Genomic DNA, 110,700 nt, shown 5'->3' on the forward strand with positions numbered 1-110,700 from the left:
ACCTTCCTATGAAGGAACAAGGGCAGGGGCGCTTTCTTCACAGGAGCTCAACTGCGGCTCAGCTTATGTTCGGGGTAATTGCGAAACCAGAGCAGCGGGGGCCCATTCATGGCAAGTTACCCATAAATTCAATATCGGCCTTATCGCCCCGGGCGGGACCATGACACGCCGTTCACATGCCATGATCGCGACTTGCGGCGAAATGCGCCGGACGGCGTCGGCCGCCTACTTCACAGAGTCATCACCCAGCTCAGCGGGCGATCGTGCGGGCGGATCCGTACGAGCCGAGCCCATGGACCCGGACGACGCGACCGGGCCCCGCACGCACCTTTCAGCGCCTCACCGGAGGCCTATTTCGGTCGCCGCCGTCGATTTTCGGAACGGCGAGAAACTATGAGCGGCCGCTGCGAGGATAGAATGCACCTCGGACGGCGGCCCGCCGATACGCTTCACTGCCGGAGAGGCACCGTTAGGTGCGTCTCCCCGTCACGTCGGTTCAAACGAACCGGCAACAATAATCAGTACGGGCACTGACGGCTCCTTGTCAAACCTGCGTTCTTCCTCTCCCACTCTTATGACGAACCGCGACGGTGAAAGGTGACCGATGAGCGACCAGGGCCAATTGGCCGAGCACTTCGACCGATCCCGAGGGCATCTGCGAGGAGTCGCGTTCCGCATGCTGGGCAGCGCGGACGAGGCTGACGACGCGGTGCAGGAGACCTGGCTGCGCGCCTGCCGCGCCGACTCCGGCTCCGTCGACAACCTGACCGCCTGGCTGACGACGATCACCGGACGGGTCTGTCTCGACATGTTGCGCTCGCGCAGCCGCCGGCGTGAGGACCTCGCCGACCTGACCGAACTCGACATGCTGGCTCCCCACGACGAGACCGCCGACCCGGCGGACGAGGCGGTGCTCGCCGACTCCGTCGGTCTCGCCCTGCTCGTGGTCCTCGACACGCTCGGCCCCGCCGAGCGCGCCGCCTTCGTGCTGCACGACCTGTTCGCCGTGCCGTTCGACGAGATCGCCGTGATCGTGGAACGCTCGCCGGCGGCCGCGAAGAAGCTGGCGAGCCGCGCCCGTCGCCGGGTGCACGGCACGCCAGACATTCCCTCCTCCGACCTCGCCAGGCAGCGTGCGGTGGTGGACGCCTTCCTGGCCGCCTCCAGGGCGGGCGACATCGACGCCCTGCTGGCGGTGCTGGCTCCCGACGTCGTCCGGCGGGCGGATTACGCGGCCCTGCGCGGGCAGGCCAAGGTGCCGGCGGAGGTGCGCGGCGCGCGCGCCGTCGCCGAGGAGACGCGCACCAACATCCGCAGGGCCCGCTTCGCCTGGCCCGCTCTCGTCAACGGTGCCGTGGGGGCGGTGGTCGCCCCGTATGGGCGCCTGCGGCTCGTCCTCGAGATCGGCATCGTCGGCGATCGAATCGCGTCCATCGACGTCATCGGCGATCCCGCCCGCCTGAAGGGGGTCCGGCTCGGCCTAACCGACGTCCCGTCGCCGGCGGCCGGGCCGCGCAGGCTGTCCGTGCAGGGCGCGTGAGAACCGAGGGGCACCGGGAGGCGTCATGATCGTGAATCCGCGGCTCGCCGTGCTCTACGTCGGCGACCAGGGCAGGACCCTGGAGTTCCTCACCGGGACGCTCGGCTTCGAGCTCGCGGCCGACGTCCCCCTGGGGGAGGGGCGGCGCTGGGTGGAGGTGCGCCCGCCCGGCGCGCAGACCTGCGTGGTGCTCGCGACCGTCGAGCCCGAGATCCTGGAGGCGCTTCACGCCCGCGTGGGGCGGATGGCCCACGGCTGGTTCGACTGTGACGATCTCGACGCCACCTGCCTGGACCTGCGGGCGCGGGGAGTCGAGATCGTCGTGGCGCCGCAGGCCGCCCCCTGGCGGGAAGAGGGCCGGTGGGCGCAGATCCGCGGCCACGACGGCAACCTGTACGGGCTGACGGAGCGGGGCCGCTGAGCCGCATGAGTCACCGGGGCGCGGGTGGTCAACTGCGTGCTTTCCTCAGATGCACACCCCGCCCGCTTCCTCGGTGCCGCCGGCCCGTCCGAGATGGAGCACCTCGCAGCGCACCTGCGCCGTGGCCCTGGCGTCGATTCCGCGCACCCGCTCCTCGGTGAGCCCGGTCACCGAGGCGATGTCGGCGTACGCGAGCCCGAACCCGTGGTGCAGCATGAACACCGTCCGCTCGTCCTGGTCCAGCACGCCGAGGACGGTCGAAAGGGCCGCGGAGACCGACTCGGCCATCTGCAGATCGGGCTCCCCCCGCAGGGGCTCCGGCATCCAGGGACCGATGTGCTCCTCACCGTTGGCCTGGGCGACCCGCAGGCGCGTGAGCGCCAGCACGGAGACCAGCCCGATGAGCGCGTTCGGAGAGCCCGCAGAGCGGTCACCCTGACCGGCCAGCCAGCGGGACCGGGTCTCCTCGACCACGCGCGCGGCCTCCCCACCGTCGCCGAGCATGCTGCGGGCCACCTCGTGGAGCAGCGCGGCGTGTTCCTCGAACGCCTGGGACGCCTCGAACGCCTGGGATCCCTGGGATCCCTGGGATCCCTGGGATGCCCGGGATGCCTCGGATGCGCAGTCCCCCTCGGCCGACCGATCCGGATTACGCTCCATACACTCTCCTCGTAGTCGTGGCCCGGCGTCCGGACGAAGCCCCCAGTTCCGGTAACAGGCCCTCACCACTCGCCGGGAACACCTACAGGAACGGCGCCGACGCGCCCTCGCCCCACGATTCAACTGTTTCTTCCTGGCCCGCAATTTACACCCCGGGAACGGTTGCGCCCAGATTCATTTTGCTCTCTTTCGCCGCGATCCCCGCGCGACACCTCCTCTCGCCTTTCCCGTTAAGACGAATTCGGCCTCCGTAATGTGACACAGGAGCGGCCGGTCAATTCTCGATGCAATCCGGATGTCACGTTCCGGCCCCCTGGGAACGTCTTTCTTTTGGCGGCCGGAATCAGCGGAAGCCCCACCCGCTCCACACCGTCGCCGCCTCCCCCAGTCCGCACATCGAGGTGAGCATCTGATGGTCTTCGTCCCGGACGCCTCCTACACCGATCCCAGCGCGTGGCGGATCGCCATGGACGCCAGTGAGGGAACGCTGTCGATGACGACGTCGAAGGGGCCGCGGCTCCTGCACGAACTCCCCTGTTTCCACGGCTCCTTCTATGTGAGCCCCGTCGGGCTCCTGGCGGGGTTCACGCTGCAGCTGCCGCTGCCGGTCTACCCGTCGTGGCTGCGGGAGGACGAGGCGCCCGTGCTCTTCTGGGAGTCCGTCGACCTGGAGGCCGAGGACGCCCCGAACCAGGTCCAGGGGAACGCCCGGCTGCGGCTGGGCAGGCGGGAGATCTCCGCGGCCGTGTCCGGCCTGTGCACGGAGGTTCCGGTCGGCCAATCCGGCCGCCCCTATCTGAAGATCGTGCTGGAGACCGTGTTCCCCTCGGTCAGCCTGCGCTGGCCGGTCGAGGCATGGCAGCGGCTGCGGCCCGTGACGCTCAAACTCTTCACCGAGATCCGTCCCGCCGACCCGCAGGATGCGCAGTGGCCGGAGCCCGAGCAGTGGGGCCGGTGACTAGGGCGGTGGGCCGGTGATCCGGGCCGGGCAGGCCCGGACCACCGATGGCGCGGCACGACGGCGCGGGCCCGGAGGAACGCCTCCGGGCCCGCCCGCCGCGAGAGGGGTCAGCGCGTCAGCGCGCGGTTCTGTCCCTCCTGAAGTGCGGCCTGCCCGTCCTCGTTGTGCGGATGACCGTTGACCGGCGGAACCTTCTCCCCGCCGTACGCCCTGGACATCCGCAGGCGCAGCCTGCCGAGCGGTCCGCGGAGCCCCTTGGGAGGGACGGTCTCGTCGTACGGCAGCACCGGCACCGGTTCCTTGCCGCGCAGGTGTGCCTCGATGTCCTCCGCCGGCCGCGAGTGGACTTCGACGTACCCGCCGTTCGGCAGCCGCTTGATCACCCCCGACTCCACGCCGTGCGCGAGCACCGCGACGTCGGAGCGCTGCAGGCCCAGGCAGACGCGGTAGGTGATCGCGTAGGCCAGGGCGGGCGCGACGAACACGAGGATCCGTCCGGCCCAGGTGGTCGTGTAGAGGCTGATGCGGAAGTTCGCCGAGATGAGGTCGTTGCCGCCGAACAGCCAGAGCACGCCGTAGAAGGCGACGGCCGCCATGCCGATCGAGGTGCGGTGCGGGTTGTTGCGCGGCCGGTCCGCGAGGTGGTGCTCGCGGTTGTCACCGGTGAGCCAGCGTTCCAGGAACGGGTAGAGCGCCATTCCGACGACGATGACGCCCAGTGGCACCAGCGCGGGGATGACCACGCTGAGCGGGATCGTGCCCACCTGGGAGGTGCCGAAGAGGTTGATCTCCCAGGCGGGCATGATGCGCAGCGCCCCTTCGAGGAAGGCCAGGTAGAAGTCGGGCTGCGAGCCGGCCGAGATGTCGGCGGGCGAGTACGGCCCGTACAGCCAGACGGGGTTGATCTGTGCGAACGTGCCGAGCGCGGCGATAACGGCGAACGTGAACAGGAAGAACGCTCCCGACTTCGCCATGAAGGCCGGGTAGAAGGGCGCGCCGACCACGTTGCGGTTGGTCCGGCCCTTGCCCGGGAACTGGGTGTGCTTCTGCATCCACATGAGGATCAGGTGCGCGGTGACCAGTGCCAGGATCAGGCCGGGCAGGAGCAGGATGTGGATCGAGTAGAAGCGGGAGATGACGTCCCCGCCCGGGTACTCGCCTCCGAACAGGAAGAAGTTGAGGTAGGTGCCGACCACGGGCAGCCCGATGACCACGCCCTGGGTGACCCGGAGGCCGGCGCCGGACAACAGGTCGTCGGGCAGGGAGTAGCCGGTCAGGCCCTCGAACAGCGCGATGGACAGGATCACCACGCCAATGAGCCAGTTGAGCTCGCGCGGCTTGCGGTAGGCGCCGGTGAAGAAGACCCGCAGCGCGTGCGCCATCATGCCGGCGATGAAGACCAGGGCGGCCCAGTGGTGTATCTGCCGGATGAGCAGGCCGCCGCGGACCTCGAAGCTGATCTGCAGCGAGGACGCGTACGCCTCGGACATCGTCACGCCCCTGAGCGGGGCGTACGTGCCGTTGTAGACGATCTCCCCCATGCTCGGCTTGAACCAGAACGTCAGGAAGGTGCCCGTCAGCAGCAGGATGACGAACGAGTACAGCGCGATCTCGCCGAGGAGGAAGGACCAGTGGTCGGGGAAGACCTTGCGGATGTTGCGCCTGACGAAGCCGCCCGCGCCCAGGCGGTCGTCCAGGAATGTGGCCGGCCCGGCGATGCGCTCGGGCACGGTTCTCGGTTCGCTCAAGAGTGGCCTCCGTTCTCCCTGGCCCGCGCCTCCGCGTCGCCGCGCTCCCAGTAGCTGGGACCGACCGGGGCGGGGAAGTCGCCCAGCGCGATGAGGTAGCCCTGTTCGTCGACGCCGATCGGCAGCTGCGGCAGCGGCCGGGCGGCGGGGCCGAAGACGACCCTGGCTCCGTCCGCGGCGTCGAAGGTGGACTGGTGGCATGGGCACAGGATGTGGTGGGTGGTCTGCTCGTACAGCGCGGCGGGGCAGCCCACGTGGGTGCAGATCTTGGAGTAGGCGACGATCCCGTCGTGCGTCCAGTTCGGCTTCGTGCCGGCTCTGAGCTCCTCCGGACGGAACTTGACGAGGATCACCGTCGCCTTGGCCAGCACGTTCAGGTCGTGTTCGTATCCCTGCGGGACGACCGACAGGATGCCTCCGGGTGAGTTGAAGTCGGCGGCGCGGATCGGCTGGCCGGTGCCCTCGACGACGAGCCGAAGCGGTCTGCCGTCCTTGGTCTTCTCACCCCAGACCGTGTGGCCGAGCCGCCGGTGGAGCTGCGCGGCGGGCACACCGCTGGAGTCGAGGTCGCGCAGCAGCACCAGCGGTGCCAGGCCCAGCGGCGCCGCCGCGAGCAGCAGCGTGCGGCGCAACAGCCGGCGCTTGACGATGCCGCTCTCCCCGGTGCCGCGCACGAACGTGGCCGCGACCTCGGCCCGTACGTCCTCGGGTGAGGCCATGGGGTGGCGCTGCTGGACCAGCTCGTACTTCGGCATGATCTGGCGCACCCAGATCACGATCCCCGCGGCCAGCGCCAGCAGCGCCAGTGTCAGCGTGCCGCCGAGCGCGACGTGCGAGGCGCCCGTCGCGCTCAGGCCGCCGACCTGGAACCGGACGTAGGCCACGAGGAAGGCCACGAGGGCGGCGAACGCGAGCGTGAAGCACAGCGCCGCGATCCGCTCCGCCCTGCGCGCCTTCCGTTCGTCCTGCGGAACGACGCCGGGGACGGCGGGAACGCCGCGGTCCACGTCGCCGGCGTCCGGGATCCCGGACGCCACGGTCTCGGAGAAGGGAGTCCCGGAGAAGGGGGTGTCGGAGAAGGGGGTGTCGGATAAGGGGGTGCCGATGACGCGCGCGGGTCTCCGCCGCTCCGGCCGCCCGGTCTCGTGCTCGTTGTCTGTCATGACGAAAGTCGCTTCTCTCGCGGCCGGTCAGCCCGCGGCACGGATATGTCTGTTCCTCCCGGGTCGCCGGCCCGCGCCGACGCCCCTGAGCTTGTCCTGGTTGGCGATGATCCAGATGCGCGTGACGAGGTCGGCGGCGCGATCGACGTCGACCACGATGACGGCGATCGGCTCGCCCCCGGCGGTGATGAGCGCCGCGGGCCCGCCGTTGACGTCCAGGATTGATCCGCCGCCGATGTCGTCGGTCTCCGCGGCCGCGATGCCCGCTGGACGCAGCACCCGGCGCAGGCCGCATACGAGCAGGCGGCCGACCTTCGCCGCGCCCCCGACCGGGTTCCTCGCCACGCCGCGGCGGCCGTTCCCGTCGATGGACAAGGTGACCTCCGGGGCGAGCAGGTCGAGCAGCGCCCGCAGGTCACCGCCCAGGCAGGCGGCCAGGAAGCGTTCGGTCACCCGCCTGCGGACCTCGCGGTCCTGCCGGAACCGGGGCCGCCGCTCACCCACGTGCGAGCGGGCGCGGCGGGCGAGCTGCCGGACCGCGGTCTCGGACCGGCCGACCACCGCCGCGATGTCGGCGAAGGAGAACTCGAACGCCTCCCGCAGCACGAACACGACCCGCTCCAGCGGGGAGAGGGTCTCCATCACCACGAGCATGGCCATGGAGACCGAGTCCGCCGTCTCGGCGCCCTCCTCGATCGCGGGCCCGGTCGGCAGCGGTTCGGGCAGCCACTGCCCCACGTACGCCTCCCTGCGGGCCTTCGCCCAGCGCAGGCGGTCGAGGGCGAGCCTGGTCGTGACCCGGACGAGGAAGGACCGGGGATCGGCGATCCCGGAGTGGTCGACGCGGTCCCATCGCAGCCATGCCTCCTGCACGATGTCCTCGGCGTCGGTCACGCTGCCCAGCACCCGGTAGGCCACCCCGAACAGCAGATCCCGGCTGCTCTCGAAACTGGCGACTGGTGTGGGCTGCCCATCGGTCACCGCGGGCATCTGGCCTCCTTGTCTCCGCCTCCCCTATAGAGACGCGCCGGAGGTTCGAGACGTGACACGGAGGCGCCGGGGCGCGGGGCCGCCGGGAATTACGGACACCCGGGCGCTACGTGCACCTTGCCCGTTTTGTTACGTTCACCGCCCTTGACCCTCCAACATAGACGGGTATAAACACATACGAAACAACATCGAAATGGCGGTGAACCAACACGATGTACGCCGAGGAGCGGCAGCAGGAGATCCTGCGGGCGGCCCGCGACGCCGGCCGGGTCGACGTGGTGACGCTGGCCGAGCGGTTCGGCGTCACGACGGAGACGATCCGCCGCGACCTGACCGCACTGGAGCGCGCGGGCGTCCTGAGGCGCGTGCACGGCGGCGCGATCCCGGTCGAACGCCTGGGGTTCGAGCCCGCCCTGGCCGCCAGGGACGAGGTGATGACGGCCGAGAAGGAGCGCATCGCCAAGGCCGCCCTGGCCGAGCTCCCCGAGGACGGCTCCGTGGTCGTCGACGCGGGCTCCACGACGAGCCGGCTCGTCCAGGCGCTGCCCGCCGACCGGGAGCTCACCGTCGTCGTGAACTCACCCCCGCTGGCCACGGTGCTGGCGGCCCGCCCCAACCTGACCGTGCTCATGCTGGGCGGCCGGGTGCGCGGCCGGACGCTGGCGACCGTGGAGGACTGGGCCATCCAGCAGCTGTCGCAGCTCAACGTCGACGTGGCCTTCATGGCCACCAACGGCTGTTCGGTCGCCAAGGGCCTGACCACCCCCGACCCGGCCGAGGCGGCGATCAAGCGGGCGATGATCGCCTGCGCCGACCGCGCCGTCCTGCTGGCCGACCACACGAAATTCTCCGGCACCTACCTGGCGCGCTTCGCGACGCTCGGCGAGATCGACGTCGTCATCACCGACGCCGGGCTCGACCCCGACCAGGCCGCCGCGCTGGCCGCCGCCGGGCCCGAGGTGGTCCGCGCATGATCCTGACCCTGACCCTGAACCCGAGCCTCGACCGGACGATCGAGGTCGGCGCGCTCACCCGCGGGGCCGTCATCCGGGCGGCCGCCACCCACCTCGACCCGGGCGGCAAGGGCGTCAACGTGACGCGGGCCCTGCTGGCCAACGACGTCCGGTCGTGCGCGGTCATCCCGTACGGCGGCAGCGAGGGACGCCGGCTCCTCGACCTGCTGTCGGCGGAGGGCATCGACATGATCCCCGTGCCGGTGGAGGGCCCCACCCGGTCCAACGTCGCGATCGCCGAGCCGGATGGCACCGTCACCAAGGTGAACGAGCCGGGCACCGCGCTGACCCCCGCCGAGCTGGACACACTGGCGGGCGCCGTGCTCGACGCCGCGCGGTCGGCCGGCTGGGTGGTCGCCTCGGGCAGCCTCCCGCCCGGCGCGCCGGTGGACGTCTACGCCGGACTGTGCCGCCGGTTCGCCGACGCCGGCATCAACCTGGCGGTCGACACGAGCGGCCCCGCCCTCGTGTCCGCCGTGAACGCCGGCCCCGCGCTGGTCAAACCGAACCGCGACGAGCTCGCCGAAGCCACCGGCACGTCGATCGCCTGTGTCGGCGACGTGCTCGACGCGGTCGGCAAGCTGCGCGCCATGGGCGCGCGGTCGGTCCTGACCAGTCTCGGGGCGGACGGCGCGCTGCTGGTCGAGCACGACGAACAGGTCTGGTACGGCGAATGCGTGGTCGAGGAGCCGCGCAGCAGCGTGGGCGCGGGCGACGCCCTCCTGGCCGGCTTCCTCGCCGCGGGAGCCCGTGGCGCGACGGCCCTCGCCGAGGGCCTCGCCTGGGCCGGCGCGGCCGTGGGGCTGCCCGGCAGCCGGATGCCCCGCCCGGCCGACATCGATCGCACACACGTCCGGATCGGCCCCCCCGACCCGGCCCGGCCGCTCACGCCGCCCCCTCGCCCGGCGCCAGGGGGCATCTGAGCGCGCCACACGGCGCCCGCCGGCTCACTCGCCCTCCCCCAGCCCGCTGCCGGCTCGGACTCACCCGCTCCGGCTCGAACGATTCACCCGCTCCGTCCGCTCCGCGTCACACGACACATCCGGTCCGCTCGCTCATAACCCGGGGGATGACAGCGGTCCACCCCCTCACAACCCGGCCAGCCAGGCCGGTCGCCCCCCAAAAGGAGCACGTCAATGGCCACGCCCTATACCCCCACCGTCCACGGCACCGGTGTGCGGGCCACGATCCAGCGCTTCGGCGGCCATCTCGCCGGGATGATCATGCCCAACATCGGCGCCTTCATCGCCTGGGGCCTCATCACGGCCCTGTTCATCCCGACCGGGTGGATGCCGAACAAGGCACTCGCCGAACTGGTCGACCCGATCATCAAGGTCCTGCTCCCCGTGCTCATCGGCTACACCGGCGGCCGGATGGTCCACGCGCAGCGCGGCGCGGTCGTCGGCGCCGTCGCCACGATGGGCGTGGTCGTCGGGGCGGACGTTCCGATGTTCCTCGGCGCGATGATCATCGGTCCGCTGGCCGCGCTGATCCTCAAGTACGTCGACAGGTTTACCTCCGAGCGGACCCGGGCCGGCTTCGAGATGCTGGTCGACAACTTCACCGCCGGCATCGTCGGCGCGGTCACGGCGATCGCCGGCGTCCTCGCCATCGGCCCGGTGGTGGAGAAGTTCACCGACGTGGCGGGCAGCGGCGTCGAGTGGCTCATCGCCCACTCCCTCCTGCCGATCGCCTCGGTCATCATCGAGCCGGCCAAGGTGCTGTTCCTCAACAACGCGATCAACCACGGAGTGCTCGGGCCGCTGGGCGTCGCCGAGTCGGTCAAGCACGGCAAGTCGATCCTGTTCATGCTGGAGTCCAACCCGGGCCCCGGCCTCGGCCTGCTGATCGCCTACCTGCTGTTCGGCCCGAGGTCGCTGCGTCCCAGCACCCCCGCCGCCATGATCATTCATTTCTTCGGCGGCATCCACGAGATCTACTTCCCGTACGTGCTGATGAAGCCGCGCCTGATCCTCGCGGTGGTCGCCGGCGGCGCCTCGGGCGTGCTCACCTTCCTGGTCACCGGGGCGGGCCTGGTCGCGACTCCGTCGCCGGGCAGCATCTTCGCCTACATGGCGGTGACCCCGAAGGGCGGCTGGTTCGGAGTGATCGCCGGGATCGTGGTCGCGACGGCCGTCTCCTTCGCCGTCGCCGCCGCGCTGCTGGGCTTCGGCCGCGCCAACGGCGACAAGGCGGACGACCCGGCGCAGGACGCCGTCCCGCACGACACCGACGACACCACCACCAGCACGAACGACGACAATCGCGACACCACCGGCGAGACGGCGGCCGAGAGCGTGCCCGCCACCAAGGAGGCGTAGAACCGTGTCGAGCATCGAGGGCAAGGACGTTCGCAAGCTCATCGTGGCCTGCGACGCGGGCATGGGCAGCAGTGTCATGCTGGCGAGCACACTGCGCAGGCAGCTCAAGGGCACCCCGGTCAGCGTGGAGCACACCCCGGTCAACTCGATCCCCGGGGACGCCGACGTGGTCGTGTGCCACACCGGGCTGGCCGACCGGGCCAGGGCGAGCGCCCCCGGCGTCGTGCTCGTGCCGTTCCAGGTCTTCATCGGTGACCCGGCCGTGGCGCGGATCGTCACCGCAATCAAGAACGGGGGCACGATCGATGGCTGACCGGGCCGGCACGGCCCCGCTCCCCCTCGATCCCCGCGCCGTACGGACGGCCGTGACCGCCTCGGACGTCGAAGACGCCGTCCGGCAGTGCGGAGCGGTCCTCCAGGAGATCGGCGCGGTGGACCGGAGCTACACCGAGGCCATGCTCGAACGCGAGCGGTCGATCTCCACGTACGTCGGCGAGGGCGTCGCCATCCCCCACGGCACGCTGGCCTCGAAGGAGGCGGTCCGGCACGACGCCATCTGCGTGCTGCTCCTCCCCGAGGGCGTCGACTGGCACGGCGAGCGGGTGACGGTGTGCGTCGGCATCGCGGCCCGCGGCGACGGCCACCTGCGGCTGCTGTCGCAGCTCGCCCAGATCCTGCTCGACCCGGAACGCGCCGCGGCCCTGCGCGCGGCCACCGAGGTCGACGAGGTCATCCATCTGCTGCAACCGGACGAAGAGGAAGACTCCGAGTGAAAGTCGCCCGTTTCCATGCTCCCGGGGACATCCGCCTGGAGGAGGTGCCCGAGCCCGTCGCCCACTCCGGCGAGGTCAAGATCCGCGTACGCAACTGTTCGACGTGCGGCACGGACGTCAAGATCTACCGGTTCGGGCACCACCACATCAGGCCGCCCCGCGTGATGGGCCACGAGATCGCCGGGGAATCGTGGAGGTCGGTGAGGGCGTCACCGGCTGGAGCCCGGGCGACCGGGTGCAGGTGATCGCCGCGATCCCGTGCGGCCGGTGCGAGGAGTGCCGCCGGGGCCACCTCACGGTCTGCCCCAACCAGGAGTCGATGGGCTACCACTACGACGGCGGCTTCGCGCAGTACATGGTCGTGCCGGCCAAGGTTCTCGCCGTGGACGGGCTCAACCGCATCCCCGACGGGGTGGGCTTCGCCGAGGCGTCCCTCGCCGAGCCGCTCGCCTGCGTGCTCAACGGGCAGGAGCTGGCCCGCGTCGGCGAGGGCGACGACGTGGTCGTCGTCGGCTCGGGCCCGATCGGCTGCCTGCACGTGCGGCTGGCCCGCTCGCGCGGCGCGGCCCGGGTGTTCCTCGCCGACCTGAACGCCGAACGCCTCGCGATGGCCGCCGCCCTCGTAGCGCCGGACGCGGCGATCTGCTCGGGCGAGACCGACCTCGTCGACGAGGTGCTCAAGCTGACCGGAGGCCGGGGCGCCGACGTGGTGATCACGGCGGCGGCCTCCGGCGCGGCCCAGCAGCAGGCGTTGCAGATGGCCGCGCGACAGGGCCGGATCAGCTTCTTCGGCGGGTTGCCGAAGGACGACCCGGTCATCGCCTGCGACTCCAACCTGGTGCACTACCGGGAGCTGACCATCGTCGGCGCCAACGGGTCGAGCCCCGCGCACAACGCCCGCGCCCTGCGGCTCATCGCCGACGGAGCGGTGCCGGTGGCCGACCTGATCACCCATCGCCTCGGCCTGGACGAGGTCATGGACGCCGTCGACGTCGTCGCCCGCGGCGCCGCCATCAAGGTCACCATCGAACCCTGAAACCGAGCCCTGAACCGAGCCCTGAATTCGAGCCCCCGATTCGAGCCCTGAGAGGAACCCGATGCCGGAAAGGACACTGGCGGTCGCCTCGCGCTCCGGCCTGCACGCCCGCCCCGCGAAGATCTTCGTCGAGGCATCGGCGCGGCAGGCGGTGCCCGTGCGCATCCGCGTGGGCGACGGAAAGGCCGTCCCCGCCAACAGCATGCTGGGCGTGCTCACCCTCGGGGTCGGGCACGGCACCGAGGTCACCCTGGAGGCCGACGGCCCGGGAGCGGAGGAGGCCCTCGCCGCCCTCGCGGACCTGCTGTCCCGCGACCTGGACGCCGAAGGAGCCGAAGGGGCCGCCTGACCGCCGGCCGCGGACACGGGAACACCCGGCCACCCCGCCCGCCTCGCCATGGCCTCACCGCACCCTGCCCCCGCACCCCGCACCCGGCCCCCGGCCCCCGCACCCCGCCCCCGCGGCCGTCGTCGCCCGCGACGATGGCCGCCGTGCGCTCCTTCGGGGAGACTGGGAGGGCGGGAGGGAGGACCGGCCGATGGCGACACAAACACGGCGGACGACGGACGCGGACGAGCGCGACGAGCGCGACGAGCGCGACGAGCGCGACGAGCGCGACGAGCGCGACGAGCGCGACGAGCGCGACGAGGCACGCTACCTGCGCCGGCGGCCCGCTCCCGCGCTGCGTCCGCTGGTCGCGTGGTACAGCGGCTACCGCGAGGCCGGGGTCCCGCCGGCCACGCACCGCGGCCTGCCGTCGCCCTACCTGACGATGATCGTCACGCTCGACGATCCGCTCGTCGTCGCGGAGCACCCCGATCCGCGCACCCCGCCCGGGTCGTACGACACGCTGGTCGGCGGGCTGCACACCACCCCCGCGCTGATCACGCATGACGGGCGGCAGTCGGGCGTGCAGCTCGCGCTGACGCCGCTCGGCGCGCGGGCCCTGCTCGGGCTGCCCGCCGGGGAGCTGTCAGGGCTCGACGTCGACGGCGCCGAGGTGCTCGGCCGGCTGGCGGGCGAGCTGCGCGAGCGCCTGCTGGAGGCGCAGGGCTGGGACGAGCGCTTCGCGGTCCTCGACGGGGTCCTGTCCCGGCACGCCCGCCCCACGCGGGCCCACCCGGCCGAGGTGGCGCGGGCGTGGCAGCGGACGCTGACCGCCGGCGGGCAGGTCACCGTGTCCGACCTCGCCTGCGAGGCCGGCTGGAGCACCAGGCACCTGAACGGCCGGTTCCGGGAGGAGATCGGCCTGTCCCCCAAGGAGGCCGCCCGGGTGGTGCGGTTCGACCGGGTCCGCCGCCTGCTCCAGGGCGCGGCGGCGTCCGGGCGGCGGCTCACGCTGGCCGACGCGGCCGCCGAGTGCGGGTTCTACGACCAGGCGCACCTCGCCCGCGAGTTCGGCGGCCTCGCCGGGTGCTCGCCCAGCCGGTGGCTGGCCGAGGAGGGCGGCCACGGCGGCGAGCTGTTCCGAAACGTCCAAGCCGGGGCGGGGGACGGCTCGCCAGACTCGACGGCATGAACGACACCACACCAGCACCTCAGGTATGGCCCACCCTGCGGGCCGGGGACGCACGCGCACTGATCGCCTTCCTCGTCGAGGCGTTCGGCTTCGAGGAGACCGCCGTGTACGGCGAGGGCGACCGCGTCGACCACGCCCAGCTCTCCTGGCCGCACGGCGGCGGGATCATGCTGGGCAGTGTCCGGGACACGCCGGACGACAAGTGGCGCCTCACCCCCGGCTCGTTCGGCGCGTACGCCGTGACCGACGACCCCGACGCGCTGTTCGCGCGGGCGACCGCCGCGGGGGCGCGGGTCGTCCAGGAGCCGTACGACACCGACTACGGCTCCCGCGAGTTCGCCGTCCGCGATCCGGAGGACAACCTCTGGTCGTTCGGCACCTACCGCGGCGAGCCGCGGAAGGCGGCCCCCGCGGGGTGAGGTAGACGATTCCCCGCCGTCATTTCGGCGGAGCGCGGGACGTGCGGTGCTCACCGCCGTCACCACCGAGCCACGCGGGGCGCGATCGTGCCGCCGGCCCGCCCCCGCGTGCTCCCGGCGTTATCCAGGATCTCCTCTCCTGAGGGCGCCAGGACGAATACCCCGACAAAAACCGGAAAGGGGGGTATTGCAGAGGATAAACAGCTCAAATGAGATCACATAGCGAGAGGAGCCGTCCCATGACGGACGTGTCGAGCAAGGGACCGGAGCCCGGGGACGAGCGTCCGGTGCTGACCAACCGTCAAGGGCACCCGGTCTACGACAACCAGAACCAGCGGACGGTCGGCGCACGCGGCCCGGCCACTCTCGAGAACTACCAGTTCCTTGAGAAGATCAGCCACTTCGACCGGGAGCGCATCCCGGAAAGGGTGGTGCACGCGCGCGGCACGACGTCGTACGGCTTCTTCGAGGCGTACGGCATGTGGGGCGACGAGCCGATCGCCCGGTTCACGAGGGCGAAGCTGTTCCAGGAGGCCGGCAAGCGCACCGACGTGGCGGTGCGGTTCTCGACCGTGATCGGGGGACGTGACTCGTCCGAGTGCGCCCGCGACCCGCGCGGGTTCGCCGTGAAGTTCTACACCGAGGACGGCAACTGGGACCTCGTCGGAAACAACCTCGCGGTGTTCTTCATCCGCGACGCCATCAAGTTCCCCGACGTGATCCACGCGCTCAAGCCGGACCCGGTCACCTTCCGGCAGGAGCCGAACCGGATCTTCGACTTCATGTCGCAGAGCCCCGAGACGATGCACATGATCGTCAACGTGTTCAGCCCGCGCGGCATCCCGGCGGACTACCGGCACATGCAGGGCTTCGGGGTGAACACCTACAAGTGGGTCAACGAGCAGGGTGAGACCGTGCTCGTGAAGTACCACTGGATGCCCAGGCAGGGGGTCAGGAGCATGACGGCCGAGGACGCCGCACGCATCCAGGCCCACGAGCTGGGCCACGCCACGAAGGACCTGCGCGACGCCATCGAGCGGGGCGACCACCCGGAGTGGGAGCTGCTCGTCCAGATGATGAGCGACGACGAGCACCCCGAGCTGGACTTCGACCCGCTCGACGACACCAAGGTCTGGCCGGAGGACCTCTTCCCGGCCAAGCCGGTCGGCCGGATGGTCCTGGACCGGACCGTGGACAACGTCTTCGCCGAGAACGAGCAGATCTCGTTCGGCACCGGCGTCCTCGTCGACGGGCTGGACTTCTCCGACGACAAGATGCTGGTGGGCCGCACGTTCTCCTACAGCGACACCCAGCGCTACCGCGTCGGGCCGAACTACCTGCAACTGCCGGTCAACCAGGCCAAGAACGCCGACGTGCGGACCAACCAGCGCGACGGCCTCATGACCTACCGGCAGGACCGGGCAGGCGAGAATCCGCACGTCAACTACGAGCCCTCGATCAGCGGCGGGCTGCGCGAGGGGCAGTTCCCGACGCACGACGAGCAGGGCCCGCAGATCGTCGGCAGGGTCACCCGCAAGCGCATCCCGCGGACCAACGACTACAAGCAGGCGGGCCAGCGCTACCTGCTCATGGAGCAGTGGGAGCGCGACGACCTGGTGGAGAACTTCGTCGCCATGCTGTCGGAGTGCGACCGGCCGATCCAGGAGCGCATGGTCTGGCACTTCCTGCTGGTCGAGGACGACCTCGGGCTGCGCGTCGGCGAGGGGCTCGGCATCACACCCGACGACGTCAAGCACCTGGAACCGCTGGCGAGCCAGGACCTGACCGACGAGGACAGGGATCGCCTGTCCAACCTCGGCAAGAACGGCACGCGCGACGTCTCCGGCCTGAAGATGACGCACTGCGTCCCCGACGAGCGGGCGACGGTGCCCGCGATGTGAGGTCGCCGTGCGGTCAGGGCCCGGCCCGGATTTCCGAGCCGAGCCCTGGCACGTCCGCACCCGCCTGGGCCGCTACCCTACGGGGAGGCTGCGTTGTTGAGGAGTGTGCGACTATGCGGGTTGTTGATGCTTTCCGGCAGGCGTACGGCGGCGAGCCCACCGGGGTCTGGCACGCACCCGGCAGGGTCAACCTGATCGGGGAGCACACCGACTACAACGACGGATTCGTGCTGCCGTTCGCGGTGCCGTGGGGCGTCACCGCGGCCGTGAGCCCCCGCGAGGACCTCACCGTCCGGATCTCCTCGCTGCAGGCCCCCGGCGAGGAGCAGGTGCTGGAGGACGTCGAGCGAGCCGAGGGCTGGGCCCGCTACCCCGCCGGAGTCGTCTCGATCCTGCGCGGCGCCGGGCTGCCGGTGCGCGGCGCGGACATAGTGATCGACGGCGACGTGCCCAAGGGGGCGGGGCTGTCCTCCAGCGCGGCGCTGGAGGTGTCCGTCGGACTGGCCCTGAACGACCTCTACGGTCTCGACCTGGAGCCGATGGCGCTGGCCAAGCTGTGTCAGAAGGCCGAGAACGACTTCGTCGGCATGCCGTGCGGGATCATGGACCAGGCGGCTTCGACGCTGAGCAAGCAGGGGCACGCGCTGTTCCTCGACTGCCGCTCGCTGGCCGGCCGCGCCGTGCCGTTCGACCTGTCGGCGTACGGCCTGCAGATCCTCATCATCAACACCGGCGTCCACCACGAACTGGCCGACGGGCAGTATGCCAAGCGGCGCCAGGACTGCGAGAACGCGGCCAAGCACCTCGGCGTCCCGTCGCTGCGGGACGTCACCGACCTCGCCGCGGCCCTGTCGAGGCTCAGTGGCGACGAGCGGGCCCGCACCCAGCACGTCGTCACCGAGAACCACCGGGTGGAGGCCGTCATCGGGCTGCTGCGGGCGGGCGCCGTGCAGGAGATCGGCGCGCTGCTGAACGCCTCCCACCTGTCTCTCCGGGACCAGTACCAGGTCTCCTGCCCGGAACTGGACGTGGCGGTCGAGGCCGCCATCCGAGGCGGGGCGCGCGGTGCGCGGATGACCGGCGGCGGCTTCGGCGGCTCGGCCATCGCGCTCGTCGCCGACGACCGGGTGGACCGGGTGCGCACCACCGTGGAGCAGGCCTACGCCGAGCGGGGCTGGGGAGCGCCGACGTTCCTGCCGGCCACCCCGGCGGCCGGCGCCCACCGCCTCCGCTGACACACCACCCCACAGACGGGAGAGCCGCCCGCCCGGCGCACGGCATCGGGCGAGGCCGCCCACCTCTCACCCCAGAGGCGGGAAGTCCGGCGGCCGACGTTCGAGGAAGCTCGACACTCCCTCGGCGAAGTCCGGCCGCCGGAACGAGTCCGTCATCAGCCGTACGGCCTCGGCTTCGGCCTCGTCGAGCCCTTCCTGCCAGCCGTCCCAGATCTGCCGCTTGATGACCGCCATCGAGGCGGGCGAGCACTGGGTGGCCAGCTCCTTCGCGTACCCGACGGCCTCGGTGAGCAGCCGCTCCCCCGGCACCGCCCGTACGGCGAGGCCCATGGCGCACGCCTGCTCGCCGGTGAAGACCCGGCCGGACAGCAGCAGGTCCATCGCGCGCGCCTGCCCGGCCAGCCGGGGCAGGATCCAGCCGAGGCCGTACTCCGCGACGAGCCCGCGCCGGGAGAACGCGGTCGTCCACTTGGCGTCGCCGGCGGTGAGGACCACGTCGCACACGAGCGCGTGGACCATCCCCAGCCCGGCGCACGCGCCGTTGACCGCGGCGACGACCGGCGTCCGCAGGGTGGTGGGAAAGGTGGTGGGCCGGGGATCCCGCTCGTCGGCGTAGGTTCCCGCCTGCAGGGCCGTCAGGTCCGCGAAGTCGGCCCCGGCGCAGAAACCCTTGCCCGCGCCGGTGACCACGATCGCCCGTACGGACGGGTCGCGGTCGGCCTCCTCCAGCAGGTCGAAGTAGCGCCGTCCCATCTCGGCGGTCCAGGCGTTCAGCCGTTCCGGCCGGTTGAACGTCAGGATCCGCACACCGCCGTCGTCCTCGGACAGCACCACCGTCGTCGCCCTCCTCCACCGCACCACAGATCTTGACGCCACGGACCTTGACCGACGGGCCTTGACCCGAACTATGTTCTACACCACGGGAGGGCGGTGAACATAGGCAGGCGTGAGCCGTACGTCCTCGTAGTAGCGGTGGAAGACCGGTGTCGCGGCGCCGGACAGGGGCGGCACGATCCAGGACCAGTCGGCAGGACAGACGCGCCCGCTGCGCTCCTCCCGCTCCAGATGGGTCAGGAACCGCCGCGCCTCGGTGTGGTGGTCGGTGATCGTGACGCCGTCCTCCGCGAAGGAGTGCAGCACGGCGACGTTGAGCTCCACCAGCGCCTGGTCCCGCCAGAGCGTCCGGTCGTGGGAGGTGTCGAGACCGAGCCGCTCGGCGACCACCGGAAGCTGGTCGTAGCGGTCGTGGTCGGCGAGGTTGCGCGCGCCGATCTCGGTGCCCATGTACCAGCCGTTGAACGGCGCGCACGGATAGGCGACCCCGCCGATCTCCAGCGACATGTTGGAGATCGCCGGCACGGCGTGCCATTTGAGCCCCAGGTCGGCGAACCACGGGAAGGCCGGGTGCCGCAACGGCACCTCCAGGACCACCTCGCGCGGCACCTCCCGCAGGACCAGGGCGCCCTTGGCCTCCACGAGCAGCGGCAGGACGTCGAACCTCGTGCCCTCCCCCCGCCAGCCCGACCGCAGGGCGCGCCGGGTGATCTCCGCGTTCGCCGGGTCGCCGTGGACCGAGCCGTCCTCGCGGGTGTACCCCGCATACCGGATGAGCTGGTCGTTGAGAATTCGCGGCGCCCGCTCCCCCGGCCGGTCGGGGGCGAGCACCGTGATGGTGGGGCGGATCCTGCCTCTCCCGGTGGCCGCCCTGAGGTGCTCGACGCACTCCTCGGCCACACCGTCGCCGGTGTCCACGTGCCGCCGGTCACGGACCTGCAGCGACCGCCAGTAGAGGCGCCCGATGCACTTGTTGCTGTTGCGCCACGCCACCCGCGCGCCGAAGGTCAGCTCGCCCGTGGTGTGCGTGTAGGTCCCCGTCCGGTCGATCTCCGCGAAGACCTCCCGGAGGCGCCGCTCCACCGGGCCCGCCACCGGGTTCTCCGCGTGGTGGAGCCGGATGAAGTTCTCGGCCTCCCGCCTGTCGATCTCCTCCCCGCGCTCCCGTACGGGTGCGAGGGTCCTTTTCGATTTCCGCCAAGTCAGCACGACCGTCACACACTTCGCGCTCACGGGCACCCCGCGCCGGTTCCGGGCCGGCGGCGACACCCTCCCCGCAGTGGCCCTCACCCCACTGCGCCGTCCGTGGTCCGCGGCAGCCGCGACTCGTACGGCCACGGCGATCACATTTTCCGCGATGTCCCGGGATTTGTCCGCCAAATCCCCACACCGGCGCATCCGAAGCGTCCCCCACCCGGCCCCCCGGACGGCAAGCAGAGGCGGTGTGCGACTCACCGCTTGCCTGATCGGCCCCGTGTCTCGAAGGACGCGACCGCTGCTGCGGTGACTCGCACGTAGACATGAAAAACCCCGGGGCGATGGTCTGTGACCACCGCCCCGGGGTGAAATGCTCCCGCGATAGGACTCGAACCTATAACCTGCCGGTTAACAGCCGGCTGCTCTGCCGATTGAGCTACACGGGATCGTGCTGTGTACTGCTGTTACTGCCCTGCTCCGCTCGTTCCGGCCTTTCGGCTTTCCTTGCGGCGCGGAACTAGATTAGCGCACTCCGGGGGGTGTCTGTCACATCGATTCCGTCCGCGAGTCGTCGGGTCTTGATCGGCATACGGCAAAGAGCGCCCGGACGCCCCGGAGGCCCGCCCGGGCGGGGCCGGACCGGCTGCTGTTGGATAGAGACAGGCCCTCGGGGTAGGGGGGCGGGGAACACGAGCGCGGAGGTGGAAGATGCGATACAAGGCGATGTTCGCCACCGGGCTGGCCGTCGGCTACGTCCTCGGAACGCGGGCCGGGCGTGAGCGCTACGAGCAGATCAAGCGTTTCGCGCAGCGGTTCGCGGACAGCCCCACGGTGCAGGAGGCGGCAGGGCTGGTCGGCGCCCAGGCCTCGAAGGTGGCGGGCAAGGCCAAGGACTTCGCGGGCGACAAGGTGCCGTTCCTCAAGAAGACCGAGACCTGGGAGCAGGCCGACAGGACCGACCGGGTCGGCACCGCCACCGGCTGGCCGGCCGGCGCCGAGCAGATCCCCTGAACCGACCCCTGACCCTGAGGCCGGGCACGTTCATCGGCGGCCCGCGACCGGGCAGACGCCCGTCCCGAGACCGGGCGGACGCCGGTCCGGCCCCGTCTCCCCATGGAGGACCGGCCCGGACGGTGTGTGACGCGCCGTCGGCGGGCCCCCGGTGTCACGCCGGGGGCCCGGCGCTGTCAGACGCCGAGGCTGCGGCGTACCTCTTCGAGCGCCTGCTCGGCGTGCGCGCGCAGGCCCGGGTCCTTCGCGTCGAGGCCGGGGTCGAAGATGAACTCCCAGCGCGGGGTGTCGTAGCCGGGGATCCGGCGGGCGACGAGGCGCACTCCCCCGCGTCCGTCGATGGTCACATGGCGGCTCGCGACGATCGTCGAGGTCACCCGCTCGCGGATCGTCTCCGGCAGCCTGCCCGGCTCGGGCAGGAGGACCCGGTGGACGGCCCCGTCCGTCATCGTGACCGTCACCCCCTCCTCGTCCCACACGGCCTTGTCCATCAGGTGCCAGGGCAGGCGCGGCCCGTCGGGCAGGTGCAGCGCCCGGGTGGTGGCGACGATGTGGCCGCCCTCCGGTGTCGGCGCGTGGCTGATCGGACGCTCGCCGCTCTCCAGGGCGAGAGCCGTACGGACCTCACGGGGCAGCCGGGAGCCGAAAAAGCGGGACAGTGAAGGCTTCTGAGAGGTCAAGGGAGCACCGCCAGCGTCGTCGACCGTTAACACCCCCGAGGCTATCCGCCGCCCGCGTCCCGGCTTCGCTCCCCCCACGAGCGGGCCCATAGCAAACTCAGAGCGGGCGCGGAACGGGCCCAGTGCAAGCTCAGAGCGGGCCCGGAGCGGGCCCGCTTCACATCTCAGGCGAGCCACTCCTGAAGTCCGGCGAGATGCCCGAGTTCCGATTCGACGCGCTGCCTGTCGTCGACGGTGAGCTCCAGACCACGCAGGTCGGCGAGCCAGGGATCAGCGGGCTCACCGAGGATCGTGGCCACGTCGACAAGGTGGCACAGGGCGATGGCCCGCTCGACCGGCGAGGCGGTCGAGCCGTGCCTGCGCAGCGCGGATTTGAGCGCGCGGAAGGCCTGAAGGTCGTCGTTCTTGAACTCACGCAGGATCCGGGCGTTGTCGAGCGCCCTGTCCAGGCCCGTCAGCTTCTTCGAGCCGCCGTACTCCAACTCGGCCGGCTCGTCGCGCTGGATGAAGATGATCGAGTTGCCGGACGGATCGATCAGCGTGAACCGGGACGCACCGGGCCGGTAGCGGGTGATCCTCGGAAGGCCGGAGCTCAGCACCTTCCCGTAAACCCGGCGCATCGCCGCGACGAACGCCGCATGGTAGGGCGCCACGGCGTCGACCATGACCAGGCAGCCTCCGGACTCCTCCCGGACCGGATCCAGGCCCTTGGGCGCGGAACCGAAGTGCAGCTCGAAGCCGCTCCACCGCAGCGCCAGATAGACATAGGGCTTGCTCTGTTTGTAGGTCGCCTCGAATCCCAGGGCCTCGTAGAACGCCAGGGTCTCCTCCACTGACGCACACGGCATCAACGGCACCGTCGTCTCGTTCGGCCGAACCGCGGGCTCACTCACGTCATCCACCTTCCGGGTCGCCCGGCGATGGTTACACTCCCCGGCGGACCTCGCATATGGATCGCTCCAGAGACCCGGCTCCGCCTGACCGGACGTCACCGTTCACCGGGGGCACCGTGGCACCCGGGGCGCTGGCGGCCCTGGCGGCCCTGGCAGCACGGGGGCACTGGCGGCGCCGACGAGGTCGTCGCCGGCCTGACGACCCGGGCCGCCGCGGCGACCGGGCCGCGCATCGGGGCGGGCCCGCGACGGCGCGGAAACGCGACGAGCGCCTCCCCGGGGGGCGGGAGGCGCTCGTCCGCGGTCGAGGCGTCAGTCCAGATAGTCCCGGAGCATCTGGGCCCTGGTGGGATGGCGCAGCTTGGCCAGCGTCTTGGACTCGATCTGGCGGATGCGCTCACGCGTCACGCCGAACTCCCGGCCGACCTCCTCCAGCGTGCGGGGGTGGCCGTCGGCGAGGCCGAACCGCAACTGGATGATCCGCTGCTCGCGCTCCGACAACGTGGCCAGGATGTCTTCGAGCTGGTCCTGCAGCATGATGAAGGCCGCGGCCTCCATCGGCACCACGGCGTCGGCGTCCTCGATGAAGTCGCCGAGGTCGGAGTCCTCCTCGCCGATGGGCGCCTGGAGCGAGACCGGCTCCTGCGCGATGCGCTGGATCTCCACCACACGGTCGATCGGCAGATCCATCTCGGCGGCGATCTCCTCGGGGGCGGGCTCCCGGCCGAGATCCTGGTGAAGCTGCCGCTGCACACGGACCAATTTGTTGATCGTCTCGACCATGTGCACGGGAATCCGGATCGTTCTCGCCTGGTCGGCGATCGCCCGAGTGATCGCCTGGCGAATCCACCAGGTCGCATAGGTCGAGAACTTGTATCCCTTGGTGTAGTCGAATTTCTCCACCGCGCGGATGAGGCCGAGATTGCCTTCCTGAATGAGATCCAGGAACAGCATTCCGCGCCCCACATAGCGCTTGGCGATGGAGACCACGAGCCTGAGGTTGGCCTCGATGAGCCGCTGCTTGGCGCGGACGCCCTCCCAGACCAGGTCTTCCAGCTCCGGCCGGGCGAACCTGGCGGCGAGGCTCTCGCAGAGCTTGTCCTCCGCGAACAGGCCGGCCTCGATCGCCTTGGCCAGTTCCACCTCCTCCTCGGCGGTGAGCAGCGGAACCCTGCCGATCTCCCTGAGATAGATCCTGACCAGGTCGCTGGTCGGAGCGCGTTTGCCGATATCCTCCTCGTCCGGCTTGCTGGGCTCCTCGTCGCCTTGCGGCTCGAGGACCTCAACCCCGTTCTCGGCGAGCATCCGCACGACGCGCTCCAGCGCGTCGGCGGGCAACTCGGATCGGTCGAGCGCGGCGGCCACGTCGTCAACCGTGACACTCCCGCGTTCCCTTCCCTTAGCGACGAGGTCCGCCACCTGGTCTACCGATGGCGGCCTGCTTGGCAGCACCGATGCACCCACGCAACACAGTGTGCAGTAAAGGCACCACCAAATGGCAGGCCTATTTTTGTCACCCAAGGTAAGGCGGAAGTCAATACCGAATCGAGATCAAAACATATGTTTGGCGACTGTGAGATCTGGAAATGGACGTTTATTCAGGCCCCGCTGGCGCGTTCCCGCAACACCCGTCGCTGCTGTTCCAGCGCCACGAGTTCGCCGAACAGCCGGTTGTACTCCTGCTGCTCTTCGACCGGGTTGAGCCGCTGCAGGCGCGACTTCACCTGAGCGACGGCCCGGCCGACCGCGACCTCCTGGATCTTGGCCAGGACGGCCGCGCCGTACCGCTCCTCGACGTCGTTGTCGGCGCGCATAGCCTCGACCGCGAAGCGTGTGACGAGCGACCTCAGGTCGACGCCGGTCTCGCCGGGCGCCGCCGCGTCGGCCTGCTCCAGCAGCCGGTCGACCCACTCGCGCCCGCCCGGCCCCCCGGCGGCGGTGCCCCCCGCCGCCACGATGACCTCGTAGAGCGCGACGTGCTCGGGCAGGGTGAACGTCGCCGCGCCGAGCGCGTCGAACTCCGGCCCGAGCAGCGCGGGCCGCTGGACGGCGAGCTTGAGCGCCTCCGCCTCCAGGCGGACGGCGGGGTCCATGGGCTCCTGACGCACCGGGGCGGACCGCGCGGGCGCGCCTGCGCGCGCCGCCTGCCGGCGTCCGGGACCCTGCGCGCCCTCCTGCGTCCGCCCCACGACCTGCTGCACGCGCTGGATGACGAAGCCCTCGTCCATGAAGCCGATCCAGCGGTCGAGGTCCACCACGTAGGTCTTGCGCAGACCCGGGTCCTTGATCGCGGCCACGACGGGCGCGGCGGCGTCGAGCGCGGCCAGGCGCCCCTCGTTGGTGTTGAGGTCGTAGCGCGACAGAGTGCTGCGGATCGCGAAGGCGAACAGCGGCTCGCGGCTGGCGACCAGGTCGCGCACCGCGCCGTCGCCCTGCTTGACCCGCAGGTCGCAGGGGTCGAGGCCGTCGGGCTGCACGGCGACGAAGGTCTGCGTGACGAACTTCTGCTCGTCCTGGAACGCGCGCAGGGCGGCCTTCTGCCCCGCCGAGTCGCCGTCGAAGGTGAAGATCACCTCACCCCGGAACTCGGCCTGGTCGAGCAGCAGCCGGCGTAGGACCTTGATGTGGTCCTCCCCGAAGGAGGTGCCGCAGGTGGCCACCGCGGTCGGCACGCCGGCCAGATGGCAGGCCATGACGTCGGTGTAGCCCTCCACGATGACGGCCTGGGACCGCTTGGCGATCTCCCGCTTGGCGAGGTCCACGCCGTACAGCACGGAGCTCTTGTGGTAGATCGGGCTCTCGGGGGTGTTCAGGTACTTGGGGCCGTCATCGGAGTCGAGCAGCTTGCGCGCGCCGAAGCCGATGACGTCGCCCGTGATGTCGCGGATCGGCCAGATCAGCCGGCCGCGGAACCGGTCGACGGGACCGCGCCTGCCCTCCCGGGCCAGGCCTCCCTTGATCAGCTCCTGGGAGGTGAACCCGCGGGCCATCAGATGCCGCGCCAGCGCCTCCCACTCGTCGGGGGCGTAGCCGACGCCGAAGTGCTCGGCGTCGGCCCGCTCGAAGCCGCGCTCGGACAGGAAGCGCCGCCCCGGTGCCGCCTCCGGGCTGGACAGCCGCTCGGCGTAGAACTCGGCGGCGGCGCGGTGCGCCTCGATCAGCCGCAGCCGCTCGCCCTGCTCGCGACCGGGCACGTAGCCGCCCTGCTCGTAGCGGAGCTGGATGCCGGCGCGCTGGGCCAGCCGCTCGACGGCCTCGGTGAACGTCAGGTTCTCGATCTTGCGGACGAACGTGATGACGTCGCCGCCCTCGGCGCAGCCGAAGCAGTAGTAGTAACCCCGGGCCGGGGTGACGTTGAACGAGGGCGACTTCTCGTCGTGGAACGGGCACAGCCCCTTCAGGTTGCCCCCGCCGGCGTTGCGGAGCTGGATGTGCTCGCCGACGACGTCGGCGATCGGCGAGCGCTCCCGCACGAGCGCGATGTCCTCGTCACTGATCCGACCGCTTCGCCCTGCCACGCTGGCGAGTCTAGGGCCTGCCCCCGACAGCCCGGACGCCCCATCGCGGATCGTCGAGGACATGTCACGACTTTCCGGAACTGGTCGTGATGTGCGGCTTGGTCCGTTAGAAAGGAAAGGTTCGGTAACGTCGACCAGGTGGAGATCATGCGATCGGGGAGACTGGCCGCCCTCGCCGGCGCCGCGTTCGTCGCGGCGTCCTGCGGCGCGCCCGCCGGGGTCGCGGGAGTGAGCACGCTGCCGCCCTCACCGCCGCCGGGAGGTGGGATAACGGCCGCCATGGACGACTCCGAGCCCGGCCACATCGTGCCTCCGCCCGGAGACGAGCCGGTGCGGGTCCCGCCGCCGAAGATGTCCTCCTACACGTACGCCTTCCCCATCAAGGGCTGCAAGGTGTCGTACTCCCGCAAACTGCTCGTGCTTCCCAAGACCACCATCTGGGCGGCCAAGGGATGCGCGTTCGTGTCACCGGTCGACGGGGTGGTCCAGGAGGTCAACGTCAAGAACCTCTGGTCGCCCTCGACCAACCGGGGCGCCGACCGGGAGGGGCGGTTCGTCACGGTCAAGGGCGAGGACGGCGTGCTGTACCTCGGCGGCCACCTCGACTCCGTGGAGCAGGACATCACTCCGGGCACCAAGGTCAAGGCCGGGCAGCTGCTCGGCCGGGTGGGCAACACGGGCAACGCGCGCGACACCGCGAGCAACCTCTACTTCGCCATCTCGTGGCCGGTCGAGCCCCAGTACTGGTGGGTGCGGCGGGGCGTGGTGCCGCCGTGGACCTATCTGGACGCCTGGGACGACGGCAACCGCACCGTCTCGCCGCGCAAGGCCATGCTCACGCTGCGCAAGAAGATGGGGGCGACCCCGCCCTGCACGCAACTGTGCGCGTCCAACTCGTCCCAGCAGCCCACGCCCACCCCGGACGAGACCAAGCCGCCGACGAAGAAAAAGAAGAAGAACGGAGGCGGCGGCGACGACGACGTGGTGATCATCCCGCTCTGAGCGGGACGGTCACCACGGCACCGGTCCGTCCTCGTCGAAGAACCCGCCCGACGGTCCGTCCGCTCCGAGCGTCGCGAGCGTGACCGCGACCGCCGCGCCCTGCGCCGCCGTACGCGGCAGGGACCTGCCGAGATCCCTGGCGAAGTCGGTGTCGCACGGCCCGGGGGCGATGGCGTTGACCAGGATGCCGAGCGGGCGCAGCTGCTTGGCGTACTGCACGGTGAGCATGTTGAGCGCGGCCTTCGACGGCGGATAGGCCGCGAAACTCGGACTGCCGGTGAAGTAGTGGCCGGGGTCGGTCATGTGCGTCATCGACCCCGTGCCGCTGGACACGTTGACGATCCGGCCCGCCGCCGACCGCCGCAGCAGCGGCAGCGTCGCGTCGGTCACCCGGATGACGCCGAAGAGGTTGGTCTCGAACACCTCGCGCACGACGCCGAGGTCGACCGAGCCGGGCGTCTGCCGCGTCCCGCCCGAGATGCCGGCGTTGTTGACGAGCACGTCGAGGCGGCCGAACCTCTCCTCCACCCGCGCCACCGCCGCCCGCACGCTCTCCTCGCCGGTGACGTCGATCGTCAGCGGGTGGACCTCCAGACCCTCCGCCCGCAGCTTCGCGGTCGCCTCGTCCCGGCGTCCCGGGTCGCGCGCCCCGAGCAGCACGGTCATGCCGAGCTCGCCGAGCTGCCTGGCGATCTCATAGCCGATTCCCTTGTTCGCCCCCGTGACGAGGGCGACGGTGCCAGTGCTGCCGCTGCCGGCGGCGGTGCCAGTGCCGGCAGTGCTGTCTGTGCTGTCTGTGCTGTCTGTGCTGTCTGTGCTGTCTGTGCTTTGCATGGGTCAAGCCCATCACCGCGTCCCCGCCACGCCCAACACCGTCTCGGTCACGGGCGATACCCTCGCGGTATGACCCCCGGTGACGACACCGTGGAGACGCGGGAGCTGGCCTATTTCGTGGCGGTGGCCGAGGAGCTGCACTTCGGGCGGGCCGCCCGGCGGCTCGGCATCGCGCAGCCGCCGCTGTCACGGGCGATCCAGCAGCTCGAACGCCGCCTCGGCGTGCGGCTGCTGGAGCGCGACCACCGCACGGTGACGCTGACGGACGCGGGTGCGACGCTGCTGCGGGAGGGCCACACCGCGCTCGCCGCAGTTTCGGCGGCCGTGCGCAGGACCCGGCGGGCCGGCCGGAGCGAGCCCTCGCTCGTGCTCGCCGCCAAACCGGGCGGAGACGCGGATCTGCTGCCCGAGATCCTCGCGGCGTACGCCGCCACGCCGGGCGCGCTGCCCGTCGACATCGTCTTCAGCGCACGGGAGCGGGGCGCGATGGTGCGGGACGGCCGGGCCGACGCCGCCCTGCTGCACGCCCCCCGCGAGGATCTGACCGGCCTCGCGGTCGAGGAGCTCCTGGTGGAGAGCCAGGTGGCGGTGCTGCCGCGCGGGCACCGGCTCGCCGGACGCGCGGAGCTGTCGATGGCGGACCTCGACGGCGAGCCGCTGCCGCGGTGGCCGAGTGCCGTCCCCGAGGGTTTCTCCCGGATCGCCGAGAGCGGCCAGCTCATGCATCTCGTCGCGCTCGGCCGGGCCGTGGCGGTCGTCCCCGAGTCGATCCGGGCGAACCTGCGTCACGACGTCGTCGGCGTGCACGTGGCCGACGCGCCGCCGACGACACTGGTCCTCGCCTGGCCGCAGGACACGCGGTCGCGGGCGCTGGCCGCCTTCGTGCGGGCCGCTGCGGAGGCGGCGCGTCTCAGCCGGCCCTGAGCCGACCGGCGGGTCAGCCGGTTTCGAGGCGACCCGGCGGATCAGAGGACGGTTCTGAGGTGGCGCGGCGGGTCAGCCGGCCCTGAGGCGGCGCGTGGCCGTCGACAGGCGGCGGTGCAGGCCCATGGCGGAGGAGTCGGTCAGTGAGGCGATCTGGTCGACCACCGCGCGCAGTCGTCCCGCGTCGTCGGCGGCCTGCTCGAACTGTGGCCGCAGGGCGGGCTCCAGCGTCGCCGGGGCGCCGCGCAGGATGAGGTCGCCCAGCTCTGCGATGATCTCGCGCTGCCGGGCCTGGACGGCGTGGTGGGCCTCCCTGGACATCACGTAGCGGCCCGTCACTCCCTTGAGCAGCGCGCACTCCAGGCGGGTCGTCCTCGGCACCACCAGGTCGGCGTCGTACCGGTTGCGGCCGCCCGCGCCCTCCCTGCCCGCCCCGCCTCCCGGCGTGGGGTGGCAGCCGTACGCCTCGCGCGTGGCGTTCTGGGCCGAGCGGCACAGCCGGCCGATGAGCGCGCTGGTGAGCCGCTTGAGCGCGGCGAGATCGGCGAGTCCGGCGTCGAAGGCGGCCGGCCACAGCGGCTCGGCGAGCAGCCGGGAGAAGGTCTCCGACAGTTCCTCCACGCCCGCGTCGGGCGCGTGCCACTCCCTCGTGAGGCGGCACACCTCCAGCCGCTCCTCCGGGTCGCGCAGGGCCGCCATCGTGACGTGGCCGCACGTCAGCGCGTCCTCCAGGTCGTGCACCGAGTAGGCCACGTCGTCGGCCCAGTCCATGATCTGCGCCTCGAAGCCGACCGCGTAGTCGGGCGCCCCCTCCCGCACCCAGCGGAAGACCGCCAGGTCGTCGGGGTAGACGCAGTACGGCCGGCCCTCGGCGGCGAGCGGGACGCCGGGGACCCGGCAGGAGGACCCGGCCCAGGGATACTTGCAGACCGAGTCGAGCGCGGCCCGGGTGAGGTTGAGCCCGGCGCTGCGGCCGTCCTCGGTGATGACCTTGGCCTCCAGCCGGGTCAGCAGGCGCAGGTTCTGCGCGTTGCCCTGGAACCCGCCGCACGGCGCGGCCAGTTCGTCGAGGGCGGCCTCCCCGTTGTGGCCGAACGGGGGATGGCCGAGGTCGTGGGCGAGGCAGGCGGTCTCCACCAGGTCGGGGTCGCAGCCGAGGACCCTGCCCATCTCCCGGCCGATCTGCGCGCACTCCAGGGAGTGGGTCAGCCGTGTGCGGGGGCTGTGCAGGCCGGTGCAGTCGGCGGGGGCCACCACCTGCGTCTTGGCGGCGAGCCTGCGCAGCGAGGCGCTGTGGAGCACGCGTGCCCGGTCCCGCTCGAACGCGCTCCGCTCGGGGTTGCCCGGCGGCTCCGGCACCCACCGTGCCTGGTCGTGCTCGTCGTAGCGGGCCATCCATCCCCCTTCCCTGTGGCAAGCCCCGTGGCAGCGGGGAATGGAGCGTACCCGCGAAGGTCCGGTTTCACGACAGATCCGGTTATCCGATGGGAGATTGCCCCCTTACCTGGTAAGCAGCCGCGAGTGACGCCCGGGTTCTCCCGCCCGGCGCGTCAGCATCCCGTGCCGGACCGCGCGCAGGCCAGTGCGGCGCGGCCCGCCTCCAGCCGGGCGACCGGAATGCGGAACGGCGAGCAGGAGACGTAGTCGAGGCCGATCTCGTGGCAGAAGTGCACCGAATCGGGATCCCCGCCGTGCTCGCCGCAGATGCCGAGCTTGAGGCCGGGCCGGGTCCGCCTGCCCTCCTCGACCGCGGTCCGCATCAGACGGCCGACGCCCTCGCGGTCGATGGACTCGAACGGCGAGACCCCGAAGACGCCCAGGTCGAGGTAGGCGCCGAAGAAGGCGCTCTCCACGTCGTCGCGGGAGAAGCCCCAGGTCATCTGGGTGAGGTCGTTGGTGCCGAACGAGAAGAACTCGGCGGCCTCGGCGATCTGCCCGGCCGTCAGCGCCGCCCTCGGCACCTCGATCATCGTGCCGATCGCCGCCGCCACGCCCGCCTCGGCGAGGATCCGCTCCGCTTCATCCCTGACGATCTCCAGCTCCTGCACGGCGCCGACCAGCGGCATCATGATCTCCGCCCGCGCGCCCTCCACCCGGCGGGCCGCCGCGGCGATGGCCCGCACCTGCATGGCGAACAGGCCGGGGATCGTCAGGCCGAGCCGCACGCCGCGCAGGCCGAGCATGGGGTTCTGCTCGTGCAGCCGCTTGACCGCGTCGAGGAGCCTGCGGTCCCGCTCGTCCGCCCCGTCCTCCGGCCTGACCCCCGTCCTGTCCCCCGCGAGGGCCACCTTCACGGCCAGGTCGGTGAGGTCGGGCAGGAACTCGTGCAGCGGCGGGTCGATCAGCCGGATCGTCACCGGCAGCCCGCGCATGGCCGTGAAGATGCCGGTGAAGTCGCCGGTCTGCAGCGGTTCGAGCGCGTCGAGCGCGGCCTGCCGGGCCTCCGGCGTCGTGGCCAGGATCAGGTCCTCGACGAGCCGCCGCCGCTCCCCCAGGAACATGTGCTCCGTACGGCACAGCCCGATGCCCTCGGCGCCGTAGCGGCGGGCGCGGTCGGCGTCCTCGGGGGTGTCGGCGTTGGCCCGTACGGCGAGGCGGCGCGCGGAGTCGGCGTGGCGCATGATCCGGTCGACGGCCCGCACCAGCTCGTCCTCGGCGGGCTCGCCCTCGAAATACTTCGCCACCGGCGAGGCGGTGACGGGAACCTCACCGAGGTACACGGCTCCGGTGCCGCCGTCGATCGAGATGACGTCGCCCTCGTCGACGACGACCCCGCCGGGCGCGGTGAACCGGCGGGCGTGCGGATCGACCTCCAGTTCCTCGGCCCCGCACACGCAGGTCTTGCCCATGCCGCGCGCCACCACGGCGGCGTGGGAGGTCTTGCCGCCCCTGGAGGTGAGCACGCCGTGAGCCGCGATCATCCCGGCCAGGTCGTCGGGGTTGGTCTCCCGCCGCACGAGGATGACCGCCTCCCCTCGCGCGGCCAGCTCGACCGCCCGCTCGGAGCTGAAGACGGCCCTGCCCGCGGCGGCGCCGGGCGAGGCGTTCATGCCGGTGGTCAGCCTGCGGTTGCCCGCCGTCGCGGCGAAGCGGGGGAACATGAGCTGGGCGAGCTGGTCACCGGTGACCCGGGTGACCGCCTCGTCCATGTCGATCAGGCCCTCGTCCACCAGCTGGGTGGCCATGCAGAAGGCGGCGGCGGCCGTGCGCTTGCCGACCCGGGTCTGCAGCATCCACAGCTTGCCGCGCTCGATCGTGAACTCGATGTCGCACAGGTCGCGGTAGTGCCGCTCCAGCGTCGCCATGATGCCGAGGAGCTCGCGGTAGGCCCCCGGGTTGATGGTCTCCAGCTCCTGCAGGGGGACGGTGTTGCGGATGCCGGCGACGACGTCCTCGCCCTGGGCGTTGCGCAGGTAGTCGCCGTAGACGCCCTGGCGTCCCGAGCCGGGGTCGCGGGTGAAGGCGACTCCGGTGCCGGAGTCCGGGCCCATGTTGCCGAACACCATGGCGACGACGTTGACGGCCGTGCCGAGGTCGGCGGGGATGCGCTCCTGGCGGCGGTAGAGGATCGCGCGCGGGGCGTTCCAGGAGTCGAAGACCGCCCTGACGGCGAGGTCCATCTGCTCCCGGGGGTCGGCGGGGAAGTCGCGGCCCGCCCGCTCCCGGACGATGCCCTTGAAGGTCTCGACCACCCGCTGGAGGTCGGCGGCGTCGAGGTCGGTGTCGTCCCGCTCGCCCTTGAGCTCGTCCATCGCGTCCTCGAACAGCTCGCCGTCGATGCCCAGGACGGTCTTGCCGAACATCTGGATGAGCCGGCGGTAGGAGTCCCACGCGAAACGGTCGTTGCCCGACTGCTTGGCCAGGCCCAGGACGGAGTCGTCGTTGAGGCCGATGTCGAGGACCGTCTCCATCATCCCGGGCATCGAGAACTTCGCCCCCGACCTCACGCTGACCAGCAGCGGGTCGTCCGCCTGACCGAGGCGCTTGCCCATCCGCGCCTCAAGGACGGCGAGGTGCTCGCCGATCTCCCCCTCCAGCCCGTCGGGCGTGCCGCCGTGCCGCAGGTAGTGGCGGCACGCCTCGGCGGTGATCGTGAAGCCGGGAGGCACGGGGAGACCGAGGTTGGTCATTTCCGCCAGATTGGCGCCCTTGCCACCGAGTAGGTCCTTGAGGTCCTTGTTGCCCTCGGTGAAGTCGTAAACGTACTTGGGCATGCGACGCTCCTTCGCCGACTTCAATAAAACCGCGAACGCGGCCCGCAAACGGACTGTACCTGGGAAAAGCAGCACCAAACCTCACCCTTCGCCACATATGGCGTCTAAGCAGGTGGAAGGCATGGGAGAGGTCTAATCCAATTAAACAACGGCCATCTTCTCGACGATCGCGCACTGGTATAAACCAATTCGCCGCCAAGGACGGCCGGCCAGGTTTCGCATTACGCGAGGGGAAATGGTTTAGACCATTATGCGGCAAGGCGGAGTTCCGGTGAGTCGGCCGTGCGGTCGCGACGACATGCGATATAAACGAGACACCCTCCGAATACAGTCGAACACGGAGGGTTGTCAGTGTCGCGAGCGTTGTCGCGTGAGGTTCCGGAGCGAGCGATATCGGCGCGAGTGGCGGCGCGGGGAACGTCCGCGCGGAGCGGTACGCCGCAGGGAACGCCCGCGTGGATGCGGGCGGTGCGGGGAACGGCCGCGCGTAGGGTCTGGCCGGTGATGGCGGTGGCGGTCGCCGGGCTCGGTGCGATGGCGGCGACCGCCGGCTGCGGGGGCGCGCGAGTCACCCCGGAGGGGTACGCGTCGAGCACGCCCTCCCTGTCCTGGAAGGCCTGCGAGGAGACGGCCTCCTCCTCCGGCTTCGAGTGCGCCACACTCCAGGTGCCCCTCGACTACGCCAAGCCGGAGGGCAAGAAGATCGGCATCGCCCTGGTCCGGCTGCGGGCCACCGACCAGAGCCGGCGGATCGGCTCCCTGGTCTTCAACTTCGGCGGTCCCGGCGGCTCCGGCGTCACGACGCTCATCAACGCGGCCCACGCGTTCTCCGCTCTGAACAGCCGCTACGACCTCGTCAGCTTCGACCCGCGCGGCGTGGAGCGCAGCAGCGGCATCCGCTGTCTCAGCGGCCCTCAGATGGACCAGTACATGAGCAGGGAGCCCAGCGAGACCCTCGCGACCGAGACCACGCTCGTCAAGGGATTCGCCCAGGGGTGCGAGCGCAACGCGGGCTGGATCCTGCCCTACGTCGGCACCGTCAACGCGGCACGCGACATGGAGTCGCTGCGGGCGGCCCTCGGCGACCCGCGCCTCAACTACCTCGGCTTCTCCTACGGCACCCACCTCGGGGCGGTGTACGCCACGCAGTTCCCGAAGAAGGTGGGGCGGATGGTGCTCGACTCGGCCGTCGATCCCTCGGTCACCATGCTCGACATGGCCAAGACGCAGGCCCTCGGCTTCCAGAAGGCGTACGAGGACTATCTGGCCGACTGCACCAAGACGCGGACGAGTTGCCCGCTCGGCGCCGACTCCGCCGCCGCGAACGCGACCGTGCTGAAGCTTCTCGACACCCTGGCCCGCACGCCTGGCAAGGTGGGCTCCCGCACGGTCACCGAGGACATCGCGAGGGCGGGCATCACCCAGGCGCTCTACAGCAAGTACACCTGGCCGCTGCTGACCGAGGCGCTGAGCGAAGGCAGCAAGGGCAAGTACGACGGCCTGCTCGCACTGGCCGACCAGTATGCCGGGCGGCAGCCGAACGGCACCTACTCGACCCTGCAGTTCTCGCTGCCGTCGGTGCTGTGCGTCGACAGCACCGACCGCCCCTCGGTCGCCCAGGCCGAGGAGCTGGCCCGGCGGCTGGAGAAGAAGAGCCCGATCTTCGCCTCGACCGCGATCAGCGCGGGATCGTGCAGCGTCTGGCCGGTGCGCGGAGACGACGCGGCCAGGCACGTCGACGCCACCGGGTCCAATCCCATCCTGGTGGTCGGCGTCACGAACGACCCGGCGACGCCGTACCAGTGGGCACCGCGGCTGACCGAGCAGCTGCGCACGGCCGTGCTGCTGACGCTGAACGGCGAGGGCCACGGCGCGTACGGCCAGAACCAGTGCATCGACGACAAGGTCAACGCCTACCTGCTGGAGGGGACGGTCCCGGCCAAGGGGACGCGCTGCGGCTGAGCGCGCTCCCCCGCCCGTTCACGGCGCCATCGACGACGCCGCTGCGTGGCTCGGGGGACGGCTCAGGGGGCGGCTCAGCGTGCGGCTCGCTCCGTCGCTCGCCCAGCGCTCACCCTGCCGTACGCAGGGCGCCGAGCCCGGCAACCACGTGGTCGACGATGCCGTACTCCCTGGCCTCCGCGGCGGTGAACCACCGGTCGCGGTCTGAGTCCGCCTCGATGCGTTCGAGCGGCTGGCCGGTGTGGAAGGCGATGCGCTCGGCCAGGGTCTTCTTCGTGTGCAGCATCTGCTCGGCCTGGATCGCGATGTCGGCCGCCGTGCCGCCGATGCCGCCGAGCGGCTGGTGCATCATGACGCGCGCGTGCGGCAGGGCGTACCGCTTGCCCGGCGCGCCGGCGCACAGCAGGAACTGTCCCATCGAGGCGGCAAGGCCCATGCCCACGGTGACGACGTCGTTCGGCACGTACTGCATGACGTCGTAAATCGCCAGACCGGCCGACACGGAGCCACCGGGGGAATTGATGTAAAGGCTGATGTCCCGCGCGGAGTCCTCCGCGGTCAGCAGCAGCAGTTGCGCGCAGATCCGGTTGGCGATGTCGTCGTCGACCTCCTGGCCGAGCACGAGGATGCGCCGTTCCAGCAGCTTGCGGCCAAGATCGCCGGAGCCGAACCGGTCGCCGGCGGGGCCGCCTGAGCGCGCGTGGTGGTCCATCTGGTCTCCCTGTTTCGATAGTCGGGTTATGCCGCGACATTAGTCCCGGAACCCGGGAAGAGGACTGTCTATTTCACTGTCAGCACATTTTCGCCATGGGCAAATTACGCTACAAGCATATTCCGCGCCGTCAGCCTCGATCTTTCGCGCCTATCCGGTGGCCGAGACCGAATACGACTCCCGGCGAGGCCGAGGCCCGTCAGCCGGCAGGGTCGTACTGGAACGCGCGGACCTCCTGCGCGCACCGGCACGCGACCGCGATCTTCGCCGCCCACTCCAGTGCCGCCTCGCGGGACGGTAGCTCCAAAACGGTGTAGCCGCCTTCGATCTGCCGCGTCTGAGGGTATGTGCCCTCGGTCACGGCCCCGTCCCCGTCCACCATGACAGGCGGAACGCTTTCGTCGATGCCTCCGCCGAACACCCAGACGCCGGCGTCCTTCGCCTCCTGCACCACGGCGTGCGCCGCGTCCGCGGCCGCCTGCAGCTCCTCGTCGGAAAGGACCATGGCGGCGCTCGGAAACGAGATCAGATAGTTCGTCATCGCGTCGACTCCCTCTTGGTTCTTCAGAGATCGCACCCATCTTCGCCGACACCGGCGTGCCAGGCGCGAGCTTGCCAGGATGAGGTTGTGCCGCTGACGCGTCGCGGGCGACGGTCTCGATCACGCGGTTGGCGCCCTCGGAAGCCTGCGTCGGTGATGCCGGTGTGGATGAACGCGAGGATCTCGGGTCCACCAGGTCTCGACCGTGCTCGCCAGGCGTTCGACTTCGGCCAGGCCGGAGGCGGCGCATCGGTCGGAGAAGCGGAACAGCCGGTCGGCGATAGCGGCGCGCAGTTCATACAGGCCCCGGCTCGCCGAGGGCTGAGGGACCCTCCGTGAGGACGTCGAGTGCGTCCCACTACGGCAGAAGCGGAGCGTGTTGTCAGGCGGCCCTGGAATTCGCCTTCTCGATGTGCTCGACAGCGAGAGCGGCCATTCGGCGAGCCGTTTTCTGGACCTGTTCCGCTTCCTTGGCGCCTTCCGTCCCGTAGACGGAGTAATCCACGGTGATCGTCGCGTTCCCCGCACGGACGAACACCACGTACCCCGACGGCGCTTGCCTCTCCACCGCCTCGTCCCCGATGTCAGGAAGCTTGGTGACCTTCATAGAAGGGTTCTTGGGGTGGGCCATCTCGTCCAGCCAGGCCGCGGCGGCCTCCTGCCCCGAGCTCTGGGAAGTCGCAGTGCGCAGCTCGTACTTCACGTCCAGTTGGATGTCGGCGCCTATGTCGTTCGAAGCCCACCGCGCCCAACTGCTGTCGGGCAAGTGCAGCCCGGCCTGCTTGCTCACGAAGCGCTTCAGTCGGTCGATCCCTTGGTCCCCGCTGGTGAGGAGGGCCTCGCTCCGGGGAAGCACGGCGTACGGGTCGTCACGCCCCTGATACATGGGCATGAGGAAAGACCATGCGGCCCACCCGCCAACGGCTAATACGGCCAGGACGGCCAGAGCGGCGACGAGCATGGGTTTTCCCCGCCGCTTGGTTCGCATATCCGCAGCATGTGTCACGGCTCGCTGGTGCTGGTCGGCCAATACGGCGTGGCTCCGTTCCCGGAGCCGCACAGGCCCCAGTGCAGGAAGGCAACTCGCGACGCCCCCTGTTTACTTATCTGGACATACCGAAACTAGCGTGTTCACAGGGACATCCGGCCCAGAATTGATCGGATGCCGCAACCCACCATGGCTCGCCCGACGAGCGAACCGCTCCCCCAGCAGGCGCGGGCGTGCGGTCGCACACGCTCCGCGCCCGGCGGCGCATGCAGATCGTTGCCGTGGTCGGACGGCCCCAGACGCTCACACAAAAGGCGCCTGTCCGGAAATTTCCGGACAGGCGCCTTGTCGCGATGATCAGTCGTTGAGGTGCTGGCGCAGGTACGACTCGACCTGGTCGAGCGCGACCCGCTGCTGGGCCATGGTGTCCCGCTCGCGGATCGTCACGGCCTGGTCCTCCAGGGTGTCGAAGTCGACCGTGATCGCGAACGGCGTGCCGATCTCGTCCTGGCGGCGGTAGCGGCGGCCGATGGCCCCCGCGTCGTCGAAGTCCACGTTCCACCGGCGGCGCAGCCGGGCCGCGAGGTCCCGGGCCTTCGGCGACAGGTCGGCGTTGCGCGACAGCGGCAGCACCGCGACCTTGACCGGAGCGAGGCGGTGGTCGAGGCGCATCACGGTCCGCTCCTCCATCACGCCCTTGGCGTTGGGCGCCTCGTCGACCGTGTAGGCGTCGAGAAGGAAGGTCAGCGTCGCGCGGTCCACACCGGCCGCCGGCTCGATGACGTACGGCACGTAGCGCTCGCCCGACTCCTGCTCGAAGAACGACAGGTCGGTGCCGGACGCCTTGCCGTGCGCGGTGAGGTCGAAGTCGGTGCGGTTGGCGATGCCCTCCAGCTCACCCCACTCGCCGCCGGCGAAGTTGAAGCGGTACTCGATGTCCACGGTCCGCTTCGCGTAGTGGGACAGCTTCTCCTTCGGGTGCTCGTAGAGCCGGAGGTTGTCCTTGTTGATGCCGAGGTCCACGTACCAGCGCAGGCGCTCGTCGATCCAGTACTGGTGCCACTCCTCGTCCGTGCCGGGCTTGACGAAGAACTCCATCTCCATCTGCTCGAACTCGCGGGTGCGGAAGATGAAGTTGCCCGGGGTGATCTCGTTGCGGAACGACTTTCCGACCTGGCCGATGCCGAACGGGACCTTCCTGCGGGCCGACTGCTGGACGTTGAGGTAGTTGATGAAGATGCCCTGGGCGGTCTCCGGCCGCAGGTACGCCAGGCCCGACTCGTCCTCGACCGGGCCGAGGAACGTCTTCAGCAGGCCGCTGAACTGCTTGGGCTGGGTGAAGGCGCCCTTGTTGCCGCAGTTCGGGCAGGTGATGTCGGCCAGGCCGCCCGCCGGCTCACTGCCGTGCTTGGCCTCGTACGCCTCGACGAGGTGGTCGGCGCGGTAGCGCTTGTGACACGACTGGCACTCGGTGAGCGGGTCGGTGAAGGTCTCGACGTGGCCGCTGGCCTGCCAGACCTCGCGGGCGAGGATGACGCAGGAGTCGAGGCCGACGACGTCGTCGCGGCCCTGCACCATGGCCTTCCACCACTCGCGCTTCACGTTGTTCTTGAGCTCGACACCGAGGGGGCCGTAGTCCCAGGACGCCCGCAGGCCTCCGTAGATCTCGCTCGACGGAAAGACGAGCCCGCGGCGCTTGGCGAGGCTGACGATCGTTTCCAAGACGTCGGTGCGACGTGCCATCAGTGGAACTCCATCCGGCTGGGTGTCGGCGTTGAGATCGGGGTCAGCGGTGCGATGCTCGCTGAAGCGGGCGGGCCGGCCCTGCCGCGTGCCGCGGCCGCGGGACGTCCGGCCACCTGCCCGGATCCGTGCTCAAGCTTAGGGGAATCCGGCGCCCCCGCGCTCAAGCCTTGCCCACGGTCCCCGCGCTCGCCCCTTCACCCGGCAGCGCGTAGACGGCCTCGAAGGCGCTGGGCTCGTTGATCATAAGGGTCATCAGGGGATACATGACCATGCGGGCCGCCGACAGGGCGCGCCGATAGTAGCCCGCGCCCTCCCATTCGCTGACCACCGCCCACAGGGCCGGCTCGTCCACCGACCGGCCGATCTGCCCGCGCAGGTATCCCGGCTGCGCGGCAAGCAGATCGAGGATGGCGCGCGCCTGGGCGGCGAACTCGTCGGCGCGGGCGCCCGGCACCGAGTAACGGATCACGGCGAGCATGCCGCCCAGCATGCCACCCCTCGCGTACGCAGTGCCGGGGAGGGGCGGGCGGGGCAACGCGGGGAGGCGCCGCTCGGACGGCGCGACAGGGCGAACAGGCCGGGCGAACAGGCAGGGCGACGCGACAGGGCGAACGGGCCGGGCGAACAGACGGGGCGAAGATTGGCGGGATGGGCACTAGGCTCGAACGCGTGGGAAGCGAAACCGAACCGCCGCGCCGTCAGGTGCCGACCCACCCTCTGGCGAGGAAGCCTCCCGCCGGGGGGAACGCGGCGGCCCCGCGGGTGCGGCGGCCGCTGCCGCCGGGCGAGCAGTTCTTCACGCCCGGCGCCACCGGGCTGCGCGCGGCGTTCGAGCGCAGGAGCGCCGCGCCGCTGGTCTTCCTGTTCCAGCTGCCCCGCTGGGTGGTCCCTCTGGTCATGGTGGCCCTGCTGATCGCCGGGCTGGTGGTGCCCGACTGGCGTGGCGGGCTGGCCGTGCTTCCGGTGCTCGCGTTCATCGGCTGCCTGGCCTACCTGTCGTGGCCCTCGCTGCGTCCGGTGGGCCGGGTGCTGCGCGTGGCGGTCATGACGTTCCTGGTCCTCCTCGCCGCCACCCGTTTCGGCCTGATCTGACGCAGACCGACTTACTCTGGTAGGTCGTAGGGCGAAGCCGTACACAGGAGTCCTGATGACGAAGAGCCGCGACGCCGTTCACGAGATCCTCTGCCAGAGCCGGGGGTTCCGCAGCGCGCAGGACGTGTTCGCCGAGATGCGCGCGGTCGGCTCGAAGATCGGCCTGACGACCGTGTACCGAGCGCTCCAGTCCCTCTCCGACGCCGGCCGGGTCGACGTTCTGCGCACCGACGAGGGCGAGTCGGTCTACCGGGCCTGTCAGACCGACACGCATCACCACCACCTCGTGTGCCGGGAGTGCGGGCGCACCATCGAGGTGGCCGGGCCGGACGTGGAGCGCTGGGCCGAGGTCGTCGGAGCCGAGCACGGCTTCATCGACGTCACCCACACCGTGGAAATCTTCGGCACCTGTTCCTCGTGCGCGGAGGCGGCCAGGTCCCGCGCCGAGGCGGCCGGAAAGAGCTGACCCCACCCCGCGCGGGCTGCCCGAGAGGTACGCTGCCTGCGCCGCCACAGGGACCGCCGCGACAAAAGGGAGATGGCGTGCCGTTCAGCCATGACATGGTGTACTCGCTGGCGACGGTGGTGGACCTCATCAACACCGGCGCCGACGAGCCCGACGGGCTGGCCGAGGTCGGCGACCTGGAGGAGTTCGTCCGCCGGCGGGAGGTCAGCGGAGTCGAGGCGGTGACCTCGCGTGACCTCGGCGAGGTCCGGGCCCTGCGCGAGGAGTTCCACGCCGTTTTCACCGCGCCGGACCAGTCGGCGGCGGTCGGCCTGCTCAACACGCTGCTGCAGCGCACCCGCATCACGCCGCACCTCGCCGAGCACGACGGCCACCCCCTCCACGTCCACTACTTCGCGCCGGGCGCGTCGGTCGCCGAGCACCTGGCCGCCGACTGCGGCGTCGCCCTCGCGCACGTGCTCGTGGAGAACGAGCGGGATCGCCTGCGGACGTGCGCGGCCCCCGACTGCTCCAACGTCTTCGTGGACGAGTCGAGGAACCGCTCCCGCGTCTACTGCGACAGCCGCACCTGCGGGAACCGCATGCACGTCGCCGCGTATCGGGCCCGCCGCCGAGACGCCTCCTGACACCGGGCCCGCCGGCGCCGCGACTCGGCGCCGCGCCGGGGACTCGGTGCTGGGGAATCGGTGCCGTGATTCAGTGCCGAAGCTCGGTGCCGTGATTCAGCGCCGTGAGTCAGTGCCGTGATTCAGTGCCGTGCCGGAGTTCCGGGCCGACGTTCTGGGCCGCCTCGTTCGGAATGGCCCCGCCGTATCTGCGGTCGCGCTTGGCGTAGATATCGCACGCCTCCCACAGGTCGCGCCGGTCGAAGTCGGGCCACAGCTGGTTGAGGAAGACCATCTCGGCGTACGCGGACTGCCAGAGCAGGAAGTTCGAGGTGCGCTGCTCGCCGGACGAACGCAGGAACAGGTCCACGTCCGGGATCTCCGGCTCGTCCAGATAGCGGGCGAAGGTCTTCTCCGAGACCTTGTCGGCCTTGACCCGGCCCGCGGCGATGTCGCGGGCGAGCCGCACCGCCGCGTCCACGATCTCCGCGCGGCCGCCGTAGTTCACGCAGAACTGGAGGGTCAGCGTGCTGTTGCCGACCGTCATCCGCTCGGCGTCCTCAAGCTCCTTGATCACACTCTTCCAGAGCCGCCCGGGACGTCCGGCCCAGCGGACCCGTACGCCCATCGCGTTGAGCTGGTCGCGCCGCCGGCGGATGACGTCACGGTTGAACCCCATGAGGAAGCGCACCTCGTCGGGCGAGCGTCTCCAGTTCTCCGTGGAGAAGGCGTACGCCGACAGGTAGGGGACGCCGATCTCGATGGCGCCCTCGATGACGTCGAACAGCGACGCCTCGCCCATCTTGTGCCCCTCGGTCCTGGGCAGCCCGCGCGACTTGGCCCAGCGGCCGTTGCCATCCATGACGATCGCCACGTGTCGCGGCAGCAGGTCGCGCGGGATGGCGGGCGGGGTGGCTCCGGACGGGTGCGGCGAGGGAGGACGGACCATGTACCGAGGGTATTGCGTCCGAACCGGTCCTCAGGCGCGGGAGATGTGCGGATCCCGTGCGCATCGCGTGCGCATTCCGTGCGTCCCCCGCGTCACGCCGACGCACCCCCGCAGACGCACCCCGCAGACGCACCCCGCGAGGCCGGTCAGATGATCCTCGCTTCGCCTGCGGTCATCTGGCCCGGCCACTCCCGTTCCACATGACGCAGCGAGCGGATGCCGTGCTCCAGGTGCCACTGCAGGTATGCGGCGACCAGGCCGCTGCACTCGGTGCGGTGCCGGGGCTCGGAGGCGTCGGCGGCCGTCCAGTCACCGCGCAGCAGGGCGATCATCAGCGCGATCGTCTCCGCGGCGGGCACCGCGGCGCCGGCCGGGCGGCACGCGCCGCACACCACGCCGCCGGCGACGATCGCGAAGGCGCGCACGGCCTCCGCGCCGCATCGCGCGCACTCCGACAGCGCGGGGGCGTAGCCCGCGACGGCCAGTGAGCGCAGGAAGAACGCGTCGAGCACCAGCCGAGCCTCGTGACCGTCCTCGGCGAGCGTACGCAGTCCGCCCACCAGCAGCAGGAACTGCCGCAGCGCCGGCTCCTTCTCGCCCACCGTCAGCCGGTCGGCCGTCTCCAGCATCGCGGTCCCCGCGGTGTACTTGGCGTAGTCGGCCACGATCGGCCCGCCGTACGGACGCAGGGTCTCGACCTGGGTGATCACGTCGAGCGACCTGCCGCTGTGGAGTTGCAGGTCGACATGGGAGAACGGCTCCAGCCGCGCGCCGAAGCGCGACATGGTCCTGCGCACGCCCTTGGCCACGCCGCGGACCTTGCCGGTGCGCCGGGTGAGGATCGTGATGATGCGGTCGGCCTCACCCAGCTTCTGGGTGCGCAGCACGACGCCCTCGTCCCGGTAGAGGCTCACCCCGCCATCGTATGGGTGCGCGCGAGCGGTCGCCCGGCCAGTCGGTCATTCACCCCGTCGAGGAGCATGAATGGTGAAAATTCGGTAATGATCCGGCGACGATGCCGGGTGACGAACCCCACCCAAGCTGTACATCCAGGGACCGTACGGTAAACCTGGGATGCATCGGTTCAACCGAAAGGTCACTAAGCTTTGGCCTCCGGCGGACTTCCCCGCGCCGGTCAAGCCTGAGGGCCTGATCTCCCCCCGTTGCGTGAAAGGTTGCCATGACCCGCGTGGTCCTGCTGGGCGCCCCGCCCGGCCCGATCAGTCCCCCGCCGCTCGGCGGTCAGCCCGCCCTGCCCGCGGACATCACGCTGCAATCGCTGCCCGGGGCCCCCTCCGCGTACGACAGGCTGCTCGCGCAGGCCGCCGCTCTGGACCCCGAGCCGACGACGATCGCCCGGCCGGGGGACGCCGCCGCCTACCAGAGGCCGTACGGCCGGGTGGTGCAGAGCCGTGACGTCGCCGGCGACCTGCGCGCGCTGGCCGACGCGGTCGAGGGCGCCGAGGAGAACCTGCTGATCCTCCCGGCCGACTCGCTGGTGCACGACGAGCTGATCTACCAGATCACCAAGGCCAAGCGGGGGGCCATCGCACTGGTCGTCCGCCAGCAGCGCGAGGAAGTGGACGAGAACGCGCCGCCGGCGGAGGAGACGGAGGAGGTGCCGATCGAGGAGGCGGAGCCCGAGATCGGCGAAAAGGTCATCGAGGGGCTTCCCCAGCGCACGCGCATCGGCCGGAGCCGGATCGTCTCGGTCGGCACCGCCTACCACGCGGTGACCCGGCCGAACGCGGCACTGCTCGGGCCGCTCCACCTCCACCAGCGGCACCTGCCGACCCTCGCCGAGGTCGCCCGCGAACTGGCGGACATGGCCCACCTGTTCGGCCCCGAGGACGACGTGACCGAGCTTCTCGTGCTCGGCCTGATCCGCCGCGGTGTGTCGGTGGGCCGGCGGGGCCGCCGTGACCTGTTCTTCCGCCGCATCCGCAGCCAGGCCGAGGCCGACGAGGCGCTGGCGGAGATGGCGGGGTACAACGAGGACCGGGCCCGGCTGAACAACGCCGTGAAGGGCGCCGACGGCTTCTTCACCACGTTCTTCGTCAGCACCTACTCGCGCTTCATCGCCCGCTGGGCGGCCCGCCGCGGGCTCACGCCCAACCAGGTGACGCTGATCTCGATCGCCCTCGGTCTGCTGTCGGCCGGCGCGTTCGCCACCGGCACCCGCTGGGGGGCGGTGGCCGGGGCGGTGCTCATCTACTTCGCGTTCGTCTTCGACTGCGTGGACGGCCAGGTCGCCCGCTACGCGCGCAAGTTCGGCGTGCTCGGCGCCTGGCTGGACGCCACGTTCGACCGGTTCAAGGAATACGCCGTCTTCGTCGGCCTGGCGGTCGGCGCGACGGTGTCCGGGCAGTTCGGCGACGGTGAGGGCGTCTGGACGCTGGCGCTGGTCGCGGTCGCCCTCCAGTCGGTCAAGCATCTGCTGGACTTCTCGTTCGGCGCGGCCAACAGGCGCAAGGCGCCCGTGCCGCTGCCGACGCTGGACCTGACGGTCGCCGACGACCGTCCGTTGCGGGAGGCGCTGGAGCAGCGCAGGGCGAGCCGGAACACCGGCGTGCGCGGGCTGCTGAAGCTCTGGACCAAGGCCGGCAAGTTCCGCCTGGTCCACTGGGCCCGCAAGATGATCGTGTTCCCCATCGGCGAGCGCTTCGCCGCGATCGCGATCACCGCCGCGTTCTTCAACCCCCGGGTGACGTTCCTCACGCTGATCGTCTGGGGCGGAATCGCGGCCACCTACACCCTCACCGGACGTCTCCTGAGGTCGCTCGCATGATCACTCAGCCGCAGACCATCACGCCACTGCCTGACCCGGACGAGGAGCGCCGCCGCGTCCAGACCGCGCGCCTGCTCGCCTACCGCGACGACGGCCCGCTCGCCGGTGCGCTGAAGGGCTCCCTGGGCCGGCTGCTGCCGCCCGTGCCCGCGACCGTGGTGGCGCTGATCGCGATCGTGGCGCTGGCCGTCGCCGGCACCCTCACCGACGGCCCGATCCTGTTCGTGCCCGTCGCCGTGCTGCTCGTGCTGGTCCTGCCCACCGCCGGCCGCGACCACCTGGGCCGCTTCGACTGGCTCACTCCCCCGCTGCTGCGTGCGGCCGAGTTCGGGACGATCATCCTGCTCGGGCTGGCCGAGGACACGCCCAAGTGGCTGCTGTTCGTGCTGCTCTACGTGATCGGTTACCACACGTACGACACCGTCTACCGCACCCGGCAGGGCATCTGGCCCCCTGCCTGGCTGTACCAGGCTGGGCTGGGCTGGGAGGTCCGCCTGCTGATCCTGGGGGTGGGCGCCGCCGCCGGATGGCTGACCCCCGTGGCGGCCGTCCTCACGGCGTACCTGCTGGTGCTGTTCGCGATCGAGAGCATCACGAGCTGGGTCCGGCTGGACAAGGCCTCCGCGCAGGCCCAGGCCGACCAGGATCTGGAGCAGTCGCCCGAGGAGGCCGCCGAGCAGGTCACCGGCGAGGCCGAGCAGGGCTGAGCCGGGCTGAGCCGGGCGCGCCGCGTCAGGCCCCGCGCTGCGGCAGGACCGCCACCGCTGTCTTCGCGACGCCGAACGCGATGACAGTGGTGGCGCACTCCGGCCAGCAGGCGCTCGCTCCGCCCGCGCCCGGCCGGCGACGGATCGGGGGCCCGTCACGAGGCGCGCGAGGTGTCGAACAGCGCCCAGACCACTTTGCCGCCGCCACCCCGGGTGAGGATCCAGCCCCACGCCGCGGTCAATGCCTCGACCAGGTGCAGCCCCCGGCCCGACTCCGACAGATCGTTCCAGGGCGAGACCGCGGGCACCCGCTCGCTGGCGTCGCTCACGCCGCAGCCGATATGAAACCGGTGCTTCACCAGCCTCAGCCGGATCGGCGGGGCGTCCGCGGGGTCACCGGGAACGTGCCGCAACGCGTTGGTCACCAACTCGGACACCACAATCTGCACGTCCGGCACGAGGCCGGGGACGCCCCAGCCGCACAACGTCCTGGCGGTGAAGTCACGTGCCGCGGCGGCGGACGCGGCCCGCCCCTGAAAGGTGCACGTGGCCGGCGGAGGCAGGGACGAACCGGCGACGTCGTCCCGCTCGAACATCGAGGTCAACCACGGAGGCGCTGTCGCGGCTCCCGGGCCCGCCAGGTCTGCTGTCATCGCCGATCCCTCAGGTCTCACTCATTACATGATGTGAATTTCCCTGCCGTCGTGTATCTTGCCCTGTGCCTTGCGGATGCAAGCACGCGTGCACGTGCAAATGTCGCGCGTCCCCCGACTTTCCGTGGAAGTTCCCAGAAAAGACGGCCTCCCCCCGGTCCGGTAGGATGATCAATCCGATTGGTTCACCAGGAATCCTTCCGGGAGCGCCGCCAATGGAGCGATCGTGAACGCACAGGCGGACCACACCGCCCCCGTACCCGCCGGGACCGCGCGCGGCGGCCCGACGGCCCTGCGACTCCTGCTCGGGGCCCAGCTCAGGCGGCTGCGCCGGGAGAGCGGCATCACCCCGGAGAAGGCGGCCCGTGCCATCCGCGGGTCGCACGCCAAGATCAGCAGGCTCGAGCTCGGCCGGGTCGGCTTCAAGGAGCGGGACGTCGCCGACCTGCTCACCCTCTACGGCCTCACCGACCCCGACGACCGTGCCGTGCTGCTCGACCTGGCGCGGCAGGCGAACATCCCCGGCTGGTGGCACAAGTACAGCGACGTGCTGCCGGGCTGGTTCGAGTTCTACGTCGGGCTGGAGGAGGCGGCGTCCGTCATCCGCTGCTATGAGCTGCAGTTCGTGCCCACGCTGCTGCAGACGCCCGAGTACGCGCGGGCCCTCGTCCTGCGGAGCAACGCGGGCCGGTCCTCCGACGACGTCGACCGGCGCGTGGACCTGCGGATGCGTCGGCAGGAGCGGCTGACCGGGCCCGAGGCGGCGACCCTGTGGGCCGTGATGGACGAGGGGGCGCTGCGCCGTCCGATCGGCGGCCGGAAGGTGATGCGGGCCCAGCTGGAACACCTCGTCGAGGTGACGAAGCAGCCGAACATCACGCTGCAGATCGTGCCGTTCGACCACGGCGGGCACGCCACGTGCGGAGGGCCCTTCACGATCCTGCGCTTCGAAGCGCCCGAGCTGCCCGACGTCGTCTACCTGGAGCAGCTCACCAGCGCCCTCTATCTGGACAAGCCCGAGGACACCGAGGCGTACACGCAGGTGATGAACGCGGTGTGTGTGGACGCCCGACCGGCCACGCAGACCGGCGCGTTCCTGGAGACGCTGCTCGCCGACCTCGGGTGAGCTACCTCCTGGAGAAGAACGCCTGGCAGGTCTCGGCGAAGGCGACCGCCCGGGCGGTGGGCCGCACGCCGCGCACCGAGGCGAGCACGACGTCGAGCGTGGGCACGTCGTCGCTGATCGGGACGCACGCGACCCGGCCGCCGTCGTAGGTCTGGTCGTTGTCGGCCCGCTGGTTGAGTATCGAGTAGCCGTGCCCGCCCGCCACCAGCGAGCGCGCCGTCTCGTAGCTCGACGTGCGGAACCGCACGCGCGGCTCGGTGGGGTAGATGGCCCGGAAGTAGTCACGGCTGCGCGGCAGGTCCAGCAGGATCATCGGCTCGCCCGCCAGGTCCGTCAGCGACACCGCCTCCGCCCGGGCCAGGGGATGCTCAGGCGGCAGCAACGCGTACGGCCTGGCCCGGGTGAGCGTCCGGATGTCGAGGTCGAGGGCGAGGTCGATGGCGTAGACGAGCGCGACCTCGCACCGCCCGTCGAGCAGGGCCGACTCCATGGCGGATATCTCGCCCTCCGCGACGCTGACCCGCACCCCGGGATACTTCTCGGCGAACTCGCGCAGCAGCCGGGACAGGTAGAACGGCGCGAGCGTGGTCAGGCAGCCGACGGCGAGCTCACCGGTCAGCGATCCCGCGAGGCCGCGCGCCGACTGGGCGAGCGCCGCGGCGTGGGACAGGAACTCCCTGGCCTCGACGAGGAAGCGCTCGCCCGCGCGGGTCAGCGACAGGCCGCGGGCGTGGTGGCGGATCAGGAGCTGGACGCCCAGCTCCCGCTCCACCTGGGCGATGGCGGCCGAGATCGCCGACTGCGCCACCATGAGTTCCCTGCTGGCCGCGGTCATGCTGCCGAGCTCGGCCGCGGTTACGAAGTAACGCAGCTGGACGAGGGTGAAGTTGACGTCCGCCACGCACCCATTGTGACCGTCCCCGTGTCCGGCGGCCCCCGCAAACGGGTATCAACTTCGAATGCCTTTTCCTACCCCTGATCAGGCGTTTTCCTTTTGGAAACGCCTGGTGCCCAGGGTAACGCCCAGGACGGCGAAGGCCAGGGACACGATGACCCCCCACAACAGGGCCGGCGAGGCGTAGGAACCGGCGAAAAGCGCGCGCAGCCCCTCGACCGCGTAGCGGAACGGCGTGAGCCGCGACACCACGTCGAGCCAGGCGGGGGCGAGCGACATCGGCAGCAGTGCGCCCGACAGCAGCATCAGGGGGACCACCAGCGTGGACATCACGGGCGCGAACAGCTCCTGTCGCAGCGTGAGAGCCGCCGTGTACGACAGCGACGCCATGCCGACCGACAGCACGGTGGTCAGCAGCAGCGCCGTCAGCACCCCGGCGAACGGCGCCCGCAGGCCCAGCGCGTACGCGGCCACGATGATGGCCACCGCCTGGACCAGCAGCACGACGCTGTCCCTGAGCACCCGGCCGAGCAGCAGCGTCACCCTGCTCACCGGCGTGACCCGCAGCCGTTCGAGCACGCCGAACCGCTGGTCGAAGACGATGCTGAAGCCCGACATTCCCGCGCTTGTCAGCCCGAGCTGCACCAGCAGGCCGGGCACGAGGACGGCCCACGAGCCCACGCCGCTCCGGTCGAACAGCGGGCCGAACAACACGAGGTAGAGGAACGGCTGCAGGGCGCTGAAGACCAAGCCGAACTTGCTGCCGAAGGAGACACGCAGGTAATGCCCCGTCAGGGCGGCGAGGGCGGTCATGCGGCGGCCCCCTCGCGCAGCTCGCGGCCGGTGACGGCGAGGAAGACGTCGTCGAGCGTGCGCGCGCCGTGCTCGGACTTCAGCTCGTCCGGGGTGCCCTCGGCGACGATCCTGCCGTGATCGATGATCAGGACGCGGTCGCAGAGTGCGTCGGCCTCCTCCAGGTAGTGGGTCGTGAGGAAGACCGTCAGGCCGTCCCGCTCGCGCAGCCGCCGCACGTGCTCCCACAGGTTGGCGCGGCTCTGCGGGTCGAGCCCGGTCGTGGGCTCGTCGAGGAAGAGCAGCTCGGGCCGGTGGAGCAGGCCGATCGCGATGTCCAGCCGGCGCTTCTGGCCGCCCGACATCGTGGCCGTCGTACGCTCCTCGACCTCAGGCAGGTCCAGCTCGGCGAGCAGGGTGGCCACCCGTTCGCGGGCCTGCTGTCTGTTCAGGCCGTACAGACGGGCCTGAAGCACGAGCTCCTGCCCCACGGGGGAGAACGGCGCGAACGCGCCGCCCTGGGCGACGTAGCCGATGCGGCGGCGTACGGCCGTGGGGTCGGCGAACAGGTCGGCGCCGGCGACCGTGGCGGTGCCGGACGTGGGGCGCAGCAGCGTGGTCAGCATGCGCAGCGTGGTGGTCTTGCCCGCGCCGTTCGGTCCGAGGAAGCCGACGATCTCCCCCGCGGAGACGTCGAGATCGATCCCCCGGACGGCCTCGACCGGGCCGAAGGTCTTGGTGAGCCCTCTGGCATGAATCATGCCGGGTAGAGTAACACCAAATTTGGTGTCACTTAAAGTTTGTGCTCGCCCTTACAATCGAGGCGTGGAAGAGGGCCTGCGGGAGCGGAAGAAGCGGGAGACCCGGCAGCGGATCGCCGACGTGGCGATGGGGCTGTTCCTGCAACGCGGGTTCGACAACGTCACGGTGGCCGAGGTGGCCAGAGCCGCCGACGTGTCGGTCAACACGGTGTTCAACTACTTCCGCACCAAGGAGGACCTGTTCCTCGACCGCGGCGAGGAGAGCGAGGACATGCTGGCCCGGGCCGTGCGCGAGCGCCGCGCGGGCGAGACGGCGGTCGAGGCGGTGCGGCGCGACTTCTTCGAGGCCCTCGACGCCGGCGACTGGCGTTACGGGATGAGCGAGGGCCTGGACCTGTTCACGCAGCGGGTGCGGGAAAGCCTGGCGCTCCAGTCACGGGTGCGCATGCTCGATGTCAACCGGGAGGACCGGCTGGCCCGGACGCTCGCCGAGGAGACCGACGCCGATCCCGACGACCTGACCCCCCGTCTGGTGGCGGCGCAGATCTGCGCCGCCGTCCGCACGCTGACCCGCCACTTCGCCATGCGGCAGACGGCGGGCGAGGACGCGGCGCTGATCAGGGCGGACGTCAGGGAGCACGCCGAGCGCGCCTTCGACCTCCTGGAGCGCGGGGTCGGCGGCTACTGCCCGCGGCCCGAGCCGGGAACGCTCAGCCTCCCGCGAGCCGCCGAGCGCTCCACACCAGCGCCTCGGTGATGCGGGCCTGCGACAGGCCCAAGGTGTGCCGCTGGAACTGGTAGACCTCGGGCGCGAGCGGCGCCAGCGCGGCGTCCGCCATCCCCTCCGGGTCCGGCACCCGCGCCTCGGTCATCAGCATCCGCACGTGCGCGCGCCAGAAGCGGTAGGCGCCGGTGCCGAACCGCGCGCTCCCGATCTCGGCTCCCAGCACGAGGTGCAGGTGACGCTCCAGTAGGTCGATCATGGCGACATAGAACGCGGCCAGCCGGTCGGCCGGGCAGGCCCCCGGGCCGAGCGGCGGCGGGCCGTTCAGGATGTGTCCCTGCACCTGCCGCTCGTGCTCGTCGAGGAGAGCCGTCGCAATCGACGCGGGGTCCGGATAGCGCCGGTAGAGCGTGGCCCGTCCCACCCCCGCCGCCTTGGCGATCTCGTCCATCGTGACGTGCCGCGCGTCCCTCGTCGCGAAGAGCTGTTCGGCCGCCTTCAGCACGCGCATGCGGTTGCGCGCGGCGTCGGCCCGTTCCCGTACCGGCGCCGGGGGACCCGGTTCGAGGTCGAGCACGGGCAGTTCCCGGCCGGCGCCGGCCGGGATGGTCCCCTCCGACGGAACGCGGCCGTTCCTCCGATTCCCGCCGGGATCCATCAACCCGTTGGCCATGAGGCCATGGTAGCCCCCTGCCAGAACTATGTGGACATCGCGTCCACTTTGTCTTACGCTCATCCGGACACCATGTCCGGTTCTGATCCGGCTTCTCGAAATCCGGTTCTCTAGAAGAGGGATCGCGATGCATGCCCTGTTCCTCGCCTCGGCGCTGCTGGTCGGCTGCTTACTAGCAGTGCAAGCCTCGGTGAATCTCCAGCTCAACAAGGCCGTGGGGACGCCGTACGGCGCCTCGACCCTGCAGTTGGGCGTGGCGACGGCCCTGCTGGCCCTCCTCGCGGTCGCCGTCGGCGCGATCGGCGCGGTCCGCTTCGTTCCCGGCGTACCCCTCTGGCACCTGCTCGGGGGTCTGGCCAGCCCGCTCTACATCACCAGCGGGATCCTGCTCTTCCCCCGCCTCGGCGCGCTGGCCGCGGCGGGCCTGTTCGTGACCGGCCAGATGTTCGCGTCGCTGGGGCTCGACCTGTTCGGCCTGTTCGGCATCACGCGCAAGCCGCTCAGCGTCGGCATCGCGCTCGGCGCGCTCGCGGTCCTCGCCGGCATCACGGTCATCATCCGGGGACAGCGCCCGGCCCAGTCGCCGCCCGCGGCGGGACCGGCGCCCGGCGGCGCGGCCGGCACGGCCGCCCGTGGCGGGACGGCCACCGTCACCGCCGCGGCGCCTGCGGCCGTACGCAGCAGCGGGAGCCTCGGCCAGAGCGGCTGGATCCTGCTGGGCATCGTGGCCGGTGCGGTCCTGCCGGTGCAGGGAGCGGTCAACGCCGAGCTGCGCAAGGACATCCACGAGCCGGTGACCACCGCGATGATCAGCTTCATCGTGGCCACGATCACCATCGCCGTGGTGCTGCTCGTCCTGCTGGCGACGCGCCGCACCCCCCGGCCGCAGCTCGGCGGGCTGCGCACGATGCCCTGGTGGGGCTGGCTCGGCGGCGCCTGCGCCGCGGCGTACGTCACCGCGACCTTCACGCTCATCCCGACGATCGGCGCCGCCACCACCGTGGCGCTGACCGTGACCGGCCAGCAGGTCGCCTCGGCGGTGATCGACAACTACGGCTTCCTGCGACTGCCCCGCCGCCCGCTCAACGCGCCGCGCCTGTCCGGTCTCGCCCTGCTCATCGTCGGCTCGGTGCTGGTCCAGCTCACCTGATTCACCTCACCTGAGTCAGCTCTCCGCGGAAAGGACCCCCCTCCATGACCTCCTATCTGCGCAACTCATATGAGGCGACACCCGGCATCACCACGCTGCCGTCGTCCCTCCCGATCAACGGCGCCGGCCTGCTGCCGGTGAACGCCTACCTGATCCGCGGCCCGCAGCCGATCCTCGTCGACACCGGCATGGCGATCGACCGCGGCTACTTCGAGCAGGCCCTGTGGTCCCTGGTCGACCCGGCCGACCTGCGCTGGATCGTGCTCACGCACGACGACAGGGACCACGCGGGCAACCTCAAGGAAGTCCTCATGGCGGCGCCGCAGGCCAAGGTCATCACGAACGGCCTGGCCGTCGCGCGGCTCGGCGAGGAGTGGGACGTGCCCCCGAACCGCGTCCTGCAGGTCAACCCCGGCCGCACGCTCGACCTGGGGGGCAGGATCGTCTCCCTGCTGCGCCCGCCCGCCTACGACTCCCCCTCAACTCTCGCCCTCTACGATCACGCCACCCGTTCGCTGTTCAGCGCGGACAGCTTCGGCGCGATCCTGCCGACACTGGCGGAGGACGCCCAGGACATCCCGGAGAGCGACTACCTCGCCGGGATGGCCCTGTTCACCAGGGCCAACGCCCCCTGGACCGCACTGGCCGACCCGGCCAAGTTCGACATCGTGCTCGACGACCTGCTCCGGCTCGCCCCCCGGCACATCCTCAGCTCACACGGCGCCACCGTCGTGGAGGGCACCGAGACGCTCGTGAAGACGCTGCGTGAGGTGCCGTCCATGACCCCGTGGCTGCCGGATGAGGACGTGCTGGTGGAGGCCGTGCTCGCCAAGCACGAGGGGGCGACGCTCAGCGCCGGCGCGGCCTGAGCGACACGAGGCACGACACAAGGAGAACGTCGATGACGACGACACTGACCCCGGAACCCGGCACCATCGTTATCTTCTCGGATATCTGGTGCTCCTTCGCGCACATAGCCGTACACCGGCTCCACAGGACCCGGGAGCGGCTGGGCCTGACCGACCGGGTCCGGTTCGACCACCGCGCCTTCCCGCTGGAGCTCCTCAACGACGCGCCCAGTCCCCGGCCGGGGACCGACAGCGAGGTGGGCCGGATGGCCGCGCTGGAGCCCGACGCGGGGTGGCAGCTGTGGCAGGCGAAGGACTGGCTCTACCCGTCCACCACGCTGCCCGCGCTGGAGGCCGTCCAGGCGGCCAAGGAGCAGGGATTCACGGCGTCGGAGCAGCTCGACCTGGCGCTGCGGAAGGCATTCTGGGCCGAGTCCCGGTGCATCAGCCATCGCAAGGTCATCCTGGACGCCGCCGCGTCCACCGGCGTGGTGGACGTGGACGCCCTGGCGGCCGCGCTCGACGACGGCCGGGCACGCAGGACGCTGTCCGAACAGGCCGCCATCTCGGCGACCGACCGGGTGAACTGCAGCCCGCACCTGTTCCTGCCGGACGGCACCGACCACCCCAACCCCGGAATCGAGGTCGGCTGGGTGGGTTCGTACGGCATCGGCTGGCCCGTCGTCTCCTCCGACGATCCGAGCGTGTACGAGGACATCCTCAAGCGCGCGGCCGCCTGACCGAAGCCCTCTCCCGGGGATACAGAACACCTCTCTTCCGAAAACACAGAACACCCCTCTACTGGGGCACAGAGCATCGCGGGGGCACATAGCAGCCTTATTCCCGACGTATGAAACGGTCCTCTCATGGGGGCACAGACGCCGGCGGACCCGGACGGCCCGCCGGCGCAGCACGCGACCGGTTTTTTCGTCGGCGCGCGCCGGGACGTCGACGCGCGCCGATTCTTTATGGACGACCCCCATTACCGAGATATTCAACGCGAATTTCCATTACTCACAGTCAGCGTCCGATGACGCCGAACCGAAGCAATTCCGGAAATCCAGAAAGATTGATTTCCCGTCTCACCGTTGACTCCACTGTGAGTGAGAACGTACCTTTCTAACGCAATCGCCCGGCACCCCAGCACGGGCAAAACACGGGAGTGAATCCCCTCCCTGCTTCTCCGTAAGAAGGAGCTCGCGGCGAAGCCGCCGCCTCTGACGCATGTCTTCCCGCACCACTCTTGCGCTACTCCATGTTCCGCACCAGTGAAGGGATCTGTCATGAACAATGTCGGTTCGGAAATCGAAGAGACGCCCCTCAGCGCGTCCGGTACGGCACCGGATGTGGCCGGGTTCGTCGACCTCACCCAGCACGAGATCCAGGCCCTGAAAACTCGATGGAACCTCGCCGACGCCCACACCCACCAGCGTCAGTCGGCCGGCCAGGACAAGATCGTCGCCCGTCTCCCCGACCTGTGGTACGAGTCCGAGGAAAACCAGCAGGCGTATTTCGAGCGCCGATTCATCGACGCCTTCTTCCGCCTGCACAAGCAGCCCACCGCGGCCGCCGCCGGCAAAACCTGGCTGTCGTATTCGGCCAGCGTGTCCACAATGGTCGCCGCCATGTACCTGATGCAGCGGAACATGTCGGTCGGCCTCATCGAGCCGTGCTTCGACAATCTCGTCGACCTGCTCAAGCACATGAAGGTCGAGCTCACCGCACTGCCTGAGGAGTCACTCGCCGATCCGGCGCGCATTTACGCGAACCTGAGCACGCTGGAAACAGACGCGCTCTATCTGGTCGACCCGAACAACCCGACCGGATTCAGCCTCCTGCAGTACGGGATGGACGGGTTCCGCGAGGTCATCCGCTACTGCAAGGACCACGGCAAGCTGCTGATGCTCGACCTGTGCTTCGCCTCGTTCGCGCTGTGCGACGAGAAGATCGGGCGCATCGACATCTACAAGCTGCTGGAGGAGTCGGGCGTCTCCTACATGGCGCTGGAGGACACCGGCAAGACCTGGCCGGTGCAGGACGCCAAGTGCGCGATGCTCACGGTCAGCGACGACATCAAGGAGGAGGTCTACAACATCCAGACGGCCGTCCTGCTGAACGTCTCGCCGTTCGTCCTCAACTTCCTCACGCAGTACGTCGAGGACTCGATCGAGGACAACTTCGCCTCGGTACGCGACGTGATCACCGACAACCGGGCGATGGCCGTCAAGGCCGTCCAGGGCACCATCCTCGAGTACGTCGAGCCCGTGGTGAACACGAGCGTCGCGTGGTTCCGCATCAAGCCGGAGGACCTCACCGCGAGCGAGCTGCAGGAGCGGCTGCTGCAGGACGAGGTCTACGTGCTGCCCGGCACGTACTTCTACTGGAACGACCCCGCGAAGGGCGAGCGCTACATCCGCGTCGCCCTCGCCCGCCGGCCCGGCACCTTCTCCTGCGCCATGCACCGGATGCGTGAGGTGCTGCTCGGCTATGAGCGGTGAGCCCTTCCTCGACGCCGCCCTGTTCATGGGCATGCACAACCGCGACGACGAGGTCCGGCGGGGGTGCAAGCGCTTCTTCACCGAGCGGCTGTCCGGCGGCCACGTCCTGATGAGCCTGGAGCACGTGGGGCGGTGCGACGACCTGGTCTGGCGGTACCCCCGCCAGGTGCAGGACGAGTACTACCCGTTCATGGACAACCTGCACTCCGACATGGCCATCGACCGCATCGGCTACGACGAGCAGGACCTGCGCCTGGCCCTCGATGCCGGGGTGCTGTCGGGCCTTCCGCTGCACGAGCGGCTGCTCGTGGCGATGGCGATGCGCCGCGACACTGTCGTGGTCACGGCCAGCCCCCGGCTGAGCCTGCGCCCCGACCTGCCGGTCCTGCCGGTGGAGCCCGTGAAGCCGGCCGACGACGAACCGGTGTTCCCGGCGCCGCTCGAACGGCTCTACGAGCGGTCCTTGGCCCTGCGAGTCGACGTCGACGACCTGTGAGGTGACCCGTGTATCCAGCAAAGCACTCGGGGACGATCGTCCCCATGGTCACGCCCCTGACCGAGGCGGGCGAGGTGTCCGAGCAGAGCGTACGGCGGCTCGTCGGGTCTCTCAGGAGCGAGGTCACCGGGCTGATGCCCGCCCTGTCCACCGGCGAGGGGTGGAAGCTGTCGGATCGGCAGTGGCAGGACGTGGTCGCCTACACCGTCCGCCACGCGGACGGGCTGCCCGTCCTGGCCGGCGTGCAGTCGCCGACCACCGAGGAGGTGATCGCCAGGGCGAAGGAGGCCCAGGCCCTCGGCGTCGCGGCCATCGCCGTCACCACCCCCTTCTCGCCGGACCTGGCGCAGGAGGCGATCTACGAGCACTACCGGGCGATCCGGGAGGCCGTGCCGGTCCCGCTGTTCATCTACAACGAGAAGGCGCTGTCGGGCAACCAGATCGAACTGGACACTCTGGTGCGCGTCTGCGCCCTGCCCGGCGTCGTCGGCATCAAGGAGTCCAGCGGGTCGGCCGAGTTCACCAGGAAGCTCGTCGCCGCGGTCCCCGAGATCCCGGTGTTCGAGGGCTGGGAGAACCTCCTGCACGAGGTGACGGGACCCGGCGGCGTCGCCGGCTTCATCGGTCCCCTGGCCAACCTGGAGCCCGGCCTCGCCAACGCCATGCTGGCCCAGCCGTCCACGGAGCGGCAGCGGGAGATCGACGCGACCTGCGAGCAGTACGGCCTGTTCCACGACGACTGGTACCGGCACCTGAAGAAGGAACTGCACCGCCGCGGGGTCATCGACACCGATGCGGTCGTCGAGGAAGCGGGGTGAGCGGGATGTTGGAGGTCCGGCCCGGAGACTCCGTCCAGAAGCGGCTCTACGTCTACAACCGCTCGGTCCTCACCCCCGAGAGGTACGCCGAGCTGTGCGAGATCGAGCGCGACTGGGTGGTGCCCCTCGCCGCCGAGCACGAGGAGCGCGCTCCCCGCTTCGGGTTCCGCATCGAGCTGATCGACGCGCTCCACGACCTGCTGGGCAAGGAGCAGGCCAACCCCTCCGGCGACGAGCGCTTCCTGGCGGAGGAGGCCACCCTCGACCAGTTCAAGACGGTGGTCGCGGAGTTCGCCGTCGACGGCCTGGTGGAGTCGCAGTCCCACATCGGGATCCTGCGGCGTCTGCCGTCGAAGGCGCGCATGGCCGTGCTGCGCGTGCTCATCGACGAGTTCGGCTGCGGCAACGACGACATGGAGCACTCGCGGCTCTACCGCGACCTCGTGACCGAGCTGGGCATGCCCGCCGATCTACAGCACTATGTGGACCGGGCCGGGGAGGCCAGCTTCGCGTACGTCAACCTGTTCCACTGGCTGGCCGATCGGGCGCCGGAGCCGGAGTACTTCCTCGGCGCGTACGCCTACTTCGAGGCCAGCGTGCTGTACGCCTTCAAGCCCTTCGCGGCCGCGGCGAAACGGCTCGGCATCAGCAACGACCGCTATTACACAGAACATCTGTACATCGACAGCTTCCACTCCAAGCAGATGCAGACCGCGATACGGGCGCTGGGCGAGCACCGCGAGGTCGACCTGGCCAAGGTGTGGACCGGCGTCACGCTGACCAGCGCCGTCATCGCGGAGGCGACGGAGGCCGCGGTGGGCAGGGCGAGGAAGGTGCCCGCATGACCCAGGACACGGGCCGGCCCGTCTCGCTGCGCCAGATCGCGCCCGACCTCCTGCTCATCGAGGTGGCGGGCAGGCGGGTGCTGACCCAGGCGGAGTGTCCCCACCGCAGGGGGCGGCTGCGCTACGGCTACCTCAACGGGCGGACGCTGCGGATCACCTGCCCGCTGCACCACTCCACGTTCGACCTGCTCACCGGGCAGCAGGTGGCCGGGCCGCCGTGCGGATCGCTGCGCGTCACGCTACTGCCCGAGGACGCCGCGTCTCCTCGGTCGGCGGCGGAGGCGGCGGCGTACGCCGAGGCCGTCCTGCCCGAGGCGGGTGCTCCGTGACCACCCGCGAGCTGCCCGCCCCGGTCACCGGGCAGAGCACGCGGGTGGAGACGCACGGCGTCGGCCGGATCCCGGACGGCGAGCGGACCGCCTCGCCGCGCGAGTTCCTGTGGATCTGGCACTCGGCCCAGTTCTCCTTCGGCACGGTGGTGCTCGGCTCGGTGCCGGTGAGCTTCGGCCTGAGCTGGACGGCCTCCGTCACCGCGATCCTGGTGGGGCTGCTGATCGGCACGGCGGTGTTCGCACCGCTCGTGCTGTTCGGCAAGCGCACCGGCGCCAACGACGCGGTGTCCAGCGGCGCCCACTTCGGCGTGCGCGGCCGGGTCGTCGCCAACGTCATCACGATCGTGGTCGCGATCGGGTTCTTCTCGATCGCGGTGTGGACGGGCGCGACGGCCATCCTCGCGGCCGCCCAGCGGGTGCTCGGCACCCCGGCCGGCCCGGCCGGGCTGGCCGTCACGATGCCGCTGATGGCACTGGCCGTCGTGGTGGTCGCGGTGTTCGGATACGGCGCGCTGCTGGCGACGTACAAGGTCATGACGGTGATCGGCGGACTGGTGCTGCTGGCGCTGGTCGTGGTGCTGCTGCCCGACTTCGACCCGGCGTACGCGGGCGGGCAGTACGCGCTGGGCGACTTCTGGCGGACCTGGCTGCTGGCCGTGTCCTTCAGCGCCACGCTGCCGGTGTCGTACTCGACGTTCCAGGGCGACTACAGCCGCTACCTGTCGCCCCAGGTCCGCGACCGGACGGCGGTGGTGTACAACGGCGCGGCGATGTACGTGAGCAACGCGATCGCCCTTGTCGGCGGCGCCTACGTCACGACGATGCTGACGGACGGCTCAGCGCCCTGGATCCTCGGGGTGGCCGACGCCGTGCCCCGCTGGTTCGCGGTCGTGGTGATCGCCTTCGGGTTCGCCGGCACGCTGCCGCAGGCGGCACTGTGCCTGTACGCGGCGGGGCTGTCGGCCAACTCCCTCCTGTGGCGGCTCCCCCGCGCCGCCGCGACGTGGCTGATGTGGGCGCTCGGCGTCGCCACCCTCTACGTCGGGGCGATCGTCTTCGACGCCATCGAGTCGATCTCGACGTTCGTGCTGATCCTGCTCGTCCTCGTCTCGCCGTGGACCGCGATCATGCTGGTCGGGCTCGCCCTGCGTCGGGGCCGGTACCACCCCGATGACCTGTACGGCTTCGCCCGGCCCGCCGACCGGGGCAGGTACTGGTTCACCGGGGGGTTCAACCTCCGGGCCCTTGGGGCGTTCGCGCCCGCGGTGGTCCTCGGGCTGCTGTTCGTGGACAACACGATCTACACCGGCCCGTTCGCCCGCCTGGCGGGCGGGGTGGACCTGAGCTGCCTGGTGCCGTTCTGCACGGCGGCGCTGCTCTACGCCGTGCTGTGCCGGCTGTTCCCCGAGCGGACGGCCGTACCGACCGGAGGTGATACGAGATGAACAGGGATCCGCGGCTGCCCGACTCGCTCGACACGATCGTGGTCTTCTCCGACCTCAACTGCTCCTTCGCCCACCTGGCCGTCTACCGCCTGCACGAGGCGCGCCGGCGGCTCGGCCTGGAGGGACGGCTGTGGTTCGATCACCGCTGCTTCCCGCTGGAGCTGTTCAACCGGACGGTGAACGAGCGTCCGGGGGTGGACTCGGAGGTGTCGGTGGTCGGCGCGCTCGACCCCGGCGCCGGCTGGCGGCTGTGGCAGGGGCCCGACTGGACCTATCCGGTCACGATGCTGCCGCCCCTGGAGGCCGTGCAGGCGGCGAAGGCGCAGAGCCTGCACGCCTCGGAACAGCTCGACCTGGGGCTGCGCCGGGCCTTCTGGGCCGAGGGCCGGTGCATCTCGCTGCGGCACGAGATTCTCGACGTCGCGGCCTCCACCGGGGTGGTCGACGTCGCCGCGCTGGCCGAGGCGCTCGACGACGGCCGTGCCCGGCGGGCGGTGATGGATCAGTTCGAGACGGCCCGGCACGGCCGGGTCAACTGCAGCCCCCACGTGTTCCTGTACGACGGGACCGACGTCGCCAATCCCGGCGTGCGGGCACGGTGGGTCAACGGCGACTTCGGCGTGGGGTTCCCGGTCATCGACGCCGATGACCCGACCGTCTACACGGATCTGCTGGCCAGGGCGGCCGAGCTGATCTGCGAGGCGGCCTGACCACCCGCCGTCGGCACGGGGCGCGGGCCTGGCGAGGGGGTCCGCGCCCTGCGCGTGCCCCGGCACGGGCTCGGGAGCAGCCACGGCGCGAGCGCGGGAGCAGGCACGGCGCGGGGCGGGCGTGGGAGCAGGCCGGGTCCCGCGGCTGTATACAGGTCCACGTGAGGTTGGACGAGCTTGACCGCGCCATAATCCGGGCCCTTGTCGAGGACGCCCGGGCGACCTACGCCGAGATAGGCGCTCAGGTGGGGCTGTCGGCTCCGGCCGTGAAGAGGCGGGTCGACCGGCTCGTCGCCAGCGGCGCGATCACCGGATTCAGCGCCAGAGTGGAACCCTCGGCCCTCGGCTGGACCACCGAGGCGTACGTCGAGCTGTACTGCCGGGGCAAGACCTCACCGGCGGAGATCGGCATGGCCGTGTCCCGGCACCCGGAGGTCGTCTCCGCCTGCACGGTGACCGGCGAGGCCGACGCGCTGCTGCACATCCGCGCGACCGACGTGCGGCACGTCGAGCGGGTGATCGAGCGCCTGGCGGCCGAACCTTTCGTGGTGCGCACCAAGAGTTCGATCGTGCTGTCGCGGCTGATTAACGGATCGCTGCAAAACGGGTGAAGGACGCAACCGATCCACACGTGATCGCAACGTGGGCGCATTGGATTGTCGGCTTCCGATTCCTACGCTGAAGTCCCGTTCACCCGGTTTTCCGCTTGGAGTCGACGATGACGCTCGCGCCAGCCACCGAGACCACCGACAGTGGTCGTACGGGAACGGTCCGGCATTTCCTGATGTGCCGGCCCGAGTTCTTCACGGTCTCGTATTCCATCAACCCCTGGATGCATCCCGAGAGGGACACCGACACGACCAGGGCGTTGCGGCAGTGGGACACCCTCCGGCAGGCGTACGAGAGCCTGGGCCACACCGTGAGTTTGATCGACCCGATCGAGGGCCTGCCGGACATGGTGTTCGCCGCGAACGGCGCGCTGGTCGTGGACGGACGGGTCTACGGGGCAAGGTTCGCGCACCCGGAGCGCGCCGCCGAGGGCCCCGCCTACCTGCGGTGGTTCGCCGAACAGGGATACGAGACACTGGATGCGTCCTTCACCAACGAGGGCGAGGGCGACTACCTGACGCTCGACGAGATGATCCTGGCCGGGACGGGCTTCCGCACCGACGTGGCGGCGCACATGGAGGCCCAGGAGTTCCTCGGCCGGCCAGTCGTCACGCTGCGCCTGGTCGACCCGAGGTTCTACCACCTCGACACCGCCCTGTTCCCGCTGGACGGCCACAACGTCGCGTACTATCCGGAGGCGTTCAGCGAAGGCAGCAGGAAGGTGCTGCGGCGGCTGTTCCCCGACGCCGTGATCGCCACGTCCGCGGACGCGGAGGTGCTGGGCCTCAACGCGGTGAGCGACGGCCGCAACGTCGTCGTCAACGCCGAGGCGACCGAGCTGGCCCTGGAACTCAAGCGCCGCGGCTACGAGGTCGTCCCGGTGGACCTCGGCGAGCTGCGCAAGGCCGGCGGCGGGCCCAAGTGCTGCACCCTCGAGATCCGGCCGAACAGGGAGATTCGATGAACAGCGAGGAACTGATCCGGCTCAGCGAGAGCCGCAGCGCGCACAACTACCACCCGCTGCCCGTCGTGATCAGCTCGGCCGAGGGCGCCTGGGTCACCGACGTGGAGGGCAAGCGGTATCTCGACTGCCTGGCCGGCTACTCCTCGCTGAACTTCGGCCACAGCAACCCGGAGATCCTCACCGCCGCCCGCGAGCAGCTCGACCGGCTGACGCTGACCAGCCGGGCGTTCTACCACGACCGGTTCGCCGAGTTCGTGACCGGCCTTTCCGAGCTGTGCGGCAAGGACATGGTCCTGCCGATGAACACCGGCGCGGAGGCCGTCGAGACCGCGATCAAGGTCGCCCGCAAGTGGGGCTACGAGGTCAAGGGCGTCGCCCCCGGCCAGGCCAACATCGTCGTGATGGAGGACAACTTCCACGGCCGCACCACGACCATCGTGGGCTTCTCCACCGACCCCGAGTCGCGCGACGGCTTCGGTCCCTTCTCCCCCGGCTTCCGGGTCGTCAAGTACGGCTCGGCCGAAGCGGTCAGGGAGGCGATCGACGAGAACACGGTGGCCGTGCTGCTGGAGCCCATCCAGGGCGAGGCCGGCGTGCTGGTCCCGCCGGACGGCTACCTCGCCGCGGTCAGGGAGATCTGCACCGGCAACAACGTGCTGATGGTGGCCGACGAGATCCAGTCGGGCCTCGGCCGCACCGGCGAGACGTTCGCCTGCGACCACGAACGCGTCGTCCCCGACCTGTACGTCCTGGGCAAGGCCCTCGGCGGCGGCGTGGTCCCGGTCTCCGCGGTCGTCGCCGACGCCGATGTCATGGGCGTGATCGGGCCCGGCCAGCACGGGTCCACCTTCGGCGGCAACCCGCTGGCGTGCGCCGTCGGCGACGCGGTGATCGGGCTGCTGCGGACCGGCGAGTACCAGGCCAGGGCCCGCGAGCTCGGCGCGTTCCTGCACGCGCGGCTGGCGGACCTCGGCCGCCAGGAACACGGTGTGGTGGCCGTGCGCGGGCGCGGGCTGTGGGCGGGCATCGACATCGACCCCTCGCTCGGCACCGGCCGGCAGATCAGCGAGGCGCTCATGCGCCGCGGCGTGCTCGTCAAGGACACGCACGGTTCGACGATCCGCCTCGCGCCGCCCCTCGTCGTCTCCCGGGACGACCTGGACTGGGCGGTGGACCAGCTCAGCGCGGTGCTGCGGGAGGCTCGGGCCTGATCCGCACCGAGTCCTGATCGCCGGTGTCGGTGAACCAGGTCACCGCGGCCTCCCCGGGCGCCAGCTCGATGGCGGTCATCATGTTGGGGAACCAGGGTCCCTTGGTGATGCGCCACCGCAACGGCGGCCGGGGAAGGCCCCCGGCCCTGGCCAGCACCCCACCGAGCACGCCCGCGAGCCCGAACGACGCCACGATGTTGGCGAAGCGCAGCGTGCGGCTCAGCGGGTTGCGGATCGGTGAGCAGACGATCTGGTGGACCCGCCCGCCGCCCCGGCGCCGTACGGACGCCATGTAGGAGTAGTGGACGTCGCCCGACAGCAGCAGGACGCTCGCGGGCGGCCTCCCCCGAACGCCCGAGGCGACCTCCAGCACCACCTGCGCGAGCTCCTCGAACGACCGGCGGAAGGCCCCCCAGTGCTCCAGGTCGAGGAACTGCCGCACCCGCTCGCCCCACCGCGCCGCCCTGCGGCCCCAGATGCCGTCGCAGACCGCCTCGTTCCAGCTCTCCACGTGGTGGATCCCGGAGGGCAGCAGGATCGGCAGCGAGGAGCCGACGAGCAGGTGGTCGAAGTCGCCGGTGGCGTGCTTGTCGAACCACTCCCACTCCCCGGGGTCGAGCATCCGCCGGCGTCCCGGCTCCAGCACCCGGGCGCTGCGGCTGTCCAGCACGATCAGCCGGGTGCCGCCCAGGTCCCGGTGGTAGCTCCAGCGCACCGAGTCGGGATCCCGGTCGGCCCGCCGGGCGAAGGTGTCGAGCACCTCGTCGCCGCCGCCGGCCTTCAGCGCGGCGAGCACGGGATCGGCCGCCCGCTCCGCCGGGGGCAGGTTCCCCAGGTGCTGGTAGACGTAGTACGAGCCGAGCGCGGAGACGATGCGCCGCTCCCACCAGGGCACCTCGGCCATCTGCTCGCGCCAGACGTTCGAGGTGTTCCAGTCGTCCCTGACGTCGTGGTCATCGAAGATCATCAGGGTGGGGACCGTGGCCATCAGCCAGCGGACCGCAGGATCGGACCACGCCTGCCGGTACAGCTCGGCGTACTCCTCGAAGTCGACGACCTCCTCGGGGCCCTCGTCCCTGCGCCCGGCGATGAACTCCTTCATGCCCGGCGTGAGCTCGTCGGCGTACACCTGGTCGCCCAGCAGCAGGATCAGGTCGGGCCGCTCGTCCGGCGACTCCATCAGGCGCAGGCCGTAGGCCCGCAGGACGTCCGGGCCGTGCGTGCGCACGTACGGCTCCTCGTGCGGGACGCTGGTGCGGCAGGAGCCGAAGATCAGCCGGTCGAGGCTGGTCAGCGGGCGGATCACGCTCGGCGGCAGGCCCTCTTCCGGCCACACCCGCCGGTCGTCGAGCTCCACCTCGTAGGCCACCGGGCCCTCGATGCCGACGTCGAGCAGGGCGTAGTGGTGGCCGTGCGCGGTGAAGGTGCGCTCCTCCGAGCAGGCGTCACCGGCCCGCACTCGGACGGTGCAGGGTTCGGAGGTCTCCACCCAGACGGTCGCGGCGGACGCGTCCACGTGGCGCAGCAACGGGCCAAGCACAAGTTCCGGCACGAGACCTGTCTACTGCAAAAGGACGGCAAAGCGCGACTTGTGTCCATCCGTCCCATGTCGTTCACCGTTCGCGCACGGCCTGTACGCCGGAACGGCGAAATCCCGCCCGTCGATCTCCGTATTGGCCTATATCGCGATCACCCGGCGCACGGTTTGATCCAGATGTCGCTCATCCGGTCCGCCTTTCGCACCCGTCAACGACGACGGCGCGCGAGGTCCGGGGGGACGACCGGCCTTTCCGAAGGAGAACATCAGAATGACCGTCACGGACTTCCCGACAACGGCGTCGGGGGTTCGGTCCCCGATCCCCGATCTCCCCGTCCCCTCACCGGGTGAGCGCGCCCTGGCCGCCGCCCGATTCCAGCTCACCGAGGCGTCCCGCTTCCTCGGCCTCGACGACGGCCTGCACGACATGCTCGCCACGCCCCGCCGCTCGCTGACGGTGTCCGTGCCCGTACGGCGCGAGGACGGCCGCCTGGAGGTGGTGCAGGGCCACCGCGTGCAGCACAACCTGTCGCGCGGGCCGGCCAAGGGCGGCATCCGCTTCCATCCCGCCACCGATCTCGCCGAGGTCACCGCCCTCGCCATGTGGATGACGTGGAAGTGCGCCCTCGTCGGCATCCCGTACGGCGGGGCCAAGGGCGGCGTCGCGGTGGACCCGGCCACGCTGACCACCCGCGAGCTCGAACGCGTCACCCGGCGCTACGTCAACGAGATCCTGCCGCTCATCGGCCCGGAGAAGGACATCCCCGCGCCCGACGTGGGCACCGACGAGCAGACCATGGCCTGGATCATGGACACCTACAGCGCCAACGCGGGCTACTCCGTGCCCGGCGTGGTGACCGGCAAGCCCACGGCGCTCGGCGGCTCGCTGGGCCGCGCGGGCGCGACCTCGCGCGGGGTGCAGATCGCCGCGCTGCGGGCGCTGGCCCGGACAGACGGGGCCCGCTCCCCCGAGGGCACGGCCGTCGCGGTGCAGGGCTTCGGCAAGGTGGGCGCGCTCGCCGCCCAGTACCTCGCCGACGCCGGCTGCCGCGTCGTGGCCGTCTCCGATGCGGGCGGCGCGGTCGTCCGGCCCTCCGGCCTCGACGTCGCCGCGCTGCGCGCCCACGCCGCCGAGACCGGGTCGGTCCACGGCTACCGCGACGCCGACCCGCTCTCCCACGACGAACTGCTCGAACTCGACGTGGACGTGCTGGTGCCGGCCGCGCTCGAAGGCGTGATCACGGCGGACAACGCGCCGCGCGTACGGGCCCGCCTGGTCGTGGAGGGCGCCAACGGGCCCACCACGCCCGAGGCCGACCTGATCCTGGCCGGCAACGGGGTCACGGTGGTGCCCGACATCCTGGCCAACGCGGGCGGGGTGATCGTGTCCTACCTGGAGTGGGTGCAGAACACCCAGGCGTACTCCTGGAGCGCCGGGGAGGTCGAGGTGAAGCTCCGCGACCTGATGGAGAACGCCTACCGGGCGGTCGCGGACCTGGCCGCGGAGCGTGACCTCACGCTCCGCCAGGCCGCCCACGCGATCGGGGTGGGGCGGGTGGCCGAGGCCCACCGGATGCGGGGCCTCTACCCCTGACGCCCCCTATAGAGACGGCGATGACGACCGCCTCCCGGGAATATGCGGCTTCCGGGAGGCGGTCAGGCCGTCGCCGCCGTCTCGGCGGTCTCCGCTGTTTCCGTGGCGGCCAGCACGATCCGCTCGCACAGCTCGTGGGTCGCCAGGGCGTCGTCGGCCGTGAGGATCCGGCCCTCGCGGACCGCGGCGAGGAACTCCCCGCAGGTCTGCTCGATGCCGCGCTGCCGGGTGGCCGGCACCCAGTCGCCACGCCTCACAAGGGTTTCGTCCCCGCCGAATTCGACCACATCGCCGAGGTTGACGACCCGCCGCTTCCCGCCGCCTCCCATGACCTCGCAGGTCTCCTCGGCCGCGCCGCTGGTGCGGCTCATCACTCCGACGGCGGTGAACCCGTCGCCGCCGAGCGTCAGCACCACGTGTTCGAGCAGGCCATCCCGCACCCTGGTCCTGATCGCGGTGTCGGTGACCGGCCCGGGGGCGAGGAAGCGCAGCGTGTCGGCCACGTGGATGAAGTCGTCGAAGATCACGGTCCGCGGGTCGGCGGGCAGGCCGCGCCGGTTCTTCTGCATCACGACCACGTCGCGCGGCAGGCCGCGCAGGGCCGCGTACGCGGGGGCGTGCCTGCGGTTGAACCCGACCATCAGCGACCTGCCGCGCTCGCGGGCCAGCCGTACGAGCCCGGCCGAGGCGGCGGCGTCGTAGGCGAGCGGCTTGTCCACGTAGACGTGCACGCCCGCCTCCAGCAGCGTGGTCACGATCGGGACGTGCGCGGCGGTGGCCGCGTGCACGAAGGCCGCGTCGACCTCGGCCTCGGCGAGTGCGTCCACGGAGGTGAAGCGCGCGCCGACCCGGTACGCGTCGCCGAGCCGGTCGAGAACCGCCCGGTCGCGCGTGCACAGCAGCGGCTCGACGCCCGGCGTCGCCGCCAGCACCGGCAGGTACGCCTTTTCCGCGATGTCTCCCAGGCCGATGATTGCGACTTTCATGCCGGGGAGACTATCGCCGCCGCTCCGGCGCCTGTCAGCGCCCCCGCCACCACGCCACCGTCTCCTTCACCCCGTCCTCGACCGGTGTCGGCCCGAACCCGAGGACGGCCTGGGAGGCGGAGGAGTCGAGCATGTACGGCCGGTCGAACTGATAACGAGTCTCCCCCAGCGCGCGCAGGAACGGCGATACGAGGCCTGCCGCCTTCAGCATCCACGACGGCAGCCGCCGCAGGCGCGGCGCCGGGAGGCCACCCGCCTCGCACACCATCTCGGCGAACTCCCGGATGGTGACGGGCGGCGCGGTCGGCACATGCCAGGGCCTGCCCCACGCGCGCTCCTCCTCCGCGGCCGCCGCCAGCGCCCGCACCACATCGGGCAGGTACGTCCAGCTGTGCGGGATGCCGGGGTCGCTCAGGACGAGGGCGGGCTTGCCCGCGAACAGGGGCTCCAGGAGCCGCGGCCCCACGTACGACTGGTCGGACGACCGCGGCCCGTAGTAGTCCGAGCCGCGCACCTCCGTGACCCGCACCCGGCCGGCCTCGTGCGCGGCGCGCATCTGCTCCCACATCCGCGCCCTGACCCTGCCCTTCGTGCCCGCCGCGGCGAGCGGCAGATCCTCGGTCATCGGCCCGTCCACCGGGCCGTACCCGTACAGGTTGCCCAGGGTGACCAGGACGGCCCCGGACGACTCGGCGGCGGCCAGCAGCGAGGCCGCGATCGGCGGCCAGTCCACGGGCCACCGGTGGTAGCGCGGGTTGGCACAGTTGTAGAGCGCGTCGGCCCCTTCGGCGAGCCGCCGCATCGCGGACGCGTCGCCCGCGTCCGCCGCGACCGGTGAGATTCCCGGACGCTTCGGGCCCGAGCCCGAGCGGGTGACGAGGGTCACCTCGTGCCCGCGCTCCGCCAGCGTCTCGGCGAGCCCGCCGCCGACCTGTCCCGCTCCGACGATCACATGCTTGCCCATCACTTCTCCTTCAGACCTGATCCGTCAGCAACCGCAGCAGGGCGTCCACGACGTACACCACCGCGAACACGACGCCCGCGGTGACGAGCCCGGAGGCCACCAGCGCGGCCGCCCCCGCCCCGAACCACACGACCTCGAAGGCCGCCCGGGCGAGCCCGTGCAACTGGTGCGGCGCCTTGCCGCCCGCCATGAACAACCCCCAGAGCGTCGCGAACACCGCGGGCGTGCCGAGCCCCACCATGATCCTGACCAGGAGATGCGCCTCCCGGGTGAACCCCCAGTAGGCCAGGGAGATCAGCACACCCAGCTCCAGGAAGAACATCGCTGCGGCGGCCGTTCCCTTGATCACGGTGAGCATCGGCACTCCTTGCGTTCATCGCTCCGCTATGAGAGCGATGCTCTCTCATTGGAGCATCATTCGTCAAGAGCACCGCTCTCTAATCGCTCAGGTGCTCTGATAATCTGGCCGCATGAACGCGAGCCGTACCGCGCGGGAGCGGGTGAGAGCGGAGCTGATCAGGGAGATCACGGACATCGCCCGGCGGCAGCTGGCGACCGAGGGGGCCGTGGGCCTGTCCCTGCGGGCGGTGGCCCGGGAGATGGGGATGGTCTCCTCGGCGATCTACCGCTATTTCCCCAGTCGCGACGACCTGCTGACAGCGCTGATCATCGATGGGTACAACGCCCTCGGGGAGGCCGTCGAGCACGCCGACGCCGCCTGCGCGCGCGACGACTTCACCGGACGCTGGCTCGCCGTGTGCCGGGCAGTGCGCACATGGGCCCTGGCCCATCCGCACGAGTACGCCCTGCTGTACGGCTCACCCGTGCCGGGCTACGCCGCCCCGCAGGACACCGTCGCGGCGGCGGTGCGGGACACGGCCGTGTACGGACGGATCATCGCCGAGGCCCACCGAGCGGGCAGGCTCACCCCTCCCCCGATCTGCCCGCCGCCGCCCGCGATCATGGCGGAGGACGCCGAGGTCGTGCGGTCACTGATCCCGGACGTGCCGGACGACGTGGTCACGCGGGCGATCGTCGCCTGGACGGGCCTGTTCGGGATGGTCAGCTTCGAGCTCTTCGGTCAGTTCAACAACACGATCACCCACCGCGCCGAGCTGTTCGACCACAACATGACCTGCCTCGCCCGCCTCCTGGGCCTGCCCGAGTAGGCGGCCTCCGGCAGCCGGACGTCCGCCGGCGTCGAGGGCCGGTTCGGAGGGTGAGATCTTTCTCACGCCTCCTGCGCGCAAGAGGCTCACCTCACGTAACTGTAAGTTGGACGGACGTGCTCACAGCCTCGACGTGGGCCGCGTCCCCTGGCTCATGGCAGTGCCAGGTCTCCTCACTCACGTTCCTTCCGGGGGATCCGATCGTGCGCGTCCAGCTTGTCCGTCCGTACGCCGGCCTGGACGGCGCCCGGTAGCCCTCCGCGGCACCCGTCGTCGCGACAGGGCGCCGCCACTCCTGCCGCGCGCCACGTCTGATCCCGTCTCAGCGCGCGACGACCCCCTTGCTTTGCTGCACGCCTGTGTGCACCTGACCTTTTGTCCTGGATTGGCACTGTCTTGTCTCTTCACCCCTGGGCGGTCGCCGGCCGTCTCGACCCCCGCGACGCGCTTCGCGCGTTCACCCCCCGGGTCCTGCGCACCGAGCTGCTCTCCGGCCTGGTCGTCGCGCTCGCCCTGATCCCCGAGGCGATCTCGTTCTCGGTCATCGCCGGCGTCGACCCCCGTATCGGCCTGTTCGCGTCGTTCACCATGGCGGTCACGATCGCCGTGGTCGGCGGCCGCCCGGCGATGATCTCGGCCGCCACCGGCGCGATCGCCCTGGTCGTCGCCCCGCTCGCGCGGGAGCACGGGCTGGGCTACCTGATCGCCACCGTCATCCTCGGCGGCCTGTTCCAGGTCGTGCTCGGCGCGCTCGGGGTGGCCCGGCTGATGCGGTTCGTGCCGCGCAGCGTGATGGTCGGCTTCGTCAACGCCCTGGCCGTCCTCATCTTCATGGCCCAGGTGCCCGAGTTGGTCGACGTGCCGTGGGCGGTCTACCCGCTGGTCGCCGGTGGCCTGGTGCTGATGGTCCTGTTCCCGAGGATCACCCGGGTGGTTCCCGCGCCGCTGGTGTCCATCGTGATCCTCACCGCCGTCACCCTGGGCGCCGGTCTGGCCGTGCCCACCGTCGGAGACAAGGGCAGCCTGCCGTCCTCGCTCCCCGTCCCCGGTCTGCCCGACGTGCCCTTCACGCTCGGCACGCTCACCCTCATCGCGCCCTACGCGCTCGCCTTCGCGCTGGTCGGCCTGATGGAGTCGCTCATGACCGCCAAGCTGGTCGACGACATCACCGACACCCGCTCCGGCAAGACCCGCGAGTCCATCGGGCAGGGCATCGCCAACATCGTCACCGGACTGTTCGGCGGCATGGGCGGCTGCGCGATGATCGGTCAAACGATGATCAACGTAAAGAACGGCGGCGCCCGCACCCGGCTGTCGACCTTCGCCGCCGGCGTCTTCCTCATGGTGCTCTGCATCGCCTTCGGTCCCTGGGTCTCGAAGATCCCGATGGCCGCTCTCGTCGCGGTGATGGTCCTCGTGTCGTTCGGCACCTTCGACTGGCACTCGATCGCCCCGGCCACGCTGCGGCGCATGCCGTACGGCGAGACCATCGTCATGGTGACGACGGTCGCCGTCGTCGTCGCCACCCACAACCTGGCGATCGGCGTCGTCGTCGGCAGCATCGCCGCGATGGTGATCTTCGCACGGCGGGTGGCACACCTGGCCAACGTCACCGCCTGCCTCGACCCGGACGGCAAGCAGGTCGTCTACGCCGTCACCGGCGAACTGTTCTTCGCCTCCAGCAACGACCTGGTCTACCAGTTCGACTACAGCGGCGATCCCGGCGACGTCGTCATCGACCTGACCGACGCGCACATCTGGGACGCCTCCTCGGTCGCCGCCCTCGACGCGGTGGAGAACAAGTACGCCGCGCGCGGCAAGAAGGTCACCGTCGTCGGGCTCAACAAGCCCAGCGCCGAACTCCACAAGACCCTGGCCGGGCAGCTCACCGGCGGCCACTGACGTCCTGAGGTCGGCGGAAGGCGTGGCCGTCCCCGCCGGTCCCGGATGGCCTCGCCCACGTCGCCGTCGAGGGGTGGACATGCGAAAGGCGGCAGTCGGGGATCTCCCGGGTGCCGCCTTCCGCATATTCACAACAGCCTTTTGGGCTGGTCTGGGTGGACGCTTGCGCTTTTGTGCAAGGTCACGGGCAGTGAGACCGCAGGTCCTGCGGCACCACCGCGAGATTCAGAGGCTGTCAGGGGCGGGTGGCGCGGTTGACGGCGGAGATGATGGCCTTGAGCGAGGCGCTCGTCGTGTTCGCGTCGATGCCGACGCCCCACAGGACCTGCGTGCCGTCCGGCCCGCCGACCTCGCACTCCACGTACGACGCGGCCTTGGCATCGGCGCCCGCGCTCATCGCGTGCTCGGTGTAGTCGAGGACCCGCACGGGCACCCCGATGCCCTCCAGCGCGTCGCAGAAGGCGGAGATGGGGCCGTTGCCGACGCCCTCGATCTCCCGGATCTGGCCGTCGACCCGCACGTCGGCGTTGATCGCGTCCTTGTCGTCCACGGCGGAGGTGTGCCGGTGGGCCAGCAGGCCCAGGCGGCCCCAGGGGCTCGCCGGGTTCGGCAGGTACTCGTCGGCGAACCGCTCCCACATCTCGCCGGCCGTGACCTCTCCGCCTTGGGCGTCCGTACGGGCCTGGATGACGCGGGAGAACTCGATCTGCAGGCGGCGCGGCAGGTCGAGCTGGTGGTCGGCCTTCATGATGTAGGCGACGCCGCCCTTGCCCGACTGGCTGTTGACGCGGATCACGGCCTCGTACGTGCGGCCGATGTCCTTGGGGTCGATCGGCAGGTACGGCACGGCCCAGGTGAACTCGTCGACCGGCACGCCCGCGGCGGCCGCGTCGCGCTCCAGGTGCTCCAGGCCCTTCTTGATGGCGTCCTGGTGGGAGCCGGAGAAGGCCGTGTAGACCAGCTCGCCGCCCCACGGGTGGCGGGGGTGCACGGGGAGCTGGTTGCAGTGTTCGACCACGCGCCGGATCTCGTCCATGTCCGAGAAGTCGATCTCCGGGTCGATGCCCTGCGAGAAGAGGTTCATCCCCAGCGTGACCAGGCAGACGTTGCCGGTCCGCTCGCCGTTGCCGAACAGGCAGCCCTCGATGCGGTCGGCGCCGGCCATGTAGCCCAGCTCGGCGGCGGCGACGGCGGTGCCGCGGTCGTTGTGCGGGTGGAGGGACAGCACGATCGAGTCCCGGTAGGCCAGGTTGCGGTGCATCCACTCGATCTGGTCGGCGTACACGTTGGGGGTGGCCATCTCGACCGTCGCCGGCAGGTTGAGGATCACCTTGTGGTCGGGGGTGGGCTGCCACACGTCGTTGACGGCGTTGCAGACCTCGACGGCGTACTCCAGCTCGGTGCCGGTGAAGGACTCGGGCGAGTACTGGAAGTAGATCTCCGTGCCCTCCGTCTCGGCCGCCAGCTTCTTGCACAGCTTGGCGCCCTCGACGGCGATCGCCGTGATGCCGTCCCTGTCCTGGCCGAACACGACCCGGCGCTGGAGAGTGGAGGTGGAGTTGTACAGGTGGACGATCGCCTGGCGGGCCCCGCGCAGCGACTCGAAGGTCCGCTCGATCAGCTCGGGCCGGGCCTGCGTCAGCACCTGGATGACCACGTCGGAGGGGATGCGCTCCTCCTCGATGATCTGGCGGACGAAGTCGTAGTCGGTCTGCGACGCCGCCGGGAAGCCGACCTCGATCTCCTTGTAACCCATCCGGACCAGCAGGTCGAACATCTTCAGCTTGCGGTCGGCGTCCATCGGGTCGATCAGCGCCTGGTTGCCGTCGCGCAGGTCCACGGCGCACCAGCGGGGCGCCTCGGTGATGACCTTGTCGGGCCAGGTGCGGTCGGTCAGCCGTACGGGCTCGAACGGCGTGTAGCGATGGAAGGGCATCGGGCTGGGCTGCTGCTGATTCATGTATCGCTCCTCGTCGGGCGCACGGCGAACCCCGGGTACGACGTTGCCGTCGAATTCTTGGGAAGGGGGCGCCGTTGGAAGAAACCAGGGCGGCCGACGCGCATGCCTCTCGCACCGCGACGAGGGAGCCGGCCTCTTACAGGCCCTCGCCGCGGCGGATAAGAAGGAGTCCGCGCAGCATGTCAAGCACCCTAGCAGACGCCTTCGAGCGGCCGAGACACCCGATCACATGTCGAGACGGAGCTCCAGGTTAGGGTGACTCGTGACGAAGGGCGAAGGAGGCCAGATGAAGGACGACGACATCCTCAAGCGCATCAACGAGCTGGTGGACGAGGAGCACTCCCTGCGGGAACGGCTCGTCGCGGGCGAGCTGACCTCGCAGGAGGAGCACGGCAGGATCGCCTCGCTGGAGGAGCAGCTCGACCGCTGCTGGGATCTGCTGCGCCAGCGCCGCGCCCGGCGCGACGTGGGCGAGGACCCCGACTTCGCCGCCCCCCGTCCCGTCGACGAGGTAGAGAACTACATGCAATAAAGCCCTCACCCACCGCCGTTCCACGATGTGAAAATCAGTCGCGCTCCTGACAAGTGGTGCGAAATTCTTGTCGGCATGCAAATAACGCGCGTCGCCCCTGTCGAGAACGACGCCGAGCCGGGGGAAGACGATCCGGACGGCCCGGCGGGGCGCTCCCCTCTGGCCGGTCTGTACGGCATCGCGCGCGCCTGCGACCTTCCGGGTCCGGCGATGTCGTGGCGGCACTTCACGGCGAGCGTCCTGAGCGGGTCCGGCGGCGAGCGGGGCGAGGCGTGGGTGGCGTGCGACGGCGGCCGAACCAGCGGCGGCCAAGGCGAGCGCAGACAGATCATCGACAGCCAGGTCGCCGGCAACCAGGTCGCCGGCGCTGACCAGGTCGCCGGTGGCCACATCCTTCACTTCCCGCAGGACGACAACACCCACCTCGCCCTGCTCCGGCTGATGACGCATCCGGACCGCAGGCGCGAGGGAATCGGCGGCGCGCTGCTCGACCACGCGATCGGCCGCGCGCGCGACGAGGGCAGGCGCGTCCTGATCGCCGAGGCCGCCGCGGACGGTCCGGGCACGGCGTTCGCCAAGGCCCGCGGATTCTCCCCCGCCTCCACGGAGACCCGGCTGGTGCTCGACCTGCGCACGGCCGACTGGTCCGGCCTCGAACTCCTCCGCGCCCGGGCCGTACGGCACGCCACGTGCTACTCGCTCGAACGGTGGGCCGGGCCGACCCCCGACGACCTGCTCGGCGACATGGCCAGCCTGACGGAGGGCATGAACGACGAGCCGCTGGGCGACCTCGCGATGGAGGACCAGCGGTGGAGCGCCGGCCGCGTGCGCGCCCGCGAGGAGATGCTCGCGCGGGCGGGCCAGCGGACATACACGATGATCGCCCGGCACACGGCCAGCGGAGAGCCGGCGGGGTTCACCCAGCTCGTGGTGGACGCCGAGCGGCCGGAGGGATGGGCCCGCCAGAGCTCGACCACCGTCCTCGCGCCGCACCGCGGCCGGCGGCTCGGCCTGGTGCTCAAGCTCGCCAACATCACCTGGTTCCGTGCGTGCGAGCCGTCCGCCGAGCGTGTGATCACGTGGATCTCCGTCGCGAATCCCCACATGCGGGCGATCAACGAGGCGATGGGCTTCGAGGTCTTCGACACCTGGCACCAGTGGCAGCTCGACATCTGAGCACGGATACGGCCGCCGTCCGCCTGGTCCGCGGCGGCCGGCGCCTGCGCGCCACGACCGCGTCGGGCGTCCGCCCTTCCACCCGTCATTGATTCGGTGCCGGAATCCGCTGTACGAATAGCGGAGTCAAGGTGATCCAGGACGCGATCGCCGCTCTCGTCCCTCCGACAGGAATCAGCGAAGAGCCGGCGCAGGTGGAGGGTGATGAACCGCTGGACCCGCAGCAGGGGGATCATCGTCAAGGCCCTGACCGGGCTCGTCGCAGGAGCGATCGCCGGTGCCGCCATGAGCGCCGTCTACCAGACCTACGGAGCCCGGCGTGATCGCCGCCGGTTTCCGCCCCCCGGGCGGATGGTCGACGTCGGCGGCCGCCGGATCCACCTGTGGACCGCGGGCACGGGCTCGCCGGCCGTCGTCATCGTCCCCGGGCTGGGCGAGCCGGGTCTGAACTGGGCGGCGCTGTTACCCGAACTGGCCGTGGAGTCGTCGGTCGTCCTGTACGACCGCGCCGGTCTCGGGTGGAGCGACCCGTCCCCGTTAGCGGGAACGGCACGAGGAGCCGCCCGCGACCTGCGGCGCGCGCTGGACAAGGCGGGGATCGCTCCGCCGTACGTGCTGGTGGGGCATTCGGCCGGGGGGAACATCGCCCGGCTGTTCGCGGCCGAAAGGCCCGGCGCCGTGGCAGCGATCGTCCTCGTCGATTCCAGCCATCCCGAGCAGATCCGCCTGCTGCACGGGACGAGAGTCGCCATCGCCCGGGAAATGCTGCGCTCGCGCCTGACGCCGCTGGGGCTTCGGCGCCTGGCCTTCGACGTGGGATGGAGCGACCGCGCCCGCCGCGAAGCCGAGGCCCGTCGCCTGCCGTCGACGCTCCTGTCCACCAGGATCGCCTTCGACCTCAGCGACCGGCAACGCCGCGCGGAGCTGCGTGAGGCGGCGGCCGCGATCACCCTCAATCCCTGGCAAGTTCGCCGCCGAGCACCGAGCCTGGGGGCGATTCCGCTCACCGTCGTCTCCGCCGGCCCCGACGAACCACCGGGCAGTGACGAAAAGGCGGCCGCCGAACAGCGCCGCTTCTACTCCGTCTGGTCTCCGCTCCAGGCCGACCTGGTGCGGCTGTCCGCGAACGCCGAACACGTCGTCGCGGAGCATGCGGGGCACCACATCCACCGGGACCGGCCGGAGCTGGTCGTCAGGGTGATACTCGACCACGTCCGGCGCGTCCGGGCCGAGGCGGGGCGGGGTGGCTGACCGGCACCGGTGCGCACTCTCAGCCGACGGATCCGTTCCGGCGCCGGTGAGGCGCTCACCGCTCCGGTTCCGCGGGGGCGGAGACGACGGAGGAAGCGGTCGGCCGTGCGCAGTGCCGGGTCCGGACGGCCCCCACCGATCCGGCGGTGCGGAGCCTCCGGCGCGGCCGAAGGCGTTCACACGTGCGATCGCTTCCTCCCTTCCAGGGTAGGCGCCGGGCCGCGACCGGCGACAGGGGTCAGACGGACAACAGCCGGTGGACCTCCTCGTCCTGGAGCTCCTGTGCCGGGCCGGACCTGACGACCCGCCCGGCGTCGAGGATCACGAACCCGTCGGCCAGCCGCAGCGCGAGGTCCAGATACTGCTCCACCAGCAGGATCGCGAGACCGGTCGCGTGCAGGCGCTCGACGGCCTCCTCGATCTCCAGGATGATCGACGGCTGGATGCCCTCGGTCGGCTCGTCCAGGATCAGCAGCTTCGGCCGGGTGACCAGGGCCCGGGCCATCGCGAGCTGCTGCTGCTGGCCGCCGGACAGGAAGCCCGCCGGCCGTTTGAGCAGCGGCTTGAGCCGGGGGAAGACCTCCAGGGCCTCCTCCAGCGCCGCCCGGTCCTGGTGTGCGGACGCCTCCAGCGTGACCAGGAGGTTGTCCACCACGCTGAGCTGGGGAAACGTGTCGTGCCCCTGCGGCACGTAGCCCATCCCGAGCCGTACGCGCTGGTCCGGGCGCAGCCGGGTGACGTCCCTGCCCTCGAACGTCACCCTCCCGCCGGTCGCCGGGATCACGCCCATGACGGTGTCGAGCAGGGTCGTCTTGCCGACCCCGTTGCGGCCCATCACACAGACGAGGCGACCGGCCGGCACCTCCAGCGAGACGCCGAAGAGCACCCGGGCCCGGCCGTATCCCGACTCCACTCCCTCAACGGACAGCATCCTCGGCACCCTCCCGCGCCCGTCCCAAGTAGATCTCCTGTACGCGCGGGTCGGCCCGCACCTGCTCGACCGAGCCCTCTGTCAGCACCCTGCCCTCGTGCAGCACGGTGACCTGGGAGGCGTAGCGGCGCAGGAAGTCCATGTCGTGCTCGACCGCGACCACGGTGTGGTCGCGGGCGACCTCCGTGAGCAACTCGCCGGTGCGCTCACGCTCGCCGGAGGACATGCCGGCGACCGGCTCGTCGAGCAGCAGCAGCCGGGGCCGCTGGACGATCAGCATGCCGATCTCCAGCCACTGCCGCTGCCCGTGGGACAGCACCCCGGCTCTGCTGCCCGCCAGCCCGGCCAGGCCGGTCGTCTCCAGCGCCGCGGTGACCTCCTCCGACACCCCGCGCCTGCGCCGCAGCAGCGACCACAGCGGGCGGCGGAACGACGCGGCCAGGTCGATGTTCTCCAGCACGGTGAGCTCCTCGAAGACCACCGAGGTCTGGAAGGTGCGGCCCACGCCGAGCCGGACGATCTCGTGCTCCCTGCGGCCCACGAGATCGTGCCCCTCGAACCGCACCGAGCCCCCGGTGGGCCTGGTCAGACCCGTGATCACGTCGATGAGGGTGGTCTTCCCCGCGCCGTTCGGCCCGATGAGGAAGCGCAGCTCGCCCCGGCCGACGGTCAGGTCCACGCCGTCGAGCGCCCGGAAGCCGTCGAAGGCGACCTCCAGCCCGCGAATCTCCAGTAACGCGGTCTCCGGCAACGCGGTCTCCGGCAATGCCTCGGTCACGCCCGCGCCTCCCTTCGTCGTACGAGATTGGCGGCCAGGCCCGCGATGCCCTTGGGCGCCAGCGCCATGACGAGCACGAACAGGGCGCCCTGCAGATAGAGCCAGGCGTCCGGAAGCTCCTCGCTGAAGTACGTCCGCGCGTATCCCATGACGACCGCGCCGAGCACCGCGCCGGCCAGCGCGAACCGGCCGCCGACCGCGACCGCGACGACCAGTTCGAGCGAGGGGACGACACCGAGCAGGGCCGGCGAGATGATGCCGACCACCGGCACGAACAGCGCCCCCGCGATGCCGGCCATGCCCGCCGAGACGGCGAAGGTCAGTGTCTTCACGGTGGCCGGGTTGTAGCCGAGGAAGCGCACGCGGTCCTCGCCGTCCCTGACCGCCAGCAGCAGCCGCCCGAACCGGCTGCGGACGAGTTGCCTCGCGCCCAGGTAGAGCGCCCCGAGCACGACCGCGACGAGCAGGTAGAGGCCGCGCTGGGTCTCGTCGGCCGCCACGTCGCGGCCGAAGAAGTCGAAGAAGTTGGTCAGGCCGTTCGTGCCGCCGGTCAGCCCCTGCTGCCCGACCAGCAGGATCACCAGCGCCGCCGCCAGCGCCTGGGTGAGGATCGCGAAGTACGCCCCGCGTACGCGCTGGCGGAACACCAGCGCGCCGAGGAGCAGCGCGACCGCGACCGGCAGCACGACGACCATGGCCAGCGCGAAGACCGGGTTGCCGAACGGCGTCCACAGCGCCGGCAGCTTCTCCACGCCGCTCCAGACCATGAAGTCGGGCAGGTCCCCGCCGGCGTCATTGAGCTTGAGATACATGCCCATCGCGTAGCCGCCGAGGCCGAAGAACACCCCCTGCCCGAGCGTGAGCATGCCGCCCTGCCCCCACGCGAGGCCGATGCCCAGCGCCACGATCGCGTAGCAGAGATACTTGGCCAGCAGCCCGAGGCGGAACGGCTCCAGCAGCAGCGGCGCCGCCACCAGGGCGAGCACCGCCACGGCCGTGAACACCGCCGGGCCCTGCCATCGGCGTACGGACCGCTCCGGCGCCGTCATGACAGCGCCCGCGACCGGACGAAGAACAACCCCTGCGGCCGGACCTGCAGGAAGCCGATGATCGCCACGAAGACCACCACCTTGGCGAGGCTGGCGTCGCTCCAGAACTCGGCGTAGGAGTTCAGCAGGCCGAGGCCGGCCGCGGCCAGCACCGCGCCGCGAAGCTGGCCCAGGCCGCCCGCGACGACCACGAGGAACGCGTCCACGATGTAGTAGGTCCCGAGCGTCGGGCCGACCGGCCCGATCAGCGTGAGGGCGACCCCCGCGACCCCGGCGAGCCCGGAGCCGATGAAGAACGTCCGCTGGTCGACCCGCCCGGTGTCGATGCCGCTCGTCGCCGCGAGCCTCCTGTTCTGCATCACCGCCCGCATGCGCCGCCCCTGCCCGGTCCTGTTCATGTACGCCCAGATCGCGAGCACCGACGCCGCGGCGAGCGCCATGATGAACAGCCGGTTGTACGGCAGGATCCCGATGCCGCCGCGCAGCCAGGCGGGCGAGGCGACCTGCACGTTGGGCGCCCCGAACAGGTCCCTGGCCAGTTGCTGCAGCAGCAGGCTGACGCCCCAGGTGAGCAGCAGCGTGTCGAGCGGGCGGCCGTAGAAGCGTCGGATCAGCGTGCGTTCCAGGACCAGGCCCATGAGCCCGGCGACCACGAACGCGGCCGGGAGGGCGATCAGGAAACCCACGCCCTGGAGCAGGTAGGCCGTGTAGGCCCCCGCCATGATGAACTCGCCGTGGGCCATGTTGACCACGCCCATCTGCCCGAACGTGAACGTCAGGCCGAGCGCGATGAGCAGCAGGACCGCTCCGATCGACAGCCCGATCGGCAGCTGGTTGAGCACTCCCTCCATGTCGGCGTCAGACCAGGCCGCCGGCCCAGGAGTACGTCTTGAGGTAGGGATCCGGCTTGATCGGTTCGCCGGAGTTCCAGACCTCCTTGATCTGGCCGTCCGGCTGGACGACCCCGATGCGCGCGGTCTTGTAGACGTGCTGGTTGTCGCCGTCGATGGTGACCCTGCCCTCGGGGCGGTCCAGGGACACGCCGCCGGCGGCCTTCTTGACGGCCTCCACCTCGCTGGTCCCGGCCTTCTTGACGGCCTCGGCCCACAGGTAGACCGCGTTGTATCCGGCCTCCATCGGGTCGGAGGTCACCTTGTCCGCGCCGTACTTCGCCTTGAACGCGGCGACGAACTTCTCGTTGGCCGGGGTGTCGGTCGTCTGGTAGTAGTTCCAGGCCACCAGGTGCCCGGCGACGTTGTCGACTCCGATGCCTCTGACCTCCTCCTCGGCCACGGACACCGACATGACCGGCATCTGGTCGGCGCTGATCCCGGCGCTCTTGAGCTGCTTGAAGAAGGCGACGTTGCTGTCGCCGTTCAGGGTGTTGAAGACCGCGTCCGGCTTCGCCTCGACGATCTTGTTGACGAGCGTGCTGTACTCGGTGTGCCCGAGTGGGGTGTACTCCTCGCCGAGGACCTCCATCCCGTTGGCCGCGGCGTACGCCTTGATGATTTTGTTCGCGGTTCTCGGGAAGACGTAGTCGCTGCCCACGAGGAAGAGCTTCTTCTTGCCCTTCTCCTTCAGATAGTCGAGCCCGGGAACGATCTGCTGGTTGGTCGTCGCGCCCGTGTAGAAGATGTACGGCGAGCTTTCCAGTCCCTCGTACTGGACGGGGTACCACAGCAGCGCCTTGCGCTTTTCGAAGACGGGGAGCATCGCCTTGCGGCTCGCCGACGTCCAGCCGCCGAAGACGGTGGCGACCTTGTCCTGCGCGATGAGCTTGGTGGCCTTCTCCGCGAACGTCGGCCAGTCGGACGCGCCGTCCTCGACGACGGGCTCCAGCTTCTTGCCGAGCACGCCGCCGGCCGCGTTGATCTCCTCGATCGCGAGCAGTTCCGCGTCCCTGACCGTGACCTCGCTGATGGCCATCGTGCCGCTGAGCGAGTGAAGGATGCCCACTTTGATGGTGTCAGAGCCGCCGGACGAGGCGGCCGTGTCATTCGTGGAGGATTGCCCGGCACAGGCCGCGAGCGTCGCGGCCGCGAGCGTGAACGCCGCTCCGGTGCGCCATAATGAGTTACGCAAATGCCTCTCCCTTGCCGCTACGGTCCCCGCGCCGATCCGTCTGCCGTCAAGGTGAGCGCGCGGTATTTCCCGCCGAAATCCCGGCCGTTAACAACTCATTAGCGAAGGATCACCGCCGTCCGGATACGCGTACGAAATCAGCGGGTAACGCAGGGGAAACGGCGGGTACTTATCGTCCCGCCATGCGGCTCACTCCACACGAATCCGAACGGCTCCTCATCCACGTCGCCGCGGGCGTGGCCCGCGAGCGCAAGGAGCGTGGCCTTCGCCTCAACCATCCGGAGGCGACGGCCCTCATCGCGTCCTTCCTCCTGGAAGGCGCCCGCGACGGCCGCAGCGTCGCCGACCTGATGGACGCCGGCCGCAAGGTCCTGCGGCGCGAGGACGTCATGGAGGGCGTGCCCGAGATGCTGGAGTCCGTGCAGATCGAGGCGACCTTCCCCGACGGCACCAAGCTCGTCACCGTCCACAACCCGATCGCTTGACTTCCTCCCCCCCAATGGAAGGGATTCCAACCGTCGCCGGTCGGATCTTCCTGCTTCGCTGCCGGTCGCCCCTCAGAGAGGACTCTCGTTGAGGTCTTACACCAGCTCCACAGGCGTTTCACCTCTCCGCCAGCCCGGCGGCGAGAATGTTCTTGGCAGCATTCACATCCCGGTCATGGGTCACTCCGCATACGCATATCCAGGTCCGGACGTTCAGCGGCATCTTCTCTTGCAGGCTGCCGCATGCCGAGCACAGCTTCGAGCTGGGGAACCACCGGTCGACGGCGATCACCTTTCGTCCGTACCACTGGGCTTTGTATTCCAGCATCGAGCGGAGCTCCCGCCAGCTCGCATCCGACACAGCGCGGGCGAGGGAGTGGTTCTTCACCATGGTGCGGACGGTCAGGTCTTCCACGGCGATCACTTGGTTCTCGCGAACAAGCCGTGTGGTGACCTTGTGCAGGAAGTCGCGGCGGCGGTCGGCGAGCCGCGCGTACACCCGGGCGACCGTCACGCGGGCCTTGGCCCGGTTCGCGCCGCCCTTGGCCTTGCGGGCCAGAGCCCGCTGCGCCTTGGCGAGCTTCCGCCGGTCGGCCCGTTCATGCCGAGGATTGGTGATCTTCTCCCCGGTGGACAGGGTCACCAGGGCGGTGATCCCGGCATCCACACCTACCACGCCCTCAACCGGCGGGAGGGGGCCGATGGTCTCCTCCACGAGGATGGACACGAACCAGCGCCCGGCCGCATCCCGGCTCACGGTTACGGTGGACGGCACTGCTCCCTCGGGGAGGGGACGCGACCACACGATGCGCAAGGGCGCGCTCATCTTCGCCAGCGTCAGCATGCCATCGCGCCAGCGGAACGCCGATCGGGTGTACTCCGCGCTGGCGCGGGACTTCTTCCGGGACTTGAAGGTCGGATACTTCGCTCGCTTGGCGAAGAAGTTCGCGAACGCCGCTTGCAGGTGCCGCAACGCCTGCTGCAACGGCACCGACGACACCTGCGACAAAAAGTCGTACTCACCGCTGCGCTTCCACGCCGTGAGCATCGCAGAAGTCTCTCCATAGAAAACGCGGCGACCCTCGTGGGTGTAGGCGCGGGTCCGTTCCTCCAGGGCCTTGTTATAGACCAGGCGCACGCAGCCGAACGTCCGTGCAAGCTCTGCGGCCTGCTCGGGGGTCGGATAGAAGCGGTACTTGTAGGCCCGCTTCACCAGCTGCGCCATGCCTCTCGTTTTACCGCACGATCAGGCAAGGATCGCGCGATTGTTCGAAACGGCGGTTCGCCGTACGGCGACTCGCCTACCCCTGTCCTGCTCCGCAGGGGTCCGATTCCTCCCCCGCCGGAAGGCGGGGCTTTCCTCGGAAGCTCTTGATGAGCACGCCGAGCTTCGAGGGCGTTCCGGGCGAGATCCTGTGCGGCGACGGCGACGTGCCGCTGAACCCCGGCAGGGAGCGGATCACCCTGAGAGTCGTCAACACCGCCGACCGGCCCGTGCAGGTCGGGTCGCACTACCACTTCGCCGCCGCCAACCCCGGCCTGGAGTTCGACCGCGAGGCGGCCTGGGGCACCCGCCTCGACATCCCCGCGGGAACCGCGATCAGGTTCGAGCCCGGGGTGGAGCGCGACGTCACGCTGGTCCCGCTCGCGGGGAACCGCGTCGTACCCGGCCTTCGCCCCGAGTGGGCCGGACCCCTCGACGGGAGGACCGATGTCTAGCCTCGAACGCGCCCGCTACGCCGCGCTGTACGGCCCTACCACCGGCGACCGGGTGCGCCTGGCCGACACCGACCTGTACGTCGAGGTGACCGAGGACCTGTCGATGGGGTCCGCCGGGGCCGGCGACGAGGCCGTGTTCGGCGGCGGCAAGGTCATCCGCGAGTCGATGGGGCAGGCGCGCACGACGAGGGCCGAGGGGGCCGCCGACCTTGTCATCACCGGCGCGGTGATCCTCGACCACTGGGGTGTGGTCAAGGCCGACATCGGCGTGCGCGACGGCCGGATCGCCGCCATCGGCAAGGCCGGCAACCCCGACACCATGGACGGCGTCCACCCGGACCTCGTCATCGGCCCGTCCACCGAGATCCTCGCGGCCAACGGCAAGATCGTCACGGCGGGCGCCGTCGACTCCCACGTCCACCTGATCTGCCCGCAGATCCTCGACGAGGCGCTCGCCTCGGGCGTCACCACGATCGTCGGCGGCGGCACCGGCCCCGCCGAGGGCACGAAGGCCACCACCGTGACCGGCACCTGGTATCTCGGCCGGATGCTGGAGTCGCTGGACGGCTACCCGGTCAACGTGGCCCTGCTCGGCAAGGGCAACACGGTCGGCGAGGAGGGGCTGCTCGAACAGCTCAGAGCCGGGGCGTCGGGCTTCAAACTGCACGAGGACTGGGGCACCACCCCGGCCGCCATCGACGCGTGCCTGCGGGTGTGCGACGCCACAGGGGTGCAGGTCGCCATCCACACCGACACGCTCAACGAGGCGGGGTTCGTGGAGTCGACCCTGCGGGCCATCGGCGGCCGGGCGATCCACGCCTACCACACCGAGGGTGCCGGAGGCGGCCACGCTCCGGACATCATCACGGTGGCCTCCCACGCCAACGTGCTGCCCTCGTCCACCAACCCGACCCGGCCGCACACCGTCAACACCCACCACGAGCACCTGGACATGCTCATGGTGTGCCACCACCTCAACCCCGCCATCCCGGAGGACCTGGCCTTCGCCGAGTCGCGGATCCGGCCGACGACGATGGCGGCCGAGGACGTCCTGCACGACATGGGCGCGATCTCGATGATCGGCTCGGACTCCCAGGCCATGGGCCGGGTCGGCGAGACCATCATCCGCACGTGGCAGACGGCGCACGTGATGAAGCGGCGCCGCGGGGCGCTGCCGGGCGACGGCCCGGCCGACAACCTCCGCGCCCGCCGCTACGTCGCCAAGTACACGATCAACCCCGCGATCGCGCACGGCCTGGACGCGGAGATCGGCTCGGTGGAGCCCGGCAAGCTCGCCGACCTCGTCCTGTGGAGCCCGGCCTTCTTCGGGGTCAAGCCGGACCTCGTCGTCAAGGGCGGCGTCATCGCCTACGCGCAGATGGGCGACGCGAACGCGTCGATCCCGACGCCGCAGCCCGTGCTCCCCCGGCCGATGTTCGGCGCCGCCCCCGCCACCGCCGCGGCGACCTCGCTGCACTTCGTCGCGCCGCTCGCGCTGGAGGACGGCCTGGCGGACCGCCTGGCCGTGCGCAGACGGCTGGTCCCCGTGGCCGACGTACGCGCCCGGCGCAAGGACGCCATGCCCCTCAACGACGCCCTGCCGGACATCCGGGTGGACCCAGACACCTTCGCCGTCCACGTGGACGGCGAGCTGATCGAGCCCGCCCCGGCCGAGTCGCTGCCGATGGCGCAGCGCTACTTCCTCTTCTGACGTGAACGGGGACGCGGCGCTGCTGCTGCTTGCCGACTCCCGGCTCCCGGCCGGCGGGCACGCCCACTCGGGCGGCGTGGAGGAGGCCGTGCGACGGGGCGCGGTCACCGGCGCCGGGGACCTGGCGCGGTTCCTGCGCGGCAGACTCGCCACCGCCGGCCTCGTCACCGCCGCCCTCGCCGCCGCCGCGTGCGAACTGGCCGCCGCGGGCGACCCCGCGGACGGCGTCTCGCTGTGGCGGCGGCTGGACGCCGAGGCCGACGCCCGGACCGCCTCGCCCGCCCAGCGGGAAGCCGCCCGCCTACAGGGGCGGCTCCTGCTGCGTACGGCCCGCCGGATGTGGCCGTCGGCCGCCCTCGACACGCTCGCACGGGCCGTGCCGGAGGGACCGCACCATCCCGTCGCACTCGGCGCGGCGGCGGCCTCGGCGGGCTGCGCTCCCCGCCAGGCCGCGCTGGCCGCCGCGTACACCTCGGTCACCGGCCCGGCCACGGCGGCCGTGCGGCTCCTCGGCCTCGACCCGGTCACCGTGCACCGCCTGCTCGCCGATCTCGCCACCGCGCTCGACGACACGGCCCGCGCCGCCTGCGCGTCGCTCGACGACGCGATCCCGGAGGACGACGAGCCGGAGGAGTGCGGCCACCAGGGACACCAGCCCGGACGGCCCCCGGCTGGGCACGCCGCGTGGCAGGCGCGATGGCACGCACGATGGCACGCGCTGCCGGGGCACAGCGCGCCCGCGCTCGACCTCCTGGCGGAGGGACACCTGACCAACCCGATGAAGCTTTTCGTCTCCTGACGCTCCGCACCGGCCACCGCAGAGAAAGAGCAGGTACCCAGCATGGGCGCTTACCACGACGACCTCCACGACGCGGCCGAGCCACACGGGCGGGCGCTCCGCCTCGGCATCGGCGGGCCGGTCGGCAGCGGCAAGACCGCCCTGGTGGCGGCGCTGTGCCGCAGTCTCGGGCCGTCTTTGCGGCTCGCGGTCGTGACCAACGACATCTACACCACCGAGGACGCCGACTTCCTGCGGCGCGCGGGGGTCATCGACCCGGAGCGGATCCTCGCCGTGCAGACCGGCTGCTGCCCGCACACCGCCATCCGCGACGACATCGCGGCCAACCTGGACGCCGTCGAGACGCTGGAGGAGCGGTTCGGGCCGCTCGACCTCGTGATCGTCGAAAGCGGGGGCGACAACCTCACCGCCACGTTCAGCCGGGGCCTGGCCGACCGGCAGATCTTCGTGCTCGACGTGTCGGGCGGCGACAAGGTGCCGCGCAAGGGCGGGCCGGGGGTGACCTCGGCCGACCTGCTCGTGGTCAACAAGACCGACCTCGCGCCGATGGTCGGCGCCGACCTGACCGTGATGTCCCGCGACGCCGCGGCCGTACGGGACGGCAAGCCGGTGCTGTTCACGTCGATCAGGGAGGACAGAGGCGCTCACAGCGTGGCGGAGTGGGCGACGCACATGGTCGACGCCTGGCAGCGCGAGCACGGCGAGCCGCACCACCACGCCGCCCACCACACCGCCCGCAACGCCACCGAGCAGGCCGCCCAGCAGGCTCCGGCGTCCTGACCGGCATGACGACCGTCACCGCGCGTGCGCTGATCAGGACGGAGGCCGCGGGCGGAGGCCGGACCCGGCTGGAGACGCTGCGGTCCGATCCTCCGCTGACGCTGCGGCAGACCGGCCCGCGGCGGGTCCACCTCGTCTCGACGGGCGCCGGCCCGCTGCGCGGCGACCACCTCGAACTCGGCGTGGACGTCGCCCCCGGCACCTCGCTGGAGGTCCGCTCGGTGGGCGCCACGCTGGTGCTGCCGGGTCTCGCCGACGCCCCCTCGGTCATGGTCGTGCGGGCGCGGGTCGGCGCGGGCGCCACTTTGCACTTCTCCCCCGAGCCGACCGTCCTCGCCGCCGGGTGCGCCCATCGCCTCGTCGTACGGCTCTCGCTGGCCGAGGACGCCACGGTCTTCTGGCGGGAGGAGATCGTCTTCGGGCGGCACGGCGAACGGCCGGGACGCGGCCACGCGCGGTTCGACGCGACCGTGGCCGGGCGGCCCCTGCTCCGCCAGGACCTCCTGGTGGGCGAGGAGACGGTGGACGGCAGTCCGGCCGTCCACGGGGACGCCCGGTGCGTCGGCTCGACCCTCATCGCGGGACCCGCCTGGGCCCCGCCCGCCGTGCCGGACGTCAAGCGCGAGCGGCGGGCCGTGCTGGGGGACGGCTGGGCGGCGCTGCCGCTGGCCGGTCCGGGCGTGCAGGTCTGCGCGCTCGGCGTGGACGCGGTCCAGCTCAGGGAGCGGCTGCGGCACGGCGAGGAGGCCGCGACCGCCCCGGCTCCTGGAGCGCCGCCAACCGGCCCTCACCGGCCCTGACCCGGCCCTGATCGGCTCGGACCGGCCCAGACCCGGGTTCCGGGGCACGGCAAGGGCTGAAACCGGCCGCCTCGGGCCGTAGCCTGGTGATCGTGTCGGAACCCACGCAGCATCCCGGCAGGCCGCGGCGAGGCACCAGCGCGGCCGGTGTCCTGCGGGCCACCGGCGTGTTCGTCGCGGGGTTCGCGCTGGCCGTGACCGCGCTGCTCCCGTGGGCGGGCCTCACCGCCGAGTTCGGCATCCTCGACGCGTCGCTCACCCACGCCGTGCGCGGCGTGGACGCCGGCGCCGGCTGGTTCGTGCTGGGCGCCGGCATCACCGCGATGCTGCTCGGCGTGCTCGGCGCGGCGCGGAGCTGGCTGTTCACCGGGCTGGCGATCCTGCCCGGAGCGGTGGCCGCCTTCGCACTGGCCATGTTCCTCGCCGACCCGCGCGACCTCGTGGGGCGGCTCGACTTTCAGGTCTCCGGGCTGCTGCGGGTGCATCCGACGATCCAGTACGGCTGGTTCGCCGGCCTGCTGGCCTCGGTCGCGCTGGCCGTCCTGGCCGCCGCCGCGCTGCTGCGCCGCCGGTGACGGCCGTCAGTCGTAGAAGCCGAGACGCCGCAGCTGCTTGGGATCGCGCTGCCACTCCTTGGCGACCTTGACCCGCAGGTCGAGGTAGACCCGGGTGCCGAGCAGCGCCTCGATCTGCTGCCGGGCGCGGGTGCCCACGTCCTTGAGCCTCGCGCCGCCCGGGCCGATCACGATCGCCTTCTGCGAGGGGCGCTCGACGAACATGTGGGCGTACACGTCGAGGAGGTCGTCGCGGCCCTCCCGTGGGTTCATCTCCTCCACGACCACGGCGATCGAGTGGGGCAGCTCGTCGCGCACGCCCTCCAGCGCCGCCTCCCGGATGAACTCGGCGACCAGCACCTGCTCCGGCTCGTCGGTCAGCTCCCCGCCGACGTACAGCGGGGGCGACTCCGGCAGCCGCTTGACGAGCACGTCGGCGAGGACGTCCAGCTGCTCGCCACCCTGCGCGGACACCGGGACGATCTCCGCGAACTCGGCCAGCGCGGACACCGCGAGAAGCTGGTGCGCGACCTGCTCGCGGGTGGCCAGGTCGCACTTGGTGACGACCGCCACCACCGGGGTCTTCTTGACGGCGGTGAGCTTGTCGACGATGAACCGGTCGCCCTTGCCGATCGGCTCGTTGGCCGGGACGCAGAACCCGATCACGTCGACCTCGGTGAGCGTGGACAGCACCAGGCTGTCCAGCCGCTCCCCCAGGAGCGTGCGGGGGCGGTGGAGTCCGGGGGTGTCCACGATCACCAGCTGGGCGTCCGGCCGATGGACGATGCCGCGGATGGCGCGCCGCGTGGTCTGCGGCTTGGACGAGGTGATCGCCACCTTGGTGCCGACCAGGGCGTTCATCAGCGTGGACTTGCCGACGTTGGGCCGGCCGACGAAGCAGGCGAAACCCGCACGGAAACCGCTCGATTCGGCGTCCATGTCAGATGTACCGGCCCTTCAGTGAACCGTCCGGGGCGGCCAGGAACAGCGTGCCGTTGCCCATGTCCTCGACGACCGCCAGGTCCTGCTCGGCCGGGTCGTCGGCCTCGGAGACGATCGCCGCCGCCTCCAGGCACTTCGCTCCGCTGGACACGGCCATGGCCACGGCCGCCTGGAGGGCGGAGAGCCGGAGCGAGGGCAGCGCCACCGTGGTCGCGGCGTACGTCCGGCCCGTCTCGTCGCGCACCGCGGCGCCCTCGGAGGTGCCGCCGCGCGCCCGCGCCGACCTGGCCAGCGTGATGATCTTGTTGTCCTCGGGGTCCAGCGTCTGTGTCACGCGTCAAGGGTACCGACCTCACGGACGAGCAGCCGTGCCAGTTCGGCCGTCCGGGCCGGGTCGGGCGGGGTCAGGCCCGCGTGCACGAGCGCGATCAGGGCGTGGCCGGAGCGGGCGACGACCACGTGCATGCGGTAGGGGTAGCCGCCGACCCTCCCGGACAGGGCCCGTCCCGCCGCGTCCGGTCCGCCGACGCCGGGCAGCGGCGTCCGCGCGGCCGCCAGGCGGTCGTACGGCGTGCCGCCGTCGGCCGTCGCGCAGTGGGAGAGTGCGTCGCGGAGCGCGGCGAGATGCCCGGCCGCCTCTCCGCCGTCGTAGACGGCGACCGCGACCCCGGCGAGCTCACCCGCGTGCGCGCCCTGGTAGGTGGCGGCGGTCGTGCCGCTGAGCCCCTCACTCGGGGGTTTGCCCGCGGCCGCGTCGAACAGCAGGCGGCACGCGCGGGCGCGGGGACGGAACGGCGGACGCCAGGGCGCCCGCGCGTGGCTGAAGAACCCCTCGGGAAGGCCGTCCATCTTGCCGAGCACCGTCCGCGGGCGGTTCGCGTCCGCCGCCTTGCCGGCTGCCCGGACGGCGGCGTACGTGACCTCGCCCGTGCCGCAGGCACCGGTGACCAGGACCAGGCAGCCCGCGACGGCCGTGTAGACGATGCGCATACCCGCCTCCCCGCTTTGCCGGAGGTTTCCTTCCCCCGACCGCGAGCGGGTAATCACTTTGCGTAATCAATACAGGGCCCTCACCCGAGCCCGAGCCGGGTGAGAGCCCCGCACTGAATACGGATCCCCCACGGGAGGCTCCGGTGCGCCGCGAACCCCCTCCCGACGCGCCGGACTCCCCGACGAGACGCCCCGAACCCCTTCTGAGCGCCTGGGACAACAGTGGCCGGGGGCGCTTGCAGCTCGGTTGAAAAACGCTTGCAGTCCCCGGCGACGGGTCACTCGTGGTCGGCGCCGGCGGCCACGACCTCGTCGCCCGTCGCGAGCTCCTCACGGCGCACGACGACCGTGCTGATCCGGTTGCGGCGCCCCGCCAGGTTCTCGGCCGTCAGGCGCAGGCCGCCGACCACCGCCTCGGAACCCGCGATCGGCACCCGGCCCAGGGCGTGCGCCAGCAGGCCGCCGACCGTGTCGACGTCCTCGACCTCGATCTCCGCGTCGAACAGCTCGCCGAGCTCGTCGACCGGCAGCCGCGCGGTCACCCGCACCGCCCCTTCGTCCAGCCATTCGACCCGCGGGGCCTCCTGGTCGTACTCGTCGGCGATCTCGCCGACGATCTCCTCGATGACGTCCTCGATGGTGACGAGGCCGGCGGTCCCGCCGTACTCGTCGATGACGATGGCGAGGTGGATCTGCCGCGCCTGCATCTCACGCAGCAGTTCGTCGATCGGCTTGCTCTCCGGCACGTACGTCGCGGGCCGCATGAGCTCGTCCACCCGCACGCCGCCGTCGCCGGTGTCCTGAATCCGGCGGACGATGTCCTTGAGGTAGGCGATGCCGACCACGTCGTCCTCGTTCTCGCCCGCCACCGGGATGCGGGAGAACCCGCTGCGCAGGGCCAGCGAGAGCGCCTGGTGCAGCGTCTTGCCGCGCTCTATGAAGACCATGTCGGTGCGCGGCACCATGACCTCGCGCACCAGCGTGTCGCCGAGCTCGAAGACCGAGTGGATCATCTCCCGCTCGTCGGGCTCGATGACCCTGCGCTGCTCGGCCAGGTCGACGAGGTCGCGCAGCTCGGCCTCGGAGGTGAACGGGCCCTCGCGGAAGCCCTTGCCCGGGGTGAGCGCGTTGCCCAGCAGGATCAGCAGCTCGGGCAGCGGGCCGAAGATCCGGGTCAGGCCGTACACGATGGGCGCGCCCGCCAGTGCCACCGGCTCGGCGTGCTGGCGGCCGAGCGTACGCGGCATGACCCCGACGATGACGTAGCTCACCAGGATCATCACCACGGCCGCCAGGGTGTACGCCTGCCCGCGGTCGCCGAGCCAGTCGATGAACAGCAGCGTGGTGATCACCGTCGCGACGAGCTCACAGCTCAGACGCAGCAGGAGCACCAGGTTGAGATAGCGCGGCGGGTCGGCGACGATCGCCTGCAGCCGCACCGCGCCGCGCCGCCCCTCCTTGACGAACTCCTCCGCGCGCACTCTGGAGATGCGGGTCAGCGCCGTCTCCGCGCTCGCCAGCAGGCCGCCGGCCACGATCAGGAAGACAGCGGAGAGCAGCCAGCCGTCGTTCACGGCTTACGCCGCACCTCCCGCCACGCACTGAGCAGTTCGTCCTGCAGACCGAACATCTCGGCGTGTTCCTCGGGCTCGGCGTGGTCGTAGCCGAGCAGGTGCAGGATGCCGTGGGTGCACAGCAGCTCCAGCTCGTCCTGCGCGCCGTGCCCGGCCTCGGCGGCCTGCTTGGCCGCCACCTGGGGGCACAGCACCACGTCGCCGAGCAGCGCCGGGTCGGGAGACGCGTCCTCGTCCCGGCCGCCGACGTTGGGCCGCAGCTCGTCCATGGGGAAGGCCAGCACGTCGGTCGGGCCCGGCTCCCCCATCCACTGCTCGTGCAGCTCGGCCATCGCCGCCTCGTCGATCACCAGGATCGACAGCTCGGCCAGCGGGTTGATCCCCATCCGGCCGAGGACGTGCCCGGCCAGCTCGACCAGCGCCGATTCGTCGACCTCGACGCCGGACTCGTTGGCCACCTCGATACTCACGGGGTCTCCTCACCCGTCATGGTCGCGCTCACCGCCGGTTGTTCCGCGGCCGCTTGTTGATCACGCGCGGCTCCGAGGCCATCGCGGCGTCGTAACGGCCATATGCGTCGACGATGTCGCTCACCAGCTTGTGCCGAACGACGTCGGCGCTGGTCAGCCTGCTGAAATGGATGTCCTCGATGCCCTCGAGGATGTGCTGGACGACCTTCAGGCCGCTGTCCTGCCCGCCGGGCAGGTCGATCTGGGTCACGTCGCCGGTGACCACGATCTTCGAGTTGAAGCCGAGCCTGGTCAGGAACATCTTCATCTGCTCGGGCGAGGTGTTCTGCGCCTCGTCCAGGATGATGAAGGCGTCGTTGAGCGTCCGGCCGCGCATGTAGGCGAGTGGCGCGACCTCGATCGTCCCGGCCGACATCAGGCGGGGGATCGAATCGGGGTCGAGCATGTCGTGCAGCGCGTCGTACAGCGGCCGCAGGTACGGGTCGATCTTCTCGTAGAGCGTGCCGGGCAGGAAGCCGAGCCGCTCCCCCGCCTCGACGGCGGGGCGGGTGAGGATGATCCGGTTGACCCGCTTGTTCTGCAGGGCCTTCACGGCCTTCGCCATCGCCAGGTACGTCTTGCCGGTGCCGGCGGGACCGATGCCGAAGACGATGGTGTGCTTGTCGATCGCGTCGACGTACCGCTTCTGGTTGACCGTCTTCGGGCGGATGGTGCGGCCCCGCGAGGACAGGATGTCCAGGGACAGCACCTCGGCCGGACGGTCGGTGGCCTGCCGCAGCATGTGAATGCTGCGCTCGACCGCGTCTGGGGACAGCTCGGCACCCGAGCCGACCAACTCCACCAGCTCCTCGAAGAGGCGGACGACGACGCCGCTCTCCTCCGGACTGCCGGTGATCGTGATCTCGTTGCCCCGCACGTGGATGTCAGCGCCGAAGGCGCTCTCGATGACCCGTAGCAGCTCGTCACCCGACCCGAGGAGGCTGACCATCGGCTGCCCCTCTGGGATGACTACCTTGGCCTGGGTCTTGTGGATGTGCTGTGACTCGGACATGGGCGGCCCTTGCGGCCCTGATCGCCTCCCTAGTTCCTTCTCATGGTAGTGCCCTCCCCCCAATCTCCGCCCCGTCGCGTCACCCGGAGCGGCGCCTCGCGGCGCACCACTGCGGACACCGCCCCGTCCGGGCGAATCCTGGGGGCCGGGCACTGCCGCTCAGCCGGGGGGCCAGGTGAGGTCCCGGCCGCCCAGAACGTGCGCGTGGACGTGGAAGACCTCCTGCCCTGCCCCCGCGCCGGTGTTGAACACGATCCGGTAACCGGTCTCGGCCACGCCTTCCAGCACGGCCACCGCATGGCAGGTCTTGAGGAGGTCGTCGGTCAGGCCGTCGTCGGCCGCCGCCAGCACGGCGGCGTTCTCGTGGTGAGCCTTGGGCACGACGAGGACATGGGTGGGGGCCTGCGGGTTGATGTCGCGGAAGGCCAGCGCCCGTCCGGCCTCCAGGACGATGTCCGCCGGAACCTCCTTGGCCACGATCTTGCAGAAGAGGCAGTCGCTCACGCGCGAAAGCCTAGCCGTTGACGGTAATTGATGACTGCGATGATCCCCCCGGCTAGTGTGAGTGTGCGAGACTGCACCAGAAAACCCCCCTAGTGTCGGGCGAGGACACCGCTGGGCCATGCCCCCTAATGATTCGGAAGAACGTAAACCCCCCGGGGATGACGAGCGTCCTATTGATGTGACCACCGAGACCCTCGTGGCCGACAGGTCGTTGGGAACGGTGCCCGTCGGATGGGATGCCGACATGGCCGTGACGGCGCTTTACAGCGCCCACTATCGGTCACTGGTGCGTCTCGCCGTGCTGCTGGTGCGTGATGTCGCCAGCGCGGAAGAGGTCGTTCAGGATGCGTTCGTCGCCCTTCACGGCGCCTGGCGCAGGCTGAGAGACACCGACAAGGCACTGGCCTACCTTCGCCAATCGGTCGTGAACCGCTCGCGTTCCGTGCTGCGGCACCGCGCGGTCGTCGAGAAGTACGCGCCCAAGGGGCTGCCGGACGCGCCGAGCGCGGAGAACGGCGCGATCGGTGAGCTGGAGCGTTCCGCCGTCATCGAGGCACTCCGAGGTTTACCGACCCGCCAGCGCGAGGCGCTGGTGCTGCGATACTACGGCGATCTGTCAGAGGCCGAGATCGCACACGCGATGGGGATCAGCAAGGGCGCGGTGAAGAGTCACACGGCCCGCGGCATGGCCGCACTACGGATGGCACTGGAGCAGTTCTCATGACCTTCCCGCCCGACGACGAGTACGGCGAGTTGCTCCGCCGTGCCCTGCGCGCGGAGGCGGACTCGGTCGTGCCGTCTCCCGAAGGACTCGAAATCATCCGCGGGCGCATCGACCGGCGCGGTCTGCGCGGCCTGCGGAACATGCTGTGGTGGCGCATCGGAGCGGCCGCCGCGGGGGCCGTGCTCGTCGCCGGCACGGTCGTGATGATCGTCCCCAGCCTGCGCGACCAGGTGGCGCAGTCCACCGGCATCTCCCCCGCCGGCGACGAGCGCGAGGACCAGACGGACACCTCGTCGGTGACCCGGCCCCCCAACCTGCCGCCCTCGCGTCCGGTCGTGATCGTGCCCGTCACGCCGAGCCCGTCCCGCGAACGGCCCACTCCGTCGCCGACGCACAGGGTGGGCGTGACCACCAGGCCGTCGCCGTCGCCGTCCGATCCCTGCGTCACGCCCACCCCCCAGCCCGGGGTGATCGAGCCCGACGCGGTCGTCCCGCCGACGTGCTCACCGACGTCGGTGACGCAGCCGCCCGCGGTGACGCCCTCGGCCTCGCGCCGTCCCTCGACGGCTCCGCCCACCAGGTCCGCGCCCCCGGTCACCCCGACGACCACGGCGCCCACGGTGACGGCCACCCCCGAGTCGGCGAGCCCGTCGCCCTCGCCCTGACCCGGCCCGCCGCTCATCCGGGGATACGACCGGCGCCCCGCCCGATCACCGGTGCCGTCTCAACCGGCTCTCACCAGCGCCCGCAGCGGGACAGCAGGACGGCCGCCGCGGCCACGCCCGCCGTCGAGGTGCGCAGCACCGTCGGCCCCAGCAGGGCCGGCGTGGCTCCCGCGGCCCGCAACGTGGCGATCTCCTCGTCGGTGACGCCGCCCTCCGGGCCGACGATCACCACGATGTCGCCCGGTTCCTCCGGCAGAGGCAGACGGCTCAGCGGCTCGGCGGCCTCCTCGTGCAGGACGACCGCGAGCGCCGCCGCCGAGACGAGCGAGCCGACCGCCGCGGTCGTGGCCTGCTCGGTCACCACGGGCAGGTGGAAGCGCCGGGCCTGCTTGGCCGCCTCGCGGGCCGTGCCGCGCCAGCGGGCGAGGGCCTTGGCGGCCCGGTCGCCCTTCCACTGGGTCACACAACGGGAGGCGGCCCAGGGGACGATCACGTCGACCCCCGCCTCGGTCATCATCTCGACCGCGAGCTCGCCCCGGTCGCCCTTGGGCAGGCCCTGGACGACGACCAGCCTGGGCCGGGGCGGCGGGACCTCGAACCGGCGCAGCACCTCCGCGGTCAGCGAGTCCCGGCCGGCCGCCGTGATCGTGCACTCGGCCACCCGCCCCGCGCCGTCGGTCAGGTCGATCCGCTCCCCCGGGCGCAGGCGGCGTACGGCGGCGGCGTGCCGCCCCTCCGGACCGTCGAGGACGATCGTGTCCGCCGCCTGGCCGGCCGCGTCCGACAGGAACACGGGAACACTCATGCGATCAGCTCAGCGGCCGTTGAAGGCGTCCCGCAGGCGGGAGAAGAAGCCCTGCTGCCCCGGGGAGAACTTGCCGGCCGGCCGCTCCTCCCCGCGCAGTTTCGACAGCTCGCGCAGCAGTTCCTCCTGCGGCGGGTCAAGCTTGGTCGGCGTCTCGACGTTCACGTGGATCAGCAGGTCGCCCCTGCCGGTCTCGTTGAGCCGCTGAACGCCCTTGCCGTACAGGGGGATGACCTGACCGGCCTGGGTGCCGGGCCGCACGTCGATCTCCTCGGGTCCGTCGAGGGTCTCGACCGTGATCAGGGTGCCGAGCGCGGCGGCGGTCATCGGGATGTGGACCGTGCAGTGCAGATCGTCGCCGCGTCGCTCGAAGATCTCGTGCGGCCGCTCGGCGATCTCCAGGAACAGGTCGCCGGGAGGCCCGCCACCGGGGCCGACCTCGCCCTCGCCGGCGAGCTGGATGTGCGTGCCGTCCTCGACGCCGGCCGGGATCCTGACCTTGATCGTGCGCCGGGTCCTGACCCGTCCCTCGCCCGAGCACTCCATGCAGGGGTGCCGGATGACGCTGCCGAAGCCGCCGCACTGGGGGCAGGGACGGGAGGTCATGACCTGGCCGAGGAACGAACGGGTCACCTGCGAGACCTCGCCGCGCCCGTGGCACATGTCGCAGGTGTCGGGGTGGGTGCCGGCCGCCGCCCCGGAGCCCTGGCAGACCTCGCAGACCACGGCCGTGTCGACCACGATCTCGCGGGTCGTGCCGAAGGCCGCCTCCGACAGGTCGAGTTCGACCCTGATGGTGGCGTTGCGGCCGCGGCGGGCACGGGACCGGGGCCCCCGCGTGCCGCCCGCCGAGCCGAAGAAGGCGTCCATGATGTCGCTGAACGGAAAGCCCGCGCCGAAGCCGCCTGCTCCGGCCCCCGCGGCGCCGCCGAACGGATCGGCGCCCATGTCGTACATGCGGCGCTTGCCCGCGTCGGACAGCACCTCGTACGCCTGGTTGATCTCCTTGAACCGCTCCTGGGTCTCCGGATCGGGGTTGACGTCCGGGTGCAGCTCACGGGCGAGACGGCGGTACGCCTTCTTGATCTCTTCCTGGCTGGCGTCGCGCCGTACGCCAAGGGTCGCATAGTAGTCGTTGGACACTTATGACCCCGCCAGGATCTGGCCGACGTAACGCGCCACCGCGCGCACCGCACCCATCGTCACCGGATAGTCCATTCGTGTCGGGCCCAGCACTCCGAGCCGGGCCAGTTCTCTGTCGCCCGCACCGTATCCCGCGGCCACGATAGAGGTGCCACGTAGCCCGCTGTAGGGGTTCTCGGATCCGATGCGGACGGTCAGTCCGGACAGCCCGCCGGTCTCTCCCAGCAGGCGGATGAGGACGACCTGCTCCTCCAGCGCCTCCAGCACGTCCCGCAGGCCGATGCTGAAGTCGGCGGCGGCGAGGTTGGCCGTCCCACCAAAAGCAATCTTCTCCTCGTGCCGCTCGACGAGCGTCTCGAGCAGCACGGACAGGATCGTGACCGCCACGGGCCTGTCCTCGGGAGGCAGGCGTTCGGGAACGTCGGCCACGGTCTCCGGCACCCGGGACAGGCCGCAGCCGTCCAGGCACGCGTTGAGCACGGCGCGCAGGTTCGCGACCCGGTCGTCGGCGATGTCCTCCGGCAGGTCGACCACACGCTGCTCGACCCGCCCGGTGTTGGTGATCAGCACCAGCATGACCCGGCGCTCCGCGAGCGGGACGATCTCCACGTGACGCACCGACGACCTGGTGAGCGAGGGGTACTGGACCACCGCGACCTGCCGGGTGAGCTGCGCGAGCAGCCGCACCGTGCGCATGACGATCTCGTCGAGGTCCACCGCCCCGGCGAGAAAGGTCTCGATGGCCCTGCGTTCCGCGCCCGACAGCGGCTTGATCTGCGACAGCCGGTCGACGAAGAGGCGATATCCCTTGTCGGTCGGCACCCTGCCCGCACTGGTGTGCGGCTGGGTGATGTATCCCTGCTCCTCCAGCGCCGCCATGTCGTTGCGGATCGTCGCCGGGGAGACGCCGAGGTTGTGCCTGTCCACCAGGGCCTTGGATCCCACGGGCTCGTTGGTGGACACGTAGTCCTCGACGATGGCGCGCAGGACGGCGAGTTTGCGGTCGTCGAGCAATCGTCACCTCCCTGTGCCTGGAAACACCGACTCTGGCACTCTGTGTTCCCGAGTGCCAAGTGTACGGCTACCACCCCACGTGGTGCGATAACGCGACGGCACCAGGACAAGCGAGCTGCAAATCGACCACAAGCCGCATGGTCGACTCTTCACCCATGCACGAGAACCAGACCTCCTCGCCGGCCGACGTTACCCTGCGGATGCCGCACCCCTTCGCCTCGCCGTACGCCGGCTCCCTGCCGATCCGGCCCCGGCTGCTGTGGATCCTCCTTTCCTGGGTGCTCTTCGTCGTCCTGCTGGTGGCGGGCGCCGGCGGGTTCACCGGCGGCCTGTTCTCCACGCTCGGCGACGCCGCGCCCGCCACGATCTTCTCCGGCGGGCAGTCGGTGACCGTCGCGCTCAACCCGGCGGACAAGCCGGCGATCTACGCGGCCGTCGACCAGCCCACCGACGTCCGCTGTCAGCTCGGCGACGGCGCCGACCCGCGGGTGCGGCTGACCCCGCCGGCCGTCTCTCAGACCCTCACGCTGAACGGGACGACCTGGGAGCTGCTGTTCGAGGCAGGCGTCCCCGAGGCGGGCACCTATCAGCTCTCCTGCGAGGGCGACGAGGTGCGCTTCGGCGTCGGCAAGCAGCTCACCGGCGTGGCCGGCCTGCTGGCGGGCGGCGCCGTCGCGCTGCTGGCGCTGCCCACCGTCGGCTTCCTGGCTGCGCTGATCGTGACCGTCGTCGTGCTCGCGCGCCGCTCCGCGGCCCGCCGCCGCCCGGCGTGATTTGCTAGCGTTCCCCGCATGTACGGGCGGGACGTGCTTTCCGGAGACTGGCGGCGGCCACGGCGGGGGCAGATCCCCGAGATCGCGGCCGAGCTCGACCTCGTGGTCGAAGACGCCGAGGGCCGCTTCTGCGGCGCCGTGGTGGCCTGCGACAAGGAGGCCGTGACGCTGGAGGACCGGTTCGGCCGGCGCCGGGTGTTCCCGCTGACGCCCGCAGGATTCCTCCTCGACGGCAAGCCGGTGACGCTGGTGCGCCCCCAGGCCGGTCCGAAGGGGCCGCTGCGCAGCGCCTCGGGGTCGATCGCGGTCGAGGGCCTGCGCGCACAGGTCGCCAGGGAGAGCCGCATCTACGTCGAGGGCGTCCACGACGCCTCGCTGGTGGAGAAGATCTGGGGCCACGACCTGCGGGTGGAGGGGGTCGTCGTCGAATACCTGGAGGGCGTGGACGACCTGCCGGCCATCGTCGAGGAGTTCGGCCCCGAGCCGGGCAGGCGGCTCGGGGTGCTCGTGGACCACCTGGTGCCCGGCTCGAAGGAGAGCCGCATCGCCGCCCGGGTGTCCGGCGACGACGTGCTCGTCGTCGGTCATCCGTTCGTGGACATCTGGCAGGCGGTCAAGCCCCGGGCGCTCGGCATCGCCGCCTGGCCGGACGTGCCGCGGGGCGTGCCCTGGAAGGAGGGCGTGATCGACGCCCTCGGCTGGCGGATGGACCCCCAGGAGACGTGGCGCCACATCCTGGGCCGGGTCACGACCTACGCCGACCTGGAGCCCGAGCTGCTCGGCCGCGTGGAACAACTGATCGACTTCGTCACGGCTCCATAGGCGTCCGCCTCGCCGTCCTGACCGCGCGACGGGCCGGGCACCGTCCGGCCACGCCTGACCGTCTTCCGACCGTCCTACGGGGTCAGATCGCGGACGACGGCGTCGGCGAGCAGCCTGCCGCGCAGCGTGAGCACGGCCCGTCCGGCCTTGAACGCCTCCACCTCGAACAGCCCGTCCGCCAGCGCCCGCGCGCAGGCCGTACGGGCCTCGGGGGCGATGTCCGCGAGCGGGAGGCCCGAGACGAGGCGCAGCTCCAGCATGACCCGTTCGACGGCCCTGTCCTCCGCCCGCAGCACCTCGCGGGCGTGCGCGGGCGAGGTCCCGGCGGCCAGGCGGGCGGCGTACGCGACGGGGTGCTTGACGTTCCACCAGCGGGTGCCGCCGACATGGCTGTGCGCCCCCGGCCCGGCCCCCCACCAGTCGCCGCCGGTCCAGTAGAGCAGGTTGTGGCGGCAGCGGGCCTCGTCGCCCGCGGCCCAGTTGGAGATCTCGTACCAGCTCAGGCCCGCGGCCGTCAGCATCTCCTCGGCGATCAGGTAGCGGTCGGCCGCCACGTCGTCGTCCGTCATCGGCAGCTCGCCGCGACGGATCCGGGCGGCGAGCCTGGTGCCGTCCTCGACGATGAGGGAATACGCCGAGACATGGTCGGGCCCGGCGGCCAGCGCGGCCTCCAGCGAGGCCCGCCAGTCGTCGTCGCTCTCCCCCGGCGTGCCGTAGATCAGGTCGAGGTTGACGTGCTCGAACCCGGCCGCGCGGGCCTCCCGTACGGCCTCGGCGGGGCGGCCGGGGGTGTGCCGCCGGTCGAGGACGGCGAGGACGTGCTCGCCGGCGCTCTGCATGCCGAAGCTCATGCGGGTGAACCCGCCGGCTCGCAGCTCCTTCAGGTAGGTCGGGTCCACGGACTCGGGGTTGGCCTCGGTCGTCACCTCGGCGTCCGGCCGCAGGCCGAACTCCTCGCCGATGGCGTCGAGGATCCGTACGAGGTCGGCGGCGGGCAGCAGGGTCGGCGTGCCGCCGCCGAAGAAGACGGTCTCCACGGGCGGCGCGGCGTCTCCCAGCACGCGCCTGGCCAGCCGGATCTCCTCGACCGCCGTGGCCGCGTAGTCGCGTTGCGCGGCGCCGGGGCCCAGCTCGGCCGCCGTGTAGGTGTTGAAGTCGCAGTAGCCGCAGCGCGTCGCGCAGAACGGCACGTGGACGTAGAAGCCGAACGGACGGGAGCCGAGCCCGTCGAGGGCCTCGGACGGCAACTCGCCGCTCGGGGGGACGGGGTCGCCGTCGGGAAGCACTGAAGGCACGCTCTCCAGTCTGCCGTCACTCGCGCGCTGCCCTCGACGCCCCGATCACGGAGACCACGCCGACCACCGACCACCGACCACCGACCACCGACCACCGACCACCGACCACCGACCAACCCGATCACGCGATCTACGATCACGGCACGATTCCGGGGGTTCCGGCCCTATAAGGGCATGGGCCCCCTATCCACCTTTGTCGCACTCGACCGAATATCGCGCAATTTGTTGTGCCGGGTTATTCTAATGCGCCCCCGCTCGGCCGCCGCGCAACGCCATGACAAATCACTTCCTCATCGAGACCAGTCGCCGTGCACGCCCGGGAGCCGAACATCCGGCGATTCTCGCAGCACCCTGGGCGAGGGTTCCAATCTTTCCTGGGGAAACTCAAGGCTGCGCCAGCCGCTTTTACCGGCCGCCCGCGAGGGGATCAACCCGCCGAGTGCGTCGATCTTCGTTTCCGGTCTCCGGACGGCCGGAACCGCAGTGCACGCGCACATTGCGACAGGCGGCTTCAGGGTGCGGGTAATCGGGGGTAATCATGCGTGACGGCGACCAGGTGAACGGCGAGGCGAGCGAGCTGACGCGACGCCGGTTCATCCAGTTCTCCAGCCTGGCGGGCACTACCATGCTCACGGGCGCGGGCATCCTCGCCGGCGCCGAGCACGCGCTGGCCGCGGCGTCGTCGACATGCGCCAAGGGCCCCGATCCCAAGAAATGCGGCAAGACCACCGACTCGGACTCTCTCTGGCAGCACATGCAGAAATGTCACAGCAACAACACCTGCCTGCAGAACCACGCCGACTACGTGGTGATGGGCGGCGCCAAGAGCAAGAAGAAGTACGTCAACTACATCCTCGTCCCCACCGAGCGGGTCAACGGCATTGAGTGCCCGTGGATATGCGACAACAGCGCACCGAATTACTGGAGCGCCGCCGACTACTACGCCACCCAGCCTCCCACCGTGGTTCCCACCCCGGTGGGGTTGGGGATCAATTCGAAGCAGGCCAGAGATTTCGACCAGTTGCACATCCACATGGCACGGGCGCGCTGGGAGTCCTGGCACGACCTCGCCGCCCAGGACAACCTGGCCGCCAGAACCGTGGCGAACTGGGCGGACTCGCGCGTATCGGTCCGGGGCTTCAGCGAGACCCTCGGGATCATTCCGCACACCTACCGCGTGCTCATCTGGCCGGGATTCACGCACGACAACCTCTTCGCCATGCTCAGGAGCATGCTGGTCCGCGCCCTCGGACACGGAGGGACGACGGCCAAGGCCCAGGCGATCATGCAGTACCAGACGCTGATCGTGATACCACGGCCCGCCGGCGGCTACTACATCGTCAACAGCGAGAAGGCCGTGCGCGACCCGAACAACCCCAAGCTGGTGGGAACCGACACCTGCGACCCCCTGCTGCTCATACATCCGTGACCCGCTACCGCCGGCCCCGGCGGCGGTGCGGCCGGGGCCGGCCTGAACAAGCCGCACACCGGGCACGGGCGGCGGCTTGAACTCGTAAGGCAACTTGCCACCACGCCAAGCCGCCACCAGGCGGTACAGCTCGGCGCCCGCGTCGTGCATCACCGCCTGGCGCTGAGCACCGCATGATTTGCGATACGCAACCTAGCCGGTCACGAGGTGCAAGGACCTCACCAACGCCGTGGCCTCGCCGAGGAGTTGTTTCTCCGCCTGGCTCAGCGTCGGGTTGGCCGCCCGTATCGCTAGGGCCCCATCGAGGTCGATCACATCGTCCACCTCGTTGAGCAGAGAAGCCAGGGCGGTGCGGGCTGCGGGCGCCTCGGCCCGGGGACTCACCGCGACCTCCGCCAGGATCAGAGCTGATATACCCCGGTCCAGCGCGGGTGGGCCCTCCTTCGCGTTGGTCCAGTCGATCACTATCGGCCCTTGACGCGTGAGCATCACGTTCTCCGGGTGCAGATCAAGGTGGAGGACACGATCCGCTGGATTGGTCGAGACCCGCGGCGGGAGAGCATGGAGACGGCGTAGCAACCCCGCGAGCATCACACCGGCTTCTTCTGGTGTAATCCGACCCTGCTGAGCTGCCTCCACCATGGTCGAGCCAGATAGCCGCTCCATCACCAGGTCCGCGCCCACACTCCGCCCGACACGCGGCGCCGGATAATCCTGGCTGCGGACGTAGGACATGACGGCCGCCTCGGCGGACGTATCACCACCGTCTCGATAGCGGCGCAGCACCCACGCGTTGTCAATCGCGAATACATCCGCAGTGCGGCGGGAAGCGAGTAAGGGGCCGGGTTGCATGTCAGGATCATAGGGCGACGACGAAAGACCATATGCCGGAAACGTGCAGTGCAGTACTCCAGGCCGGTGGCGATTGCTTGCTGATCTAATCGACGGCCCGTCAATCGGGACGTAGACCTCCACCTGGGTCAAGCGCCGATTCGTCGTACTCGCCGCCCGGTACGCGGCCCTTGCCGACGGCTCGGGAGAACTGGCTCTGGCACCCACTTCGTGCGTTGACCCGCCTCCGTCGGCGAGGACCTTAGATCAAAGGAAACACACCGCTGGCCCATAGAGAAGGCCCGCAGGGTGTGGCATGCCCTGCTCCTCGGCGAGATGCGATAGACGATCCAGCCCTCACGCGGCCCCGCTCACCTCGGGCGTGGCCGCACCTGTGTCTACGACCCGCGCCGCTCCTCCCCCGCCCCCCGATAGCTGCCGACATCAGTGGCCCGACCGAGGTGTCATGCCGTCTTCGCGTGTCCATCCACCAACGACGTACACCGCGACCCCGGCCCCCAACCCGCACAGACGGAATTGACACCGACCAAGGGCCACGAACAATCGAGCAGCGGGGGCGGAAGAGGTTGGAGGTGCCCATCTGAAGAGACAGCCAGACGTCATGAGATGCGCGATCTTCCGAATCGTTATATCCGTAGAATCCCCGACTATGACTACCAATCGGACCGTGTCGTTCGATGTCCACGTCAGCTATCGTCTGATCTATCTCGACGACCTCGCCGACGACATGGGGGCTCCGGAAACCTTCCTCGATGACCACCCCGAGCACCCTGTGGGCATCATTCGGGTGAAGGACGGTAAAGGTCTCCTGGTCACGGGCCTGCACACGGGGATGGTCGGCTTCTCGGTGACCGTGTCGGACCGCGATCCAGGGCCGGACGTCAACGAGTACGAGGACATCGTGGAAATCAGCTTCCACACCCAGACAGGACAAATCTTCCTTATCGAGTGGGGAGGCGAGGGATTTCACAAGCTACCCGACTTGTCGTCGGGCCCGGGCTGGTACCGATTGCGGTATCACGCCGTCCACATGGACCGGGCCACAGAATCGGACTGCTCGACTGATGCCATCATCGATCGTTATCTGCTGCAGATCTGGCCACAAAATGAGTCCATCCCCCAAGTAGTCAAGAGCACGAGTCACACGCTCACCCAGTGGCGCAATGCGAAGTGACTTCCAACGTAGGACAGGACCGATTTCCGTGCCGATGGGCGACCTCGCCAAGGAGTGAAAGGCGTGGATACGCAGCCGGGACCTGACTCAGGCGGAGCCCGGGAGGACCTCGACAACCTCTTTCATCCTGGCGATCGAGCCCAAGTCAAGGTGACGGCGCTCCGCATCGCCGCGCGGCTCTGCGTCCGCTCGGCGGCCGGGCATGCGGCCTGATGAGAGCTACCGGGTCGGCTTCAAGCGTCGGGCAGACTCGGTAACGGTAGCCGTCGACAGGTGAGCACTCGTGCGGCCGGGACCCTTGGCGCTCAAGGGCAACCTCGGCCGGCTCAAGAAGCTCAAGGTCCGCCACCCCGGCCTCAAGGTCCTGATCTCCCTCGGCGGCTGGACCGGCCCCCAATACTTCTCCGACGCCGTCCTCACCCCAGAGTCCCGCGGCGCGCCCAACCGGCAAGCGCTACCGCGACCTGCTCGCCGGCACCCTGTGGCTCTACGACTGCAACGAGTTCTGGTCCTACGACGACCCCGCCGTCCTGCTGGAAACGCCGCCTGCATCCGCCTCAAGGGCCTCGGCGGCTCCATGCTGTGGTCCATCGACCAGGACGACGCCAAGGCCTCCCTCACCACCGCCCTCTACTCCGTCCTCCGCTGACCCGCTGCGCGGAAGGGGCACCCGGCCCCTTCCGCACGGCAGCCGGGCAACCGCTTGCGGTCGGCCCAGAGCGGCGACGAGATCTCCGGCATAGGCACCTCCGGTGCGGGCACGGGGGGCCCGGGCATTTCGCCCGGCTCGGAGCCGGCTACGAGGCAAGCAGGTGGAAGCCGATGATCACGGCTGCTGAATCAGGCACTCCGTGCCCGACCCGTGCATGATGTGACCAGGCCCGTCGTAGGCGATGGTCACCGATCCGGGGATCACGCACCCACCGTTCAGCGCTTGGGCGACCTCCGCTTCGACCGACCGGTTCACCCCCGCTCCCGATCGCCGGGGTCCCACCGCCCTTCGTGTCGTTGGTCGCCCGGGGGACGCGCGATGAGCGCCGCCGTCACCTGGTGCGCCCGCGCGTTGAGACGGCGAACGAAATCGACGAATTTCTCCAACTGGTCATCGTCGTAGTCGGAGACGATCGCAAGGAACTCCGACTCCACCGTGGCGAAGACCTCCTCCAACGCCGCCTCGTGTCGTCCGGTCGAGCGGATCAGCACCTTGCGGCGGTCGAGGTCGTCCCGATGCCGCTCGACGAAGCCGCCACGTTCGAGCCGGTCGACGACCGACGTGATGGCCGACGTGCTCAGGCCGGTGAGCTCGGCCAGCCGTCCCGCCGTGAGCTCCGGCTCGTGGCGGGCCAAGTCGAGGCACTTCAGATCGGTCGGACCGAGCCCGAATCGGTCCGCGATCGCCTGGTGCAGCACGACTCCGCGGCCGGCGTTCTCACGCATCGCCTCCATGAGAGATCGCAGTGCCTCGGATCGGTGGGTTGACACGAACACTCCACATCGTTCATAAGTTGAATATCTCGATTGATCGAGACTTCCCAGGCATCGGACGAATTTTACCTCAGGAGGCTGATCATGACCACAGAGTCCGCGCCCGTCCTCGTGGCCGGAGCCGGTCTGGCCGGACTGTCCACCGCGATGTTCCTCGGCCTGCACGGGGTGCCCGCGCTCGTCGTGGAACGCCATGCGGGCCTGTCGACCCAGCCCAAGGCGCGGGGGCAGATGCCTCCGACGATGGAGGCGCTCGCCACGGCCGGTGTGGCCGGACGATTCCTGGAGGCCGCACCGCCCGGGGGAACCGAGAGCATCATTGTGATCGCGGAGAGCGTCACCGGCAGGGTTCTGCACAACTTCGTGCAGACCGCGCCGGACTTATCCGGCTTATCCGCTGCTCCGATGGCCGCGACCAGTCAGGAACGCGCTGAGCGCATCCTCGCCGACAGGGCCGTCCAACTGGGAGCCGAGATCAGGTTCTCCACCATCCTGGAGTCCTTCCGGCAGGAGGACGAGGGGGTCGTCGCCACGCTCCTTGACACCGCCACCGGGCGGCGGCGGACCGCGACCTCCCGCTACCTGGTCGGCGCGGACGGCCACAGAGGCACGATCAGGGACGCCGCCGGCATCGCCGCGCACGGACGGACCTCGTCCCAGCCCGCCCGAAAAATGTTCCTGCAGTTCGAGGCCGATCTCGACGTCACGCTCAGGGGGGCCACCTTCGGCCTGTTCTACCTCCGAAACCCCGCCCTGCCCGCTGGATCGGCCACCGTGGTCACCACCGACCACCCCGGCCGGTACGTCGTGAGCTGTGTGTTCGGCCCGGATGAGAAACCCGATCGGGACGAGCTCACCGAGATGCTCCGCATCGCCTGTGGCGTGCCGGACCTGGACGTAACGATCGTGGACGCGGCGTGGTCGTCCTCGGGTGAGCATGTCACCCGTGTCGCCGACACCTTCCGCTCCGGGCGGGTCCTCCTCGCCGGCGACGCCGCCCACCTGATGCCGCCGACCGGCGGGCAGGGCGGCAACACCGCCGTCATGGACGGGTATCACCTCGCCTGGAGGCTCGCGTACGCACTGGCCGGTGTGGCGGGTCCCGGCCTGGTCGCCTCCTACGACGCCGAGCGACGCCCCTACACCGACGCCCTCGCAGAGCAGCAGTACGCGAACATGGTCCAGCGCCAGGCGCCGCACCTGCGTGACAACACGGTCGCGGAGATCATGGATCCCGCGATCGCGTTGTTCGGATACGTCTCGCCGTCCGGCGCGTTCGTCCCCGAACCGGGCGAGGAGCGCCCGCTCTTCGAGGATCCGGCCTCGCCCTCGGGACGTCCGGGAACCCGGGCGTCCCACGTGCGGCTCACCCGCGAGGGCGCGCCGATCTCGGCCCGCGACCTGTTCGGCACCGGGTTTACGGTGCTCGCCGGCGCCGAGGGAGGGATGTGGGAGAAGGCGGCGACCGAGGCCGCGCGGAATCTTCATGTTCCCATCGAGACGTACGTCGTCGGTGGCGCGGCGGGGCTCGGCGACCCGGACGGCCGGTTCCCCGCCGCGTACGGGGTCACCTCGACTGGAGCCGTGCTCGTGCGGCCGGACGGGATCATCGCCTGGCGGTCACCCGGCGAGGCCGGCTTGGTGGAGCTGGAAGGCGCGCTGCGTACGGTCCTCGCGTGAGCTGTTCGTGATCAGGATGCGACGACGCCGCTGCGGTCTCCGAGCACACGCTCGGCGACCTGGTCCCACTTGTCGCTGTGGCCGGGGACGCTGAGGATCTGCAGCAACAGGTCCCGGTCGCCGTGGTAGGCCCGGAACGCCTCGGCGATCGTCACGCTGTCCGAGGGCCGGTCGAGCACCTCGATCTCGTCTCCCGCGCCGAGATCACCCTGCTCGATCACCCGGAAGTACGCCCCGGTGCGGCCCGCCTCGGTGAAGCGCTTCACCCAGCCGCGCTCGTCCAGCCAGTTGCGGAACACCACGCAGGGGATGCGAGGGGCGGTGACCTCCAGGACGGCCGTGCCGACCCGCCACCGCTCCCCGAGGACCGCGCCGGTCAGGTCGGCCCCGGACGTCGTGAGATTCTCCCCGAACTGGCCGTCGCGCAGGTCGCGGCCCATGCGGGGCTCCCACCAGTCGTAGTCCTCCCGCGCGTAGGCGTACACCGCCTGGTCCGGGTGGCCGTGGTTGGCGACGTCGGCGCGCTCGTCGCCCGCCAGGCCGTTCTCGCGTACGGCGACCCGGCCCTCGATCTTCCGCTTGTCGATGGCGGTCCGCCCCAGGTTGCCGGCCCACTCGACGTCCACTGCCCGGCCCACGTTGACAGAGAGGATGCGCATGATCAAACGTTAACCGAGGGTCATGTTTCTCCGCGAACACAATTAAGTGCCGGTCAAACCAGGGATTCCTACTTCTTGTTCTTGTCCGGGGCCTCGGACGAGAGGGCGGCGACGAAGGCCTCCTGGGGGACCTCCACCCGGCCGACCATCTTCATCCGCTTCTTGCCTTCCTTCTGCTTCTCCAGCAGCTTGCGCTTACGGCTGATGTCACCGCCGTAGCACTTGGCGAGGACGTCCTTGCGGATGGCGCGGATGTTCTCCCGGGCGATGACGCGCGCGCCGATCGCGGCCTGGATGGGCACCTCGAACTGCTGCCGCGGGATGAGCTCCTTGAGCTTCTTGGCCATCTCCACGCCGTAGGCGTACGCCTTCTCGCGGTGCACGATCGCGCTGAACGCGTCCACGGTCTCGCCCTGCAGCAGGATGTCCACCTTGACCAGGTCGGACTCCTGCTCGCCGGACGGCTCGTAGTCGAGCGAGGCGTACCCGCGGGTCTTCGACTTCAGCTGGTCGAAGAAGTCGAAGATGATCTCACCGAGCGGGAGCGTGTACCGGATCTCGACCCGGTCCTCCGACAGGTAGTCCATGCCCTGGAGCTGCCCGCGGCGGCCCTGGCACAGCTCCATGATCGCGCCGATGAACTCGGACGGCGCGAGCACCGTGGCCTTCACCATCGGCTCGAAGATCTCGCCGATCTTCCCGGCCGGGAACTCCGACGGGTTGGTGACGACGTGCTCCCTGCCGTCCTCCATGATCACCCGGTAGATGACGTTGGGCGAGGTCGAGATCAGCGACAGGTTGAACTCGCGCTCCAGCCGCTCCCGGACGATCTCCATGTGCAGCAGGCCGAGGAAGCCGCAGCGGAAGCCGAAGCCGAGCGCCGCCGACGTCTCCGGCTCGTACACGAGCGCGGCGTCGTTCAGCCGCAGCTTGTCGAGGGCCTCGCGCAGCTCGGGGTAGTCGTCGCCGTCGATCGGATAGAGCCCGGAGTAGACCATCGGCTTGGGGTGCTCGTATCCGCCGAGGGCCCCGGAGGCGGGCTTGACCGCGTTGGTGACCGTGTCACCGACGCGGGACTGGCGCACGTCCTTCACGCCGGTGATCAGGTAGCCCACCTCGCCGACGCCGAGCCCCTGGTCGGACGGCATGGGCTCGGGCGAGATGACACCGATCTCCAGCAACTCGTGCTGCGCGCCCGTGGACATCATCAGCACGCGCTCGCGCCTGGACAGATGCCCGTCGACCACCCTCACGTACGTCACGACGCCCCGGTAGGTGTCGTACACCGAGTCGAAGATCAACGCGCGGGCGGGGACGTCGGCGTTCCCGACGGGCGCCGGGACGTGCTGGACGACGTGGTCGAGCAGCTCCCTGACCCCGTCGCCGGTCTTGCCGGACACCCGCATCACGTCGGCGGGGTCGCAGCCGATCAGTCCGGCGATCTCCTCGGCGTACTTGTCCGGCTGCGCGGCGGGCAGGTCGATCTTGTTGAGCACCGGGATGATGTGGAGGTCGGCGTTCATGGCCAGATAGAGGTTGGCCAGCGTCTGGGCCTCGATGCCCTGCGCCGCGTCGACCAGCAGGATCGCGCCCTCGCACGCCTCCAGCGACCGGGACACCTCGTAGGTGAAGTCCACGTGGCCGGGCGTGTCGATCATGTTGAGGACGTGGCCGTCCCACGGCAGCCGCACGGCCTGCGACTTGATGGTGATGCCCCGTTCCCGCTCGATGTCCATGCGGTCGAGGTACTGTGCGCGCATCGACCTGTCGTCCACCACGCCGGTGAGCTGCAGCATCCGGTCGGCGAGTGTCGACTTGCCATGGTCGATATGCGCGATGATGCAGAAGTTGCGGATCAACGCGGGGTCGGTCTGGCCAGGCTGAGTGCGCACCGAGGTCCGTTTCGACAAGATGATTGACTGCTGATCGGGCGGGCCGTCCGCCTCGCCTCGCGCTCGGCGGGCCCTCCCGAGGCTGGCGGACCAGCCACCCTCCATGGTGGCATGTCCGGGTGCTTGCCTTGACCACCAGACGTGTTCTGCGAATAACCGCCGTCGTCGTGGCCGTACCGGTCGTGCTCGCCCTGGCCGGCGCCGCCGCGCTGCGCCTGCAGTTCGCCGGAACGCCCGCCGGATGGGCCAGGACCACCGGCCACGACGCCCTGTGGATGGGGCACGCGTGGGTGGACGGCCGCCGCACCGAGGCCGACGTGCGGGCCCTCGCCGTACGGCTGCGGGCGAGCGGGATCAAGGACGTGTACGTCCACAGCGGCCCGTTCAAGTACGACGGAACCCTGCCACCCGACCGATACGCCAACGCCGGCGAATTCCTGAAGTGGTGGCGGAAGAACGTGCCCGGCGTCCGGGTGTCGGCCTGGCTCGGCCAGACGGTCAACGACAACGGCAAGAACCACCTGAACCTGGCCGACACGGCGACGCGGGCCCGCGTCGTGGCGGGCGCCCGCGACCTGGTCTCCCTCGGGTTCGACGGGATCCACTACGACTTCGAACCGGTCTCCGACGGGGACGAGCCGTTCCTCAGCGTCCTGCGCGAGACGCGGCAGGCCATCGGCGCCCGGCCGTTGTCGGTCGCCACCCAGCAGATCGAGCCGCTGATCGGCCTGCGCGCCCCCGCCGCCCTCGCGATCGGCCACGACAAGTACTGGACGCCGGACTACTTCCGCCAGGTCGTCGGACTGACCGACCAGGTCGCGATCATGACGTACGACTCGGGGACGCCCCTGCCGTCCCTGTACGGCGGCTACGTCGCGCGGCAGACCTCGCTCGCCCTGGACCTCGTCCCCGAGAACAAGACCCTCCTCATCGGGGCCCCGGCCTACCACGACCACGGCGTGGCGTACCTCGACTATGCCGAGAGCGTCGAGGCCGCGGCCGAGGGCGCGCGGCTCGCGATCAGCGAGCACGGCCCGCGCACCGAGTTCGGCCTGGCCCTGTACGTCGATTTCGCGGCCAC

110 protein-coding genes, 1 tRNA gene and 2 pseudogenes (1 of these 113 running past the window's edge) are annotated in these 110,700 nt (G+C 70.6%); 61 read left to right on the plus strand and 52 right to left on the minus strand.

Going from position 1 to position 110,700, the window contains the following annotated elements; all coding sequences use genetic code 11:
• Positions 1 to 604: 604 nt before the first annotated feature.
• Positions 605 to 1,540 carry a sigma-70 family RNA polymerase sigma factor gene (locus ACGFIB_RS03175; protein ID WP_357246722.1) on the plus strand — a complete coding sequence of 312 codons (936 nt, stop codon included), beginning with the start codon at positions 605 to 607 and terminating at the stop codon, positions 1,538 to 1,540.
• Between the two features lie 25 nt (positions 1,541 to 1,565).
• Positions 1,566 to 1,961 (plus strand): VOC family protein, encoded by a 396-nt coding sequence (locus ACGFIB_RS03180; protein ID WP_142568277.1) that lies wholly within the window; start codon positions 1,566 to 1,568, stop codon positions 1,959 to 1,961.
• Positions 1,962 to 2,006: 45 nt separating this feature from the next.
• Here ACGFIB_RS03180 and ACGFIB_RS03185 read toward each other — a convergent pair whose 3' ends face one another.
• Positions 2,007 to 2,621 (minus strand): sigma factor-like helix-turn-helix DNA-binding protein, encoded by a 615-nt coding sequence (locus ACGFIB_RS03185; RefSeq protein WP_393368105.1) that lies wholly within the window; start codon positions 2,619 to 2,621, stop codon positions 2,007 to 2,009.
• Between the two features lie 412 nt (positions 2,622 to 3,033).
• On the opposite strand from ACGFIB_RS03185, the gene ACGFIB_RS03190 reads away from it, so the two are divergent.
• Positions 3,034 to 3,579, plus strand: a complete 546-nt coding sequence (locus tag ACGFIB_RS03190) for a hypothetical protein (RefSeq protein WP_393368107.1) — start codon at positions 3,034 to 3,036, stop codon at positions 3,577 to 3,579.
• A gap of 110 nt (positions 3,580 to 3,689) precedes the next feature.
• Here the strand turns inward: ACGFIB_RS03190 and qcrB are convergent, their stop codons facing one another.
• The 3 genes from qcrB to sigJ are packed head-to-tail and all read right to left on the minus strand — an operon-like array spanning position 3,690 to position 7,483.
• Positions 3,690 to 5,330 (minus strand): cytochrome bc1 complex cytochrome b subunit, encoded by a 1,641-nt coding sequence (gene qcrB, locus ACGFIB_RS03195; protein ID WP_393368109.1) that lies wholly within the window; start codon positions 5,328 to 5,330, stop codon positions 3,690 to 3,692.
• Positions 5,327 to 6,493: a cytochrome bc1 complex Rieske iron-sulfur subunit gene (gene qcrA / locus ACGFIB_RS03200; RefSeq protein WP_393368111.1), complete on the minus strand. Its 1,167-nt coding sequence runs from the start codon at positions 6,491 to 6,493 to the stop codon at positions 5,327 to 5,329. The genes qcrB and qcrA overlap by 4 nt, the downstream gene beginning before the upstream one ends.
• A 27-nt stretch (positions 6,494 to 6,520) precedes the next feature.
• A complete protein-coding gene (gene sigJ / locus ACGFIB_RS03205; RefSeq protein ID WP_393368113.1) occupies positions 6,521 to 7,483 on the minus strand; it encodes an RNA polymerase sigma factor SigJ in 963 nt (320 codons plus the stop codon).
• Between the two features lie 212 nt (positions 7,484 to 7,695).
• Here sigJ and ACGFIB_RS03210 point away from each other — a divergent pair, with 212 nt between their 5' ends.
• The 12 genes and pseudogenes from ACGFIB_RS03210 (at position 7,696) to galK (ending at position 17,701) form a co-directional block, all read left to right on the plus strand.
• Positions 7,696 to 8,457, plus strand: coding sequence for a DeoR/GlpR family DNA-binding transcription regulator (locus ACGFIB_RS03210; RefSeq protein ID WP_142568271.1), 762 nt, complete (start codon positions 7,696 to 7,698; stop codon positions 8,455 to 8,457).
• Positions 8,454 to 9,419 (plus strand): 1-phosphofructokinase family hexose kinase, encoded by a 966-nt coding sequence (locus tag ACGFIB_RS03215; RefSeq protein ID WP_393368115.1) that lies wholly within the window; start codon positions 8,454 to 8,456, stop codon positions 9,417 to 9,419. The genes ACGFIB_RS03210 and ACGFIB_RS03215 overlap by 4 nt, the downstream gene beginning before the upstream one ends.
• A gap of 213 nt (positions 9,420 to 9,632) precedes the next feature.
• On the plus strand, positions 9,633 to 10,817 hold the full coding sequence (mtlA, locus tag ACGFIB_RS03220; protein WP_393368117.1) for a mannitol-specific PTS transporter subunit IIC: 1,185 nt from the start codon (positions 9,633 to 9,635) through the stop codon (positions 10,815 to 10,817).
• 4 nt (positions 10,818 to 10,821) lie between these two features.
• Positions 10,822 to 11,130: a PTS lactose transporter subunit IIB gene (locus ACGFIB_RS03225; RefSeq protein ID WP_142568268.1), complete on the plus strand. Its 309-nt coding sequence runs from the start codon at positions 10,822 to 10,824 to the stop codon at positions 11,128 to 11,130.
• Positions 11,123 to 11,590, plus strand: a complete 468-nt coding sequence (locus tag ACGFIB_RS03230; protein WP_357257674.1) for a PTS sugar transporter subunit IIA — start codon at positions 11,123 to 11,125, stop codon at positions 11,588 to 11,590. Before ACGFIB_RS03225 ends, ACGFIB_RS03230 begins: the two co-directional genes overlap by 8 nt.
• A 44-nt stretch (positions 11,591 to 11,634) precedes the next feature.
• Positions 11,635 to 11,909 (plus strand): annotated as a pseudogene (locus tag ACGFIB_RS03235) (alcohol dehydrogenase catalytic domain-containing protein); the annotation flags it as partial.
• A gap of 36 nt (positions 11,910 to 11,945) precedes the next feature.
• On the plus strand, positions 11,946 to 12,626 hold the full coding sequence (locus ACGFIB_RS03240; RefSeq protein ID WP_393368446.1) for a zinc-binding dehydrogenase: 681 nt from the start codon (positions 11,946 to 11,948) through the stop codon (positions 12,624 to 12,626).
• Positions 12,627 to 12,687: 61 nt separating this feature from the next.
• Positions 12,688 to 12,975 carry an HPr family phosphocarrier protein gene (locus tag ACGFIB_RS03245; RefSeq protein ID WP_393368120.1) on the plus strand — a complete coding sequence of 96 codons (288 nt, stop codon included), beginning with the start codon at positions 12,688 to 12,690 and terminating at the stop codon, positions 12,973 to 12,975.
• 190 nt (positions 12,976 to 13,165) lie between these two features.
• Positions 13,166 to 14,146 carry a helix-turn-helix domain-containing protein gene (locus ACGFIB_RS03250; protein ID WP_393368122.1) on the plus strand — a complete coding sequence of 327 codons (981 nt, stop codon included), beginning with the start codon at positions 13,166 to 13,168 and terminating at the stop codon, positions 14,144 to 14,146.
• Positions 14,143 to 14,565 (plus strand): VOC family protein, encoded by a 423-nt coding sequence (locus ACGFIB_RS03255; protein WP_142568263.1) that lies wholly within the window; start codon positions 14,143 to 14,145, stop codon positions 14,563 to 14,565. Before ACGFIB_RS03250 ends, ACGFIB_RS03255 begins: the two co-directional genes overlap by 4 nt.
• A gap of 239 nt (positions 14,566 to 14,804) precedes the next feature.
• The gene (locus tag ACGFIB_RS03260; RefSeq protein WP_357257668.1) at positions 14,805 to 16,466 is read left to right on the plus strand and encodes a catalase; all 1,662 of its coding nucleotides are present in this window, start codon (positions 14,805 to 14,807) and stop codon (positions 16,464 to 16,466) included.
• A gap of 113 nt (positions 16,467 to 16,579) precedes the next feature.
• Complete coding sequence (gene galK / locus ACGFIB_RS03265; RefSeq protein WP_393368124.1) at positions 16,580 to 17,701, plus strand: galactokinase; 1,122 nt, start codon at positions 16,580 to 16,582, stop codon at positions 17,699 to 17,701.
• Positions 17,702 to 17,767: 66 nt separating this feature from the next.
• On the opposite strand, the gene ACGFIB_RS03270 is transcribed toward galK, so the two are convergent.
• The 3 genes from ACGFIB_RS03270 to ACGFIB_RS03280 form a co-directional block, all read right to left on the minus strand.
• On the minus strand, positions 17,768 to 18,535 hold the full coding sequence (locus ACGFIB_RS03270; RefSeq protein ID WP_393368126.1) for an enoyl-CoA hydratase-related protein: 768 nt from the start codon (positions 18,533 to 18,535) through the stop codon (positions 17,768 to 17,770).
• A gap of 78 nt (positions 18,536 to 18,613) precedes the next feature.
• Complete coding sequence (locus tag ACGFIB_RS03275; protein WP_393368128.1) at positions 18,614 to 19,768, minus strand: nitric oxide synthase oxygenase; 1,155 nt, start codon at positions 19,766 to 19,768, stop codon at positions 18,614 to 18,616.
• A 337-nt stretch (positions 19,769 to 20,105) separates the two neighbouring features.
• Positions 20,106 to 20,178, minus strand: a tRNA-Asn gene (locus ACGFIB_RS03280).
• Between the two features lie 262 nt (positions 20,179 to 20,440).
• Between ACGFIB_RS03280 and ACGFIB_RS03285 the strand changes: the two genes are divergently transcribed.
• Complete coding sequence (locus tag ACGFIB_RS03285; RefSeq protein WP_223852726.1) at positions 20,441 to 20,743, plus strand: YtxH domain-containing protein; 303 nt, start codon at positions 20,441 to 20,443, stop codon at positions 20,741 to 20,743.
• A gap of 176 nt (positions 20,744 to 20,919) precedes the next feature.
• Here the strand turns inward: ACGFIB_RS03285 and ACGFIB_RS03290 are convergent, their stop codons facing one another.
• The 4 genes from ACGFIB_RS03290 to dnaG all read right to left on the minus strand — a co-directional run bounded on the left by ACGFIB_RS03290 (position 20,920) and on the right by dnaG (position 25,834).
• Complete coding sequence (locus ACGFIB_RS03290; protein ID WP_357257660.1) at positions 20,920 to 21,423, minus strand: hypothetical protein; 504 nt, start codon at positions 21,421 to 21,423, stop codon at positions 20,920 to 20,922.
• 164 nt (positions 21,424 to 21,587) lie between these two features.
• Positions 21,588 to 22,316, minus strand: a complete 729-nt coding sequence (locus tag ACGFIB_RS03295; protein WP_393368131.1) for a VOC family protein — start codon at positions 22,314 to 22,316, stop codon at positions 21,588 to 21,590.
• A 312-nt stretch (positions 22,317 to 22,628) separates the two neighbouring features.
• Positions 22,629 to 23,768 (minus strand): RNA polymerase sigma factor RpoD, encoded by a 1,140-nt coding sequence (rpoD, locus tag ACGFIB_RS03300; protein WP_142568889.1) that lies wholly within the window; start codon positions 23,766 to 23,768, stop codon positions 22,629 to 22,631.
• A gap of 146 nt (positions 23,769 to 23,914) precedes the next feature.
• A complete protein-coding gene (gene dnaG, locus ACGFIB_RS03305) occupies positions 23,915 to 25,834 on the minus strand; it encodes a DNA primase (RefSeq protein ID WP_393368133.1) in 1,920 nt (639 codons plus the stop codon).
• Between the two features lie 147 nt (positions 25,835 to 25,981).
• Here dnaG and ACGFIB_RS03310 point away from each other — a divergent pair, with 147 nt between their 5' ends.
• Positions 25,982 to 26,836 carry a M23 family metallopeptidase gene (locus ACGFIB_RS03310; protein ID WP_191052130.1) on the plus strand — a complete coding sequence of 285 codons (855 nt, stop codon included), beginning with the start codon at positions 25,982 to 25,984 and terminating at the stop codon, positions 26,834 to 26,836.
• 9 nt (positions 26,837 to 26,845) lie between these two features.
• On the opposite strand, the gene ACGFIB_RS03315 is transcribed toward ACGFIB_RS03310, so the two are convergent.
• The gene (locus tag ACGFIB_RS03315) at positions 26,846 to 27,670 is read right to left on the minus strand and encodes an SDR family oxidoreductase (RefSeq protein WP_393368135.1); all 825 of its coding nucleotides are present in this window, start codon (positions 27,668 to 27,670) and stop codon (positions 26,846 to 26,848) included.
• 69 nt (positions 27,671 to 27,739) lie between these two features.
• On the opposite strand from ACGFIB_RS03315, the gene ACGFIB_RS03320 reads away from it, so the two are divergent.
• Positions 27,740 to 28,594 (plus strand): LysR family transcriptional regulator, encoded by an 855-nt coding sequence (locus ACGFIB_RS03320; RefSeq protein ID WP_393368137.1) that lies wholly within the window; start codon positions 27,740 to 27,742, stop codon positions 28,592 to 28,594.
• Between the two features lie 72 nt (positions 28,595 to 28,666).
• Here the strand turns inward: ACGFIB_RS03320 and ACGFIB_RS03325 are convergent, their stop codons facing one another.
• Together ACGFIB_RS03325 and ppdK are read right to left on the minus strand one after the other, a co-directional pair.
• Positions 28,667 to 29,989: a deoxyguanosinetriphosphate triphosphohydrolase gene (locus ACGFIB_RS03325; protein ID WP_393368139.1), complete on the minus strand. Its 1,323-nt coding sequence runs from the start codon at positions 29,987 to 29,989 to the stop codon at positions 28,667 to 28,669.
• 155 nt (positions 29,990 to 30,144) lie between these two features.
• Positions 30,145 to 32,808: a pyruvate, phosphate dikinase gene (ppdK, locus tag ACGFIB_RS03330; RefSeq protein WP_393368141.1), complete on the minus strand. Its 2,664-nt coding sequence runs from the start codon at positions 32,806 to 32,808 to the stop codon at positions 30,145 to 30,147.
• 504 nt (positions 32,809 to 33,312) lie between these two features.
• Here ppdK and ACGFIB_RS03335 point away from each other — a divergent pair.
• Positions 33,313 to 34,770: an alpha/beta hydrolase gene (locus ACGFIB_RS03335; protein WP_393368448.1), complete on the plus strand. Its 1,458-nt coding sequence runs from the start codon at positions 33,313 to 33,315 to the stop codon at positions 34,768 to 34,770.
• A gap of 109 nt (positions 34,771 to 34,879) precedes the next feature.
• Here the strand turns inward: ACGFIB_RS03335 and ACGFIB_RS03340 are convergent, their stop codons facing one another.
• The 5 genes from ACGFIB_RS03340 to ACGFIB_RS03360 all read right to left on the minus strand — a co-directional run bounded on the left by ACGFIB_RS03340 (position 34,880) and on the right by ACGFIB_RS03360 (position 39,235).
• On the minus strand, positions 34,880 to 35,482 hold the full coding sequence (locus ACGFIB_RS03340; protein WP_357257649.1) for an ATP-dependent Clp protease proteolytic subunit: 603 nt from the start codon (positions 35,480 to 35,482) through the stop codon (positions 34,880 to 34,882).
• A 199-nt stretch (positions 35,483 to 35,681) separates the two neighbouring features.
• Entirely contained in the window at positions 35,682 to 36,023 is a 342-nt protein-coding gene (locus ACGFIB_RS03345; protein ID WP_357246663.1) for a YciI family protein, read from the minus strand.
• Positions 36,024 to 36,405: 382 nt separating this feature from the next.
• A complete protein-coding gene (locus ACGFIB_RS03350; RefSeq protein WP_393368144.1) occupies positions 36,406 to 36,984 on the minus strand; it encodes a hypothetical protein in 579 nt (192 codons plus the stop codon).
• A gap of 384 nt (positions 36,985 to 37,368) precedes the next feature.
• Positions 37,369 to 38,754 carry a glycine--tRNA ligase gene (locus ACGFIB_RS03355; RefSeq protein WP_357156955.1) on the minus strand — a complete coding sequence of 462 codons (1,386 nt, stop codon included), beginning with the start codon at positions 38,752 to 38,754 and terminating at the stop codon, positions 37,369 to 37,371.
• Positions 38,755 to 38,917: 163 nt separating this feature from the next.
• Positions 38,918 to 39,235 (minus strand): antibiotic biosynthesis monooxygenase family protein, encoded by a 318-nt coding sequence (locus ACGFIB_RS03360; protein WP_357246657.1) that lies wholly within the window; start codon positions 39,233 to 39,235, stop codon positions 38,918 to 38,920.
• Positions 39,236 to 39,426: 191 nt separating this feature from the next.
• Here ACGFIB_RS03360 and ACGFIB_RS03365 point away from each other — a divergent pair, with 191 nt between their 5' ends.
• The 3 genes from ACGFIB_RS03365 (at position 39,427) to ACGFIB_RS03375 (ending at position 40,941) form a co-directional block, all read left to right on the plus strand.
• The gene (locus tag ACGFIB_RS03365; RefSeq protein ID WP_357246654.1) at positions 39,427 to 39,849 is read left to right on the plus strand and encodes a DUF6703 family protein; all 423 of its coding nucleotides are present in this window, start codon (positions 39,427 to 39,429) and stop codon (positions 39,847 to 39,849) included.
• 55 nt (positions 39,850 to 39,904) lie between these two features.
• The gene (locus ACGFIB_RS03370; protein WP_142568245.1) at positions 39,905 to 40,315 is read left to right on the plus strand and encodes a Fur family transcriptional regulator; all 411 of its coding nucleotides are present in this window, start codon (positions 39,905 to 39,907) and stop codon (positions 40,313 to 40,315) included.
• 77 nt (positions 40,316 to 40,392) lie between these two features.
• A complete protein-coding gene (locus ACGFIB_RS03375; RefSeq protein WP_142568244.1) occupies positions 40,393 to 40,941 on the plus strand; it encodes a CGNR zinc finger domain-containing protein in 549 nt (182 codons plus the stop codon).
• Between the two features lie 109 nt (positions 40,942 to 41,050).
• Here the strand turns inward: ACGFIB_RS03375 and ACGFIB_RS03380 are convergent, their stop codons facing one another.
• Both ACGFIB_RS03380 and recO read right to left on the minus strand, forming a co-directional pair.
• Positions 41,051 to 41,869, minus strand: a complete 819-nt coding sequence (locus tag ACGFIB_RS03380; protein WP_142568243.1) for an isoprenyl transferase — start codon at positions 41,867 to 41,869, stop codon at positions 41,051 to 41,053.
• Positions 41,870 to 42,015: 146 nt separating this feature from the next.
• Complete coding sequence (gene recO, locus ACGFIB_RS03385) at positions 42,016 to 42,783, minus strand: DNA repair protein RecO (protein WP_393368148.1); 768 nt, start codon at positions 42,781 to 42,783, stop codon at positions 42,016 to 42,018.
• Between the two features lie 266 nt (positions 42,784 to 43,049).
• Between recO and ACGFIB_RS03390 the strand changes: the two genes are divergently transcribed.
• Positions 43,050 to 44,657 (plus strand): CDP-alcohol phosphatidyltransferase family protein, encoded by a 1,608-nt coding sequence (locus tag ACGFIB_RS03390; RefSeq protein WP_142568241.1) that lies wholly within the window; start codon positions 43,050 to 43,052, stop codon positions 44,655 to 44,657.
• Positions 44,654 to 45,364, plus strand: a complete 711-nt coding sequence (locus tag ACGFIB_RS03395) for a DUF5941 domain-containing protein (protein WP_142568240.1) — start codon at positions 44,654 to 44,656, stop codon at positions 45,362 to 45,364. The genes ACGFIB_RS03390 and ACGFIB_RS03395 overlap by 4 nt, the downstream gene beginning before the upstream one ends.
• A gap of 155 nt (positions 45,365 to 45,519) precedes the next feature.
• Here the strand turns inward: ACGFIB_RS03395 and ACGFIB_RS03400 are convergent, their stop codons facing one another.
• Positions 45,520 to 46,017 carry an ATP-binding protein gene (locus ACGFIB_RS03400; protein WP_142568239.1) on the minus strand — a complete coding sequence of 166 codons (498 nt, stop codon included), beginning with the start codon at positions 46,015 to 46,017 and terminating at the stop codon, positions 45,520 to 45,522.
• A 226-nt stretch (positions 46,018 to 46,243) separates the two neighbouring features.
• Between ACGFIB_RS03400 and ACGFIB_RS03405 the strand changes: the two genes are divergently transcribed.
• Complete coding sequence (locus tag ACGFIB_RS03405; protein WP_357246648.1) at positions 46,244 to 47,143, plus strand: helix-turn-helix domain-containing protein; 900 nt, start codon at positions 46,244 to 46,246, stop codon at positions 47,141 to 47,143.
• 1 nt (position 47,144) lies between these two features.
• On the opposite strand, the gene ACGFIB_RS03410 is transcribed toward ACGFIB_RS03405, so the two are convergent.
• The 3 genes and pseudogenes from ACGFIB_RS03410 to ACGFIB_RS03420 form a co-directional block, all read right to left on the minus strand.
• Entirely contained in the window at positions 47,145 to 48,044 is a 900-nt protein-coding gene (locus ACGFIB_RS03410; protein WP_142568237.1) for a LysR substrate-binding domain-containing protein, read from the minus strand.
• A gap of 78 nt (positions 48,045 to 48,122) precedes the next feature.
• A complete protein-coding gene (locus ACGFIB_RS03415) occupies positions 48,123 to 48,851 on the minus strand; it encodes an ABC transporter permease (protein WP_357246645.1) in 729 nt (242 codons plus the stop codon).
• A gap of 71 nt (positions 48,852 to 48,922) precedes the next feature.
• Positions 48,923 to 49,591, minus strand: a pseudogene (locus ACGFIB_RS03420) (ABC transporter ATP-binding protein); the annotation flags it as partial.
• Positions 49,592 to 49,655: 64 nt separating this feature from the next.
• On the opposite strand from ACGFIB_RS03420, the gene ACGFIB_RS03425 reads away from it, so the two are divergent.
• The gene (locus ACGFIB_RS03425) at positions 49,656 to 50,348 is read left to right on the plus strand and encodes a TetR/AcrR family transcriptional regulator (RefSeq protein ID WP_357257639.1); all 693 of its coding nucleotides are present in this window, start codon (positions 49,656 to 49,658) and stop codon (positions 50,346 to 50,348) included.
• On the opposite strand, the gene ACGFIB_RS03430 is transcribed toward ACGFIB_RS03425, so the two are convergent.
• A complete protein-coding gene (locus tag ACGFIB_RS03430; protein WP_223852728.1) occupies positions 50,302 to 50,988 on the minus strand; it encodes a TetR/AcrR family transcriptional regulator in 687 nt (228 codons plus the stop codon). The two genes, ACGFIB_RS03425 and ACGFIB_RS03430, sit on opposite strands and share 47 nt — an antisense overlap.
• A gap of 127 nt (positions 50,989 to 51,115) precedes the next feature.
• Here ACGFIB_RS03430 and ACGFIB_RS03435 point away from each other — a divergent pair, with 127 nt between their 5' ends.
• The 13 genes from ACGFIB_RS03435 to rocD all read left to right on the plus strand — a co-directional run bounded on the left by ACGFIB_RS03435 (position 51,116) and on the right by rocD (position 62,914).
• The gene (locus ACGFIB_RS03435) at positions 51,116 to 52,138 is read left to right on the plus strand and encodes a DMT family transporter (RefSeq protein WP_357246636.1); all 1,023 of its coding nucleotides are present in this window, start codon (positions 51,116 to 51,118) and stop codon (positions 52,136 to 52,138) included.
• Positions 52,139 to 52,182: 44 nt separating this feature from the next.
• A complete protein-coding gene (locus ACGFIB_RS03440; RefSeq protein WP_142568232.1) occupies positions 52,183 to 53,007 on the plus strand; it encodes an MBL fold metallo-hydrolase in 825 nt (274 codons plus the stop codon).
• A 32-nt stretch (positions 53,008 to 53,039) separates the two neighbouring features.
• Entirely contained in the window at positions 53,040 to 53,726 is a 687-nt protein-coding gene (locus ACGFIB_RS03445) for a DsbA family oxidoreductase (RefSeq protein WP_142568231.1), read from the plus strand.
• A 543-nt stretch (positions 53,727 to 54,269) separates the two neighbouring features.
• Complete coding sequence (locus tag ACGFIB_RS03450; RefSeq protein ID WP_357246632.1) at positions 54,270 to 55,484, plus strand: aminotransferase class I/II-fold pyridoxal phosphate-dependent enzyme; 1,215 nt, start codon at positions 54,270 to 54,272, stop codon at positions 55,482 to 55,484.
• Complete coding sequence (locus tag ACGFIB_RS03455) at positions 55,474 to 55,980, plus strand: DUF6190 family protein (protein ID WP_357257634.1); 507 nt, start codon at positions 55,474 to 55,476, stop codon at positions 55,978 to 55,980. The genes ACGFIB_RS03450 and ACGFIB_RS03455 overlap by 11 nt, the downstream gene beginning before the upstream one ends.
• Before the next feature lie 8 nt (positions 55,981 to 55,988).
• Positions 55,989 to 56,798, plus strand: coding sequence for a dihydrodipicolinate synthase family protein (locus tag ACGFIB_RS03460; protein WP_317984755.1), 810 nt, complete (start codon positions 55,989 to 55,991; stop codon positions 56,796 to 56,798).
• A gap of 5 nt (positions 56,799 to 56,803) precedes the next feature.
• Positions 56,804 to 57,643 (plus strand): iron-containing redox enzyme family protein, encoded by an 840-nt coding sequence (locus ACGFIB_RS03465; protein WP_142568879.1) that lies wholly within the window; start codon positions 56,804 to 56,806, stop codon positions 57,641 to 57,643.
• Positions 57,640 to 57,972 (plus strand): Rieske (2Fe-2S) protein, encoded by a 333-nt coding sequence (locus ACGFIB_RS03470; protein WP_357018928.1) that lies wholly within the window; start codon positions 57,640 to 57,642, stop codon positions 57,970 to 57,972. The genes ACGFIB_RS03465 and ACGFIB_RS03470 overlap by 4 nt, the downstream gene beginning before the upstream one ends.
• Positions 57,969 to 59,420, plus strand: a complete 1,452-nt coding sequence (locus tag ACGFIB_RS03475; RefSeq protein WP_208762081.1) for a purine-cytosine permease family protein — start codon at positions 57,969 to 57,971, stop codon at positions 59,418 to 59,420. Before ACGFIB_RS03470 ends, ACGFIB_RS03475 begins: the two co-directional genes overlap by 4 nt.
• The gene (locus ACGFIB_RS03480; RefSeq protein WP_191051973.1) at positions 59,417 to 60,130 is read left to right on the plus strand and encodes a DsbA family oxidoreductase; all 714 of its coding nucleotides are present in this window, start codon (positions 59,417 to 59,419) and stop codon (positions 60,128 to 60,130) included. The genes ACGFIB_RS03475 and ACGFIB_RS03480 overlap by 4 nt, the downstream gene beginning before the upstream one ends.
• A gap of 161 nt (positions 60,131 to 60,291) precedes the next feature.
• Positions 60,292 to 60,741 (plus strand): Lrp/AsnC family transcriptional regulator, encoded by a 450-nt coding sequence (locus ACGFIB_RS03485; RefSeq protein WP_142624257.1) that lies wholly within the window; start codon positions 60,292 to 60,294, stop codon positions 60,739 to 60,741.
• 107 nt (positions 60,742 to 60,848) lie between these two features.
• Positions 60,849 to 61,703: a dimethylargininase gene (gene ddaH / locus ACGFIB_RS03490; RefSeq protein ID WP_393368158.1), complete on the plus strand. Its 855-nt coding sequence runs from the start codon at positions 60,849 to 60,851 to the stop codon at positions 61,701 to 61,703.
• Positions 61,700 to 62,914 (plus strand): ornithine--oxo-acid transaminase, encoded by a 1,215-nt coding sequence (gene rocD, locus ACGFIB_RS03495; protein WP_393368160.1) that lies wholly within the window; start codon positions 61,700 to 61,702, stop codon positions 62,912 to 62,914. The genes ddaH and rocD overlap by 4 nt, the downstream gene beginning before the upstream one ends.
• On the opposite strand, the gene ACGFIB_RS03500 is transcribed toward rocD, so the two are convergent.
• Complete coding sequence (locus tag ACGFIB_RS03500) at positions 62,883 to 64,466, minus strand: alkaline phosphatase D family protein (RefSeq protein WP_357257630.1); 1,584 nt, start codon at positions 64,464 to 64,466, stop codon at positions 62,883 to 62,885. The genes rocD and ACGFIB_RS03500 overlap by 32 nt on opposite strands.
• Positions 64,467 to 64,722: 256 nt before the next feature.
• Between ACGFIB_RS03500 and ACGFIB_RS03505 the strand changes: the two genes are divergently transcribed.
• A complete protein-coding gene (locus tag ACGFIB_RS03505) occupies positions 64,723 to 66,045 on the plus strand; it encodes a Glu/Leu/Phe/Val family dehydrogenase (RefSeq protein ID WP_357257628.1) in 1,323 nt (440 codons plus the stop codon).
• A gap of 62 nt (positions 66,046 to 66,107) precedes the next feature.
• Here ACGFIB_RS03505 and ACGFIB_RS03510 read toward each other — a convergent pair whose 3' ends face one another.
• From ACGFIB_RS03510 to ACGFIB_RS03520, 3 genes are read right to left on the minus strand one after another with little or no spacing between them, the layout of a single operon-like run.
• Entirely contained in the window at positions 66,108 to 67,031 is a 924-nt protein-coding gene (locus tag ACGFIB_RS03510; protein WP_393368163.1) for a Gfo/Idh/MocA family protein, read from the minus strand.
• A 34-nt stretch (positions 67,032 to 67,065) separates the two neighbouring features.
• Entirely contained in the window at positions 67,066 to 67,995 is a 930-nt protein-coding gene (locus tag ACGFIB_RS03515; RefSeq protein WP_393368165.1) for an NAD-dependent epimerase/dehydratase family protein, read from the minus strand.
• 10 nt (positions 67,996 to 68,005) lie between these two features.
• Positions 68,006 to 68,353 (minus strand): YrdB family protein, encoded by a 348-nt coding sequence (locus ACGFIB_RS03520; protein WP_393368167.1) that lies wholly within the window; start codon positions 68,351 to 68,353, stop codon positions 68,006 to 68,008.
• Between the two features lie 112 nt (positions 68,354 to 68,465).
• Between ACGFIB_RS03520 and ACGFIB_RS03525 the strand changes: the two genes are divergently transcribed.
• Both ACGFIB_RS03525 and ACGFIB_RS03530 read left to right on the plus strand, forming a co-directional pair.
• Positions 68,466 to 69,164 carry a TetR/AcrR family transcriptional regulator gene (locus tag ACGFIB_RS03525; protein ID WP_357257622.1) on the plus strand — a complete coding sequence of 233 codons (699 nt, stop codon included), beginning with the start codon at positions 68,466 to 68,468 and terminating at the stop codon, positions 69,162 to 69,164.
• A 471-nt stretch (positions 69,165 to 69,635) separates the two neighbouring features.
• On the plus strand, positions 69,636 to 71,066 hold the full coding sequence (locus ACGFIB_RS03530) for a SulP family inorganic anion transporter (protein WP_393368451.1): 1,431 nt from the start codon (positions 69,636 to 69,638) through the stop codon (positions 71,064 to 71,066).
• Positions 71,067 to 71,301: 235 nt separating this feature from the next.
• Here the strand turns inward: ACGFIB_RS03530 and leuA are convergent, their stop codons facing one another.
• Positions 71,302 to 73,026, minus strand: coding sequence for a 2-isopropylmalate synthase (leuA, locus tag ACGFIB_RS03535; protein ID WP_357246606.1), 1,725 nt, complete (start codon positions 73,024 to 73,026; stop codon positions 71,302 to 71,304).
• Between the two features lie 286 nt (positions 73,027 to 73,312).
• Between leuA and ACGFIB_RS03540 the strand changes: the two genes are divergently transcribed.
• From ACGFIB_RS03540 to ACGFIB_RS03550, 3 genes are all read left to right on the plus strand, one after another.
• A complete protein-coding gene (locus ACGFIB_RS03540) occupies positions 73,313 to 73,558 on the plus strand; it encodes a DUF2630 family protein (RefSeq protein WP_142568215.1) in 246 nt (81 codons plus the stop codon).
• Positions 73,559 to 73,633: 75 nt separating this feature from the next.
• Positions 73,634 to 74,734, plus strand: coding sequence for a GNAT family N-acetyltransferase (locus tag ACGFIB_RS03545; protein ID WP_393368170.1), 1,101 nt, complete (start codon positions 73,634 to 73,636; stop codon positions 74,732 to 74,734).
• A gap of 204 nt (positions 74,735 to 74,938) precedes the next feature.
• Positions 74,939 to 75,985 carry an alpha/beta fold hydrolase gene (locus ACGFIB_RS03550; protein WP_393368172.1) on the plus strand — a complete coding sequence of 349 codons (1,047 nt, stop codon included), beginning with the start codon at positions 74,939 to 74,941 and terminating at the stop codon, positions 75,983 to 75,985.
• 238 nt (positions 75,986 to 76,223) lie between these two features.
• Here ACGFIB_RS03550 and urtE read toward each other — a convergent pair whose 3' ends face one another.
• Genes urtE through urtA form a run of 5 tightly spaced genes read right to left on the minus strand, consistent with a single transcriptional unit; the run spans position 76,224 to position 80,828 of the window.
• Positions 76,224 to 76,916 carry an urea ABC transporter ATP-binding subunit UrtE gene (gene urtE, locus ACGFIB_RS03555; protein ID WP_357246596.1) on the minus strand — a complete coding sequence of 231 codons (693 nt, stop codon included), beginning with the start codon at positions 76,914 to 76,916 and terminating at the stop codon, positions 76,224 to 76,226.
• Positions 76,903 to 77,694, minus strand: a complete 792-nt coding sequence (gene urtD, locus ACGFIB_RS03560) for an urea ABC transporter ATP-binding protein UrtD (RefSeq protein ID WP_393368175.1) — start codon at positions 77,692 to 77,694, stop codon at positions 76,903 to 76,905. The genes urtE and urtD overlap by 14 nt, the downstream gene beginning before the upstream one ends.
• Positions 77,691 to 78,743, minus strand: coding sequence for an urea ABC transporter permease subunit UrtC (urtC, locus tag ACGFIB_RS03565; protein WP_393368177.1), 1,053 nt, complete (start codon positions 78,741 to 78,743; stop codon positions 77,691 to 77,693). The genes urtD and urtC overlap by 4 nt, the downstream gene beginning before the upstream one ends.
• Complete coding sequence (gene urtB / locus ACGFIB_RS03570; RefSeq protein ID WP_191051956.1) at positions 78,740 to 79,594, minus strand: urea ABC transporter permease subunit UrtB; 855 nt, start codon at positions 79,592 to 79,594, stop codon at positions 78,740 to 78,742. Before urtB ends, urtC begins: the two co-directional genes overlap by 4 nt.
• Positions 79,595 to 79,601: 7 nt before the next feature.
• Positions 79,602 to 80,828, minus strand: coding sequence for an urea ABC transporter substrate-binding protein (gene urtA, locus ACGFIB_RS03575; RefSeq protein WP_357246589.1), 1,227 nt, complete (start codon positions 80,826 to 80,828; stop codon positions 79,602 to 79,604).
• A 182-nt stretch (positions 80,829 to 81,010) separates the two neighbouring features.
• On the opposite strand from urtA, the gene ACGFIB_RS03580 reads away from it, so the two are divergent.
• Positions 81,011 to 81,313 (plus strand): urease subunit gamma, encoded by a 303-nt coding sequence (locus tag ACGFIB_RS03580; RefSeq protein ID WP_357156915.1) that lies wholly within the window; start codon positions 81,011 to 81,013, stop codon positions 81,311 to 81,313.
• A 118-nt stretch (positions 81,314 to 81,431) separates the two neighbouring features.
• On the opposite strand, the gene ACGFIB_RS03585 is transcribed toward ACGFIB_RS03580, so the two are convergent.
• The gene (locus ACGFIB_RS03585; RefSeq protein WP_357246586.1) at positions 81,432 to 82,538 is read right to left on the minus strand and encodes an RNA-guided endonuclease InsQ/TnpB family protein; all 1,107 of its coding nucleotides are present in this window, start codon (positions 82,536 to 82,538) and stop codon (positions 81,432 to 81,434) included.
• 149 nt (positions 82,539 to 82,687) lie between these two features.
• Between ACGFIB_RS03585 and ACGFIB_RS03590 the strand changes: the two genes are divergently transcribed.
• The 6 genes from ACGFIB_RS03590 to ACGFIB_RS03615 all read left to right on the plus strand — a co-directional run bounded on the left by ACGFIB_RS03590 (position 82,688) and on the right by ACGFIB_RS03615 (position 87,697).
• Positions 82,688 to 83,032, plus strand: a complete 345-nt coding sequence (locus ACGFIB_RS03590; protein WP_357018874.1) for an urease subunit beta — start codon at positions 82,688 to 82,690, stop codon at positions 83,030 to 83,032.
• Positions 83,025 to 84,743 carry an urease subunit alpha gene (locus ACGFIB_RS03595; protein WP_191051952.1) on the plus strand — a complete coding sequence of 573 codons (1,719 nt, stop codon included), beginning with the start codon at positions 83,025 to 83,027 and terminating at the stop codon, positions 84,741 to 84,743. Before ACGFIB_RS03590 ends, ACGFIB_RS03595 begins: the two co-directional genes overlap by 8 nt.
• A 1-nt stretch (position 84,744) precedes the next feature.
• Positions 84,745 to 85,542, plus strand: a complete 798-nt coding sequence (locus tag ACGFIB_RS03600; RefSeq protein WP_357246578.1) for an urease accessory protein UreF — start codon at positions 84,745 to 84,747, stop codon at positions 85,540 to 85,542.
• Between the two features lie 42 nt (positions 85,543 to 85,584).
• Complete coding sequence (ureG, locus tag ACGFIB_RS03605) at positions 85,585 to 86,322, plus strand: urease accessory protein UreG (protein WP_142568205.1); 738 nt, start codon at positions 85,585 to 85,587, stop codon at positions 86,320 to 86,322.
• A gap of 5 nt (positions 86,323 to 86,327) precedes the next feature.
• Positions 86,328 to 87,122 carry an urease accessory protein UreD gene (locus ACGFIB_RS03610; RefSeq protein WP_393368182.1) on the plus strand — a complete coding sequence of 265 codons (795 nt, stop codon included), beginning with the start codon at positions 86,328 to 86,330 and terminating at the stop codon, positions 87,120 to 87,122.
• Between the two features lie 92 nt (positions 87,123 to 87,214).
• Positions 87,215 to 87,697 (plus strand): hypothetical protein, encoded by a 483-nt coding sequence (locus ACGFIB_RS03615; RefSeq protein WP_357257611.1) that lies wholly within the window; start codon positions 87,215 to 87,217, stop codon positions 87,695 to 87,697.
• Between the two features lie 6 nt (positions 87,698 to 87,703).
• Here ACGFIB_RS03615 and era read toward each other — a convergent pair whose 3' ends face one another.
• The 7 genes from era to ACGFIB_RS03650 form a co-directional block, all read right to left on the minus strand.
• Positions 87,704 to 88,615 carry a GTPase Era gene (gene era / locus ACGFIB_RS03620; protein WP_142568202.1) on the minus strand — a complete coding sequence of 304 codons (912 nt, stop codon included), beginning with the start codon at positions 88,613 to 88,615 and terminating at the stop codon, positions 87,704 to 87,706.
• A gap of 1 nt (position 88,616) precedes the next feature.
• Positions 88,617 to 88,952: a cytidine/deoxycytidylate deaminase family protein gene (locus ACGFIB_RS03625; protein WP_142568201.1), complete on the minus strand. Its 336-nt coding sequence runs from the start codon at positions 88,950 to 88,952 to the stop codon at positions 88,617 to 88,619.
• The gene (locus ACGFIB_RS03630; RefSeq protein WP_357257610.1) at positions 88,949 to 89,608 is read right to left on the minus strand and encodes a hypothetical protein; all 660 of its coding nucleotides are present in this window, start codon (positions 89,606 to 89,608) and stop codon (positions 88,949 to 88,951) included. The genes ACGFIB_RS03625 and ACGFIB_RS03630 overlap by 4 nt, the downstream gene beginning before the upstream one ends.
• A gap of 278 nt (positions 89,609 to 89,886) precedes the next feature.
• Entirely contained in the window at positions 89,887 to 91,182 is a 1,296-nt protein-coding gene (locus tag ACGFIB_RS03635) for a hemolysin family protein (RefSeq protein ID WP_191051945.1), read from the minus strand.
• On the minus strand, positions 91,179 to 91,652 hold the full coding sequence (gene ybeY / locus ACGFIB_RS03640) for an rRNA maturation RNase YbeY (protein ID WP_142568198.1): 474 nt from the start codon (positions 91,650 to 91,652) through the stop codon (positions 91,179 to 91,181). Before ybeY ends, ACGFIB_RS03635 begins: the two co-directional genes overlap by 4 nt.
• A gap of 28 nt (positions 91,653 to 91,680) precedes the next feature.
• Positions 91,681 to 92,703, minus strand: coding sequence for a PhoH family protein (locus ACGFIB_RS03645; RefSeq protein WP_142568197.1), 1,023 nt, complete (start codon positions 92,701 to 92,703; stop codon positions 91,681 to 91,683).
• Positions 92,704 to 92,862: 159 nt separating this feature from the next.
• On the minus strand, positions 92,863 to 93,207 hold the full coding sequence (locus ACGFIB_RS03650) for a histidine triad nucleotide-binding protein (protein ID WP_229689611.1): 345 nt from the start codon (positions 93,205 to 93,207) through the stop codon (positions 92,863 to 92,865).
• Between the two features lie 244 nt (positions 93,208 to 93,451).
• On the opposite strand from ACGFIB_RS03650, the gene ACGFIB_RS03655 reads away from it, so the two are divergent.
• Positions 93,452 to 93,931, plus strand: a complete 480-nt coding sequence (locus ACGFIB_RS03655; protein ID WP_111697223.1) for a SigE family RNA polymerase sigma factor — start codon at positions 93,452 to 93,454, stop codon at positions 93,929 to 93,931.
• Positions 93,928 to 94,596: a hypothetical protein gene (locus ACGFIB_RS03660; RefSeq protein ID WP_393368186.1), complete on the plus strand. Its 669-nt coding sequence runs from the start codon at positions 93,928 to 93,930 to the stop codon at positions 94,594 to 94,596. Before ACGFIB_RS03655 ends, ACGFIB_RS03660 begins: the two co-directional genes overlap by 4 nt.
• 70 nt (positions 94,597 to 94,666) lie before the next feature.
• On the opposite strand, the gene ACGFIB_RS03665 is transcribed toward ACGFIB_RS03660, so the two are convergent.
• Genes ACGFIB_RS03665 through hrcA form a run of 3 tightly spaced genes read right to left on the minus strand, consistent with a single transcriptional unit; the run spans position 94,667 to position 97,558 of the window.
• Positions 94,667 to 95,401, minus strand: a complete 735-nt coding sequence (locus ACGFIB_RS03665) for a 16S rRNA (uracil(1498)-N(3))-methyltransferase (RefSeq protein WP_357246559.1) — start codon at positions 95,399 to 95,401, stop codon at positions 94,667 to 94,669.
• A 9-nt stretch (positions 95,402 to 95,410) separates the two neighbouring features.
• Entirely contained in the window at positions 95,411 to 96,544 is a 1,134-nt protein-coding gene (gene dnaJ, locus ACGFIB_RS03670) for a molecular chaperone DnaJ (protein ID WP_191051940.1), read from the minus strand.
• Positions 96,545 to 97,558, minus strand: coding sequence for a heat-inducible transcriptional repressor HrcA (gene hrcA / locus ACGFIB_RS03675; RefSeq protein ID WP_142568192.1), 1,014 nt, complete (start codon positions 97,556 to 97,558; stop codon positions 96,545 to 96,547).
• Positions 97,559 to 97,713: 155 nt separating this feature from the next.
• On the opposite strand from hrcA, the gene ACGFIB_RS03680 reads away from it, so the two are divergent.
• Both ACGFIB_RS03680 and ACGFIB_RS03685 read left to right on the plus strand, forming a co-directional pair.
• Positions 97,714 to 98,331: a hypothetical protein gene (locus tag ACGFIB_RS03680; protein ID WP_393368189.1), complete on the plus strand. Its 618-nt coding sequence runs from the start codon at positions 97,714 to 97,716 to the stop codon at positions 98,329 to 98,331.
• Between the two features lie 18 nt (positions 98,332 to 98,349).
• The gene (locus ACGFIB_RS03685) at positions 98,350 to 99,153 is read left to right on the plus strand and encodes a DUF3097 domain-containing protein (protein WP_393368191.1); all 804 of its coding nucleotides are present in this window, start codon (positions 98,350 to 98,352) and stop codon (positions 99,151 to 99,153) included.
• 74 nt (positions 99,154 to 99,227) lie between these two features.
• Here the strand turns inward: ACGFIB_RS03685 and hemW are convergent, their stop codons facing one another.
• Positions 99,228 to 100,448: a radical SAM family heme chaperone HemW gene (gene hemW / locus ACGFIB_RS03690; RefSeq protein WP_393368194.1), complete on the minus strand. Its 1,221-nt coding sequence runs from the start codon at positions 100,446 to 100,448 to the stop codon at positions 99,228 to 99,230.
• A 538-nt stretch (positions 100,449 to 100,986) separates the two neighbouring features.
• On the opposite strand from hemW, the gene ACGFIB_RS03695 reads away from it, so the two are divergent.
• Entirely contained in the window at positions 100,987 to 101,877 is an 891-nt protein-coding gene (locus ACGFIB_RS03695) for a CDP-diacylglycerol diphosphatase (protein WP_357246546.1), read from the plus strand.
• Between the two features lie 192 nt (positions 101,878 to 102,069).
• Here the strand turns inward: ACGFIB_RS03695 and ACGFIB_RS03700 are convergent, their stop codons facing one another.
• The gene (locus ACGFIB_RS03700; protein ID WP_393368196.1) at positions 102,070 to 102,729 is read right to left on the minus strand and encodes a phosphotransferase; all 660 of its coding nucleotides are present in this window, start codon (positions 102,727 to 102,729) and stop codon (positions 102,070 to 102,072) included.
• A 649-nt stretch (positions 102,730 to 103,378) separates the two neighbouring features.
• Here ACGFIB_RS03700 and ACGFIB_RS03705 point away from each other — a divergent pair.
• Positions 103,379 to 103,903, plus strand: a complete 525-nt coding sequence (locus tag ACGFIB_RS03705) for a hypothetical protein (RefSeq protein WP_393368198.1) — start codon at positions 103,379 to 103,381, stop codon at positions 103,901 to 103,903.
• Between the two features lie 283 nt (positions 103,904 to 104,186).
• The gene (locus tag ACGFIB_RS03710) at positions 104,187 to 104,552 is read left to right on the plus strand and encodes a hypothetical protein (protein WP_393368200.1); all 366 of its coding nucleotides are present in this window, start codon (positions 104,187 to 104,189) and stop codon (positions 104,550 to 104,552) included.
• Positions 104,553 to 104,866: 314 nt separating this feature from the next.
• Here the strand turns inward: ACGFIB_RS03710 and ACGFIB_RS03715 are convergent, their stop codons facing one another.
• Positions 104,867 to 105,340 (minus strand): MarR family winged helix-turn-helix transcriptional regulator, encoded by a 474-nt coding sequence (locus tag ACGFIB_RS03715; RefSeq protein WP_357246536.1) that lies wholly within the window; start codon positions 105,338 to 105,340, stop codon positions 104,867 to 104,869.
• 132 nt (positions 105,341 to 105,472) lie between these two features.
• Here ACGFIB_RS03715 and ACGFIB_RS03720 point away from each other — a divergent pair, with 132 nt between their 5' ends.
• The gene (locus tag ACGFIB_RS03720) at positions 105,473 to 107,068 is read left to right on the plus strand and encodes an FAD-dependent monooxygenase (RefSeq protein ID WP_393368203.1); all 1,596 of its coding nucleotides are present in this window, start codon (positions 105,473 to 105,475) and stop codon (positions 107,066 to 107,068) included.
• A gap of 11 nt (positions 107,069 to 107,079) precedes the next feature.
• Here the strand turns inward: ACGFIB_RS03720 and ACGFIB_RS03725 are convergent, their stop codons facing one another.
• Both ACGFIB_RS03725 and lepA read right to left on the minus strand, forming a co-directional pair.
• The gene (locus tag ACGFIB_RS03725; RefSeq protein ID WP_357246530.1) at positions 107,080 to 107,727 is read right to left on the minus strand and encodes an MOSC domain-containing protein; all 648 of its coding nucleotides are present in this window, start codon (positions 107,725 to 107,727) and stop codon (positions 107,080 to 107,082) included.
• A 68-nt stretch (positions 107,728 to 107,795) separates the two neighbouring features.
• Positions 107,796 to 109,619: a translation elongation factor 4 gene (gene lepA, locus ACGFIB_RS03730; RefSeq protein ID WP_229689961.1), complete on the minus strand. Its 1,824-nt coding sequence runs from the start codon at positions 109,617 to 109,619 to the stop codon at positions 107,796 to 107,798.
• 119 nt (positions 109,620 to 109,738) lie between these two features.
• Here lepA and ACGFIB_RS03735 point away from each other — a divergent pair, with 119 nt between their 5' ends.
• Positions 109,739 to 110,700 carry the 5' portion of a glycoside hydrolase family 18 protein gene (locus ACGFIB_RS03735; protein ID WP_393368206.1) on the plus strand. 115 nt of this gene lie beyond the right edge of the window, so 962 of the gene's 1,077 nt are visible here — the first part of the coding sequence; the start codon lies at positions 109,739 to 109,741; its stop codon lies beyond the right edge, outside the window.

The sequence above is a fragment of the Microbispora bryophytorum genome, from assembly GCF_043197435.1.
Taxonomy (GTDB): Bacteria; Actinomycetota; Actinomycetes; order Streptosporangiales; family Streptosporangiaceae; genus Microbispora; species Microbispora bryophytorum.

Coding starts and splice junctions, on each gene's coding strand:
- ACGFIB_RS03175 (WP_357246722.1), top strand. CDS start 605: ATGAGCGACCAGGGCCAATTGGCCGAGCACTTCGACCGATCCCGAGGG.
- ACGFIB_RS03180 (WP_142568277.1), top strand. CDS start 1,566: ATGATCGTGAATCCGCGGCTCGCCGTGCTCTACGTCGGCGACCAGGGC.
- ACGFIB_RS03185 (WP_393368105.1), bottom strand. CDS start 2,621: ATGGAGCGTAATCCGGATCGGTCGGCCGAGGGGGACTGCGCATCCGAG.
- ACGFIB_RS03190 (WP_393368107.1), top strand. CDS start 3,034: ATGGTCTTCGTCCCGGACGCCTCCTACACCGATCCCAGCGCGTGGCGG.
- qcrA (WP_393368111.1), bottom strand. CDS start 6,493: ATGACAGACAACGAGCACGAGACCGGGCGGCCGGAGCGGCGGAGACCC.
- sigJ (WP_393368113.1), bottom strand. CDS start 7,483: ATGCCCGCGGTGACCGATGGGCAGCCCACACCAGTCGCCAGTTTCGAG.
- ACGFIB_RS03210 (WP_142568271.1), top strand. CDS start 7,696: ATGTACGCCGAGGAGCGGCAGCAGGAGATCCTGCGGGCGGCCCGCGAC.
- ACGFIB_RS03215 (WP_393368115.1), top strand. CDS start 8,454: ATGATCCTGACCCTGACCCTGAACCCGAGCCTCGACCGGACGATCGAG.
- mtlA (WP_393368117.1), top strand. CDS start 9,633: ATGGCCACGCCCTATACCCCCACCGTCCACGGCACCGGTGTGCGGGCC.
- ACGFIB_RS03230 (WP_357257674.1), top strand. CDS start 11,123: ATGGCTGACCGGGCCGGCACGGCCCCGCTCCCCCTCGATCCCCGCGCC.
- ACGFIB_RS03240 (WP_393368446.1), top strand. CDS start 11,946: ATGGTCGTGCCGGCCAAGGTTCTCGCCGTGGACGGGCTCAACCGCATC.
- ACGFIB_RS03245 (WP_393368120.1), top strand. CDS start 12,688: ATGCCGGAAAGGACACTGGCGGTCGCCTCGCGCTCCGGCCTGCACGCC.
- ACGFIB_RS03250 (WP_393368122.1), top strand. CDS start 13,166: ATGGCGACACAAACACGGCGGACGACGGACGCGGACGAGCGCGACGAG.
- ACGFIB_RS03255 (WP_142568263.1), top strand. CDS start 14,143: ATGAACGACACCACACCAGCACCTCAGGTATGGCCCACCCTGCGGGCC.
- ACGFIB_RS03260 (WP_357257668.1), top strand. CDS start 14,805: ATGACGGACGTGTCGAGCAAGGGACCGGAGCCCGGGGACGAGCGTCCG.
- galK (WP_393368124.1), top strand. CDS start 16,580: ATGCGGGTTGTTGATGCTTTCCGGCAGGCGTACGGCGGCGAGCCCACC.
- ACGFIB_RS03285 (WP_223852726.1), top strand. CDS start 20,441: ATGCGATACAAGGCGATGTTCGCCACCGGGCTGGCCGTCGGCTACGTC.
- ACGFIB_RS03310 (WP_191052130.1), top strand. CDS start 25,982: ATGCGATCGGGGAGACTGGCCGCCCTCGCCGGCGCCGCGTTCGTCGCG.
- ACGFIB_RS03315 (WP_393368135.1), bottom strand. CDS start 27,670: ATGCAAAGCACAGACAGCACAGACAGCACAGACAGCACAGACAGCACA.
- ACGFIB_RS03320 (WP_393368137.1), top strand. CDS start 27,740: ATGACCCCCGGTGACGACACCGTGGAGACGCGGGAGCTGGCCTATTTC.
- ACGFIB_RS03325 (WP_393368139.1), bottom strand. CDS start 29,989: ATGGCCCGCTACGACGAGCACGACCAGGCACGGTGGGTGCCGGAGCCG.
- ppdK (WP_393368141.1), bottom strand. CDS start 32,808: ATGCCCAAGTACGTTTACGACTTCACCGAGGGCAACAAGGACCTCAAG.
- ACGFIB_RS03335 (WP_393368448.1), top strand. CDS start 33,313: ATGGCGGTGGCGGTCGCCGGGCTCGGTGCGATGGCGGCGACCGCCGGC.
- ACGFIB_RS03340 (WP_357257649.1), bottom strand. CDS start 35,482: ATGGACCACCACGCGCGCTCAGGCGGCCCCGCCGGCGACCGGTTCGGC.
- ACGFIB_RS03345 (WP_357246663.1), bottom strand. CDS start 36,023: ATGACGAACTATCTGATCTCGTTTCCGAGCGCCGCCATGGTCCTTTCC.
- ACGFIB_RS03350 (WP_393368144.1), bottom strand. CDS start 36,984: ATGCTCGTCGCCGCTCTGGCCGTCCTGGCCGTATTAGCCGTTGGCGGG.
- ACGFIB_RS03355 (WP_357156955.1), bottom strand. CDS start 38,754: ATGGCACGTCGCACCGACGTCTTGGAAACGATCGTCAGCCTCGCCAAG.
- ACGFIB_RS03360 (WP_357246657.1), bottom strand. CDS start 39,235: ATGCTCGCCGTGATCCGTTACTCGGTGCCGGGCGCCCGCGCCGACGAG.
- ACGFIB_RS03370 (WP_142568245.1), top strand. CDS start 39,905: ATGACGAAGAGCCGCGACGCCGTTCACGAGATCCTCTGCCAGAGCCGG.
- ACGFIB_RS03380 (WP_142568243.1), bottom strand. CDS start 41,869: ATGGTCCGTCCTCCCTCGCCGCACCCGTCCGGAGCCACCCCGCCCGCC.
- ACGFIB_RS03390 (WP_142568241.1), top strand. CDS start 43,050: ATGACCCGCGTGGTCCTGCTGGGCGCCCCGCCCGGCCCGATCAGTCCC.
- ACGFIB_RS03395 (WP_142568240.1), top strand. CDS start 44,654: ATGATCACTCAGCCGCAGACCATCACGCCACTGCCTGACCCGGACGAG.
- ACGFIB_RS03400 (WP_142568239.1), bottom strand. CDS start 46,017: ATGACAGCAGACCTGGCGGGCCCGGGAGCCGCGACAGCGCCTCCGTGG.
- ACGFIB_RS03415 (WP_357246645.1), bottom strand. CDS start 48,851: ATGACCGCCCTCGCCGCCCTGACGGGGCATTACCTGCGTGTCTCCTTC.
- ACGFIB_RS03430 (WP_223852728.1), bottom strand. CDS start 50,988: ATGGCCAACGGGTTGATGGATCCCGGCGGGAATCGGAGGAACGGCCGC.
- ACGFIB_RS03435 (WP_357246636.1), top strand. CDS start 51,116: ATGCATGCCCTGTTCCTCGCCTCGGCGCTGCTGGTCGGCTGCTTACTA.
- ACGFIB_RS03440 (WP_142568232.1), top strand. CDS start 52,183: ATGACCTCCTATCTGCGCAACTCATATGAGGCGACACCCGGCATCACC.
- ACGFIB_RS03445 (WP_142568231.1), top strand. CDS start 53,040: ATGACGACGACACTGACCCCGGAACCCGGCACCATCGTTATCTTCTCG.
- ACGFIB_RS03450 (WP_357246632.1), top strand. CDS start 54,270: ATGAACAATGTCGGTTCGGAAATCGAAGAGACGCCCCTCAGCGCGTCC.
- ACGFIB_RS03455 (WP_357257634.1), top strand. CDS start 55,474: ATGAGCGGTGAGCCCTTCCTCGACGCCGCCCTGTTCATGGGCATGCAC.
- ACGFIB_RS03465 (WP_142568879.1), top strand. CDS start 56,804: ATGTTGGAGGTCCGGCCCGGAGACTCCGTCCAGAAGCGGCTCTACGTC.
- ACGFIB_RS03470 (WP_357018928.1), top strand. CDS start 57,640: ATGACCCAGGACACGGGCCGGCCCGTCTCGCTGCGCCAGATCGCGCCC.
- ACGFIB_RS03480 (WP_191051973.1), top strand. CDS start 59,417: ATGAACAGGGATCCGCGGCTGCCCGACTCGCTCGACACGATCGTGGTC.
- ddaH (WP_393368158.1), top strand. CDS start 60,849: ATGACGCTCGCGCCAGCCACCGAGACCACCGACAGTGGTCGTACGGGA.
- rocD (WP_393368160.1), top strand. CDS start 61,700: ATGAACAGCGAGGAACTGATCCGGCTCAGCGAGAGCCGCAGCGCGCAC.
- ACGFIB_RS03505 (WP_357257628.1), top strand. CDS start 64,723: ATGACCGTCACGGACTTCCCGACAACGGCGTCGGGGGTTCGGTCCCCG.
- ACGFIB_RS03510 (WP_393368163.1), bottom strand. CDS start 67,031: ATGAAAGTCGCAATCATCGGCCTGGGAGACATCGCGGAAAAGGCGTAC.
- ACGFIB_RS03515 (WP_393368165.1), bottom strand. CDS start 67,995: ATGGGCAAGCATGTGATCGTCGGAGCGGGACAGGTCGGCGGCGGGCTC.
- ACGFIB_RS03520 (WP_393368167.1), bottom strand. CDS start 68,353: ATGCTCACCGTGATCAAGGGAACGGCCGCCGCAGCGATGTTCTTCCTG.
- ACGFIB_RS03525 (WP_357257622.1), top strand. CDS start 68,466: ATGAACGCGAGCCGTACCGCGCGGGAGCGGGTGAGAGCGGAGCTGATC.
- leuA (WP_357246606.1), bottom strand. CDS start 73,026: ATGAATCAGCAGCAGCCCAGCCCGATGCCCTTCCATCGCTACACGCCG.
- ACGFIB_RS03540 (WP_142568215.1), top strand. CDS start 73,313: ATGAAGGACGACGACATCCTCAAGCGCATCAACGAGCTGGTGGACGAG.
- ACGFIB_RS03545 (WP_393368170.1), top strand. CDS start 73,634: ATGCAAATAACGCGCGTCGCCCCTGTCGAGAACGACGCCGAGCCGGGG.
- ACGFIB_RS03550 (WP_393368172.1), top strand. CDS start 74,939: ATGAACCGCTGGACCCGCAGCAGGGGGATCATCGTCAAGGCCCTGACC.
- urtE (WP_357246596.1), bottom strand. CDS start 76,916: ATGCTGTCCGTTGAGGGAGTGGAGTCGGGATACGGCCGGGCCCGGGTG.
- urtC (WP_393368177.1), bottom strand. CDS start 78,743: ATGACGGCGCCGGAGCGGTCCGTACGCCGATGGCAGGGCCCGGCGGTG.
- urtB (WP_191051956.1), bottom strand. CDS start 79,594: ATGGAGGGAGTGCTCAACCAGCTGCCGATCGGGCTGTCGATCGGAGCG.
- ACGFIB_RS03580 (WP_357156915.1), top strand. CDS start 81,011: ATGCGGCTCACTCCACACGAATCCGAACGGCTCCTCATCCACGTCGCC.
- ACGFIB_RS03585 (WP_357246586.1), bottom strand. CDS start 82,538: ATGGCGCAGCTGGTGAAGCGGGCCTACAAGTACCGCTTCTATCCGACC.
- ACGFIB_RS03590 (WP_357018874.1), top strand. CDS start 82,688: ATGAGCACGCCGAGCTTCGAGGGCGTTCCGGGCGAGATCCTGTGCGGC.
- ACGFIB_RS03595 (WP_191051952.1), top strand. CDS start 83,025: ATGTCTAGCCTCGAACGCGCCCGCTACGCCGCGCTGTACGGCCCTACC.
- ureG (WP_142568205.1), top strand. CDS start 85,585: ATGGGCGCTTACCACGACGACCTCCACGACGCGGCCGAGCCACACGGG.
- ACGFIB_RS03610 (WP_393368182.1), top strand. CDS start 86,328: ATGACGACCGTCACCGCGCGTGCGCTGATCAGGACGGAGGCCGCGGGC.
- era (WP_142568202.1), bottom strand. CDS start 88,615: ATGGACGCCGAATCGAGCGGTTTCCGTGCGGGTTTCGCCTGCTTCGTC.
- ACGFIB_RS03630 (WP_357257610.1), bottom strand. CDS start 89,608: ATGCGCATCGTCTACACGGCCGTCGCGGGCTGCCTGGTCCTGGTCACC.
- ACGFIB_RS03645 (WP_142568197.1), bottom strand. CDS start 92,703: ATGTCCGAGTCACAGCACATCCACAAGACCCAGGCCAAGGTAGTCATC.
- ACGFIB_RS03655 (WP_111697223.1), top strand. CDS start 93,452: ATGGCCGTGACGGCGCTTTACAGCGCCCACTATCGGTCACTGGTGCGT.
- ACGFIB_RS03660 (WP_393368186.1), top strand. CDS start 93,928: ATGACCTTCCCGCCCGACGACGAGTACGGCGAGTTGCTCCGCCGTGCC.
- ACGFIB_RS03665 (WP_357246559.1), bottom strand. CDS start 95,401: ATGAGTGTTCCCGTGTTCCTGTCGGACGCGGCCGGCCAGGCGGCGGAC.
- ACGFIB_RS03680 (WP_393368189.1), top strand. CDS start 97,714: ATGCACGAGAACCAGACCTCCTCGCCGGCCGACGTTACCCTGCGGATG.
- ACGFIB_RS03685 (WP_393368191.1), top strand. CDS start 98,350: ATGTACGGGCGGGACGTGCTTTCCGGAGACTGGCGGCGGCCACGGCGG.
- ACGFIB_RS03695 (WP_357246546.1), top strand. CDS start 100,987: ATGCGTGACGGCGACCAGGTGAACGGCGAGGCGAGCGAGCTGACGCGA.
- ACGFIB_RS03700 (WP_393368196.1), bottom strand. CDS start 102,729: ATGCAACCCGGCCCCTTACTCGCTTCCCGCCGCACTGCGGATGTATTC.
- ACGFIB_RS03705 (WP_393368198.1), top strand. CDS start 103,379: ATGACTACCAATCGGACCGTGTCGTTCGATGTCCACGTCAGCTATCGT.
- ACGFIB_RS03715 (WP_357246536.1), bottom strand. CDS start 105,340: ATGCGTGAGAACGCCGGCCGCGGAGTCGTGCTGCACCAGGCGATCGCG.
- ACGFIB_RS03720 (WP_393368203.1), top strand. CDS start 105,473: ATGACCACAGAGTCCGCGCCCGTCCTCGTGGCCGGAGCCGGTCTGGCC.
- ACGFIB_RS03725 (WP_357246530.1), bottom strand. CDS start 107,727: ATGCGCATCCTCTCTGTCAACGTGGGCCGGGCAGTGGACGTCGAGTGG.